The sequence below is a fragment of the Pedobacter sp. genome, from assembly GCF_041662865.1.
In the GTDB taxonomy this organism is placed as follows: Bacteria; Bacteroidota; Bacteroidia; order Sphingobacteriales; family Sphingobacteriaceae; genus Pedobacter.
Genome location: NZ_JBAZRL010000003.1, coordinates 1 through 115,343 on the forward strand (window position 1 = coordinate 1; position 115,343 = coordinate 115,343).

General features: G+C 34.4%; 114 protein-coding genes, 1 tRNA gene, 1 pseudogene and 1 riboswitch (1 of these 117 running past the window's edge). Of the genes and pseudogenes, 62 read left to right on the plus strand and 54 right to left on the minus strand.

Annotation, left to right across the window (positions count from 1 at the left end):
• The 3 genes from WC622_RS01535 to WC622_RS01545 all read right to left on the minus strand — a co-directional run.
• Positions 1–546: secretin and TonB N-terminal domain-containing protein (locus WC622_RS01535; RefSeq protein ID WP_372816604.1), on the minus strand; the 546-nt coding region annotated here is incomplete at its 3' end.
• 268 nt (positions 547–814) lie between these two features.
• Positions 815–1,942, minus strand: coding sequence for a FecR family protein (locus WC622_RS01540; RefSeq protein ID WP_372816606.1), 1,128 nt, complete (start codon positions 1,940–1,942; stop codon positions 815–817).
• A gap of 116 nt (positions 1,943–2,058) precedes the next feature.
• Positions 2,059–2,631: an RNA polymerase sigma-70 factor gene (locus WC622_RS01545; RefSeq protein WP_372816608.1), complete on the minus strand. Its 573-nt coding sequence runs from the start codon at positions 2,629–2,631 to the stop codon at positions 2,059–2,061.
• Between the two features lie 683 nt (positions 2,632–3,314).
• On the opposite strand from WC622_RS01545, the gene WC622_RS01550 reads away from it, so the two are divergent.
• Entirely contained in the window at positions 3,315–4,367 is a 1,053-nt protein-coding gene (locus WC622_RS01550; RefSeq protein WP_372816609.1) for a Fic family protein, read from the plus strand.
• 124 nt (positions 4,368–4,491) lie between these two features.
• Here WC622_RS01550 and WC622_RS01555 read toward each other — a convergent pair.
• From WC622_RS01555 to WC622_RS01570, 4 genes are all read right to left on the minus strand, one after another.
• A tRNA-Arg gene (locus WC622_RS01555) sits at positions 4,492–4,563 on the minus strand.
• 38 nt (positions 4,564–4,601) lie between these two features.
• Entirely contained in the window at positions 4,602–4,961 is a 360-nt protein-coding gene (locus tag WC622_RS01560) for a hypothetical protein (protein ID WP_372816611.1), read from the minus strand.
• Positions 4,962–5,232: 271 nt separating this feature from the next.
• Entirely contained in the window at positions 5,233–5,886 is a 654-nt protein-coding gene (locus tag WC622_RS01565) for a hypothetical protein (protein WP_372816613.1), read from the minus strand.
• Positions 5,887–6,216: 330 nt separating this feature from the next.
• Entirely contained in the window at positions 6,217–6,819 is a 603-nt protein-coding gene (locus WC622_RS01570) for an FMN-dependent NADH-azoreductase (protein ID WP_372816615.1), read from the minus strand.
• A 112-nt stretch (positions 6,820–6,931) separates the two neighbouring features.
• On the opposite strand from WC622_RS01570, the gene WC622_RS01575 reads away from it, so the two are divergent.
• From WC622_RS01575 to WC622_RS01585, 3 genes are all read left to right on the plus strand, one after another.
• On the plus strand, positions 6,932–7,285 hold the full coding sequence (locus WC622_RS01575) for a winged helix-turn-helix transcriptional regulator (RefSeq protein ID WP_372816617.1): 354 nt from the start codon (positions 6,932–6,934) through the stop codon (positions 7,283–7,285).
• A gap of 157 nt (positions 7,286–7,442) precedes the next feature.
• Positions 7,443–7,616: a DUF6496 domain-containing protein gene (locus tag WC622_RS01580; protein WP_372816619.1), complete on the plus strand. Its 174-nt coding sequence runs from the start codon at positions 7,443–7,445 to the stop codon at positions 7,614–7,616.
• 51 nt (positions 7,617–7,667) lie between these two features.
• A complete protein-coding gene (locus WC622_RS01585) occupies positions 7,668–7,820 on the plus strand; it encodes a hypothetical protein (protein ID WP_372816621.1) in 153 nt (50 codons plus the stop codon).
• A 51-nt stretch (positions 7,821–7,871) separates the two neighbouring features.
• On the opposite strand, the gene WC622_RS01590 is transcribed toward WC622_RS01585, so the two are convergent.
• The 6 genes from WC622_RS01590 to WC622_RS01615 all read right to left on the minus strand — a co-directional run bounded on the left by WC622_RS01590 (position 7,872) and on the right by WC622_RS01615 (position 13,070).
• The gene (locus WC622_RS01590; RefSeq protein WP_372816623.1) at positions 7,872–8,831 is read right to left on the minus strand and encodes a hypothetical protein; all 960 of its coding nucleotides are present in this window, start codon (positions 8,829–8,831) and stop codon (positions 7,872–7,874) included.
• An 18-nt stretch (positions 8,832–8,849) separates the two neighbouring features.
• A complete protein-coding gene (locus WC622_RS01595; RefSeq protein ID WP_372816624.1) occupies positions 8,850–9,812 on the minus strand; it encodes a DUF6175 family protein in 963 nt (320 codons plus the stop codon).
• An 18-nt stretch (positions 9,813–9,830) separates the two neighbouring features.
• A complete protein-coding gene (locus WC622_RS01600; RefSeq protein ID WP_372816626.1) occupies positions 9,831–10,322 on the minus strand; it encodes a hypothetical protein in 492 nt (163 codons plus the stop codon).
• 10 nt (positions 10,323–10,332) lie between these two features.
• Positions 10,333–10,860, minus strand: coding sequence for a hypothetical protein (locus WC622_RS01605; protein WP_372816628.1), 528 nt, complete (start codon positions 10,858–10,860; stop codon positions 10,333–10,335).
• Positions 10,861–10,886: 26 nt separating this feature from the next.
• Positions 10,887–12,221: a hypothetical protein gene (locus WC622_RS01610; RefSeq protein ID WP_372816630.1), complete on the minus strand. Its 1,335-nt coding sequence runs from the start codon at positions 12,219–12,221 to the stop codon at positions 10,887–10,889.
• Positions 12,222–12,575: 354 nt separating this feature from the next.
• Positions 12,576–13,070, minus strand: a complete 495-nt coding sequence (locus WC622_RS01615) for a DUF1579 domain-containing protein (protein ID WP_372816632.1) — start codon at positions 13,068–13,070, stop codon at positions 12,576–12,578.
• 59 nt (positions 13,071–13,129) lie between these two features.
• Here WC622_RS01615 and WC622_RS01620 point away from each other — a divergent pair, with 59 nt between their 5' ends.
• From WC622_RS01620 to WC622_RS01630, 3 genes are read left to right on the plus strand one after another with little or no spacing between them, the layout of a single operon-like run.
• On the plus strand, positions 13,130–13,726 hold the full coding sequence (locus WC622_RS01620) for a hypothetical protein (RefSeq protein WP_372816634.1): 597 nt from the start codon (positions 13,130–13,132) through the stop codon (positions 13,724–13,726).
• 36 nt (positions 13,727–13,762) lie between these two features.
• Positions 13,763–14,326, plus strand: coding sequence for a thiamine pyrophosphokinase (locus WC622_RS01625; protein WP_372816636.1), 564 nt, complete (start codon positions 13,763–13,765; stop codon positions 14,324–14,326).
• The gene (locus WC622_RS01630) at positions 14,323–14,823 is read left to right on the plus strand and encodes an N-acetyltransferase family protein (protein WP_372816638.1); all 501 of its coding nucleotides are present in this window, start codon (positions 14,323–14,325) and stop codon (positions 14,821–14,823) included. Before WC622_RS01625 ends, WC622_RS01630 begins: the two co-directional genes overlap by 4 nt.
• Positions 14,824–14,842: 19 nt before the next feature.
• Here the strand turns inward: WC622_RS01630 and WC622_RS01635 are convergent, their stop codons facing one another.
• The 3 genes from WC622_RS01635 to WC622_RS01645 all read right to left on the minus strand — a co-directional run bounded on the left by WC622_RS01635 (position 14,843) and on the right by WC622_RS01645 (position 19,214).
• Positions 14,843–16,153, minus strand: coding sequence for a M20/M25/M40 family metallo-hydrolase (locus tag WC622_RS01635; protein ID WP_372816640.1), 1,311 nt, complete (start codon positions 16,151–16,153; stop codon positions 14,843–14,845).
• 38 nt (positions 16,154–16,191) lie between these two features.
• Positions 16,192–18,018 carry a M61 family metallopeptidase gene (locus WC622_RS01640; protein WP_372816642.1) on the minus strand — a complete coding sequence of 609 codons (1,827 nt, stop codon included), beginning with the start codon at positions 18,016–18,018 and terminating at the stop codon, positions 16,192–16,194.
• 83 nt (positions 18,019–18,101) lie between these two features.
• Positions 18,102–19,214, minus strand: coding sequence for a DUF4407 domain-containing protein (locus WC622_RS01645; RefSeq protein ID WP_372816644.1), 1,113 nt, complete (start codon positions 19,212–19,214; stop codon positions 18,102–18,104).
• 241 nt (positions 19,215–19,455) lie between these two features.
• On the opposite strand from WC622_RS01645, the gene WC622_RS01650 reads away from it, so the two are divergent.
• The 3 genes from WC622_RS01650 (at position 19,456) to WC622_RS01660 (ending at position 20,818) form a co-directional block, all read left to right on the plus strand.
• The gene (locus tag WC622_RS01650) at positions 19,456–20,085 is read left to right on the plus strand and encodes a hypothetical protein (RefSeq protein ID WP_372816646.1); all 630 of its coding nucleotides are present in this window, start codon (positions 19,456–19,458) and stop codon (positions 20,083–20,085) included.
• A gap of 233 nt (positions 20,086–20,318) precedes the next feature.
• A complete protein-coding gene (locus WC622_RS01655) occupies positions 20,319–20,636 on the plus strand; it encodes a rhodanese-like domain-containing protein (protein ID WP_173271020.1) in 318 nt (105 codons plus the stop codon).
• Complete coding sequence (locus WC622_RS01660) at positions 20,636–20,818, plus strand: DUF6358 family protein (RefSeq protein WP_372816648.1); 183 nt, start codon at positions 20,636–20,638, stop codon at positions 20,816–20,818. Before WC622_RS01655 ends, WC622_RS01660 begins: the two co-directional genes overlap by 1 nt.
• Positions 20,819–20,852: 34 nt before the next feature.
• On the opposite strand, the gene WC622_RS01665 is transcribed toward WC622_RS01660, so the two are convergent.
• A complete protein-coding gene (locus tag WC622_RS01665) occupies positions 20,853–21,884 on the minus strand; it encodes a dipeptide epimerase (RefSeq protein WP_372816650.1) in 1,032 nt (343 codons plus the stop codon).
• A gap of 68 nt (positions 21,885–21,952) precedes the next feature.
• On the opposite strand from WC622_RS01665, the gene WC622_RS01670 reads away from it, so the two are divergent.
• The gene (locus WC622_RS01670; protein WP_372816652.1) at positions 21,953–23,086 is read left to right on the plus strand and encodes a hypothetical protein; all 1,134 of its coding nucleotides are present in this window, start codon (positions 21,953–21,955) and stop codon (positions 23,084–23,086) included.
• A gap of 135 nt (positions 23,087–23,221) precedes the next feature.
• On the opposite strand, the gene WC622_RS01675 is transcribed toward WC622_RS01670, so the two are convergent.
• Positions 23,222–23,731: a hypothetical protein gene (locus WC622_RS01675; protein ID WP_372816654.1), complete on the minus strand. Its 510-nt coding sequence runs from the start codon at positions 23,729–23,731 to the stop codon at positions 23,222–23,224.
• A 22-nt stretch (positions 23,732–23,753) separates the two neighbouring features.
• A complete protein-coding gene (locus WC622_RS01680; protein WP_372816656.1) occupies positions 23,754–25,286 on the minus strand; it encodes a hypothetical protein in 1,533 nt (510 codons plus the stop codon).
• A gap of 67 nt (positions 25,287–25,353) precedes the next feature.
• Between WC622_RS01680 and WC622_RS01685 the strand changes: the two genes are divergently transcribed.
• On the plus strand, positions 25,354–26,409 hold the full coding sequence (locus tag WC622_RS01685) for a hypothetical protein (protein WP_372816658.1): 1,056 nt from the start codon (positions 25,354–25,356) through the stop codon (positions 26,407–26,409).
• On the opposite strand, the gene WC622_RS01690 is transcribed toward WC622_RS01685, so the two are convergent.
• Together WC622_RS01690 and WC622_RS01695 are read right to left on the minus strand one after the other, a co-directional pair.
• Complete coding sequence (locus WC622_RS01690; RefSeq protein WP_372816660.1) at positions 26,392–27,000, minus strand: rhomboid family intramembrane serine protease; 609 nt, start codon at positions 26,998–27,000, stop codon at positions 26,392–26,394. The genes WC622_RS01685 and WC622_RS01690 overlap by 18 nt on opposite strands.
• Positions 27,001–27,004: 4 nt before the next feature.
• Entirely contained in the window at positions 27,005–28,747 is a 1,743-nt protein-coding gene (locus tag WC622_RS01695) for a M14 family metallopeptidase (protein ID WP_372816662.1), read from the minus strand.
• 148 nt (positions 28,748–28,895) lie between these two features.
• Here WC622_RS01695 and pepT point away from each other — a divergent pair, with 148 nt between their 5' ends.
• On the plus strand, positions 28,896–30,146 hold the full coding sequence (gene pepT / locus WC622_RS01700; RefSeq protein ID WP_372816664.1) for a peptidase T: 1,251 nt from the start codon (positions 28,896–28,898) through the stop codon (positions 30,144–30,146).
• Positions 30,147–30,228: 82 nt separating this feature from the next.
• Here pepT and WC622_RS01705 read toward each other — a convergent pair whose 3' ends face one another.
• Positions 30,229–30,915, minus strand: a complete 687-nt coding sequence (locus tag WC622_RS01705; RefSeq protein ID WP_372816666.1) for a class I SAM-dependent methyltransferase — start codon at positions 30,913–30,915, stop codon at positions 30,229–30,231.
• Between the two features lie 39 nt (positions 30,916–30,954).
• Positions 30,955–31,161 (minus strand): YtxH domain-containing protein, encoded by a 207-nt coding sequence (locus WC622_RS01710; RefSeq protein WP_372816668.1) that lies wholly within the window; start codon positions 31,159–31,161, stop codon positions 30,955–30,957.
• A 497-nt stretch (positions 31,162–31,658) separates the two neighbouring features.
• Here WC622_RS01710 and WC622_RS01715 point away from each other — a divergent pair, with 497 nt between their 5' ends.
• From WC622_RS01715 to tsf, 5 genes are all read left to right on the plus strand, one after another.
• A complete protein-coding gene (locus WC622_RS01715) occupies positions 31,659–32,291 on the plus strand; it encodes a DUF1579 domain-containing protein (protein WP_372816670.1) in 633 nt (210 codons plus the stop codon).
• 596 nt (positions 32,292–32,887) lie between these two features.
• Entirely contained in the window at positions 32,888–33,331 is a 444-nt protein-coding gene (rplM, locus tag WC622_RS01720) for a 50S ribosomal protein L13 (protein WP_372816672.1), read from the plus strand.
• Between the two features lie 16 nt (positions 33,332–33,347).
• Complete coding sequence (rpsI, locus tag WC622_RS01725; RefSeq protein ID WP_372816673.1) at positions 33,348–33,734, plus strand: 30S ribosomal protein S9; 387 nt, start codon at positions 33,348–33,350, stop codon at positions 33,732–33,734.
• Between the two features lie 20 nt (positions 33,735–33,754).
• Entirely contained in the window at positions 33,755–34,600 is an 846-nt protein-coding gene (rpsB, locus tag WC622_RS01730; RefSeq protein WP_372816675.1) for a 30S ribosomal protein S2, read from the plus strand.
• Positions 34,601–34,698: 98 nt separating this feature from the next.
• Positions 34,699–35,544, plus strand: coding sequence for a translation elongation factor Ts (tsf, locus tag WC622_RS01735; protein ID WP_372816677.1), 846 nt, complete (start codon positions 34,699–34,701; stop codon positions 35,542–35,544).
• A gap of 50 nt (positions 35,545–35,594) precedes the next feature.
• Here the strand turns inward: tsf and WC622_RS01740 are convergent, their stop codons facing one another.
• Positions 35,595–35,798, minus strand: a complete 204-nt coding sequence (locus tag WC622_RS01740; RefSeq protein ID WP_372816679.1) for a hypothetical protein — start codon at positions 35,796–35,798, stop codon at positions 35,595–35,597.
• Positions 35,799–35,800: 2 nt separating this feature from the next.
• Complete coding sequence (locus tag WC622_RS01745; protein ID WP_372816681.1) at positions 35,801–36,802, minus strand: metallophosphoesterase; 1,002 nt, start codon at positions 36,800–36,802, stop codon at positions 35,801–35,803.
• 68 nt (positions 36,803–36,870) lie between these two features.
• Here WC622_RS01745 and nagA point away from each other — a divergent pair, with 68 nt between their 5' ends.
• From nagA to WC622_RS01765, 4 genes are all read left to right on the plus strand, one after another.
• Positions 36,871–37,968, plus strand: coding sequence for an N-acetylglucosamine-6-phosphate deacetylase (gene nagA, locus WC622_RS01750; RefSeq protein ID WP_372816683.1), 1,098 nt, complete (start codon positions 36,871–36,873; stop codon positions 37,966–37,968).
• A gap of 65 nt (positions 37,969–38,033) precedes the next feature.
• Positions 38,034–38,741: a UMP kinase gene (gene pyrH / locus WC622_RS01755; RefSeq protein WP_372816685.1), complete on the plus strand. Its 708-nt coding sequence runs from the start codon at positions 38,034–38,036 to the stop codon at positions 38,739–38,741.
• A gap of 41 nt (positions 38,742–38,782) precedes the next feature.
• A complete protein-coding gene (gene frr / locus WC622_RS01760) occupies positions 38,783–39,346 on the plus strand; it encodes a ribosome recycling factor (protein ID WP_372816687.1) in 564 nt (187 codons plus the stop codon).
• An 86-nt stretch (positions 39,347–39,432) separates the two neighbouring features.
• Positions 39,433–41,193, plus strand: coding sequence for an ABC transporter ATP-binding protein (locus WC622_RS01765; RefSeq protein WP_372816688.1), 1,761 nt, complete (start codon positions 39,433–39,435; stop codon positions 41,191–41,193).
• A gap of 85 nt (positions 41,194–41,278) precedes the next feature.
• Here WC622_RS01765 and WC622_RS01770 read toward each other — a convergent pair whose 3' ends face one another.
• The 7 genes from WC622_RS01770 to WC622_RS01800 all read right to left on the minus strand — a co-directional run bounded on the left by WC622_RS01770 (position 41,279) and on the right by WC622_RS01800 (position 48,476).
• Positions 41,279–42,571, minus strand: a complete 1,293-nt coding sequence (locus WC622_RS01770; RefSeq protein WP_372816690.1) for an MFS transporter — start codon at positions 42,569–42,571, stop codon at positions 41,279–41,281.
• Positions 42,572–42,608: 37 nt separating this feature from the next.
• The gene (locus WC622_RS01775) at positions 42,609–43,007 is read right to left on the minus strand and encodes a group III truncated hemoglobin (RefSeq protein WP_372816692.1); all 399 of its coding nucleotides are present in this window, start codon (positions 43,005–43,007) and stop codon (positions 42,609–42,611) included.
• A 247-nt stretch (positions 43,008–43,254) separates the two neighbouring features.
• Positions 43,255–43,887, minus strand: coding sequence for a thiamine phosphate synthase (locus WC622_RS01780; protein ID WP_372816694.1), 633 nt, complete (start codon positions 43,885–43,887; stop codon positions 43,255–43,257).
• A 99-nt stretch (positions 43,888–43,986) separates the two neighbouring features.
• A complete protein-coding gene (locus WC622_RS01785; RefSeq protein WP_372816695.1) occupies positions 43,987–46,434 on the minus strand; it encodes a TonB-dependent receptor in 2,448 nt (815 codons plus the stop codon).
• Positions 46,435–46,489: 55 nt separating this feature from the next.
• A riboswitch (TPP riboswitch) is annotated at positions 46,490–46,621 on the minus strand.
• A gap of 61 nt (positions 46,622–46,682) precedes the next feature.
• Positions 46,683–47,210: an AAA family ATPase gene (locus WC622_RS01790; protein ID WP_372816697.1), complete on the minus strand. Its 528-nt coding sequence runs from the start codon at positions 47,208–47,210 to the stop codon at positions 46,683–46,685.
• Positions 47,194–47,817 (minus strand): nicotinamide riboside transporter PnuC, encoded by a 624-nt coding sequence (pnuC, locus tag WC622_RS01795; protein ID WP_372816699.1) that lies wholly within the window; start codon positions 47,815–47,817, stop codon positions 47,194–47,196. The genes WC622_RS01790 and pnuC overlap by 17 nt, the downstream gene beginning before the upstream one ends.
• A 140-nt stretch (positions 47,818–47,957) precedes the next feature.
• Positions 47,958–48,476 (minus strand): hypothetical protein, encoded by a 519-nt coding sequence (locus WC622_RS01800; protein ID WP_372816701.1) that lies wholly within the window; start codon positions 48,474–48,476, stop codon positions 47,958–47,960.
• Between the two features lie 280 nt (positions 48,477–48,756).
• On the opposite strand from WC622_RS01800, the gene WC622_RS01805 reads away from it, so the two are divergent.
• A complete protein-coding gene (locus tag WC622_RS01805; RefSeq protein WP_372816703.1) occupies positions 48,757–49,074 on the plus strand; it encodes a carboxypeptidase-like regulatory domain-containing protein in 318 nt (105 codons plus the stop codon).
• A 206-nt stretch (positions 49,075–49,280) separates the two neighbouring features.
• Positions 49,281–52,177 (plus strand): annotated as a pseudogene (gene carB / locus WC622_RS01810) (carbamoyl-phosphate synthase large subunit).
• An 86-nt stretch (positions 52,178–52,263) separates the two neighbouring features.
• Here carB and WC622_RS01815 read toward each other — a convergent pair.
• The 7 genes from WC622_RS01815 to WC622_RS01845 all read right to left on the minus strand — a co-directional run bounded on the left by WC622_RS01815 (position 52,264) and on the right by WC622_RS01845 (position 59,267).
• Positions 52,264–53,217, minus strand: coding sequence for a DUF3137 domain-containing protein (locus WC622_RS01815; protein ID WP_372816705.1), 954 nt, complete (start codon positions 53,215–53,217; stop codon positions 52,264–52,266).
• Positions 53,217–53,774: a LemA family protein gene (locus tag WC622_RS01820; protein ID WP_372816707.1), complete on the minus strand. Its 558-nt coding sequence runs from the start codon at positions 53,772–53,774 to the stop codon at positions 53,217–53,219. The genes WC622_RS01815 and WC622_RS01820 overlap by 1 nt, the downstream gene beginning before the upstream one ends.
• 181 nt (positions 53,775–53,955) lie before the next feature.
• Positions 53,956–54,426 (minus strand): DUF4920 domain-containing protein, encoded by a 471-nt coding sequence (locus WC622_RS01825; RefSeq protein WP_372816709.1) that lies wholly within the window; start codon positions 54,424–54,426, stop codon positions 53,956–53,958.
• Positions 54,427–54,787: 361 nt separating this feature from the next.
• Entirely contained in the window at positions 54,788–56,164 is a 1,377-nt protein-coding gene (radA, locus tag WC622_RS01830) for a DNA repair protein RadA (RefSeq protein ID WP_372816711.1), read from the minus strand.
• Positions 56,165–56,285: 121 nt separating this feature from the next.
• Positions 56,286–57,836, minus strand: a complete 1,551-nt coding sequence (locus WC622_RS01835) for a ribonuclease E/G (RefSeq protein WP_372816713.1) — start codon at positions 57,834–57,836, stop codon at positions 56,286–56,288.
• A 249-nt stretch (positions 57,837–58,085) separates the two neighbouring features.
• Positions 58,086–58,958 carry a tetratricopeptide repeat protein gene (locus tag WC622_RS01840; protein WP_372816715.1) on the minus strand — a complete coding sequence of 291 codons (873 nt, stop codon included), beginning with the start codon at positions 58,956–58,958 and terminating at the stop codon, positions 58,086–58,088.
• 6 nt (positions 58,959–58,964) lie between these two features.
• The gene (locus WC622_RS01845) at positions 58,965–59,267 is read right to left on the minus strand and encodes an HU family DNA-binding protein (protein ID WP_055133196.1); all 303 of its coding nucleotides are present in this window, start codon (positions 59,265–59,267) and stop codon (positions 58,965–58,967) included.
• A 140-nt stretch (positions 59,268–59,407) separates the two neighbouring features.
• Here WC622_RS01845 and mutY point away from each other — a divergent pair, with 140 nt between their 5' ends.
• Both mutY and WC622_RS01855 read left to right on the plus strand, forming a co-directional pair.
• On the plus strand, positions 59,408–60,487 hold the full coding sequence (mutY, locus tag WC622_RS01850) for an A/G-specific adenine glycosylase (RefSeq protein WP_372816718.1): 1,080 nt from the start codon (positions 59,408–59,410) through the stop codon (positions 60,485–60,487).
• Positions 60,488–60,499: 12 nt separating this feature from the next.
• Positions 60,500–60,928, plus strand: coding sequence for a single-stranded DNA-binding protein (locus WC622_RS01855; RefSeq protein ID WP_372816720.1), 429 nt, complete (start codon positions 60,500–60,502; stop codon positions 60,926–60,928).
• A 52-nt stretch (positions 60,929–60,980) separates the two neighbouring features.
• Here WC622_RS01855 and glmS read toward each other — a convergent pair whose 3' ends face one another.
• The 3 genes from glmS to WC622_RS01870 all read right to left on the minus strand — a co-directional run bounded on the left by glmS (position 60,981) and on the right by WC622_RS01870 (position 65,171).
• On the minus strand, positions 60,981–62,819 hold the full coding sequence (gene glmS, locus WC622_RS01860; RefSeq protein ID WP_372816722.1) for a glutamine--fructose-6-phosphate transaminase (isomerizing): 1,839 nt from the start codon (positions 62,817–62,819) through the stop codon (positions 60,981–60,983).
• An 82-nt stretch (positions 62,820–62,901) separates the two neighbouring features.
• Positions 62,902–64,320, minus strand: coding sequence for a DUF4270 family protein (locus WC622_RS01865; RefSeq protein ID WP_372816724.1), 1,419 nt, complete (start codon positions 64,318–64,320; stop codon positions 62,902–62,904).
• 26 nt (positions 64,321–64,346) lie between these two features.
• Positions 64,347–65,171, minus strand: coding sequence for a glycogen/starch synthase (locus tag WC622_RS01870; RefSeq protein WP_372816726.1), 825 nt, complete (start codon positions 65,169–65,171; stop codon positions 64,347–64,349).
• Between the two features lie 149 nt (positions 65,172–65,320).
• Here WC622_RS01870 and panC point away from each other — a divergent pair, with 149 nt between their 5' ends.
• From panC to WC622_RS01885, 3 genes are all read left to right on the plus strand, one after another.
• Positions 65,321–66,172: a pantoate--beta-alanine ligase gene (gene panC, locus WC622_RS01875; RefSeq protein ID WP_372816728.1), complete on the plus strand. Its 852-nt coding sequence runs from the start codon at positions 65,321–65,323 to the stop codon at positions 66,170–66,172.
• An 85-nt stretch (positions 66,173–66,257) separates the two neighbouring features.
• On the plus strand, positions 66,258–66,608 hold the full coding sequence (gene panD, locus WC622_RS01880) for an aspartate 1-decarboxylase (RefSeq protein ID WP_372816729.1): 351 nt from the start codon (positions 66,258–66,260) through the stop codon (positions 66,606–66,608).
• A 579-nt stretch (positions 66,609–67,187) separates the two neighbouring features.
• The gene (locus WC622_RS01885; protein ID WP_372816731.1) at positions 67,188–68,327 is read left to right on the plus strand and encodes an acyl-CoA dehydrogenase; all 1,140 of its coding nucleotides are present in this window, start codon (positions 67,188–67,190) and stop codon (positions 68,325–68,327) included.
• Positions 68,328–68,402: 75 nt separating this feature from the next.
• Here the strand turns inward: WC622_RS01885 and WC622_RS01890 are convergent, their stop codons facing one another.
• A complete protein-coding gene (locus WC622_RS01890; protein ID WP_372816733.1) occupies positions 68,403–68,750 on the minus strand; it encodes a phage holin family protein in 348 nt (115 codons plus the stop codon).
• Between the two features lie 17 nt (positions 68,751–68,767).
• On the opposite strand from WC622_RS01890, the gene WC622_RS01895 reads away from it, so the two are divergent.
• From WC622_RS01895 to WC622_RS01930, 8 genes are all read left to right on the plus strand, one after another.
• Positions 68,768–69,193, plus strand: coding sequence for a hypothetical protein (locus tag WC622_RS01895; protein ID WP_372816735.1), 426 nt, complete (start codon positions 68,768–68,770; stop codon positions 69,191–69,193).
• Positions 69,194–69,306: 113 nt separating this feature from the next.
• On the plus strand, positions 69,307–69,771 hold the full coding sequence (gene rimP, locus WC622_RS01900; protein ID WP_372816737.1) for a ribosome assembly cofactor RimP: 465 nt from the start codon (positions 69,307–69,309) through the stop codon (positions 69,769–69,771).
• Between the two features lie 86 nt (positions 69,772–69,857).
• Positions 69,858–71,093, plus strand: coding sequence for a transcription termination factor NusA (nusA, locus tag WC622_RS01905; RefSeq protein ID WP_372816739.1), 1,236 nt, complete (start codon positions 69,858–69,860; stop codon positions 71,091–71,093).
• A 70-nt stretch (positions 71,094–71,163) separates the two neighbouring features.
• Complete coding sequence (gene infB, locus WC622_RS01910; protein WP_372816741.1) at positions 71,164–74,151, plus strand: translation initiation factor IF-2; 2,988 nt, start codon at positions 71,164–71,166, stop codon at positions 74,149–74,151.
• Positions 74,152–74,258: 107 nt separating this feature from the next.
• Positions 74,259–74,399, plus strand: coding sequence for a hypothetical protein (locus WC622_RS01915; protein WP_372816743.1), 141 nt, complete (start codon positions 74,259–74,261; stop codon positions 74,397–74,399).
• Positions 74,400–74,552: 153 nt separating this feature from the next.
• Positions 74,553–75,365, plus strand: a complete 813-nt coding sequence (locus WC622_RS01920) for a class I SAM-dependent methyltransferase (RefSeq protein ID WP_372816745.1) — start codon at positions 74,553–74,555, stop codon at positions 75,363–75,365.
• 15 nt (positions 75,366–75,380) lie between these two features.
• Complete coding sequence (locus tag WC622_RS01925; protein WP_372816747.1) at positions 75,381–76,505, plus strand: glycosyltransferase family 4 protein; 1,125 nt, start codon at positions 75,381–75,383, stop codon at positions 76,503–76,505.
• The gene (locus tag WC622_RS01930) at positions 76,502–77,461 is read left to right on the plus strand and encodes a GDP-mannose 4,6-dehydratase (RefSeq protein ID WP_372816749.1); all 960 of its coding nucleotides are present in this window, start codon (positions 76,502–76,504) and stop codon (positions 77,459–77,461) included. Before WC622_RS01925 ends, WC622_RS01930 begins: the two co-directional genes overlap by 4 nt.
• Here the strand turns inward: WC622_RS01930 and WC622_RS01935 are convergent, their stop codons facing one another.
• The 4 genes from WC622_RS01935 to WC622_RS01950 all read right to left on the minus strand — a co-directional run bounded on the left by WC622_RS01935 (position 77,462) and on the right by WC622_RS01950 (position 82,345).
• Complete coding sequence (locus WC622_RS01935; protein WP_372816751.1) at positions 77,462–78,280, minus strand: glycosyltransferase family 2 protein; 819 nt, start codon at positions 78,278–78,280, stop codon at positions 77,462–77,464. It lies immediately after the preceding gene.
• Between the two features lie 4 nt (positions 78,281–78,284).
• On the minus strand, positions 78,285–79,454 hold the full coding sequence (locus WC622_RS01940) for a glycosyltransferase (RefSeq protein WP_372816753.1): 1,170 nt from the start codon (positions 79,452–79,454) through the stop codon (positions 78,285–78,287).
• Between the two features lie 138 nt (positions 79,455–79,592).
• A complete protein-coding gene (locus WC622_RS01945; protein WP_372816755.1) occupies positions 79,593–80,519 on the minus strand; it encodes a glycosyltransferase family 2 protein in 927 nt (308 codons plus the stop codon).
• A 5-nt stretch (positions 80,520–80,524) separates the two neighbouring features.
• Positions 80,525–82,345: an ABC transporter ATP-binding protein gene (locus WC622_RS01950; protein WP_372816757.1), complete on the minus strand. Its 1,821-nt coding sequence runs from the start codon at positions 82,343–82,345 to the stop codon at positions 80,525–80,527.
• 163 nt (positions 82,346–82,508) lie between these two features.
• On the opposite strand from WC622_RS01950, the gene meaB reads away from it, so the two are divergent.
• Complete coding sequence (gene meaB, locus WC622_RS01955; RefSeq protein ID WP_372816759.1) at positions 82,509–83,408, plus strand: methylmalonyl Co-A mutase-associated GTPase MeaB; 900 nt, start codon at positions 82,509–82,511, stop codon at positions 83,406–83,408.
• Here the strand turns inward: meaB and WC622_RS01960 are convergent.
• The gene (locus tag WC622_RS01960) at positions 83,395–84,684 is read right to left on the minus strand and encodes an aminopeptidase P family protein (protein WP_372816761.1); all 1,290 of its coding nucleotides are present in this window, start codon (positions 84,682–84,684) and stop codon (positions 83,395–83,397) included. The genes meaB and WC622_RS01960 overlap by 14 nt on opposite strands.
• 170 nt (positions 84,685–84,854) lie before the next feature.
• Between WC622_RS01960 and WC622_RS01965 the strand changes: the two genes are divergently transcribed.
• From WC622_RS01965 to recG, 5 genes are all read left to right on the plus strand, one after another.
• On the plus strand, positions 84,855–86,201 hold the full coding sequence (locus WC622_RS01965) for an OmpA family protein (protein ID WP_372816763.1): 1,347 nt from the start codon (positions 84,855–84,857) through the stop codon (positions 86,199–86,201).
• 71 nt (positions 86,202–86,272) lie between these two features.
• Positions 86,273–86,416, plus strand: a complete 144-nt coding sequence (locus WC622_RS01970; protein ID WP_372816765.1) for a DUF6728 family protein — start codon at positions 86,273–86,275, stop codon at positions 86,414–86,416.
• Positions 86,417–86,797 (plus strand): RidA family protein, encoded by a 381-nt coding sequence (locus tag WC622_RS01975; RefSeq protein ID WP_372816767.1) that lies wholly within the window; start codon positions 86,417–86,419, stop codon positions 86,795–86,797.
• 3 nt (positions 86,798–86,800) lie between these two features.
• Positions 86,801–87,706: an EamA family transporter gene (locus WC622_RS01980; protein WP_372816768.1), complete on the plus strand. Its 906-nt coding sequence runs from the start codon at positions 86,801–86,803 to the stop codon at positions 87,704–87,706.
• A 7-nt stretch (positions 87,707–87,713) separates the two neighbouring features.
• A complete protein-coding gene (gene recG, locus WC622_RS01985) occupies positions 87,714–89,819 on the plus strand; it encodes an ATP-dependent DNA helicase RecG (RefSeq protein ID WP_372816770.1) in 2,106 nt (701 codons plus the stop codon).
• On the opposite strand, the gene WC622_RS01990 is transcribed toward recG, so the two are convergent.
• A complete protein-coding gene (locus WC622_RS01990; protein ID WP_372816772.1) occupies positions 89,820–91,055 on the minus strand; it encodes a serine hydrolase domain-containing protein in 1,236 nt (411 codons plus the stop codon).
• A gap of 177 nt (positions 91,056–91,232) precedes the next feature.
• Here WC622_RS01990 and fumC point away from each other — a divergent pair, with 177 nt between their 5' ends.
• The 6 genes from fumC to WC622_RS02020 all read left to right on the plus strand — a co-directional run bounded on the left by fumC (position 91,233) and on the right by WC622_RS02020 (position 95,567).
• Entirely contained in the window at positions 91,233–92,630 is a 1,398-nt protein-coding gene (gene fumC / locus WC622_RS01995; protein WP_372816774.1) for a class II fumarate hydratase, read from the plus strand.
• A gap of 65 nt (positions 92,631–92,695) precedes the next feature.
• Positions 92,696–93,211 carry a fumarate hydratase gene (locus WC622_RS02000; RefSeq protein ID WP_372816776.1) on the plus strand — a complete coding sequence of 172 codons (516 nt, stop codon included), beginning with the start codon at positions 92,696–92,698 and terminating at the stop codon, positions 93,209–93,211.
• A gap of 14 nt (positions 93,212–93,225) precedes the next feature.
• On the plus strand, positions 93,226–94,101 hold the full coding sequence (locus tag WC622_RS02005) for a S1/P1 nuclease (protein WP_372816778.1): 876 nt from the start codon (positions 93,226–93,228) through the stop codon (positions 94,099–94,101).
• Between the two features lie 44 nt (positions 94,102–94,145).
• Positions 94,146–94,553, plus strand: coding sequence for a hypothetical protein (locus WC622_RS02010; protein WP_372816780.1), 408 nt, complete (start codon positions 94,146–94,148; stop codon positions 94,551–94,553).
• Position 94,554: 1 nt separating this feature from the next.
• Positions 94,555–94,992, plus strand: a complete 438-nt coding sequence (locus WC622_RS02015) for a low molecular weight protein-tyrosine-phosphatase (RefSeq protein WP_372816782.1) — start codon at positions 94,555–94,557, stop codon at positions 94,990–94,992.
• 14 nt (positions 94,993–95,006) lie between these two features.
• A complete protein-coding gene (locus WC622_RS02020; RefSeq protein ID WP_372816783.1) occupies positions 95,007–95,567 on the plus strand; it encodes a DUF1543 domain-containing protein in 561 nt (186 codons plus the stop codon).
• 3 nt (positions 95,568–95,570) lie between these two features.
• Here WC622_RS02020 and WC622_RS02025 read toward each other — a convergent pair whose 3' ends face one another.
• Positions 95,571–96,011, minus strand: coding sequence for a carboxymuconolactone decarboxylase family protein (locus tag WC622_RS02025; protein WP_372816785.1), 441 nt, complete (start codon positions 96,009–96,011; stop codon positions 95,571–95,573).
• 80 nt (positions 96,012–96,091) lie between these two features.
• Positions 96,092–96,664, minus strand: coding sequence for a Crp/Fnr family transcriptional regulator (locus WC622_RS02030; protein WP_372816787.1), 573 nt, complete (start codon positions 96,662–96,664; stop codon positions 96,092–96,094).
• 116 nt (positions 96,665–96,780) lie between these two features.
• Between WC622_RS02030 and WC622_RS02035 the strand changes: the two genes are divergently transcribed.
• Positions 96,781–97,236 carry a PA2169 family four-helix-bundle protein gene (locus WC622_RS02035; RefSeq protein WP_372816789.1) on the plus strand — a complete coding sequence of 152 codons (456 nt, stop codon included), beginning with the start codon at positions 96,781–96,783 and terminating at the stop codon, positions 97,234–97,236.
• 74 nt (positions 97,237–97,310) lie between these two features.
• On the opposite strand, the gene cphA is transcribed toward WC622_RS02035, so the two are convergent.
• Positions 97,311–99,929: a cyanophycin synthetase gene (cphA, locus tag WC622_RS02040; protein ID WP_372816791.1), complete on the minus strand. Its 2,619-nt coding sequence runs from the start codon at positions 99,927–99,929 to the stop codon at positions 97,311–97,313.
• Between the two features lie 252 nt (positions 99,930–100,181).
• Here cphA and WC622_RS02045 point away from each other — a divergent pair, with 252 nt between their 5' ends.
• The 9 genes from WC622_RS02045 (at position 100,182) to WC622_RS02085 (ending at position 110,737) form a co-directional block, all read left to right on the plus strand.
• Positions 100,182–101,054, plus strand: coding sequence for a cyanophycinase (locus tag WC622_RS02045; protein WP_372816793.1), 873 nt, complete (start codon positions 100,182–100,184; stop codon positions 101,052–101,054).
• A gap of 36 nt (positions 101,055–101,090) precedes the next feature.
• Positions 101,091–101,933, plus strand: coding sequence for an isoaspartyl peptidase/L-asparaginase (locus WC622_RS02050; RefSeq protein ID WP_372816795.1), 843 nt, complete (start codon positions 101,091–101,093; stop codon positions 101,931–101,933).
• A gap of 20 nt (positions 101,934–101,953) precedes the next feature.
• Positions 101,954–102,634, plus strand: a complete 681-nt coding sequence (locus WC622_RS02055; RefSeq protein ID WP_372816797.1) for a hypothetical protein — start codon at positions 101,954–101,956, stop codon at positions 102,632–102,634.
• Positions 102,635–102,699: 65 nt separating this feature from the next.
• Positions 102,700–104,496, plus strand: a complete 1,797-nt coding sequence (locus tag WC622_RS02060; RefSeq protein ID WP_372816799.1) for a tetratricopeptide repeat protein — start codon at positions 102,700–102,702, stop codon at positions 104,494–104,496.
• A gap of 108 nt (positions 104,497–104,604) precedes the next feature.
• On the plus strand, positions 104,605–106,857 hold the full coding sequence (locus WC622_RS02065) for a tetratricopeptide repeat protein (RefSeq protein ID WP_372816801.1): 2,253 nt from the start codon (positions 104,605–104,607) through the stop codon (positions 106,855–106,857).
• A 91-nt stretch (positions 106,858–106,948) separates the two neighbouring features.
• Complete coding sequence (locus tag WC622_RS02070) at positions 106,949–107,584, plus strand: response regulator (RefSeq protein ID WP_372816802.1); 636 nt, start codon at positions 106,949–106,951, stop codon at positions 107,582–107,584.
• 95 nt (positions 107,585–107,679) lie between these two features.
• A complete protein-coding gene (locus WC622_RS02075; RefSeq protein WP_372816804.1) occupies positions 107,680–108,147 on the plus strand; it encodes a DUF6252 family protein in 468 nt (155 codons plus the stop codon).
• Positions 108,148–108,179: 32 nt separating this feature from the next.
• Positions 108,180–108,407: a response regulator transcription factor gene (locus WC622_RS02080; RefSeq protein ID WP_372816806.1), complete on the plus strand. Its 228-nt coding sequence runs from the start codon at positions 108,180–108,182 to the stop codon at positions 108,405–108,407.
• A 104-nt stretch (positions 108,408–108,511) separates the two neighbouring features.
• Positions 108,512–110,737: a carboxy terminal-processing peptidase gene (locus tag WC622_RS02085; RefSeq protein WP_372816808.1), complete on the plus strand. Its 2,226-nt coding sequence runs from the start codon at positions 108,512–108,514 to the stop codon at positions 110,735–110,737.
• Positions 110,738–110,810: 73 nt separating this feature from the next.
• Here the strand turns inward: WC622_RS02085 and WC622_RS02090 are convergent, their stop codons facing one another.
• A complete protein-coding gene (locus WC622_RS02090) occupies positions 110,811–111,734 on the minus strand; it encodes an SPFH domain-containing protein (protein WP_372816810.1) in 924 nt (307 codons plus the stop codon).
• An 80-nt stretch (positions 111,735–111,814) separates the two neighbouring features.
• Between WC622_RS02090 and WC622_RS02095 the strand changes: the two genes are divergently transcribed.
• The 3 genes from WC622_RS02095 to WC622_RS02105 all read left to right on the plus strand — a co-directional run bounded on the left by WC622_RS02095 (position 111,815) and on the right by WC622_RS02105 (position 114,726).
• Positions 111,815–113,848 (plus strand): M13 family metallopeptidase, encoded by a 2,034-nt coding sequence (locus tag WC622_RS02095; RefSeq protein WP_372816812.1) that lies wholly within the window; start codon positions 111,815–111,817, stop codon positions 113,846–113,848.
• Positions 113,849–113,958: 110 nt separating this feature from the next.
• Complete coding sequence (locus WC622_RS02100) at positions 113,959–114,144, plus strand: hypothetical protein (protein ID WP_173271203.1); 186 nt, start codon at positions 113,959–113,961, stop codon at positions 114,142–114,144.
• Positions 114,145–114,234: 90 nt separating this feature from the next.
• Positions 114,235–114,726: a hypothetical protein gene (locus tag WC622_RS02105; protein ID WP_372816814.1), complete on the plus strand. Its 492-nt coding sequence runs from the start codon at positions 114,235–114,237 to the stop codon at positions 114,724–114,726.
• An 18-nt stretch (positions 114,727–114,744) separates the two neighbouring features.
• Here WC622_RS02105 and WC622_RS02110 read toward each other — a convergent pair whose 3' ends face one another.
• Positions 114,745–115,343, minus strand: the 3' portion of a protein-coding gene (locus tag WC622_RS02110) for a CapA family protein (protein WP_372816816.1). 505 nt of this gene lie beyond the right edge of the window; the window shows 599 of its 1,104 coding nt (coding positions 506–1,104); its start codon lies beyond the right edge, outside the window; it ends in the stop codon at positions 114,745–114,747.

Below are 115,343 nucleotides of genomic sequence, written 5' to 3' on the forward strand. Positions count from 1 at the left end.
AATTACGCCCCCTTCTGGTACATTGGTTAATAAGTAAAAACCACTTGCATTGGTAATTGCGGTATGTATGGAGGTTTGCGTGATGGTCGTTTTATTGATCTCCGTGTTTTTTGGAGCTTCCATAATGGTTTTGGTACTGTTCTCTAAACTCACGTTGATCTGAGAGAGTGGATTTCCTAACGTATCTCTTACGGTTCCGCGAACATTGATAGGTTTGAGTACCCTAAATATTCCCGAAGCAGTTGGTGCTACATCCTCTTCTGTACTTTTAAGGGTGATGTTTTTGTCGACGATTCGATAGCTTAAGCCTACCGCTTTGAAATACTTGGATAGTACCTCATTAATCGAGGCATTTTTTACATTGATCGTAATCTTGTCATTTGGCAGCTTATCTTCATTATAAAGGAACACGTAGTCAGTTTGTGATTCAATGGCTTGGGTAAGCTTAATAATTGAAGTTCTTTTTAGGTTAAGGGTGATTTGGCCAAAACTTTTTGCGCTAAGTTGCATTATCGACAAAACGACCAATAAAGCTGCTAGTCTCATGGTGCGTAAAATTAGGTTATACGATCTCCTCTGCAGTACAGAGTATCCTGTATTACTTTTAATAAATTTCATTAGATTTGTGAATGTTGGGTTATGGATGATGCCTATAATCATTAATTTACCGGTATTCGATACCGATGGGATAACTCAATTTCCACGGAAGTGCTCGTAACACTTTCGTGGATTAATGAACCACCATTTCTGGGCCTAATTAAGGAGTACTTTTCTTGTCATAATTTGTTTGGTTAATGGTTGTTTGGTTAATTGTTTATTTTGATAAAACGGTTACGTTTCGATTTTGTATTTTAAATCTGACCCCTAAAAAAGTGAGGTTATTTAAAGCTTCATCCAGATTGAGGTTCCGATAAATCTTCCCCGTGAAAAATATATCAGGTGCATTTTTTTCAAACTTTACGTCAATATTGTACCAACGCTCAAATTGGCGGAGCACTGTCTGCAGATTGGCTCTTTGAAAACTGAACATTCCCTCTTTCCATGCCAAAAACTCTTCAGTTTCTACTTTTCTTAATTCGATTTTTTGGTTAATCGTACTTTGAGATTGTTCTCCCGGTTTCAATACCACATTTTCAATTAGGTTAGACATCCTCACACTGCCTTCAAGTAAGGTAGTAACTAATTTAGCTTCATCTCTGTAGCTATTTACGTTAAATTTAGTCCCCAAAACCTGGATTGATTGTCCTTCTACTTTAACCGTGAATGGACGAGCAGGGTTTTTTGCAACTTCGAAATATGCCTCCCCTTTAAGTTCAACTATACGCTCTGCAGATGAAAATGACGAAGGGAATTTGATGCTAGAAGCTGCGTTAAGCCAAACTTTAGAGCCATCCTCTAATAATACCTGATAGGTTCCACCACGAGGTGTTTCGATTGTATGGTAACTGCGCTGGGCTGCAGTAACGTTTGTGGCATGGCTCACATCGTAAATGATTTCGCCCGATGCTTTTTTGATAATCTTTACCCCTGATTCTTCCGCCAATTTTCCATCAGCTTTTTCTTCAAGGTTAATCCGACGACCATCGGCCAAGGTCAATATCGCCTTATTACCTCCAGGCGGTATCTTCAAATTGGCCATTTGAACTGGGCTGGCCTCGTTCAATACCTCTTTGCGTTGTAAAAAGTAATAGCTTACACTCGATACCAACACAATGGAAGCGGCAACAGCCACCTTTTTCCATAAGGGCACACTAGGTGTTTGTTTAATGTGTAAAGCCTGCATCATTCTCAATTCTGAGGCCTCCAAATCAGCAGAACGAAGATCTATTTCTTTATCCTCATTTAAATGAATATACCAGGTTTCAATCCAAGCTAGCTCCTCGGCATTGCACAATCCCTGTTCGTACTTATTGAATAAGTCTTCTGTTTCTTTTCTTGTCATTACCTACTTTTATCGGCTTTATAAATACAAGACGGATAAGTAAGCGGTAGGGGGGATAAAAATTTTTATTTTTTTAAAACAATTACGTTTTAGAATTGTATTTGCCAAATTCTCTGTTAAATCAGAAAAAAACACAAGCCCATTCTCGTTCTCAAAATCTTCAATGCTTTTTTGATTTGATCCGTTACCGTATGTTCGCTCAAATTGAGTTGGGAAGCAATTTCTTTATGACTGAGGTGTTGATTTCTACTGAGCTCAAAAACTCTCCTCATTTTTAATGGTAGCCTGCCAATCTCACGCTCAATAATTTCTTTCATTTGCCTTTCTCTCACTAAATGATCAGTAAGCGCCACGCCATTTTCTACGAAGTATTTAAGCGAATCAACATATCGAGATTCCGTTCTTTGACGGGCGATCACATCTAATGCTCTATTTTTAACAGCGGTGTAGAGGTAGCCTGATAAGTTGGTAGCCACGCTGATACTTTCTCTTTTTTGCCAAAGTGTAGAAAACACTTCCTGCACGATATCTTCAGCTACTTCCTGCTGCTCCAGCTTTTTGTAGGCGTGGATTAATAAAATGCTATTGTAACGTTTGAATATTTGGGCGAACGCGTTCCTATCTTGCTCCGATAACAACTCGGCAAGTTCATGATCAGCAAGACTATCATAATCAATAACGGTACGCATCTTGAAATATTAACTATTGAAAACAGAATATACAATTAAGCCAATTAAGATAATGAGCTAGGGCAATTTATTTCACTAATATAGCATTTTTTTAGCAAGTGACGAGAATCGAACTACCGTAGGTTACCCAATAATCGACTTTTCACAAGATTTTTAAAATTAACTCCGAAATGCAAGTTCTTAGCTAAAAATTATCGAACACCAAAATGACTGCTTTAGCTAATTATTTCTTATTAATAAACAACAGTCAGTAATAAAATAACAAGGGGAATAAAGTTAAAAAACTCTATTCCCGTGAAGTGGTCTCAAAGACACCAATTTCAAACTCTTTTTTAGAAGATTTGCAACTAATTATTGAGATTCTGGTAGTGAGGATGGATTTTAAATATCTCGACGAGACAGATTTCAAACTATTTTAGTGTTTTTTGTCTTAAAAAACCGTTTATATCCTATATGTCCAATTTTACGAAATAAATGAACAGGTGATGATTTTGTGTTCATTTATTTTATCCTTTTCCACAACGTGTTCATTTTTTTAAAAAAAATGAACACGTTGTGCTTATATGTCCACCTACTATGTGTATATTTGTTTATAAGTTCAATATTACCTAAAAACTGAACATATGCCGTACGATAGAACGCAGCCTTTCAATGATCTTCCATTTCTACCTCCACTTAAAAATATGGAAGAAGATATTGAAGTGATGAAAAAACTCGTCGCTGCTTCCCGTGCGCTGGCAACTACAAATTCCAGTATCCATAGGCTTCCAAACCCTACCATGCTCATCAATACCATTGCACTTCAAGAGGCGCAAACCTCTACAGCAATCGAGAACATATTTACCACCGAAGATGAACTTTACAAGGCGGTTTCAGAAACTATTCGGGAAGAAAATATAAAACCAGCTACAAAGGAGGTACTTCGCTATCGGGAGGCATTATGGGAGGGATACAACATCACCCAAGAGAAAGGAAAGATGGACATGGATAGTATCATTAGGATCTTTAGACAGGTTAAGAACTCCACAGCTGGAATAAGGCCACCACAGACCCTTACCGTGATTAGACGCGGACAAAGTGAATTCAGATCGGGAGAGGTAATATATACCCCTCCAAGAGGAGCGGGCATCATAGAAGCCAAGATGGAAAATCTGGTAGAGTACCTAAATGATGACAAGAAATACCCTACCGACCCGCTGATCAAAATGTGCATTGCCCATTATCAGTTTGAAGCCATACACCCATTTTCAGATGGAAACGGAAGAACCGGTAGGATTTTGAATCTTTTATACCTTGTGAACAAAGGGCTATTAGGGCAACCAGTACTCTATCTTTCCAAATACATCATGATCAACAAGGACGACTATTACCATCATTTGAGCGGGGTTACCCAACGTGGTGCATGGAAGCCATGGGTGATGTACATGCTAGATGCCGTGGAAAAAACAGCAGAGTTGACCAATCAATTGATCACAAGCATTCTTAGCCAGATGGAAGCGACACTTACCCATGGCAGGGCAACTATTAAATGGTACAACAAGGAGGTAAACGAGACGATCTTCAGCCAACCTTACATCAAACCAAAATTCATCGGAGAAATATTGGGCATTACCTCTAGAACTACGTTAACTAAATACTTTGGCGAACTCGTTTCTGCTAAGATCTTGAGCCCAGCTAAAGACGGAAAAGAGGTGTATTACATCAATGATGATCTTGTACAAATTCTGATGGGCTAACGCAGGATAGATGATCGGAGTAGAATTGTCATATATTTTTTCGACACTTTTGGTAGGTCTATAAAAGATAAGAGGCTGCAAACATTAATTTACAGCCTCTTATACATTTTGTTGATGTTTCTAGTGGTCCCGACGAGAATCGAACTCATATCTAAAGTTTAGGAAACTTCTATTCTATCCGTTGAACTACGGGACCATTGAAGACGCAAATATATAAAAATATCTAGCTCAACTTCATATTGTAGGCTCCTTATAAGCTATAGTTTTTAAAGAAGAAATTTTTAAAGTATATGCTTTGCCCAAGCTAAACTTAAAATGATTTTCCTGCAACAGTTCCTTTATTTTAGGACTGCTAATTAAAACATCAAATAAATCTCTGGCAACAGCAGAACCTGAAATATTATTTTTTACTTTACCATTTTCTATTTCTAAGCTAAAACTATAATCGGCCTTGTTACGGTTACCTAAGCTATGCAGGTCAGATTTAGTAAAACCGATCTCTTGCTCTTCAGTTAGTGCTTTTTTAAGCTGTATAGCAAATACAGGTAAATACTTTTTCCAAAGGGGATAGTATAAATTTATTTGAGTCATCATATATTAATCGTATTTAGTTCTTTAATAAGTTTAAAAGGCTAATGAAATGCAGGATTAAATCCGTTTTATGAAATTACTTTTTCAACTTTACCACTAGGTGTGGTTCATAGAATTTTTTCTCGTTAAGGATTCGTTTTAACCAACCCTATTGCCCATTGCAAAGGTGCTAATACTTTACTTAAGAAAATGTAATGATAGCGAGAAATATTTCTTTTCCAATTTAGCCCCTATTCCTTACTAAGGAAATCTTGTTTTCTGTTGCTTTATTAAATTAATCGCCTTTCAAAAAAACAACACTTTTTCCGCTGATTAGGGCAGTTGGCTTGCCATTTATAAGCTGTTCACATTGCAAAACATAGAGCAATTGAGCGCTTTCAGGTAAAGCTGTAAATTGGAAATGTAAAGTTCCAGTTTTTTCGCCCTCCTTAGTTTCCCCTTCCAATTTTTCTATCGAGAAAGGATTTAGTAACGTTTCATCGCTTGCAATACGCAATAGGCTTAACTTATAACCCTCAGTGTTTTTCAAGTAATACGTAAGTTCAAGCGAATGTTCTGCTTTTTCTTTCTGATGATGGAGTGTAAATCTACCTTTCCTTGAAGATGGGTAATCCAATCTCATTTCCATTCCATTAAAACCCGCGTAGTTATAAACCTGATTAGCCTTTTTCTGCTGACGGAAAACGGACACCAGCCTACTCCAAAACTTACCATTCTTAAAGCCAGGTGCAAGTTCATTAACGGCATCAAAAATTATTTTTGCCATTAAGTTAGCTTGAGTTTGATTTGTCGAGCTAGAGATCATCCCCTCAGATTTTTCCCAGATCGTTCTTTTCTTCCTGCCATGAAAACCATAAGCATTACTATCTACAAAAGTGATATCGCCAATAGTGCCACTTAATTTAATAATTGAACGAGCCTTTGCCATAAAAAATGTATATTTAAAAACCTTTCAATATACAACGATTTTCCGTTACAAATCCTAATTTTTTCTTACTGCTTACCGCGACACTAAGGCGACCTTATAGCGACCTTACCGCGACTTATGTTCTAGCAGAGTTCGTGTTTAGTTCTGTATTAGTTTGGGTTACGTGCTGGTTGTGGTCTATACAGGTATTCAAAATTGTACATTTTGTAGAACAAGACTCGGACTAAGTAGGACGTTGGCCATAAGCGAGTGGCCTACAAGCACCAACGAATATTGATGGTTATATTAATGGAATTAACCCCTTTTCTTTAAAGAAAAGGGGTATAAGATTTAATTGATGACAATACTTTCAATTCCTTTCGCTAAGGCATTGTCCTGAATTCCAGGAATTGAGGTGCCTTCTGCACGAACAACAGTTACATCGGTTATACCCAGAAAGCCAAATACCGATTTTAAGTAAGGGGTTGCTGTATCGTAACTTGCCATCGGACCATCTGTATAAATTCCTCCGGCAGAGAAAGCGATGTATAGCTTTTTATTTTTGATTAATCCCTCTGGTCCATTTTCATTGTACTTAAAAGTAACCCCAGCTCTACTAATGTGATCTATCCATGCTTTTAAGTTAGAAGGTATGCTGAAATTATAGAGCGGTACACCCAGTACGATAATATCTGCATCCATAATTTCGGCAATGGCTTCATCGGAGTGTTTAATGGCAACTAAATTTTCTGGAGTTCTGTTTGCTGCGGGAGTAAAGAATGCATTTAAATGGGCCTCTTCTAAATGTGGAAAGCGTTCATCAACCAAACTAACTTCCTTAACCGTACTATCAGCATAAGCTAGTTGTATTTTATCTATAATGGCATTTCCTAATCTGATGCTATAAGATGCATCTCCCCTTGGGCTAGAAATAATGTGTAATATCTTTTTCATTGTTTTATATAATTTATGTCGACAAATCTATTTACATTTGGTTGTAAAATGTTAGTAGTATACAAAAGGTTAGTGGTAATGTTTTGTATAGTAATATGATAATCAAATAGTTATGGAACATGAAGAAACGGAGGAAGGTTGCAATGCTTTTCTAAATCCGATTGGGGATGCCTTATACGTAATTGGTGGGAAATGGAAACTCCGCGTCATCTCTGGACTAAGGGATGGAAGCAAACGATTTAATGAAATTCAACGAGCTGTTCATGGAATTTCAGCTCGTGTGCTATCGGCAGAGTTAAAGGAGCTAGAGTTAAACGGTTTTGTGAAAAGAGTGGTTCATCATCAACAAATACCTGTAGTAGTAGAATACCAACTTACGGAATATGCTGGGAGTTTAAGCAATGTGCTACATGCTTTGGCAGATTGGGGAACGATGCACCGTGATAAATTAAGACAAGAGAGGTAATAGTTTTGATGGCAAGTGAAATTTGGTCATTATATGCAATAGATACCTTTTAAACGTCTTAATCGAAAAGCACTTTTTTCAAACTGTTGTTAATTTTAACTGTTTATAAAAATACCATCTAATGATGCTAATTTGTTTCATTTAACTAGGTATAGTCATGGCAAAATATTCAGAAAAAGCAGGCGAAAAAGTAGAAAAAACAATGCATGAAAAAAAAGAAGGAACGTTAAAAACCGGAACGGGTAAAAAAGTAACTTCTAAAAAACAAGCCATCGCAATCGGCTTATCAGAAGCTAGGAAAGAGGGTGCAAAAGTTCCAAAAAAGAAATAAGTTATGAAAAATTTTAAATTGCTTATTGCGTGTTTATGTTTTGGAATAAGCATGATCGCATGTAATTCTTCTGCTAAAAATGAAGAAGAATCGGACTCAGCTTTAGTAGCTCCTGTTGATACATTAGGCGGAGATACTACTCGGCACTCAATGACAGATAGTTCGGCAACATCAGGGGTTGATACTACTCAAAGAAATCCATAACATGTTTCAAAATTTCAAGAGAATGATCTACATTCTCTTGAAATGCTTGAATTACCACCAGCCTCTAACATTATAAATTATTGCGTGGGGTTGTTGTGCATTAGCATAAGCCGCGGCAGCTGTATATGCAGATTTTAGAACATCAGCATCTGCTTGTTGTTGCTTAAATATAAAATTCCACTCGCGTTTATCGTTTTCTTTGATGCTTTTTGCAATTTGGTTCACAAAGTTTTTTACATCCGTATAGCAAGAAGAATTAGGATCAATTTGCGATAAGATATCACCAGCTTTATTTGCGCCTTCAAAATTCTGGTTTGCTGCCCAAACGGTTTTCGCCTCCATTAATCTTACTTGGCAAATTTTGTTAATGTGTTTTTTATAAATCGGAATGATAGCCGCTTTTGCTTTACTGTAACATGCACTACTCGCTTCTGGTATGCCAGATAATTTGTAAAATGCTTCTTCATATCTTCCTTGATTAGCTAGGCTTTGAGCATCGCTGATAATGAAATCACAACGCGTGTTGAAGTACTTTAAGATTTTAGCTTTTCCAGATTCTAAAAATGCTTGAATAGCGCTATTGTTGCCATTGATGTTTTTTATAGCAGAAATATAGGCCTTAGTTTCATTTTCTCCCACACCTTTTACACTAAGCGTAGTGCTTGCGAATTTTGTGCCATCTATACCATCACCAACGTAAAGCGTTACATCTAAAGATAAAGCGATCATGGTTGGCGCTGTTGATGTCATATCTTTTGAGAGCACACCAACATTAGCAGTGATGATAAATCGTTCGTTCATGTTGCTACCGCCTATTCCATTTTGAGAGATGAGTTGATTTAACTTATTAGACAAAATACTTCTGGCTGATTCTGGCATTCTCTCAATTTGATCCGGTACATACGCAGCAAGCGTTATTCTACCAAGATCATCTGATTTACCCTGGGTGTTTTGAGCGTATGTGCCTAAAACAGAAGAAAGAGCAATAAAGAAAATTAGTAATTTTTTCATGTTTAACTTTTTAAGTTTTTATTTATCTCCCAAAACAATTACAGCCTGACCAAGTCCTTTAGTCATTAGTTTATTTACTATGGTGTAAGGGGCTGCGGTAAGGAATTTCTGCAAATTTCTAGTAAATCCTCTTGCATCAATTGCATTGCCTGAAGCATCGTATAACGGAATACGCACTTGTTCAAATAGCAACATATTTTCTGTTGATTCGCTTGTGCTAAATCGGCCTTTAACGGTATTTGCTCTCATCCAATTTTCGATAATGGTACCCAGTTCTTCGCCACCATATTCTTTTTCTAAATCACCATTCCACTTTTCGAATTTCTTAACACGAACAATTATTTCACGTCCATTCGCAAATAAATCATCAAAGTGTCGTTGTAAGCCTGCGTTAAAATTATCAATCTTGTCAATCACTGCTTCTTCCAACATCACCGCTGGGTCTGCACTAAATGAAGGATTTCCTGTTCCTCCTGCTGTTGCCACCTCTTTATCGGTATACGCATCAATTCCTTGTAACGTAAAACGAATAGATTTTTTAGGTCCGGTTTTTAAAACTTCAAATGTTAACTGCATAATGATATCGGCTTTAGCAGTTTTCCTTAACTTATCAATGGGAGATTCAACTACACCACTACCGCCACTTTTAGAGGTGAGCATTGCATCCTCAGCACTTTCAGATGCTAATGATTTCATTACAGATTCCATGTTTTTTAAAGGGAAACCTCTCTCCGCCATTAATCCGTTAATTTTACTAATCATTGCAATGAGATCGGCATTTTCTTGAAATGCTCTTTTATAGTCAGGAACTTTTTCTTTCGTTCCTTGATTATCGAATTCTTTCATGTATCCATTCTGATTGCACCAAACGTCACTTGGTACCACCATAATGGTAGGTTTTTTTGCCTGAGAGAATCCAGAAGTGGTAAAGCCCAGTATCATTAAAGATAAGAGCATTATTTTCATGATTTTTAGTTTCATATTTATCTTTATGCTAGGTTATTGTTTAAGAATGCCATCGGCAATCATTTTTTGTTTGAGATCTGGTTTTTTAATTTTAATGATAAATCCACTATTGATCATTCTTTTTGCATACTCAGGATCTTTTGAAAAGTTCACCTCAACCATATCATCCTTAATAAAAGCGTAGTTTCTATATTCGCCGCCATCGGCGAAAAACTTATTAAAGTAAGCTTCATTATTGGCTTTAATATTTGCTTCGGCAAGAATAGGTTTCACATCACAGCTCGCTTTTCCTTCTACAATACCTCCAAATAAAATATCATTTATCGCATTCTTTTTAGCTTGCTCAATAACAGTAACTGTTTCGGCAGTGTTAGACCAGGCATTTACTACTTGAGTTCCATCTAGCTCAACACTCACACATTCTGTTTTATGGGTGTAATAGTTATTAGCCACTTTTTTTGGAGTTGAGCAACTTGCATAGCTTAGCACTACAGCTAAACCAGCGTATAACAATTTCTTTCTCATGGTTTAAAAATTAAAAGCCAGCATTAAGAGATTTTAGAATTCCTGCATCTTCTAAATCTTTTCTTAGTAAGGCAACATTCACAGAAACTAGCACGCCAATTTTGTATTCTTTACCCACCCTCATTCTGTCTTCCGCCGCTACAGCACCATCCGTTGTTAAAGAAACGAACTTCATGTACTTACCACCTTCGCTAAAAAAGTCAGTAAAGAAGTCTTTCTTTTCTTCTTCAATATTCACGTTTGTGGTTAATGGTGGTTTACCAGCAATGCCGGTTTTCCCTGGAAATCCCTTAAATATGATCGCATGTACTGCATTCTTTTTTGCTTGTTCAATAGCAACTGCAGGACGTTTAGAGTACGACCATACTTTAATTAAATAGGTGCCTTGTACGCCTGTTCCGGCCACTTCAACTTCATACCTCCAAGCTTCGGTTGCTTCATCGGCTTTTTTCTTTGCATGCGCTTGCGCTTGGGCAGTTAGGGTAAACCCAACTATAAACAAGCACAATAAGAGCGAACTTAAGATGTGTTTTTTCATCTGTGTATTAAATTATAATTGTTGGTTTATTTTATTTGTCTGATTAGCATTCCGGCAGCGAAGTTCTTTCCACCTTTAAAAGTTGTTCTATCTAGTGGAGTTTTAGACTTGCTTTTTTTATCTTCTTTTTCAGATATTTCACCTTCTGCAGCATTGTATCGGTTATCCCAAATAGAGTTTTTATCAACTGTAATGATGCCTTTTCTCACATAAGATGTTAAGCCAGTTTTAGGGTCTAAAGTTTGCTCCAATACTTCGAATCTATCACCCCCTTCTATACCTTCTTTCAGACCAATTTTAGCAGTGATAGGATCACCCGAATACAATGGAGTTTTTGGTTTAAATACATCGTATTCTTTTTGAAGTTTTGCAAAAACGTTATCTACGTTTCGTACAGTTGCTAACTCTACAATCTCATCTTCAGTTCTTTTAGATTTTAATGAAAAAGTAACGAGTGTGCTTGATTTTTCGCTGCCCACAAATTCCATATCAAAATCTGTTGCGTTATTAAATGCTTCTTTTTTCTTAGCATTTAAACTTTTTTTATCCATCCAATATTTATCATAAAAAACAGCTGCGGTGGTGTCGTTCCATTTTAAGCGATATAAATAAGAAGTTGTCCAAACAGAATAACCCTCTTTAGTTTTGTTATAAACTGCATCTGCTGCTTTATCGGCAAGCATTTGTCCAAGAGTACCCAGCTTCGAAGTTTGTGTCTTAGCGGCTATTCTAATAGCTGCTGCGATAGGTTCGTTGCTTACGAATTTCAATTTTGTAAAGACCACGAAAGTGTTTTTTATCAATTCTTCTCCTGCATCCGCTAAGGAAGCAGTTCCTCTAGCAGATCCTTTTGCAATATTTGCTTCCATCTCACTTGCATTATAAGAACCTCTTTCTGCAACAAGTTTCATATCAAATGAGCCATCCGGTTGACGGTCGAACCACTTTGCAATTAGCTGATTAGCTAATTTTTTCTCTTTAATAAATTTATTAATTACTAGTGACATTTCGGATCCATCACCGTCTCCACCTGCGCCTGTTACAGCAGTCAAACTACTAAACATGCCTTTTTTTGAGCTTACAGCTGCTGTCTGAGTTGTTCCAGTCACACTGTATTGCGTTGGATCGAAAGAATTAAAACCGATAGAATGATTATTGTATTTTTCTGGAAATGGAGCATTACTGTATGCTTTCATTACGGTTTCCTTTCTAGGAAAATCTTCTGATTCAAGTAAGATTAAATGGAGCGAATTTCTGCGGTATTTTACTGCACTTTCTGTATCGCCAGCCTGGGCTTTTACTAGGGTACTAAAACCCATAAGTAGCCCAAGTAGAACGAATAATTTTTGTGGATTTTTCATAATATTGATATAGTTTGTTTGGTTTAAGAGCGTTGTATGATAACCTTAATAGATTGATAATAGCTTTACCTGTGATTTTCGATTAGCATTATTATTCGTCTATTTTTAACTATTAATTATTATGTTTTCCTTTAGGTAGGATTATTTATTAAAAGTCAATAAATTGGATGTAACAAAAAATACCTATTTATGGGTATTTTTCATCAATATTTGCCCGTATTTTGGAGGATTAGGGATTTTTAACGCTTATTTTCTGTGATTTGAGGTTTCTTTATACGAAAAACTGCATAGATGGCGCATACTCATCTGAGGCCAAATGAATAGCAAAATTTAATAAAGAAAGTTAAGTGGTTATTAGATTCTATGATAAATAGTTTCTGTTGCTTTAGCTTCATCACCTTCTGGCGAAATATTGTAAGCTCTGATAATAAATTGAGTAGAATTGATGATTTCTAGTTCAGTTCTCCAACCCCAAGGTTCAGGAATACCAATCCATCCATATTTACCTGTTACAGCAAAACCATTTCCGGTTTCATGTCCTTCAGATTGTAAAATGCCAGTTCCCATATGAAAACTATCTACCCAACTGCATTGACATTTTTCATTGCCTAAATCGTAAGCCCACAACATTTTACCTTCAAAAGGTTTTCCGTTTAATGTGCCTTCGTATTCGTAACTTAGAAATCTACCGTCCATGATCATAGAAATTCTACCCCGCATTGGCGATTCATCTGCTAAAATGTCTTTCTCAAACCAGGTACGCGTTGTGCCATCCCAACTTCCTACTAAAGCTGCTAACCGGTGGTGCGGACCATTTTCTTTAGAAATATCGAATTTACTTTTGCTCATCAGTACTAAAATACAGATTTTAATTAAATTTACAGCTAGTCAATCCTTAAGAAATAAGCATGAAAGCAAATCATATCTTCTTTATCGTACTGTTAAGTGCCGTAACCGCTTGCAATTCTCCAATTAAAAAAGAAGTGCCAAAACTAGAAAGGTATACCAGTAACGAAATTGGTTGGACAATTGAAATTCCTAATGGATTTCAATCCCTAAGTAAATCAAGAATTGAAGCTAGCCTACAAAAGGGGAAAGAAGCAGTTGGTAAAGTTGCTGAGGGGAATATAGAAACAAGTGAACTGGTAAATTTAGTAAACTTTCAGAAAAATCAATTTAACTCGTTTTTTGCAACAATTGAAGCCTTCAAAGAAAAAGATGATTTTTTTAAAAGTAATCAATTGATTAAAAAATTGATATTCGATACTTACACAAACCAGAAAATTAAAGTTGATACCTTATCGGGAAAAGAAACAATAGCCGGGCAAACCTTTAATACGTTTATTATTAAAATTCACGGGCCAACTGGCGAAATTTTGATGAACCAAATTATGTTTAATCAATTGATAAAGGGATATAATTTTGGAGTAAATATTAACTATAATAATGAAACAGATAAAAAAATACTGCTAGACGCGTTTAAGCAATCCAAATTTGCTAAATAGTAAAATAAATACTGAAATTCATTTTATCTTCGCTACATGTCATCACATCATATTGTAAGAGAAAAACAAGAGCCAGCATTATATATTCATCATTTAGGTAATTTTGATGAAGAACTTTTAGGTCAGTTATTAGAATGGAGCCCAACTTTATTGGTGGCAGCAGATGAATACGAAAAAGCGATTTCTTTAGGACTGAAAGTTGATGTAGTAATTGGTGCTGATGATAATTTACAAGGACAAGAAAACACAAAGTGGATATTCTCATCGACGGCTAATTTGCAAACTGTAGTTAAATATTTAATAGCCGAGAAATACCCTGCGGTAAACATCATTAGTAAAGAAAATCGGTTTGATGATTTGGCCGAATTTTTACCAGAGATTAATATCGTGTTGTTTACTGAAACAGAGAAAAGCTATGCAGTTAAACCTGGCTTTAGTGTTTGGAAACCAGCAGGCTCTATTTTTCATATTGATATTATTTCCTATTTCGAAACAAGCAATTTAAAGCAACAAGAAAATGGAGATTTTGTGGTGTTGAATGATGGCTTTGTCAGTTTTAATTTTAGTACCGATTATTTGTTTTTAAGCGAATTATTATGATCGTTTTAAGAAGAGCGAAAGAAGATGACCTAGCTATTATAAGTGATTTAGCGGAGCGAATTTGGCCACAAACCTATAGTGCTTACCTTAGCCAAGAGCAATTGAAATATATGCTTGATTTAATGTACAGTCGTGGTGAATTGTTATCGCAACTACAAAAAGGGCATACATTTTTAATCGCAACAGATACAGAAGAAGACAAAGATGTTGGTTTTGCTGGATTTTCAGCTATAGATAGCGAAAACCATATTTACAAGTTACATAAGTTATATGTTTTGCCAGAAACACATGGTAAAGGTGTAGGTAAAATACTCATTAATGAAGTTAAAGATTTAGTTGTTCGAGATGGTGCAAAAGCATTGCAACTAAATGTAAATCGGAACAATAAGGCTAAAGATTTTTATGTGAAAGCAGGCTTCAGAATCAAAGAAACCGTTGACATTGAAATTGGCAACGGTTTCTTGATGAATGATTATGTAATGGAGTTAGCGCTTTAGACTTCATCCATTAAAACATTTACTGTCTTCCAGTTAATTTTGAAATACGAGTTGGCGTATCAATACCTTTTACAATACTTACTGCACTTTTAGCAATCGCTTTGATAGTTGATAAAATATTTTCTACATCAAGCGTTTTGTATTCGTCGGTAACTTGGTGATAGTGTTTATCAATATCAATTTGATCTGTACTAATGGTATGTGCAGGAACTCCTAACGCTGCTAAAGTTGCATTGTCACTTCTATAAAATAAGTTTTGTTCGGTATAAGGATCTGGATGAAAAGTAAACTCTGTTCCTTCTAGATTTTTCTGAAGAATTTTTCCGAAATCTGATCTTTCGTAACCTGTAATAAATGCTGTATTTTTTCCGAATTTACTATCCTTACCAATCATTTCGATATTAAACATGGCAACAACATCATCAGGATTTAATTGTTGTGAGAAGTAACGAGCGCCATAACCACCAATTTCTTCTGCTGTGAAACCAACAAAAATTAAGGTACGCTCATTGTTATTTAGTTTTTTGTAGTATTTAGCTAAAGCAATCATGGCTGAAGTTCCAGAAGCATCATCATCTGCACCGTTCATAATACTATCTCCTTCTTTCGGAGCAACAATTCCCATGTGATCATAATGACCAGAAAAAATAACCAATTCTTTCGCTTTAGATTTACCAGGAATGATACCGGCTACATTAAATAAAGGCATCTTTACAACTTCGTTTTTCAATTCTACTTTAAAATCTTTAGCGACTGTGTCTTTATCTAAAACAAAAACGAAAGCATTTTTTGAAGTTGTTAGATCTTTTTCATCAACTGGCCTGCCGCCTTGAGCTTTTAAACGTTTAAACATATCTACAAACTTTACATCAACCAAGATCAGTTTTTTACCACCATCTTTATTAAGTGCTCTGTATTGGCTCATAAAATCTTTTCCTGGATCAAGTTTAACCCAACCGTCACCAGTAGTTTGATCAAAAGAAAGTTCTTTCGCGTTGTTACCAACTATGGCGATGTTTTGGCTATCTACAGTTTTTCCATCAACAGTTACATTAATTGATAATGGTTTTAATTGGTATTTGTAAAATGTTTGGCGATATCCCGTAGCGCCATCAAGTGGTTTTAATCCGATTTGTTTAAACTCATTTTCGATAAAAGAAGCTGCTTTGTCAATGCCTGGCGTAAAGGTTCTTCTGCCTTGCATATCATCACTGCTCAGTGTTTTTATCAAATGATCTACATAATCTTTTGTGATGATTTTATTAATGTCTTGTGCCGATGCAATTGAAGCTGTACACAATAGCAATAGGGTGTAAATTGTTCTTTTCATTTTATGTTTATTATTTCTTAATTCCTTAAGGGTTTGAGTTATTTAACTTTTGAGTTTAACCAATTATCTCTAAACGATTGCATAGCTGGAGTTAAAACACCACCAGTTTTTTCTATCGAAACTAATTCTAAAGCAGGATTTTCACTAAAAGTCAGTTTAGTCGTTTTTTCTTCTCCTCGATACGAATACGTAATGATAATTACATCTCCTGGCTTGTGTGCTTCGGTTATTTTAGTTAAAGCAGCTTGATCTTTAATCTCAACACCATCAACTGTTAAAAGAATGTCGCCAATATCTAATCCAGCATCGTATGCAGGTGTATCTTGTGTAGTACCGCCTAATGTTGCTTTTCCATTTTCAAAGTCTACTCTACCAAAACCGGTGTATGCTTTTCCGGGGTTAGCTTTTCGTAAAACGAAACCAGCATTTAACAATAATTTAGCATAATCATTTTTAGTAGTTCCATACACATAGTTTTTAAAGAAATCTGAAGCAAACGTTGGATTTTTTGTCAACTGACCCAACGTTTGCTCTAAATCAGACATGGAGTATGCAATTTCAGTTTTGCCGTATGCTTTCCATAAAGCTCGCATATAATCATCAAGCGTTAGTTTAAAATCAGAACGTAAACGAAGATCAAGTGCTAAAGCAACTGCTGCTCCGTAGGTGTAATAAGAAGTAAAAATATTATTTTTATTGGTTTGGTCTATTGCCACACCAGCATCTGCAAATACGGCATAACGACTTGCCTGAATAGGAGTAAAGTTTTTAGCCCCTGGCGAATTAAGAACTGTATTCACCAAACCATTAAAGGTTTGTGCAGCATTATCAACAGTTCTAAAGCCTGCTCTTGCTAACAATAAATTGCCATAATATTGAGTAAAACCCTCTGCTACCCAAAGTCCATCGGTTATATTGGAATGCTCGAAATTAAATGGCTCTAATCCCTTTGGTCTTAATCTTTCTACATTCCAACTGTGAAAATACTCATGAGAAAATGTACCTAATAGTGCCGATTCATAGCCTGCAATTTTTGGGGTGCGTTGAACAATTGAAGTGGAGTTTCTATGCTCCATTCCATCGCCCGCATTTGCTGGATATACATCTTGCATAAAGTAGTAGTTTCCGTAATCGTAAGTTGGAAACTCTCCCCAAACAGCCATGTGTTCTGCTACCATCTTTTTAACCATAGCTGCATAATCATCAATGGTTTTCTGGTCATCGTCAGAATGTGAAATTAGATGGATTGTTTGTATTTTTCCATTCGGACTTTTCACTTCCCAGCTTGCGGTTTTATAGTTTGCAATTTCTGTTGGACTATCCATGAAATATTGCAGGTTTGGCGCATAATAGATGCCTTTTCCCATTGGCTTAAGTTGGGTAGCAACTTTCCAATTTTGCTTTTCTGCATAGTTAAACTTTACAATACGCGGGCGATTGTCCATTCCAAGTGGAAAAGCGAAAGTTGCTGGAATATTCATGTGCGCATGCGTTTCGTCGAAACCAACATACGTGCCATCTATCCAATTGCCAAACAAAGTGTAAGTTATTTTTACACTTGTGCCATGAGTTGGAATTTCATATACATCGCCCGCTGGCTGATTTAAAGCTAAGGATTTACCATTAGCATCAAATGCTTTTAAATTATATACATTTTTTCCAAACTCGTGAGTTGCATATCTACCTGGTGAAGAACGGCTCATTCGAACTTTTAAAGGTCCGGCAGGGACATTTGGTATAGACATGCTAATTTGCGCTTCATGGTGAATGGCATTTGGGAAGCTAACTTCATAGCTAATTTCTTGTTGTGCTTGAACACCAATTGATGTTGCCAACACGCTTATGGCAAGTATAATTTTCTTCATCAGATTAAAATAATGCCTTAAGGTAATGCTATTCAATAAAAAAACACAAATTGTCTGAAAATTATTACGAATGAGATGATTTGCTAGTCTTCGCCATGCAATTCTTTATACGCTTTAGTACGAATTTGTTCTTTACGCTTTTCTATTTCTGTACTTACACGAGTTTCGTGAATGCCATCTGCTACTTCAACTTCAAATTCTCTTTCTTTATCTGATAAATGGACCTGTGAAATTTCTATGTTTTCAACAGAATGATCGTAAGGACCTCTGCTACTCATCAGTTTTACAAAAACTGGCAAACATTCGAAGAAAATAAATAGAAGTCCAATAAAAGTGACGGCTAAAGAAGTGTTTAAATCTCGAGTTCCATCTACATTAAAACTCAACTGCCCTAATGCCCAATTGCGATCTGCAAAACCTGCAATATTGCTTAAACTGTCGAGCTGTTTTGTGGTATATAGTTTTTCGTTCATTAAGCCGTCAAACTGTTTTCTGCCATCCACAAATTTCTCTAATTGACGAACGTCACTGGCTAACGTATCTAAATTTTGTTCACGCTGTTTTAGCTCAGCTTCTTTTCTTTTTGCATAAGGCCCATAACCCATAATGCCAGAGGTTTCCGTTGTTTTATTCCCGAAAATCTCGAAATTCAATTTCTGTCTATCTGCCTTGATACCTGCTGCTAATGAATCACGTTGTGCTTTTGCATCATTTAATTTACCAATTTCAATAGTGTATTTTTTATCAAAAGCCTTGTTTAACGTATCAATTTTAGAGCGCTGGCCATTCAAATAACTTACGTTTAAACGTTCTTTAATTTCTTTATCGAAAATTTTAAGCTCAAGCGGACGGGAAATTACAATCCCGATCATAATTGCTAAAAGAATACGAGGTGTTGCCTGCCAAACTTGCTTGCTTGTAGTTGCGTTTTTATTAATGCTGGATACAATATATCTATCCATATTAAAAATAGCTAAACCCCAAATTATACCAAAAATTATGGCAAATAACCAAGCGAAATCTCCGCCTTTAAATACAAAATACATGGCATATCCACCAGAAAGTGCGGCAAACAATCCGGTAAAAAAGATAGTTGCACCAATACCAATGTATTTATTATGTTCTGTAGGATGTTTTTCTAAAGTGGAAAGGTGTGTGCCAGAGCAAAACCAAAAGAAACGAGAGATGCTATTCATAATAAAAGCAAAATTAACCAAGATTTATTATTAAACGCTTTTAAGAGCAAGTTGTTACAGTAAATCAAGGAATAAAATAAACGATATTTCTTTGAGTTCTTTAGCCATAACATATTTCAATGTAGGCAGATGATTTTTTAGTCAATTAAATTACTACGTGGCAATGGGTAGTTAAAAATACCAAGAAGACGGTATTTATGTAATGTGTTGACATTCTGATATTTATTTAAAATTAAACATCATGAAAAAACTATTACTAACAGCGGCATTTGCATTATCATTGTGCTTTGCTGCAAACGCCCAAGAAGAGGTGATCGACAACAATCCTGCTGAAGTAACGGATTCAAAAGCATTATCGCTAGATGAATTAAAAGCTCAACGTGCAGCTTTAGTTGCATTAGCAACATCTGAAGAGTTTTTAGCGAAACTCGCTAAAGCAGATAAATTAGAAGCGCCAAAAGAAACGGGAATTGGCGGGTTAGATGCTTTGACCTCAATGGCATCAAAACTGCTTGGTCAAATGAAAACTACTCGAGGTTCTATTCCTCAGTTTTATGCAAGTATTACAGGTCAAACGATGGATGGGTCTCCTGCAGGTACAGTTACGCCAATACAGCCCGATCAATTAATTGCATTATCTAAAATGTTTGTAACTATGGGAGTTGATTTGGTGAAATCTTCAAAAGAATTAATAACCATGCCAGGCGAAATTAAAAGTGCAGGTGTAATGAAAGCAATGAAGGCGTTAAAATCTATGGCTTATATCAAAAATGCTTTTGTGGCTTTAAAGCAAGAAATTTCTTTTAATGCTAAAATGACGCAAAACTTAATTGCCACAAATAAGGCGATGAATGGAGATAAATCAAAATAACATTTAGTAATATTACACACGCTCAAAGAATTTAAATCCCGGTTTTAAACTGGGATTTTTACTTTTAAACGATTTTGTTGAGGTTGCCTGTAAAACTGGTTTTTGTATATTTCCTCTATAAAGGTATATTTTCAATGGTCGAGGAGAGAACGATAAATTGCCTTTTATATATATCAACTAATTATATTGCATATAAAAGGCAATTTATCTAAGTTTGAAAAAAATATAAAATCATGAAAGAAATTTCGGTACAAGAATTAAAACAGAAAATAGATAACAAAGAAGATTTTCAACTAATTGATGTTAGAGAAACTTTCGAATATGAAACTTCTAATCTTGATGGATTAAACATCCCTTTGGGCGGAATTTTAATTGAAACAGATAAAATTGCTACCGATAAACCTGTAATTGTACAATGCCGTAGTGGTAAAAGAAGTGCCGCAGCAATTATGCAATTAGAGCAATTACACGGTTTCGATAATTTATACAATTTAAAAGGTGGAATTTTAGCTTGGCAAGAAGCTTTTGATCCAAATATGCCAGTATACTAATGCGTAAAAAGATTTTCTTAAACGTACTTTTTAATTTAGGAATTATCCTCTCCATTTTTGGAATGGGATGGTCATTTAATAATAATAGCCCATTGGTTGTTGCATTTTTTGCAGCAACTTTTGTGGCATTTATTTATGTTAAAATCCAGTTGCTTAAAACACTTAAAGATTTTAAGAAGTAGATTTATTTATGTCAATAGTGCATAGACAAATAGACTAACTAAACAAATCTTCTTTTATTCCTGTCAATCCCAAACCTGGTAAATCGTTTAAAATGTAACGCCCGTCTTTCATTTCTGGTGCGTCAAAAGGATTGTTTTTAGTTAACCAAGGTCCATCTAAATCAGACCAGTCGCAAAGCGGAGCAAGGGCTGCCCCAGCTAACGTAGCAATAGAAGTTTCGCTCATGCAACCAATCAAAATTTTCATGCCAAAGCTTCTAGCTTTTAAAATCATTTGATGCGCTTCGTACATCCCCGCAGTTTTCATTAGTTTGATATTAATGCCATGATAAGCCCCTTTTAATCCTTCCAAATCAGCTAACCGTTGCACCGCTTCATCAGCCAAAATTGGTATCGGACTACGTTGTGTAAGCCAAGCATTTCCTTCTAAATTGTTTTTATCCATTGGTTGTTCAATTAATAAAACACCTTGATCGTGTAACCAATAACACATGTCAATTGCTTGTTTTTTGTCACTCCAACCTTGATTTGCATCAACATATAAAGGCAAATCACTCACACTTCTAATGGTTTGTATCAACTCCTTATCGTTATCTCTGCCTAACTTTATTTTTAACACTTTAAAACCTTTGGCATCGGCAACTTTTTCTTTTAAAACTTCGGGGGTGTCAATTCCTAAAGTATAAGAAGTAACAGGCATTTTTGTTTTATCAGCGCCATAAATTGTAGCGCAAGGCTGATTTAAAATCTTACCATTTATATCATTCAAAGCAATATCTATTGCTGCTTTTACTGCCGGATTTCCCAGAGCAATACTATCCAAATAGGGATGAATTTCTGCAAAATCAAACGGGTGTTTAAATCTAGTCCAGTCTACTTTCGCAATAAATTCCGCAGCACTTGCCTGACTTTCGCCCATGTATGGAACCATGCTTGCTTCGCCATACCCAATAAAACCCTCATAATTGAGCTTTAAAAGTAATAATGGTGTACTCGTTCTAGTAAATTTAGAAATCGAAAAGGGATGTTTTAATTCTAATTCAAACTGCTTGCAACTTATTTTCATTTGATATCGTCTAGTTAATAAAAGGTATTCGTGCCAACAGTATATTTGTTAACGCTAACACAAACGCCATGAAAACTATTTCAAGATTACGGTATTTTCTTTATTTATCCATACTAATTGTTGGATGTACCACTGGAAAAAATGCTTTGCAAAAAGGAAATTACGATGCATCAGTTTCTAAAGCAGTAGATCGTTTAAAAAATTCACCAAAAAATGCAGAAGCAACACAAGTTTTACCTGCTGCTTATGAATTGGCGCTAAAAGATCATTTAAGAAAAATTGACGAAGCCAAATTTTCTTCGAACGTTTTAAAATGGGAAACTATAGTAAGCCATTATCAACAAATCAATCAGCTAAGTGATGAGATTAACAGTTCGCCTGCGGCACAAAGTTTAGTGCCAAATCCTCCAAAATATATTGCTGAAGTTGAGGATAGTAAATACAAAGCGGCAGAAGCTCGTTATGCTTTGGGCATAGATCAATTAAATGAAAACAATCGAGTTAGTGCTAAAAATGCCTATTTCAATTTCGAAAAAGCAAACTATTTCTACCCTAATTATAAAGATGTTCAGCATAAAATGGATGATGCCTATTGGGCTGCGGTTTTAAAAGTTGTTGTACAGCCTGTTATGGTTCAGAGTAATTATTATAAATTGAGTAACCAATATTTTCAGCAACTGGTAAATGCATTTATGAGCAATTACCAAAAAAATAGATTTGTGATTTTTTATTCTGAACAACAAGCAAATGCTCAGAAAATAACTCCAAATCAAGTGTTGAGATTGAACTTTGATGATTTTGTAGTTGGTCAGACCTATGTTAAAGAAAGGGTTGAAAAACTTAAAAGAGATAGTGTTGTAATTGGAGAAACTAGAGCCAATGGTAAAGTTTATGGAACTGTAAAAGCAACGTTGAGTATTTTCGATAAAAAAGTTTCATCATCTGGTTTGTTAGCAATGACTATTTACGATTATCAAACTAACAAAATTATTAAGCAACAACGTTTGCCAGGAACTTACATTTGGCAAGATAGCTGGGCAAGTTACAAAGGCGATGAAAGAGCTTTAACTGCACAACAGTTAAGCATGACTAAAAGAAGAGAAATATTGCCACCTGCTCCAGATGCATTGTTTGTAGAATTTACCAAACCAATTTATGCACAACTGGTAGACGAGATTAGCTATTTTTATAATAAATATTAGTTGAGTTACGAGTTGCGGGTTACGAGTTGTGAGGCAATATGTCTAAAAAACTTAGGTCTGTAACCCGCAACTCACAACCCATAACCTAATAAAGTCTTTTGACTTGCTATTGATTTATTGTATCAATTTATTAGCTTAATATTTGTCATAATGCTTGGGGCCTTTAGCATTAATAAGTACGGGAGTAAGAAATACCTGTTTTCTATTTGTGCCTTTTATTTTATTAGCCGTTAATGAAATTTGCTTCCAATTATTTACAATTTGTTCCCCATTATTAAAACTAAGAAAATAATCATCTCCTCTAGATATCATTACCATTAACACTAATATTTCATTTTTATGTTCAACAAAGTCAGTTTTATTCTTTTTTAATTCACGGCTTATTTTAGGGAGATCAAAAAGCTGAATCAAATCTTCATTTTTCTCATCTGAGAAAAGTACAGAGTCAATAACTCCTTTTTCATTTACCGCCATGTTTATAGTAAAAAAGAGAGCCTTTTCATAGAATTTTCCCGAAAAGAAAAATCGATTATCTACATTAATCACTTTATGAAGTGTTTTGTAAACGCCATCATTTTGAGCAAGTGCTAAATTTGCTATTCCAAGTAATAAGGTAAAAATTAGTATGGGTTTTATTTGCTTCATCTTTTATTTTGAAAAACATTTATTAATTACATCGGCTTCCTGCGGTACCATGTTTAGTATAACTATATTCGATGTTGAGATAATCTATCTGCGAGTCGTCGGGCCGCAAATCCCACATCACAGTATCATGTAAACCATTCCATGCTAATGCACTGGCATTTACAGCTGACAGGTTTGGGAATCTGGCCATTAATACATTTTTTAACATATTAGTATAAGAGCTAGCCATGGCGGCATGATGAACCCCATTAAACAGGCCGCCTAGTTTATGAAAATATGCGTGTAAAATTTCATGATAAATTACTGCAGTCTTATATTCTTGTGAGGCGCCAGCCAAAACACGTGTGTTCAAATATAGTGTTCCTAAAAGATAATCTTCTCCATTAATTATTTTAGGAACAAGGCCTGGCATTTCGCCTGCAGCATCTTCATCGCCAAAATCCTCATCTTTAAATGTGATGATAAGATGGTCGTCACCTAAAAGAAAGTCATGCATCAATGTTTGAAATTGACTTTTCACCTCTGAATTCAATAGAGAAACTACAAGAGCTCTTAAACAAGAATCCGTAATATTATTTACAGTATCAATTGGAGTTGGAACTATTTCATCTAAAATACATTCTCCAGTTGCAAAAATTAAAACACCCAAACAAGGTTCAGGGTCTTCTGGGCTTGGGCCGCCTCCGCCATCACCGGTACCATTACCTGGAGGACAGGGGGTTTCGACATATTGTACATTATAGACCACAACCGGATCACAGTAATAGGGAAATTCAGATTCGGGTGATGTGTAGTAACAATCTTGGTACCAATCCCAACTTACATTATAGCACTTTTGGTCAGGGCTCCCTCCTCCAACATCTACCACCATTACTTTTCCGCCACCTGTTTTTGTAGTGTTCGAAGATGTAATTTTGCCTGTTGTGCTTTTAAGCATATCGTATTTTTTAACAGGTTTGCCATTTACTATTCGTAATACAAATAATGCCTTGCCATCCCAATCTTTGTAATGTAAATAACCAACAAAATCATGGTCCAGTTTATCAATTCTATTATGGTTTATGTTGTTTTTATGTTTGGTTAGATAAGCCTCGTCTGGTATAAAACTAATAATTCGCTGATTTATTTTACCCTTTTTATCTTTATAGATAATTAACCTATCAAAGCTAGCGTCAATGATCTTTTGATTTGGAGTGGGAATTACATTTGGATTTTGATTAATGCCAAAAGTATGCGTAATCTTATGTGTGTAAGTTAACGGTAGTTCTACATAATCGTAATATGGCGTAACGCCCGCCTTAGATTCTTCCCAGTGTGGCTTTTTTTCGTTGGTTAACCTTGTGTTTTTTACGCTAATGCTTTTGTCTGCACTTGCTGTTAGATTAAGCTTGTAGTTCTGGTTTATTTGAAGGTTGTTTTCATAATAATCCTTTGCCCACTGAACACTCTGTTCGTTTCCATCAAAAAAATGCTTAATATCTTTTTTGCAGGAGTAGATTAGCATTATACTGATGAAGGCAATAGATAGAATAAATGGAGAGGTTAATTTTTTCATAGTATTTTCGGTTAACTAAATATATGAGTATTTTTTTGAAAGCTAAAGTATTAACATCAAATAAGTTATGGTTAGATGCTTATCTCATGCCAAAAAAAAGTCTTTTGACTTGCTATTGATTTATCGTATCAATTTATTAGCTAATATTGCAGCAATGAATATTGCCTTATACAATCCTTTCAAAAACTTCGATTTTAAGAACGATAAATGCTTTTTAAGTGGTGATAGTTTTTCATCGCCTTTGGCAACTATTGATGTTTTGCCTGATTGGCTTTTGAGCATGGCAAACTTAACTGGCGAAGAAAAAATCCAATTACTGGATGAAACTATTCGTACTTATAAAAGCCTGGTAGTTCCTTGTAATAGTACGGTTTACGATCAGTTTGTTTCTCCTTTGGAAGATAAAATTGCACTAGCTTTTGGAAAAGGATATGAAGGTGTTTCGGCTTTGCCGGAGATAGATTTATTTAATTGGATTGGTAAATTGATGTACAGCTTCTTGTATATCGAAATGCAAGGCGCTATTCGTTTGCAACAGTTAAGCGGCGATGGAATTAATATGTCGCAAGGATTAATGCACAAATTTGGCAACTTACACACCATGCTGCAAAGCATTTATAGAGAAGTAGTTTTAGAAGACTTTACGCCTTGGTCTATCGTGGTTGTGCAGCTAGAAAATGCAGATACAGCATTCAGTTTTAGAGACGAAATTAATACTTTAACCTTCTCTTTAAAATTTAAGGATTTTGGAATTATCGCCTGTTTGCAAGATAACGGAACGAACAAAAGATACCATCAAGAAATTATTGATTCTATAAAAGACAAAAAACTTTCAGAACAACAGTTTGAAGAACTTGCCGCTAGATTTTTCTATTCGGCCTATTTATTTAATCGCTTGCCAGAATATACAATCATGCCTGTTGAAGATGTAATTTATATTGATGCTATGCCATTAAAAGGAACACAAAACAAGGCGCTTTTTGATGTTTGGACCAACAAAACTTATGGACAGGTTTTAGAAAACTTCTGGAAACCTTGGGGACATACGTTGTTTGAAATTATTAAAGATCCAACAGCGCCAATGAGTTATTTTGAGCAACCCTTTTTACCCATTTCCAGTTAGCTTCTCGATAAAATAAGGGATAATTCCAGGCACAAAAATCACAGTAAAAATCAAACCTGTTAAAGCGCCAAAAAAGTGTGCGTCATGCCCAATATTGTCTTTTGCATTTTTAGACATATACCACGAATAAGCCAAATACAGTATAGCAAATAAAATAGCTGGCATTGGTATAAACATTACGCCAATTAAACTCATTGGATCAAACATTATGTAGCTAAATAGCACTGCACTAATTGCCCCCGAAGCACCTAAACTGTTATACCAAAAATGATCTTTATGCTTGATAACGGTTGGAATATCGCTCAAGATTAAACTTAAGAAATAAAGCAAGCCAAATTGCCAATGCCCAATCATCATTTCTAATCTAAAAGCAAAGAAATAGAACGTAAACATATTGAAAAACAAGTGCATCCAATCGGCATGAATTAAACCACTTGTAATGAAAGTATATAGTTTTTTTCCTTTGCTAACCGTATATGGATGCAGCATAAATTTACCATACAATTGATGATCATTAAAAGCATAAATACTTGTAATTAATGTAAAAACAAATATAATTGAAGCTACAGGCGTATCGTTTAGATAGTTCATAGTATTATTTCAGGTTTAACTTGATGTCTTGTTTTAATCTCCCAATGGGATAACGCATGTACGTTTTTTCGTAATAATCGGAGTTTTTATACACAAAATCTAATTGAGCTCTACCATTTTTTGCAAAATCAGGATTTTTTGCTTTCTCTGCCTCTAATTTTTGCTTAAGTTCTGGATATTTTTTTAATAAATCTGCTGCGGTATCTTCAAAAACATAAGAAGAATATCCTTCTTTTTGACCTAGAACAGAATCGAAGAAATTCCAATTGAAAAATGAATCAATTGCTTGTGGTTCTAAGGTTTCAACAATATATCTGTTATTGGGTTGATTTACATAAACGATATAATCGCCAGCATAAAATTGCACCTTTTGATTTACAGGATTCAATACCACTGCCGAATGCTGGTAATGCCCTTCGTAAGGTCTAGTTGAGGTTTTCATATCAGCAATGTAATACATCTCTAAATCTAGTTTTGCATCTGCTGTCAATTGCTGCATGTTAACATTATTCAATTTAAGCAGTTCAATTACCTTGCTCCAAGCTTTGGGAATAACATAAGCAATTGGTTTGGCCACAGTTAAGCTAGGTTCAAACTTATCCCAATATTTTATTTTTTTAGTGTAAGGTTCGTTTCTATCGTAATATAACCGATCTACGCCACTAATTTCACTTGGTTTGTATTTCGCTGCATAACCTTTAAATTCAATGCTGTCGTAAACCGAGCGATTCAATTTCCAGTCTAATGGGAAATCTTTTTGTTGTGCAGTAAATTCATCCGCTTTGCGTTTATTTTCACCAATAATTTTCGCATCTCGGACAATAATATCTACATAGGTTTGCAACAATTTATAGGTTGATTCTACACGTTTATCAAACGATTTCAGCATGTGAGTTTCAGGCATAAAGCCGATAGAATTGTGCAAAGCCGCATAACCAGTAGAATAACGCGGCGATTCGATGTAACCTGTAATCCCAGCATCTGGAGTTTCATTTATAGAGTTTACATAAGGAATCAACTCATAGTTTTTGCCTTTCATTTGGCTATATAAATCGGGCACCATTGTTTTAGTTAAGTACGCCGATAAAATAGGATTCAACTTATCTTTTTGAGTAGGAATAAGCGTCATCGTATACTGATAATCAGCACCGTTGCTGGTGTGCGTATCTACAAAAATCTCTGGTTGCCACGTATTGAATATTTGCTGAAACGCTTGTGAATTTTTCGAATCTGTTTTAATAAAATCTCTATTCAAATCGTAATTCTTACTATTTCCTCTAAATCCATAAGCAACTGGGCCGTTTTGGTTGGCACGAGATGTACCACTGCGGTTGTGACTGCCGTCAATATTATATACAGGAATAATGCAAATCACTACATCTTCGGGCAATTTATTGGCTTTTAATAAATCTCTTGCGAACATCATGCTGGCATCAATTCCTTCAGGTTCACCAGGATGAATGCCGTTGTTAATTAAAAAAATTCTTTTGTTATTCTTTCTTAAAGCGATGGGATCAAATACACCTTTTTTCGATAAAACCAATAGATGCAAAGGTTTTCCAAAATCAGTGCTTCCGTATGTAAATAATTTCGATTGTTGAGGAAATGCTTTCGCTAAATCCTGATAAAAAGAAATCGCTGCTTCATAAGTAGTTGTTTCTTTTTTATTACTAAGCTCAAAAGGAGTCTGTTGGGCAAAAGTTTCCATATTTATAAAAATCAGCAGGAGTAAAAATAATCTCTTCATAAAATGAATGGCTAAATTAAAACTCTAAATTACTTTTTTATTTGAGAGCTAACTGTAACATTCTTTTCTCTTTGAATGGATTTTGAAAAATATGTGGTTTTCGCTAAAATCTTTATCGCTTATAGGTTCAATATGTTAATTTTGAAGTATGATTTATTCAAATGCAACACACAAACTTGAAGATAGATTTTTCAATTACGTAAAAATAGATACTCAATCAGATCCAACTTCTAAAACCACTCCGTCAACCCTAAAACAAAAGAATTTAGCAAAAGTATTAGTTGCCGAATTGTTAGAAATAGGTATTCAGGATGCGCACATGGATGATTTTGGTTATGTGTATGCAACAATTCCAAGCACTACGCAAAAGCATGTTCCTGTAATTTGTTTTTGCTCTCACATGGATACTTCACCAGATTGTAGCGGCGAAAGTGTAAAACCAATTATTCATAAAAATTACCAAGGTGAAGATTTGATTTTGCCAGATGACAATTCCATCATTTTAAAATTGGCAGAACATAAGGATTTAAAAGATCAACTTGGAAACGATATTATAACTGCAAGTGGCACCACACTTTTAGGCGCAGATAATAAAGCTGGGTTAGCAGAAATTATGGAAGCGTCAGCTTTTTTAATCCAAAACCCAAGCATTAAACATGGTACTATAAAAATTTTATTTACGCCTGATGAAGAAATTGGAAGAGGTGTAGATAAAGCAGATTTGAAGAAATTAGGTGCAGATTTTGCCTACACAGTTGATGGAGAAACATTGGGATCTATTGAAGATGAAACTTTCTCTGCAGATGGTGTGAAGCTAATTATAAATGGTGTAAGCGCTCATCCTGGTTTTGCAAAAGGTAAAATGGAAAGTGCAATTAAAGCATTGGCTGATATTTTATCGGCTTTGCCTAAAGATAAATTAACACCAGAGGCGACAAGTGGAAAAGAAGGATTTATTCATCCTGTAAGTTTTGCTGGCCATGCCGAGCAAGCAGAAGCTCAATTTATTATTAGAGATTTTGATGATGAATTGCTGAAATCTCATGAAGTTTTTTTAGAGAATTTAGTTAAAGAAGTATTGAAATCCTATCCTAATTCAACGTACGAATTTGAAGTTTCTGAACAATATCGAAACATGAAAAAAGTATTAGATAAATATCCTCAGCTAATTGAAAACGGGATAGAAGCGATTAAAAGAGCAGGTTTAACACCAAAAAAGCAAAGTATTAGAGGTGGAACAGATGGTTCGCGTTTATCTTTTATGGGTTTACCTTGTCCGAATATTTTTGCAGGCGAACATGCTTTTCATGGTAAGCAAGAATGGGTTTCAGTTCAGGATATGGAAAAAGCGGTACAAACAATTATAAATATTGCCTGTATTTGGGAAGAAAGAGCGTAAACTCTGAATGCGTATCCCTGAATTTATTTCAGGGTCTTTCTATTTACGGATGATGAAATGAATTCAGAATGACGATGTTGATTTAACCAATTAAAGTTAATCGAGCTAAGTATTGATCTTCTCCATCGTCAAAAACAATCTCGCTTTCCCAACCATTTTCGTTCGCAGTGCGGATTAAAGTTTCTTGATCTAAATACAACCAATTAAACCAATTCCCTTTTTGCTTTTTATATTCGTAGCAGTAACTAACTTCTCCGTAATATTTGCTTTCTGGCTTAGGAAGTTCTGTATATAAATAAGCAATATCCGAACTATCAAAAAGTAATTGCCCATCTGGGTTAATTAACGTTTTTGCTTTCTCCAAAAAATCGATAAATCCAGCTATTGTTCCAGTTAAACCAATACCATTCATTAAAAGCAAGAGTGTGTCGTATTTTTCTATGGAAGTAAAAACATCCTGTACAATGGCTTTTTTAATACCGCGTTGCTGCATCAATTTTACAGCATCAATAGATATGTCAATGGCGGTTACATCGGCACCTGCTTCTTGTAAAAACAATGCATGACTGCCTACACCTGCGCCGACATCTAAAACTTTGCCATAACATAGGGTTAAAGCTTTATGTTCTAAATCTGGCATTTCCTCAAATTCTCTAAAGAAGATGTCAACTGGCATCTCTTCAGGCTCATCGTAAGAATTGTGCAGCCATAAAATCTCAGCTTTGCCCTTTTTGTAATAGTCTGTTAAAGCATTTCCAAAAACATCCATGCTTCAAAGATAGTTTATTGGTAAGCTTTATGCCTAAATTTAAGCGTTAACTTTCGCTAAATTATCTTTAACTAAATTGCCTACAGCATTAAGTTTGTCTTTAGAACTATCTAAAAGATCGCAAAACCAATCGCTAACTTTTCCTTTTAATTCGTCGTTTTTATCAGCAGCAATTACTAAGGCAACTACAGCACCAATAGCGGCACCAGCCAATAAACCAGTTAATATTTTTGTTTGCTTTGTCATAATTCAAGTTTTAATAAATTTCTAACAATCTCAAAACGGATTTGTTCTTTAGATTTGCATTTTTAATCTTTATTTAGCTAATATGCTCCAAAAATTATCTTACTTTAATTTAATAGCAGCAATACTTTATGGGCTGATTTATTTAAAGAGTGGAACACTTAATTCTACCGCTGGAATTTTTGTAGTTATAGTTTTTAGTTGGTTATGTTTAAGAAGTTATCAGCTTGATAACTACCAATGGAAAATTTGGCATTACTTAACAGGATTATGGTGCCTGTACTTTATTGGATCAATAATTTATGGTGCAATATATATAATCAGCCCAGCTATTGAATACGACTTTATGAGCAGTGATACAGCCACTTATCTAACCATTAGTTTTATCTTTTGTATTTCAGTAATAGCCCATTTAATAATATACTTTATAAAAAACTATAGGGAATTGAAGGCATAATTTTTTAAATTTGAGTAAGACCAAAAACTTAAAAAACAAAAAAATGAAAAGATTAACCATTGCTTCGTATTTTGTGTTGTTATTTGCGGTAGCATGTAACAGTGAAAAAAAAGACACTACATCAGATAGTGCAAAGGTAGATACAGCTGCAGCTGCAACCACTCAGGTAGATACGGCTGCTATGAATAAGGCATGGGCAGCATACATGACACCAGGAGATGCTCATAAAATGATGGCAGCAGCCGATGGAAAATGGAATGCAGAAATTACCATGTATTATTCACCGGACCAACCACCTAGTGTAAACAAAGCCGTTTGTGAAAATAAAATGATTTTAGGAGGACGCTATCAACAATCCGCCTATAAAGGATCTTTTGAGGGCATGCCTTTTGAAGGGATAAGTACATTAGCTTATGATAATTCGAAGAAAATTTATGTAAGTACTTGGGTAGATAATATGGGAACTGGTATAATGTATTTAGAAGGAACATTTGACGCCGCAACAAAGACCATGAATATGAAAGGTAAAGCAACAGATGTGGTTTCTGGTAAAGATATTACGATTAGAGAAACCATGAAATTTATTGATGATAATACTCAACAAATGGAAATGTTCGATACAAAAGACGGCAAAGAAGTTAAAACAATGTCAATTAACTTGAAAAGAGCAAAGTAATTTATTCTAGTAAAGGATAAATTGAAGGCCCAAGCATACTGCTTGGGCTTTTTTATACAAACTTAATTTAGTAGGGTAGTTCATATACTGACCGGTATGCATGCTACAGATTAAAACGAAACTACAGGCATGTTTTATTTTGCCAGTTAGAACAACAAATCTAAGTCCATTTCTCCTATATTCCTCCTAGTATGCTCCTACATTTCTCCTGCTAAATGCGGTTTTAGAAGAACAAACCTAGGGTAATCCTCGAACAACACTAGAACAACACAAGTTTTATACTGACATTTCCGGACATTCACAGACATTTTCGGACATTCAAATCGCCGAAATTTAATTTTAAAGCCACCCTTGAAAAAACATTTAACTATGGGAGGCTTTCTTCGCCATATCACATTTTGCCAACACTTTTATGCTGTGTATAAACTCGTTTTTTTAATAGTGTTATCAGCAAAAACTTGTCAGTTTACCTCATTTGACTAAAAACCTTCAAATTTTTCGCCTCAACCCTTTGGTAATTAAAGTATTCTCCCTATCTTTGCAGTCCCTAAAAAACAGGGATAATAAATATTTTTTAACAAATTAAATAAAAGCAAGTGAATACGTTAAGTTACAAAACTGTCTCTGCCAATGCCAAAACTGTTAATAAACAGTGGGTTGTAGTTGATGCACAAGGAGAGATTTTGGGGCGCTTGTCTTCTAAAATCGCAATGATTATTAGAGGAAAAAACAAGCCAGAGTTTACCCCAAACGTAGACTGCGGTGATAACGTTATCGTTATTAATGCAGACAAGGTAAAACTGACAGGAAACAAATTAAGCGATAAGCAATATGTTTCTTATACTGGTTATCCAGGTGGTCAGAAATTTATTTCTCCTAAAGAATTAATGGCAAAACACCCTACTCGCGTAGTTGAGAAGGCTGTTCGTGGTATGTTACCAAAAACAAAATTGGGCAAAAAATTGTACACCAATCTTTTTGTTTACGCTGGTTCGGAGCATCCGCACTCGGCACAAGCACCAAAAACCATTACACTTTAATTAAAAGAGAAAAGAAATGTCAGTTACAAACACTTCAGGTAGAAGAAAAACTGCAGTTGCCCGTATCTATTTAAAAGAAGGCAGCGGCATCATTACCGTTAACGGTAAAGACCACAAAGAATATTTCCCAACCTTACCATTACAATATATCGTAAACCAATCGTTCGAAGTTTCTGAACTAACTGGTAAATATGATGTAACCGTAAATGTAAACGGTGGTGGAGTTACAGGACAAGCACAGGCTGTTCGTTTAGCTATCGCTAAAGCTATTGTTGAATTAGATGCTGAGAAAAAACCAGCATTACGCGCTAAAGGGTTAATGACCCGTGATATGCGTATGGTTGAACGTAAAAAACCAGGACGTAAAAAAGCACGTAAGAAATTCCAATTCAGTAAACGTTAATCTTAAAGGAGACAAACACAATGGCAAGAACTACATATCAAGACTTATTGGATGCAGGTGTACACTTTGGTCACCTTACCCGCAAATGGAATCCGAAAATGGCACCATATATTTTTATGGAACGCAACGGGATTCACATTATAGATTTAAATAAAACTTTAACTAAAACTGAAGAAGCTGCAGCAGCGATTAAACAAATCGTAAAATCAGGTCGTAAGATCTTATTCGTAGCTACGAAGAAACAAGCTAAAGAAATCGTTGCTGAACAAGCAAGAAAAGTAAACATGCCTTTCGTAACCGAGCGTTGGTTAGGTGGTATGTTAACCAACTTCGCTACAGTACGCAAGTCAATTAAAAAGATGGTTACCATCGATAAAATGACTAAAGACGGTACTTATTCTATCCTTTCTAAAAAAGAACGTTTGATGATTCAACGTGAGCGTATCAAATTAGAAAGTTTATTAGGCGGTATTGCAGATTTAAACCGTTTACCAGCTGCGATTTTCTTAATCGACGTTAAAAAAGAGCATATTGCTGTAGCAGAAGCGATGAAATTAAACATCCCTACTTTTGCAATGGTTGATACGAACTCTGATCCATCTAACATCGATTTCCCAATTCCAGCGAATGATGATGCAACTAAATCAATTTTATTGATTACTGATGTAATTATCAAAGCTATCGAAGAAGGTTTAGATGAGCGCAAACGCGAAAAAGATGATGAAGCTGAAAAAGAAGCTGTAGCTGTTAAGGCTGCTGCTGATGCTCCAGAAACTAAAGAGCCTAGAGCTGCTGGCGAGAAAAGACCAACTAAAAAAGAAACTGCTGAAGCACAAGCATCAACAGAAGATACTACAGAAGCTTAAATTAAGTTGTGGGTTGAGAGTTACGAGTTGCGGGTTTGCCCATAACCTTGTAACCTTCAACCCATAATATTTTATAAAAAAAATAAAAATCATACAAAATGTCTACAGTACAAATTACTGCCGCAGATGTAAATAAATTACGCCAACAAACCGGAGCCGGTATGATGGATTGCAAAAAAGCATTAGTAGAAGCCAATGGCGATTTCGAAGCTGCTGTTGATTTATTACGTAAAAAAGGTCAAAAAGTATCTGCCGCTCGTTCTGGTAATGCTACTTCTGAAGGTCAAGTATTAATCAATATTTCAGCAGATGGAACAAATGGTAAATTAGTTGCTTTAGCTTGTGAAACTGAGCCAGTTTCTAAAGTTGAAGATTTCCGTAATCTTGCTCAGGCTGTTTTAGCTGCAGCAGTTGCGAACAATCCTGCTTCTGCCGAAGAATTAGCAGCAATTACATTAGAAGATGGACGTACAGTTGCAGAAACTATCACTGAGTTAACTGGTAAAATAGGTGAGAAAATCGTTATTCAAGAGTACGCAAATGTATCTGGCGAAAAAATCGTTTCTTATATCCACTCTAATGGTAAAATGGGAGTTTTAGTAGTATTCGAAGGCGCTAATGGCACAGATATTACTGAAGCTGGTAAAGATGTTGCAATGCAAATTGCTGCAATGAACCCAGTTGCTGTTGATAAAGACGGTGTTGATCCAGCTACTATCGAGCGTGAAATCGAAATTGCTAAGGATGTAATTCGTCAAGAAGGTAAACCAGAAGAAATGGTAGAAAAAATTGCTGCTGGTAAATTGAACAAATTCTACAAAGACAGTACTTTATTAAACCAAGAGTTTGTAAAAGACGGTTCTATGGATGTTCGTAAATTTTTAGACAATACAGTTAAAGGTTTAACTGTAAAAGCTTTCAAAAGAGTACAATTAGGTTCTTAAATCAAGAATATTTTATAAAAAAGGGTCGGTTAATTTAACCGACCCTTTTTTTATTTCCTTTTTGCAGTATAACTGCCTACTTCTTTGCCAAGATCATCTAACATGCTAACCTTTATTTCATTAGCATTGGCAGTAATTTTTGTTAATGTTCTGGTTCCATCTCTTGGCCCACCCCCAATTATTAAGGGGTATTTATTTAGTTCTTCATTTGGTTGATGCACCTTATAGGTATGCGTATGCCCACTTAAAACCAAATCTACTTTTCCTTGATTAATAAAGGCTCAAATAATTCGGTGCAATGCTTAGGCCCATGTGCATCTCCTGAAAAACGTGGTGGAATATGCATTAATACAATTCGAAATGGAGCTTTTTTAAATGCCTTAGAGTTGATTTCATTTTTAAACCATTCTGCTTGTTCAATTCTGTATTGATCAAAATCAACTATGCCAGCGTAAACAGGATGCGCATCTTCCTTATCTTCCCCGGTATCTAAAACCACAAAGCGCACAGGGCCTACACTAAATGCATCGTAGCCTACATGTTTAAAATACTGAGGAAATTCTCTGGCAAATTTTCCTCTAGTTTCATGGTTTCCTCTTACGTATATAAATGGTGTTTTCTTTGCAAATGAATCAACACAAGGTTTTAGCATGTGATCAATAATTTGCTGCTCATCTGTCTGATAATCAAAAATATCTCCATTAAAAAAGATAAAATCATTCTTCTTTTCTTTATCTAAATCCAATAACAAAGGAATAGATTTTGGTCGATCATGAATATCGTTTAACATTAAAAATGAAACATCTTTTTTAGCTATATCAGTATTGATAAAACTTTCGGTTTCAGTATTTATCGTATTTCCGTAAGTAAGTTTATACGGTTGGAAATCTTTAATTTCTTTAGAATAAATCCGATAATAATAGGTTTTCCCTGGCATTAAGCCTTTAAGTGTAACACAGTTTAATTTGCTATTTGCGGCTTTTAAACCTAATTCAGCTTTGCCATATGCTTTTTGATTTAGCTTATCAGGAGAATCTCCAAACTCTACCCAGCCAGCAGCAACTTTGTTTGTCAGCCATAAGATACTCATCTCATTACCAAAATTAGTTTGTAAATATGGTCCAACGGAAATAGTAAATTCATCCGCTTTTTCTGGTAAACTAGCTATTGTTTGTAATGGATTGATAAACGCCGTAGCGCCAAGAGCTAAAGTTGTTTTAAGAAAATTTCTTCTTTTTGAGGTCTGTATTTTATCCATATCTGAAGGTTTCTAGCAACCAATATAAAAGATTAAAATATTACCTTAGCACAAATCACCCGCTTAACATGATGCAAACGTTTGATATTTACAACTATTTCGACGGAGATACAATAAAGCCTTTAAAAGGATTAGAAATCGCAGATGGAAAAATTAAATCTGTACTAGAATCCGAAATCGTTTCGAAAAGAGAAAATCTTATTATTCCTGGTTTTATTGATCTTCAAATTTATGGCGCTGGAGGTAAGCTGTTTTCTGCAGATCCAACAGTAGAAGCGTTAACAATTATTGAAGAAAATCTTTTAAGAACGGGTACAACTAGTTTCCTGACTTGTATTGCAACAAATACACCAGAAGTTTTTAATGCTTGTATTACAGCTGCAAAAGAGCACCGAAAAGCAGCAAAAAATTGCTTGGGTTTACACTTGGAAGGACCATTCCTAAATCCAAAACGTAGAGGCGCCCATGTAAGTGAATTTATCCGCAAAGCGACACTTGATGAAATTAAAGCATTGCTTGATTTTGGCGATGGTGTAATTAAAATGATAACCATTGCTCCAGAATTACAAGATGAAAAAGTAATTCAATACTTGTTGGATAATCAGGTTGTAGTATCATTAGGGCATAGTGATGCTAGTTTTGAACAAGCAACGAAAGCATATGATTTAGGCATACAAACTACCACACATTTATTTAATGCGATGTCTCCAATTCATCATAGAGAACCAGGTATTCCGACAGCAGTTTTTAATCACAATAAAGCAATGGCAAGTATCATTGCCGATGGCAATCATGTAGATTTTGAAGTGATAAAGTTTAGTCAGAAATTGTTAAAGGAGAGAATGTTTTTAATTACAGATGCTGTAACAGAATGTTCATCAGGTCCTTATCAACACCAGTTAGTTGGAGATAAATTTGTAATGCCAGACGGAACATTATCAGGATCATCTTTAACGATGCTACAAGCCGTTAAAAATTGTGTAAATCAATGTGATATCGATCTAAAGGATGCTTTAAAAATGAGCTCGTTGTATCCAGCAAAATTACTTGGAGAAGATAGCTTAAAGGGAAGAATTCAATCAGGCTACCAAGCAGATTTACTTATTTTAGACAAAGAATTGAACTTAAAAGAAGTACTATTTAAAGGAGAATCGATCCACAACTAAATAATTACATCAATTGTTTAAAAAGCATAGCAGCTAAGTAAAAAATTGTTAATATTTTTGAGGTCATGAGGTATAAACGGATTTTACTAAAATTGAGTGGCGAATCGTTGATGGGTGATTTGCAATACGGTATTGACAATGAACGAGTTAGACAATATGCTGAAGATATTAAAGCAGTTCACGATAAAGGCCTTGAAATAGCTATCGTTATTGGAGGAGGTAATATTTTTAGAGGATTAAGTGCAGAAAAATCTGGAATGGACAGAGCACAAGCTGATTACATGGGCATGTTAGCTACCGTAATTAATAGTATGGCTTTGCAAGATGCACTTGAAAAAGTGGGTATCAAAACCCGTTTGTTATCAGCTATTAAAATGGAACAAATTTGTGAACCATTTGTTAGGAGAAGAGCCGTTCGACATTTAGAAAAAGGCCGTGTAGTTATTTTTGGAGCAGGTACTGGAAATCCATACTTCACAACAGATTCTGCAGCGGCATTAAGAGCAATAGAAATTAATGCAGATGTAGTTTTAAAAGGAACTCGTGTTGATGGAATCTATACTGCAGATCCAGAAAAAGATCCAACTGCAACAAAATATACGGAGATTTCTTTCAAAGAAGTTTACGCTAAAGGATTAAACGTAATGGACATGACAGCTTTCACGCTTTGTGAAGAAAACAAAGTTCCAATTATCGTTTTCGATATGAATAAAAACGGCAACTTTATGAAAATTGCCAATGGAGAAGAAATAGGTACTTTAGTTCAAGGCTAATCTTAACCATTTTTTATATTTTTGTATAAACAGAACACATTATGAACGACCTCATAAAGAAACAATTAGAAGATGCACAAGTAGCAATGGAAAAAGCAATTGCTCATTGCGAATCTGAATTAACTAAAATAAGAGCGGGTAAAGCATCGGCAGGCATGCTTGATGGAATTATGGTAGATTATTATGGAACACCCACTCCATTAGCGCAAGTTGGTGGCATTACTACCCCAGATGCACGTACTTTAATTATTCAACCTTGGGAAAAATCTTTATTAGTGCCAATAGAACGTGCTATTATGGAAGCTAATATTGGTATCAACCCCCAAAATGATGGTGTAATTATCCGTTTAGTTGTACCACCATTAACAGAAGAACGTCGTAAGGACTTAGTGAAAAAAGTAAAAGAAGAAGCGGAAAGAGGACGTATCACTGTTCGCAATATTCGTAAAGATGCTAACAGTAAAATTCAAAGACTAAAAGGCGAAAGCGTTTCTGATGATGAAATAAAAACTGGAGAAGGTGAAGTTCAGAAAATTACCGATGCATATATTGTTAAAGTTGATAAGCATGCAGAAGTTAAAGAAAAAGATATCATGACAATCTAATTTCTATATCGTTAGATTGTAATTTAAAAGGGAATGTAGCATAGCTTCATTCCCTTTGTTTATTTTTGAAACCCAAACATAAAAAAATGAATTTATTACTTCAGTATTTAAAAACACATAAGTGGATTGTGGTTTTGGCGCTTGTATTAGCCGCTTTTAACATAGGTTTCTCTTTAATGGATCCTTACTTTACAGGGAGAATTTTAGATAGATTCATCAACAGACACAACGAATTAAGTAGAAGTGAATATATCTGGGGCGTTTTAGGTCTTGTTGGCTTAGCAGTTGGTGCTGCAATGGTTTCCAGAATTGCGAAGAACTTCCAAGATTATTTTACCAATATTATTGTACAAAAAGTTGGTGCAAAAATGTACGCCGATGGATTAAAGCATTCGCTAGAATTGCCTTATCAAGTATTTGAGGATCAAAGAAGCGGTGAGACGTTAGGTATCTTGCAAAAAGTTAGATTAGATAGCGAAAAGTTCATCACCTCATTCATCAGTATTCTTTTTGTTAGTTTAATTGGGCTAATCTTCGTAATCGTTTACTCACTTTCAGTTAGCTATAAAGTTTCGTTAATTTATGCTGCATCAATTCCGATTATTAGTTTTTTAAGTTGGTTTTTAAGTCGTAAAATTAAAACGATACAACGTTCAATTGTTGCAGAAACGACAGCTTTAGCAGGTTCTACAACAGAATCACTTCGTAATATCGAATTGGTAAAAAGTTTAGGTTTAGCTAGTCAAGAAATAGAGCGATTAAATAAAACTACCTACAAAATATTAGGCTTAGAATTAAGAAAAGTAAAATATGTTCGCAGCATGAGTTTTGTACAAGGAACTACTGTAAACTTGGTTCGTAGTACAATGGTAGTGGTTTTATTAATCTTAATATTTGAGAATACGATTTCTCCAGGACAGTATTTTTCTTTCTTATTTTACTCGTTCTTTTTGTTTGGTCCGCTGCAAGAATTGGGAAATGTGATTTTATCTTGGAGGGAGGCAGAAGTATCGCTAGGTAATTTTAAAAAGATTTTAAATACACCTGTAGATGTAAAACCTGTGAACCCTATTCGCTTAGAAAAAATAGAAACCTTAGCGTTTTCAAATGTAAGTTTCAAACATTTATCAGGAAGAACTAATGCTTTAAATAACATCAGCTTTGCTACCAATAATGGAGAAACTATAGCTTTTGTCGGCCCATCAGGCTCTGGAAAAACAACTTTAGTAAAGCTACTAGTAGGACTTTATCAGCCAATTGAAGGTGAAGTGTTGTACAATAGAACTTCTGGCAAAGAGATAGATTTAGATCAGTTGAGAGAGAAAATAGGGTTTGTAACACAAGATACACAACTGTTTTCTGGAACAATTAGGGAAAACTTACTGTTTGTAAAACCTGGGGCAAGTGATGAAGATTGTATGCGAGTTTTACATCAAGCGGCCTGTCAGAATTTACTGGCCAGAGCAGATAAAGGTTTGGATACTGTAATTGGTGAAGGTGGTGTAAAAGTTTCTGGCGGAGAAAAACAACGTTTATCAATTGCTAGAGCACTATTACGTAATCCAGATATTTTGGTATTTGATGAGGCCACCTCATCCTTAGATTCATTAACTGAAGAAGAAATTACAATGACAATTAGAGATGTGTCGGTTTTAACCAGTCATGTAACCATTTTAATTGCGCACCGTTTATCAACCATCCGTCATGCAGATCGGATTTATGTTTTAGAGAAAGGACATATTATTGAGCAAGGTAAACACGCAGACTTATTGGCTGAAAAAGGCTTGTATTTCGCAATGTGGAGACAACAGGTTGGTGAACGAGTGGACAATGAAGTTTTATCTTAGATTCTAGAGATCTTTTTACCCGATAGGGACATAGAAAACATAGGCAACATAAAACTATATTTTTTATGCCCCTATATATTTTAGTCTAAATCTGATCCTCAATTTTATCCGCAGGCTTGATATCGTTTAGCGTTAACGGCAATAAACTTTTAGTTTTGAAATACGTAATTGCTGCAATGCCCAAAGTCATACTGCCACCAAAAACCACAGCAGGTACGGTTCGCATCAGCTTTGCTGTTAGACCAGATTCGAATGCGCCAATTTCATTAGATGAACCTATAAACATGCTATTTACTGCCGAAACTCTGCCTCTCATTTGATCGGGTGTAAGGAGCTGCATAATGGTAGAACGAATAATTACACTCACGCTATCAAATGCTCCTTCGCAGAATAAAAAGAACAATGTTAAATAGAAACTAGTTGATAAACCGTAGCAGATAATACTGGTCGCAAAGCCTACAACGGCAATTAATAAGTTACGCCAAGGTTTATTCATAGGCGAAAACCTAGTCATTAAGAGCATGGTAATTACAGCTCCGCTGGATGCAGCAGCTCGCATAAAACCTAAACCTTCGGAGCCTACTTTTAAAATATCATTGGCAAATACGGGAAGTAATGCAACGGCGCCACCAAAAAATACAGAGAATAAATCTAAACTCATTGCGCCTAGCATCATTTTGCTTTTAAAAACAAAGTTGATGCCTTCGGTTAGGCTTTTTACAATACTTTCTTTAGGTATAAAGGTGGGTTGATGTTTCTTAAGGAAGAAAATACAGATTAAGGAAATAAATATAAAGATGATAATAACAATATACGTAGGCGTGATGCCATAAAAACCATAAATTAACCCACCGGCCGCTGGGCCTAAGATTGAAGCTAATTGCCAGCTAGAACTGCTCCAGGTACTTGCATTTGGATATAATTCTTTTGGTAAAATTTGCGCCATTAAAGAAAATGTGGCTGGACCGAAAAATCCTCGAGCTAAACCAACTCCAAAAACCATACAATACATAATGGGTATGATATAGCTTGTTGGAATGTAGGTATGCATTTGTTTAGAAGTGGCAACCAACATAATTAATGAACACAAGAATACTCCACTAAATATTTTCAATAATAAACCTCTTTTCTCTGATTTATCAGCAACATAACCTCCATATAAAGCAATGCTGATGGCAGGGATAGCTTCACAAAGCCCTATTAAACCTAATGCTAAAGGATCTTTTGTTAAGTGATAAATATGAAAACCAATAATTACGGCTTGCATTTGATAGGCAAACGTAAAGAAGAAACGCATGCCTAAATAAGAGCGAAATTCTCGGTAACGGAGTGCGGCAAATGGGTCTTTTTTTTCGGTAATGATGGGCTGCTCTTCCAAAGGAATTAATTTGTAGTAAAATTACTATTTCGGGATTTTAAATTAGGGGTTGCGCCGGATTATTTTTGTAATAATCTAGTTTGTATTGAAACATTTCACTCATTTTAGCAGCTCTCCATTTTGCCTCACTTGCTTTTTCACCTGTAAAATGTTCATCAACGGTTTGGTTAAATAAGCTGATCCAGGTATCAAAGTGTTCTTTTGCAATGGGCAGTTTGGCGTGTTTTAAAAATGGACTGCCACTGTAAGTAGGTGTTTCTAATAAAATGGTTTGCCAAAAGGTATACATCTTTTCTAAATGAGCCTGCCAGTTATCTTTAATTACACTGTTAAAAACAGGGGCTAGTAATTGATTGTCTCTCACTTTTCCATAAAAGTCATCTACCAATGTTTTTACGTCATCAAGGTTGAGAATATCTGTGCTTTCGCTTTGCATAGTAGTATTGCTTAATACCATCAAATATAAGCGGTTGTAGCTGAGATGCTTTATTTACAATCATAAAATGACCTCCAGTTGGTATTTCTGCTGGTGATGTTTTGTGATTGTAGTATAAGTAGGAGTGTCCTCGTTCTTGGGAATGGAGGTTTGGGAAGGGTTGTAAAGCGGACGTCTTGCGAGGCAAGAAGCAATCTCCTATTTGTTTTACGCAATGACGAGTGTGTTAAGTAATTGTGGAAATGTATTAAATAACAGCTTTATAAAAACCTGAATAAGCCTCATGCATATCTGTAGCTTGATTAATGGCTGATGAGGCAGCAATACCATAAATGCCTGTTGCTAAAAGTTGCGGTATATCTGTTAAAGTTACTCCACCAACCGCCAAAATTGGTAAGTCTATGTTTGCCCTTTTTAATGCTTCTATTGCATCTTCGTAGCCTCTTACGCCAAGCAAGGGCGCATTATTTGGTTTAGTAGTAGTTACTTTAAAAGGACCAAATCCCGCATAATCTGCGCCTTCGCTGGCTAATCTAATCAGGTTTTCTATAGTGTTTGATGAGCCACCTAAGGTATATTCCTCGCCAAGTTGTTTACGCAGGGCGATAAAATCTGCATCCATATCTTCTATGTGGAAACCCTGTATATCGGCTTTACCTTTTAAATGAATGTGATTGGTAACGATTAGAGTTGCACCCCAATCATCACAAATTTCTGCAATGGTGTTTATATCTGCTAATAGGTCATCATCAGCTTTGCTTAAACACCGATATTGGATCCATTTAGCACCTGCTTCGCAAGCTATTTGTGCCTGCGCTATATGCGAATGTTGTGGAATATCGTGGGTGATGAAGTGGAGTTTTTCTATGTATTTTTTCATTGGTTAGGTCGTCGATTATATAAATGTTATTGAAAAGGAACGAAGTAATTTGTTTAAGGAGATTGCTTCGTTCCTCGCAATGACGGGTTTGTTAAAAGATTAAAACTTTAAATTTAAACTTAGCATTAAATTCGTTCCACTTTGTGGGAAATAAAAATTCTCTGTGGTTTGTGCACCTCCGTAAAAGTAACCGTAAGTGTAGCCATTGCTTTCATATTTATTGTTTAAAATATTGTTAACTAACAAAGCGATGTTGATGTTTTTAAATCCTTTTAGCTGCATATCGTATGCTAAACGTGCATTATTAACCCAGTATGAGTTTAATTTGCGGGTGTCGTTTTGGGTGTTATCTAAGTATTGCTTGCCTACATATTTACTTTGCCAGCCTAAAGCCAATGCTTTTATTGGGCTATACACTAACTCGCTAGAAATTACAGCATTTGGCGAGAATGAAATATTGGTGCTTTTGTAAGTGTTTACGATTTGCCCGCCATTATCATAATCATCTACAAATTCGGTAAAGTTTTTAATTTTATTACGACTTAAAGCTGCGTTTGCTAATACAGAAAACTGCTGATTAATGGTATAAGTAGCATCTAATTCTACACCTGCTCGGTAACTCTTGTCTACATTTTGACGGTAGTATTCGCCTACATCGTTAATTTTTCCAGTTACGACTAATTGATCTTTATACCACATGCCATACACATTTACACCTGCAGATAGATAAGCGTTTTTGAAACGATAACCCGCTTCTAAATTGTTTAATCGCTCAGATTTTGGTAGCGTTCCAGCTTCTACATTTACATAGTCATCGCGGCCAGGTTCTTTATTGGCTACACTAAACGATGCGTAAATATTTGCATTAGGGTCAACAAAATAACTTGCGCCAACTTTAGGATTAAAGAAATCAAGTTTGTCTTTAATATCTAACTGATTTAGACTTTTCTCAGTTCCTAAAACAGTGTAATAAATATGTCGGTATTGTAAGTCTGCAAAAACTGTCAGCTTTTCTATTGGGTTAAAATTGGCTTTTAAATAAGAGTTGAAGTCGGTTTTAAAACCATCATTATCGTAATAATGCCTGTCGTTGTTGCCATTACTTCCGTACTGTGCGTAAATAATCTGTCCAAAGTGAGCGCCTTTATATTCGTTATATCCGCCACCCAAAGTTAATTGTAATTTTGCAGCAGGCTTATAATTGAAGGCATAAGTAAAACCATAAAAGTCGTTGTCTAACCATCTTCTACGTACTAAATCTGTTTTGGTGATGGTTGTAGCGCCCACAACTACTGGCTGTAAACCATAGTCTGCTAGTTTCTGCCCTTCTTTAAATTCTTCGTAATATCCTCGCCCTGCAGTATAATGTAAAGCACCATTAAAAGAGAATTGATCACTAAATTGCTTAGCGTACAGGAGTTGATAATGATCTTGCCAATAGTTGTCAGTTTGATCTTTATACGTAAAACTGTTGTAGGTTCTACTACCAGAGTTTAACAAGTTGGCGGCATCTGCCGGATTTAATTCATTACGAGAAATGTAGTCGTTCATGCCTGCAACATCTCCATTTAAACGCGATTCTGGTATGCCATTCCATGCCTGATATGTTTTTTCGCTACCTGAAAACACATTAATGCGCAGTAAATCCGTTTTTCCGTGGTAAGCTCCTGATAGGAAATAAGATTTAAGATTAGAAGCAGCACGATCAATAAAACCATCAGATTTGATGCGAGATAATCGGCCATCAAAACTCCAATGATCGTTAATTAAACCCGTACCAACTTTTACCGTATTTTTCCATGTATTGAAAGATCCGTAAGTATTATTTAACTCTGCATAAGCTTCGGTTTCACCTGCTGTAGTTTGAATATTTAAACTTCCTCCGAAAGCGCCTGCACCATTAGTAGAAGTCCCAACTCCACGCTGAATTTGAATATTATCTACCGATGAAGCGAAATCTGGCATATTTACCCAAAATGTTCCTTGACTTTCACTATCGTTGTACGGAATACCGTTTAACGTTACATTTACTCGAGTTGCATCACTCCCGCGGATGCGAATACCTGTATAACCTACACCCGCACCAGCATCTGAAGTAATGACAACGCCTGGTGTGTTATCTAACAAGAAAGGTAAATCTTGCCCGAAATTGTTTTTAGCGATGGCTTCCTTATCGATGTTTTTGTATGTACTCGCCGAGTTTACAGCTGCTCGAGTTGCGCTTACTACAATTTCATTAGCTAAAAAAGTAAGTTGGTTTAATTTAAAATCTAATACAACATTTGCTTTTAGATTTATAGTTTGCTCTTGGCTTTGATAGCCTAAAAAACTCACAGCTATAGTGTAATTACCTGCCGGAAGATTTTTAAACTCGTAATGTCCAGCTTCATTACTAGAAAGAACCGATGATTTACCTTTTAATCGGATTGTTGCGCCTGATAAAATGGCGTTGTTTTTTTCAGATACCGTACCCGAAATGTTGAATTGTGCCATCGAAATGATTGGGCACAATAGCGCAGCGATTACTGCTAACTTAAATTTTTTCAATTTGTATTTTTTGTTTTAGTTAAACCTGCCGACGTAGGGGCACTCCCGACTTTAGTTAAACTCCATAAACCATCCCTACGCCAGCATTATCTGGATCAGGTGCATTTAAAGCTTTACGCTTTAAAATGGGTATGTTCTCAGCCTGTATTTGCGTTTTTTACAAAACAAGGCACCCCTTATTGATGGTGCAAATGTAAGGCAAAAGGATTGATATTAAGAAATAGTTTTAGAAAATATACGATTGAGACCTATTGCTTTAGAAAATTATTTATGGCGTTTATAGCGTTTTGCAGACGATTTTCTATGCCTCCAATTACTTTATACGGCGCATGGAGTGCTTTTAGTTCTTTATGCCAAATTTCCATAAAATGTTCTCGCATGTGCGGAAAGTCTCTTAAAGGATCTTCTTGCCAAGGTAAATCGATATCAAGCAAGAGATAGAAATCGTATGGACGGGTTTTTAAGGCATCGAGCACTATTTGAGGTGTTTCGCCTAACATTTCATCGCTCCAAATTTTTACTGTTACAAAAGTTGTATCGCATATAATAAAATCAGTACCAGCCATTGCCAAAACAGATTCCTCTAAAGCAACTTGACCATGAAACATATTAATTTCATCCTGTAAAGTACAATCGGCGGTTAAAGCTGCGCAATAATAACGAGCATATTCTGGCACCCAAGGCACATTATAATGTTTAGCCAATTGTTGAGATATGGTCGATTTCCCTGTACTTTCCGGGCCAACAATTGCTATTTTTTTAATTTGTTTGTTCACGGTAGATTTTTCTCCAATCTATATAACCCATAGTAGCTATAACAACGTATAAAGCGTACATTAACCCTGTTGCATATAATTCTTTAGAGAAATACACACTTACATAAATGATGTCTACGAATATCCAAATTAACCAATTATGTAATACTTTTCTTGCTAAAAATACCTGTGCAATTAAGCTACAAGCAGTACAAAAACTATCTATAAAAGGGAAGGAAGCATCCGTGTTTTTGTGTAGTATAAAACCTAAGGCGAGTGTAAAAACAATTATTCCAATACTAGATAATACAATTTCTTTTGAAGTAATTAGGCTAATTGGTCGTTCTTTTTCTGGATTATCTCTCTGTTTACTCCAATAGTACCAACCATAAATATTCATAGCGAAGAAGTAAAATTGCAAACCCATATCTGCATATAACTTACTTTCGAAAAAGATAACAATGTAAATCAGTACGCTAATTATTGCAATTGGCCAATTCCAGATGTTGTTTTTTGCAGCTAGCCATACACAGAGAATTCCTGTAAAAACTCCACACCATTCTAATACCCCAGTCCCAAAAATGAATTGAGATATACTTTCTTTAAAACCGCCAATCAATAGTAACATGTTTCAAAAGTATAAAATAGTACCATTAAAATGTATGTGGTATAAAACAAAAAAGTCCGATAGGGAACAACCCCTACCGGACAATAAACCAAACAAACTATTTATGAAGAATCCTCAAACTTGTTGAGGAAATTTTAGTTCTATTTTGTATTTGGCGATGAGCTAAAATTTATCGCCGCTCTTACACTCACATCACTCGTTAAACTATTCCTTAACGTGTATTCCATCCTCATTCTCAAATTACTTCCTTTGATATATTCATCTACAAAACGTGAATTGTCTATATCTAGTACAAGATTGTTGCCAATATTTTCTGATACATCATTTCTTGACGCAACCATGACTTCTGAACTGCCATTCCCTAAAAATAGCTTTACGCTTTTAAATATCCCTAAGTTTTGGCTACTTGGATTGCTAGCATCTAATCTTACAGAAGTAACTCGCACATCTCTAATGTAATCTGTACCACTTTGGTTTCCGAATATTTGATCAAAACTGCTAGCCGTACTAGTTGTTACCTGCACAACATTGTTCTTAGTACCTGCTGGGATGACTAATGTCGCTGTATAAGGAAATGTTGATTTTATGATAGATTGTACTGTAGCGCAACTGCTAATGAGAACAACTAAAGCAATAAGTGGTAAGATTATCTTTTTCATCTGTATGTGATTTGTTAATTATAGTATACTAAACAAATGCTATTCCAAATAGTTTTAATAGTTTAAGGACATGATTCCTGTCTATAATTTAAGACGCTTTAACGGCATTTCTTAAGCAGTTTTCAATTTAGTTTGAGTTAAGCAGGCAATATCTTTTAAAACAAGTTCGTTATAAAAGTGTTTATTTAAACGCACCTATAAAAAACTAAACATTAATTTAAACTCGTTAGATGGAAAAAACTTACGCTTAATTAATAGAAGTTTAACTAAAATTAAAAGTATGAAAAGAGCGAGTTTAAATTTTTTAGCTGTTGCAGGTTTATCATTAGGATTGTTTGCATTCGGCTCAATTAAAGAAGGTGGAATACAAGGTAAAGTAACACCTGCCGAGGGTGCAAAAGAAGTTGTTGCAGTTGCTGGAACGGACACTTTAAAAAGTCAGATTAGTAATGGCGCTTTTGTATTTAGTAATGTTAAGAAAGGCACTTATACCATTTGGGTAAAAGCAAATGCCCCATATAAAGATGCTTCTATAGAAAATGTTGCAGTTACAGATAGCGCAACAACAGATTTAGGAGAAATAAAATTGCAACAATAAATATAAATTGTGTGTTAAAAACAAAAAGAGGGCTTGATGCCCTCTTTTTTTATTACAATAAATTTCAAAAAACAGCATCTTTTTTCTTTCAAAAAACCTATCTTTGCATCCCGACAGAGCAGTTGGGATTTTCATTTTATAGCATAGGAATTCTCCCAGCTAGCAGTCAAATTGACTATTACTTTAGACTTTTTTAAACCCCCACAATGCCTAAAGATACCTCCATACGCTCAGTACTTATTATCGGATCGGGACCTATTATTATTGGTCAAGCTTGCGAATTTGATTATGCTGGTTCACAAGCCGCACTTTCACTTAAAGACGAAGGAATTACAGTTTCCATTATCAATTCTAATCCGGCAACCATTATGACCGATAAAGTTATTGGTGATCATGTTTATTTGTTGCCTTTAACTTTAGAATCGATTGAACAGATTTTAACGGATCATGCAAATAACCCAAACCTTCCTAAAATTGATGCAGTACTGCCAACAATGGGAGGTCAAACAGCTTTAAATCTTTGTGTTGATGCAGAAGAACGTGGTATTTGGAAAGCACACGGTGTAAGAATTATTGGTGTAGATGTAGCTGCAATTGAGAAAACTGAGAATAGAGAATCATTCCGCCAGTTAATGGTTGATATCGGTGTAGGTGTTGCTCCATCTAAAATTGCAAACTCTTATTTAGAAGGAAAAGAAGCAGCACAAGATATTGGTTTTCCATTAGTAATTCGTCCATCATATACCCTTGGTGGTTCTGGCGGTGGCTTTGTACACAAAAAAGAAGATTTTGATGCTGCCTTAAAACGCGGTTTAGAAGCGTCTCCAACTCACGAAGTTTTAGTAGAAAAAGCAGTTTTAGGTTGGAAAGAATACGAATTGGAATTGTTGAGAGATAATAACGATAATGTAATCATCATTTGTTCTATCGAGAATTTCGATCCAATGGGAATTCACACGGGAGATTCAATTACCGTAGCTCCTGCTATGACGTTATCAGATCGTTGCTACCAAGAAATGCGTAATCAAGCTATAAAAATGATGCGTGCCATTGGTAATTTTGCTGGCGGATGTAATGTTCAGTTCTCTGTAAATCCAGATAACGATGATATTATTGCGATTGAAATTAACCCTCGTGTTTCACGTTCATCAGCCTTAGCAAGTAAAGCGACAGGTTATCCAATTGCAAAAATTGCAGCTAAACTAGCCATCGGTTACAACTTAGATGAGATTGAAAATCAAATTACTAAAACTACCTCTGCGTATTTTGAGCCTACTTTGGATTACGTTATCGTAAAAATCCCACGTTGGAATTTCGATAAATTTAAAGGAGCAAACATGGAGTTAGGCTTACAAATGAAATCTGTAGGCGAGGTAATGGCAATTGGTCGTAGTTTTATTGAGGCTTTGCAAAAAGCTACCCAAAGTTTAGAGATTGGTAGAGCAGGTTTAGGTGCAGATGGTAGGCATAACAGAAGTATTGACGAAATAATGTACGGCTTAGAGCACCCTAGTTGGAACAGATTGTTCTTAATTAAAGATGCAATGAGCATGGGCGTTCCTTTAGAATCTATTCGTAAAGTAACTAAAATAGATAAATGGTTCTTGTCTCAAATTCAAGAATTAGTAAACTTAGAAGTAGAACTTAAACGTTATTCATTAACTAATATTCCAAAAGATTTCTTCTTCAACCTAAAACAAAGAGGCTTTTCTGATATACAAATTGCCTATGTTTTAGGCAACGTAACCGAAGATGAGGTTTACAATCGCCGTAAAGAATTAGGTATTAAACGTGTGTATAAAATGGTTGATACCTGTGCAGCAGAGTTTGCAGCACAAACGCCATATTTCTATTCAACTTTTGAAGAGGCACCTATTCAGATCTCTTTAGTTGGTAACGAAATACTTTCAAATGGAGATGAATTAGGGACAAACGAATCAATAGTTTCCGATAAGAAAAAAGTAATTGTTTTAGGTTCTGGACCAAATAGAATTGGTCAAGGTATAGAATTTGATTACTCTTGTGTACATGGATTATTAGCAGCTAAAGAAAGCGGTTTTGAAGCCATCATGATTAACTGTAATCCTGAGACGGTATCTACAGACTTTAACATGGCCGATAAATTATACTTCGAGCCAGTTTTCTGGGAACATGTTCGTGAGATTATAGAGCTAGAAAATCCGGTAGGTGTTATTGTTCAACTTGGTGGACAAACAGCCCTTAAAATGGCTGAAAAACTTCATGAAAACAATATAAAAATTATAGGCACTTCCTATAACGATATGGATGTTGCCGAAGATCGTGGCCGTTTCTCAGACTTATTAAAAGAATTAGATATTCCTTATCCAAAATATGGTGTAGCCGAGAATGCTGAAGAAGCAATTGTAGTTGCAAATGAAGTTGGTTACCCAGTTTTAGTTCGCCCAAGTTATGTTTTAGGTGGACAAGGAATGAGTATTGTAATTAACGATGAGGATTTAGAAAAAGCGGTTGTTAAGTTATTGGGGGATTTACCTGGAAACAGAGTGTTGATCGATCATTTCTTAGATAGAGCAGAAGAAACCGAATCAGATTCTATTAGCGATGGAACAGATGTGCATATTGTTGGTTTAATGGAACACATTGAGCCTGCAGGTATTCACTCTGGAGATTCAAGTGCAGTTTTACCTCCATTCAGCTTATCAGAACAGGTAATTTCCGATATGGAAACCTACTCTAAGAAAATTGCAAGAGCTTTAAATGTAATCGGATTATTGAACATTCAGTTTGCGGTTAAAGATGATAAGGTGTATGTAATTGAGGCAAATCCAAGAGCTTCTCGTACAGTTCCATTCATCGCAAAAGCCTATGATGTGCCTTACATTAATATCGCAGCCAGAATTATGCTAGGTGTAAACAAGTTAAAAGACTTTAACATTGTTCGTAAACTAAAAGGATATGCAATTAAAGAACCTGTATTTTCTTTTGATAAATTCCCTGAAGTAACGAAAGAATTGGGTCCAGAAATGAAATCAACTGGCGAAGCCATTCGTTTCATTAAAGACTTAGAAGATCCTTATTCCGTAAATTATATAAAGATAAATCGATGTATTTATCAAAATAGAATAAATGATACTGTGAGTCTAAGCTTGTCGAAGACTAATTAACAAAGTAAAATCCCTTAACAAAAGTTGAGGGATTTTTATTTAATTACTGTTTTGTCCAAATCCTTGTATTCAAATCTAGCTCCCGTACAATATCATACATAAAGTTCAACACAGACATATCATCATCTAATAAATCTGGTTTTAGTAGGGTTTTAAAAACAGGGGGTTCGAAATAATTTTTATCCAATGGGAAAGCAATATACATTCTAGTATCTATAAATGATAAAGAGATGGTATAGGCCGATCGCTGATTGAGGTCGTTAATTTTTTCCATCATTGCTGGAGTTAAAATATATCGGGCTTCAATTTGATCAGTACCATAGGTTACAAAATTTTTATTAAAGCCATCGTTTTCAAGCTCCACTAAGTTTTTATCTCCAAATGAATATACATTTTTAGAAAACCAGGCGCCAATCTTACTGCCAAAATCTTTCGGCCTAACTACAGTAACGCCATTAAAATTTTTGTTGAAATCTGCTGTAAATACAATTCCTTTTAAAATGTCATGCCAAGTTACCTGTCTGCCACTTTTTGTCTGAACTTCAGTTTTATATTCTGCATGTACCTCCGCGAAATAGAAGCTGGTTTTACCTATATTTCCACATATTAAATCTTCTGTACTATAACGATCTGGAGATGTTGTAAAAAGCTGTGAAGATGTAAATTCTGATTGTGTAATTCCTCTGCTAGGATCCAATGTTAAACTTTTATCTACTGTACTTAACGCAGCACCTATTACTTCTTGTTTAAATCGTCTTTTATAATTAGAAACATTATCACCAATGCGGAATAAAATAATTACACCAGGGATTGCGATAATAAAACCAACAATTGCTAGTATAACTAGACTTAAAACTGAACCAAAAGCAAAGCAAATAACGCCCAAAACAATAAAGCTCCAGCCTTGTAGTTTACTAGAAACTATTTTTTTTCGTTCAATTTCTAGTTCAGCAAGTACGTTTTCTACAGCCGAAGGTAGCGTGAAATTTGTAGACATTAATTATTGAAAAGGTCTTTGGCACTTACGTTTTTACGTTCTTCTTCAGCAGTTTCTAAAACTGTTATTGGTTGATAACCCAGCATGCCCGCAAACATATTTCCAGGGAACATCATTACAGCCTTATTGTAAGCGGTTACTGAAGAATTATAATTTCTTCTGGCTGCTGCAATTTGTTCTTCACTCTCTGTCCAAGTGCTTTGTAAGTTTAAAAAGTTTTGATTTGCTTTTAAATCAGGGTAATTTTCAACACTTACCATTAAGCCTTTTACAGCAGTTCCAATTTGTTGATCTAAAGCTAATTTATCACTTTCACTAACATTTGTTCCTAAAGCTTTACCTCTTAATTCAGTGATCTTGGTTAACGTATCACCTTCGTATTGCATGTATTGCTTAACAGTTTCCACTAAGTTTGGAATTAAGTCGAAACGTTTTTTAAGCATTACATCTATAGCAGAAAATGCATTTGCTACTTGATTTTTTTTACTAATTAAGGAATTGTATATCCCAATACCAATAATTAAAACGGCGATTGCAATGATAGCGACTATAATCATATCTGTTTGTGTTTAAGTAGTAAGATAAACATAAAATTTTTTGTTTTTAGATTGGATGTGGATGTTTGCAAAACGTTACAGCATTTCAACCTTCAAATTTTGCAAACAATCAATTGTGTAAAAAAACCCTACTCCGGAGAGAGCAGGGTTCAATCAATCAATATTAAAAAGGAGAACCTTTCTAATCTTCCAAAATTACGACTCCTTTTGCTTCAAACACAATTTCTTTTTTAGGTTTTGTGATTTTTGCAATTTCTTCAGCTGGTTTCTTAGCATCTTCTGCAATATGTTTTAGATCTTCAACAGATGTTTCCGTTCTTTCTGCAAAACCATCAATTACTACTTTTTTACCTGCTAAATCTTTAGGCATAAAAAAAGCATAATCTTTAAAATTCACACGAATAGTCTCGCCATTTGGTGCTTCTAAATTCATAAAACAACCCTTTTTTTGGCAAACTAGTGTTACTAAGCCAGTAACTTTCATGTCTTTTTTGGTTTCATTGCCAAGTTTTGCATTTACTTCTGCAGTTGTAATTACATTTCCTTTTTTAACACCTTCACCAAAAGATTTTCCTTCAAATGAAGTTGCGTCTTGTGCAAAAGCAAATGCAGTAAACATACAAAGGGCTAGGCTTAAAATAATTTTTTTCATTTTCTCTATTTTTAATTTGGATGTACTCTTATCTATCTGATACAAAAATATTTAAAATCTTTTTAATTAAGGAATATTCTCCTTATAAATGTGGGGTTGAAAAAAATCCCCACTACTTAAAAGCAGTGGGGGTCAATCATCCCTATTTATTAGTAATCATGAAAATACCAATGCTAAGTAAGAAGCAATAGATTGTCCAAATAATAAATTAAATAAAATAATATTCATAGATAACTGATAAATAGCTAATTAAATATTAATTGACTAAGATTTTGTGATGAGCCTTAATATTTAACTGTAGAAATATAATACCAGATAATCATAATATGGGCAATTTATTTCCTCAAGAGAAATCAAAAAGTTACCCAAAAAGTAATGAGAAAACCTCTTCAATTTTGCTAACGGTAATTATTTGTATTTTGAATTTATCCTTCACCAACCCTTTTAGGTTGTAATTTGAGATAAATATTTTTTCGAAACCTAATTTTTCTGCTTCTGAAATGCGTTGCTCTATACGATTTACTGCTCTAATCTCTCCAGATAAACCAACTTCAGCAGCAAAGCAAATCTTAGAGGAGATAAAGATATCTTCATGAGATGAAATAATCGCCGCCATGATCGCCAAATCAATCGCAGGATCCTCTACTTTAATTCCACCGGCAATATTTAAGAAAACATCTTTTGCGCTCAATCTAAATCCACATCTTTTTTCTAATACGGCAAGCAACATATTCATCCGTTTAGTATCAAAGCCTGTGGCAGATCGCTGCGGAGTTCCATAAGCAGCAATGCTAACTAATGCTTGAGTTTCAATTAGCATTGGTCTAGCGCCCTCTAAAGTTGCTCCAATTGTAATTCCGCTTAATTCTTCATCTCGTTGTGAAAGAAGAATTTCTGATGGATTTGAAACTTCTCTTAATCCACTGCTTTGCATGGCATAAATTCCTAGCTCTGAAGCTGCACCAAAACGGTTTTTAATAGATCTTAAAATCCGATAAATGTGATGCCTGTCTCCTTCAAATTGCAAAACAGTATCCACCATGTGCTCTAAAATTTTAGGCCCCGCAATTGCACCATCTTTGGTAATATGCCCAATTAAAAAAACAGGTGTGTCTGTTTCCTTTGCAAAACGCAATAGTTCCGCAGTACATTCTCTAACTTGAGAAACACTGCCCGGAGTAGATTCAATATGTGCAGAATGTAAGGTTTGGATAGAATCAATAATTACAATTTCTGGCTCTAAATGCTCTATTTGCTTAAAAATATTTTGAGTTGAAGTCTCAGTGAGAATATAGCAGTCTGCTTTTGGATTGATTGTAATTCTTTCTGCTCGCATTTTAATTTGCTGCTCACTTTCCTCCCCAGAAACATACAATACTTTCCTGCCAGATACATTTAGTGCAACCTGTAACATTAAAGTTGATTTACCAATCCCAGGTTCGCCACCAATTAAAATAACCGAACCTGCAACTAATCCACCACCTAAAACCCGATCCAATTCTGAATCGCCTGTAGTGGTTCTCTCTTCATTTGCGCTTTGAATCTCCTCAACCTTGCTGGGCTTACTTAACCTTTGTGTGCCTGTGGCTGATTTCCACGTTGGAACATGAGTTGCCCCTTTATCAATTATTTCCTCTACAAAGGTATTCCATTGGTTACATGAGGGACATTTGCCCAACCATTTTGCAGATTCATAACCACAACTCTGACAGAAATATGCTGATTTTGTTTTAGCCAATTTGATTTACGATTTGTTACTACGAATTTAGATTTATTCAGCTGAAAAAGCTTGAAAATTTATGAACAATAAAAAAGCCTGATTTCTTTTTAGAAACCAGGCCCTCAGTTTTATTAGTTGTTTATAATTTAATTTCTTCGTCTTTTGAAGATAAAAAATGAAATTCCGTTAAGTTGTAAGAAGATACTGATCTTATCTTAATTCGTTGGCCAAATTTGAAGAACCATTTCCATTGTAATGAAAGAAATCCTTTTTTAATATAAGCTTCAATATAAGGGTGCACACAAAGTGTGATGTTCTTTTCATTCTGCTCTTGCAAAATATAGGTCAAATTACTTTCTATGTCATCCATTAAAACAATACTTGCTTTAATTTCTCCAGTACCATCACATGTAGGGCATTTTTCTACCGTAACAATATTCATTTCTGGCCTAACACGCTGACGAGTAATTTGAACTAATCCAAATTTGCTTGGCGGCAAAATAGTGTGTTTAGCACGGTCAAGCAACATCAAATCACGTAAATAATCAAAAAGCATTTTACGATTAGTTGGTTTATGCATATCGATAAAATCGATTACCACAATACCGCCCATATCTCTCAATCTTAATTGACGAGCAATTTCTTTTGCAGCTTCTTTATTTACTTGAAGTGCATTTTCTTCTTGATTTTCTTTACTTGCAGTTCTATTACCACTGTTTACATCAATAACATGTAAAGCTTCAGTATGTTCTATTACTAAATAAGCTCCGCCAGCAAGATTAACCGTTTTGCCGAAGCCATTTTTAATTTGCTTTTCTACACCGAAATGTTCGAAAATGGGTTCTTTATGTTTGTAATGTTTAACGATTTTCTCCATTTCTGGTGAAATCTCATGTACATAAGAACGAATATCTTCAAATAGATTTGCATCGTTTACATAAACATTTGTAAAGTCGGTGCTTAAAATATCTCTGATTAGGGTAGAAGTACGATCCATTTCTCCCCAAACACGTTTAGAAGGTTCTGCATCGGGCAACTTCTTTGTGAAGTTTTCCCACTTAGATACAGAATCCAATAAATCTTTTTGTAATTCGGCAACGCCTTTTCCTTCAGATACCGTTCTGATGATCACCCCAAAATTTTTGGGTTTTATACTTTCAATAATCTTTTTTAAACGATTACGTTCGGTATTACTCTTAATCTTTTTAGAGATCGATATTACATTAGAAAAGGGCACTAAAACTATGTATCTTCCTGCAATAGAAAGATCAGAGCTTAATCTAGGGCCTTTAGTAGAAATAGGTTCTTTAGCAATTTGAACGGGTAGGATCAAATTTTTACTGACGATTTCGGATATTTTACCCGCTTTATTAATGTCAGATTCTAATTTAAAATTATCTAATAAAGTGCCATTAACTGTGCCGTTACGCTTAATTTTAGTAAGCTTTATTAAAGACTGTACTTGCGGACCTAAATCGAAATAATGCAAAAATGCATCTTTCTCATAACCTACATCAACAAACGCAGCATTTAAACCAGGCATAATTTTTTTAATGCGGCCTAAATAGATATCGCCAACGGCGTAATTGTTGTTAATGTGTTCCTTATGAAGTTCTACAAGATGTTTATCTTCAATTAAAGCTATGGTTACTCCCGTGGGAGTCGAATCGATTATTAATTCCTTTACCAAAAGCTACAGATTTTAAGGCAATTTAATGCCTTATTACACATGGACCAAAAAACATTGAATCCAAAAATAAATACCCGAATCATCAGATATTTATTTTTGATCAATACACTAATAGGGAAATCCTATTTTTTCTTGTGTCTGTTTTTTCTTAAACGTTTTTTACGTTTGTGCGTAGCCATTTTATGTCTTTTTCTTTTTTTACCGCTTGGCATAATTTTAAGTTTTTAATGTTTTTATTAATTCTGTTAATTAACGTTTATTCTTTAACTCAGCTACCTTAGTATCAATCCATTTGGATAATGTTGGGTTAGCTGCTAATTTCTTGCTATTTAAATAAGCGTCTATTGCTTCTTTGTTGTTACCTAAATTTTCATTAGCAGTAGCTAAATAAAAATAGGCATCTGGTGTAGCTTTGATATTGGTAATTATATCGTTAAAACGAATAATTGCTTTATCAAATTGACCAGATTTAATCGCGAACATGCCTAATTGCATATTTGCTTTAAGGTTCTTAGGATCTTTTTTAACTACATCCAATAGCATTGCTATACCTTGCATTGGTGCACCTAAACCATTAACAATGGTAGTTCCTAAACCAGTTCTTGCATCGCTGCTCGTAGAGTCTATTGCTAAGGCTTTAGTAAAAGCTGCATTTGCTTTTTGCAACATAACTGGTTGAACCAAGCTATCTTGTACAGCATTATCAAAAGCTTTTAAAAAACGTGTCCCAGCATTTAACCAATTCGTTAACGTTGGTTCTTCGTTTGCAACAACTTCTAAGTACATTGCACTAGGAGCTGCTTGCTCAACATCATCCCATTTTTGAGCCAATTGCTTAGCTTGAGTGGTTTTTTCTGCTCCTGAGGCGCCTTTATAAGCGCTTTCTAAAGCGGATATCTCTTTTGATGTAGCATTGCTCACTAAGTTCTTTGCAGTAGCAGATAACTCTTCAATAGTTAATTGTGCAGTAGTCGAATTTGCAGTAGCCTGCTCAGTTGGCATTTTACTAGCCTCATCCTTTGGTTTAACTAAACCCTTAATTTCTCTTGTAAACAAAAATCCAACAAGCAATAAAATTGCAATAATTATAAAAACTTGTTTTGAACGGACTGTGTTTAACATAATGAATTAAGCTTCTGCTTTAACTTTTTTAGAGTTGTTTTTTACTTTATCAACAAAAACTTTTGCTGGTTTAAAGCTTGGAACAAAATGCTCTGGAATAATAATCGCAGTGTTTTTAGAAATATTTCTAGCAGTTTTTTGTGCTCTCTTTTTTACAACGAAACTACCAAATCCTCTTACGTAAACATTTTCTCCGCCAATCATGCTATTTTTGATCACCTTGAAAAACGCCTCAACTGTTTCCTGTACGTCTACTTTCTCAATTCCTGTTTTTGTTGATATTTCTGAAATAATATCTGCCTTAGTCATATTTTTCTATTATTAAGTTATTGTTGTTAAATATTATAACTGTTTTGGGGTTGCAAAAGTATTGCTTTTTAATGAGATAGGAAAATAAAAGATGATTTATTTACAATCAAACTTATCATGTTAATGCAAGTTTTGTTAAAATGATATATTTTGATTGTATTTTTGAAGGAATGAACTTCCAAAATGAAATTGTAAAATGGTATAAAACTAATAAACGTGAGCTTCCGTGGCGTAATACTACTGATGCGTATGTGATTTGGTTATCAGAAATTATTTTACAACAAACCCGTGTTGAGCAAGGATTGCCCTACTTCAATAAATTTTTAGCACACTTCCCTACGGTTAAATCTTTTGCAGAGGCAACGGAAAATCAAGTATTGAAACTTTGGCAAGGTTTGGGCTATTATTCGCGTGGTAGAAATATGTTGTTTACTGCTAAACAAGTAATGGAAATACACGATGGAATATTTCCGATGCACTACGAAAAGCTAATTCAGTTGAAAGGAATTGGCGAATATACCGCTGCGGCAATATCATCTTTCTCTAATAATCAATCTAAAGCTGTTTTAGACGGTAATGTTTTTAGAGTATTGGCAAGATATTTTGGTATTGAGGAGCCTATAAATTCTACCACTGGGAAAAAATTGTTCTCAGAACTTTCACAGAGTTTAATCGAAAATCAAAAACCATCTGTATACAACCAAGCTATTATGGAGTTTGGCGCCTTACAATGTAAACCTAAATCACCAGCGTGTAATATATGCCCTTTACAACTAGGGTGTTATGCATATAAACATCACAAAGTGGATGTTTTACCTGTAAAATTAAAAAAGCTTAAAGTAAGAGAACGATGGTTTAATTACTTTGTTGGAATAGACAATGGTCAAATTCTAACAAAGCAGCGTAAACCTGGAGATGTGTGGCAACATCTATATGATTTCCCTTTAATTGAGACGGAAGAAAGGCCTGATTTTGAAGAAAAATCTTTCATTGAAAAAGTAAAAAGTACATTCGGATCAAACGTTAAAATTATACCTAAAATGCAAAAAAAGCATTTATTAACCCACCAAATTATATATGTACAATTTTTTGGTTTAGATAATTATATTATTAACTTTAATCTACATACAGACATTAAATCTGTTTTGCTTGAAGATTTTGAAGATTTACCTCATCCTAAAGTAATAAGCGATTTTATTAACCTGTATATAAAAAACTAATCAAATATATCTATGTCTGGCATTAACAAAGTTATTTTAGTGGGACACCTGGGAAAAGACCCAGAGGTTCGGCATTTAGAAGGTGGGGTCACGGTAGCGAGTTTTCCGTTAGCTACTTCAGAAACGTATAATAAAGACGGCAAGCGTGTAGAACAAACTGAATGGCACAACATTGTGCTGTGGAGAGGTTTGGCGGAAGTTGCTTCTAAGTATCTCCAAAAAGGAAAGTTGGTCTATATCGAAGGTAAGTTGCGCACTCGATCTTTCGAAGACAAGGAAAAAGTTAAAAAGTATGTTACTGAAGTTGTAGCAGAGAATTTTACGATGTTAGGTAGAAAAAGTGATTTCGAAAATACCCCTGCAAGTAATGGAGGTACCACTCCTAAAAGTGAGGATGATTTTGTAAGTCCAGTAGACGAAACTGGTGATTTGCCCTTTTAATGCTCAAAACTTATTTAAACAAAAAGGCTCGATATTATCGAGCCTTTTTGTTTTATTCTACGGTTACAGATTTTGCTAAATTTCTCGGCTGGTCAACATTACAGCCTCTTAAGACTGCAATATGATAAGATAATAATTGTAGTGGGATTGTTGCTAATAGTGGTAAAAATGCCTCACTCGAATCAGGGATTTCAATGCAATAATCGGCCATCTTTTTAACTTCAGTATCACCTTCTGTTACAATCGCAATAACAACTCCTTTTCTAGCTTTAACCTCTTGGATGTTGCTGATTACTTTTTCGTAAGATGAATTCTTGGTAGCAATAACAACGACAGGCATTTCTTCATCAATTAAAGCTATTGGACCATGTTTCATTTCTGCTGCAGGATAACCTTCTGCATGGATATAAGAGATCTCTTTTAATTTTAAAGCACCTTCTAAAGCAACAGGGAAACCACTTCCTCTACCTAAAAACAAACAATTTCTTGAATCTTTGAATTTTTCTGAGATTGCTTTAACAATATCATTTGATTGCAATGCAATATGAATTTTATCAGGAATACAATCTAATTCAGTTAAAAGTTCTACTAATTTTGAATTAGAAATAGTTCCTTTTTGTTGTGCCATGTAAAACGCCATTAGCGTTAGAACCGTTACTTGTGCCGTAAATGCTTTTGTAGATGCTACACCAATTTCTGGACCAGCATGCGTATATACACCAGCATGAGTTATTCTAGGGATAGAGGCTCCAACTACATTACAAACACCAAAAATAGTGGCGCCTTTTTCTTTAGCCATTTCTATGGCGGCCATTGTATCTGCAGTTTCGCCAGATTGAGAGATAGCAATAACTACATCTTTTTCAGTAATAATCGGATTTCTGTATCTAAATTCTGATGCATATTCCACTTCAACAGGAATGCGGGCATATTCTTCTATTAAATATTCACCTACTAAACCAGCATGCCAAGAAGTGCCACAGGCAACTATAATAATGCGATCTATATTTTTAAGCTTGTCTGCAAACTCTTTAATTCCGCCTAGTTGTACTTTGCCCTCTTCAGGATAGATACGACCTCTCATACAGTCTCTAATCGAACGAGGTTGCTCATAAATTTCCTTTAGCATAAAGTGATCGTAACCACCTTTTTCAAGCATTTCTAATTGAAGCTCTAATTCTTGTACATATGGAGTTTGTATAACATTATCTAATCGTTTAATTAAAAGCTCATCTCTTTTTACAAAAGCAATTTCATTATCGTTTAGGTAAATAACATTTTTAGTATATTCTATAATAGGCGTAGCGTCAGATGCAATAAAATATTCTCCTTGACCAACGCCAATAACCATAGGACTACCTTTTCTAGCAGCTATTAATTCATTTGGATTATCTTGATCCATTATAACAATAGCATAAGCACCGCTAACTTCATTTAATGCCAGCCTAACAGCCTCTAACAAGTCAACTTCCTCGTTTTTATAGATTTCTTCTACCAAATGGATTAAAACCTCTGTATCAGTATCGCTATTAAAAGTATGACCTCTTCTTAAAAGTTCTTCTTTTAGGGTAGCATAGTTTTCAATAATTCCATTATGGATGATACTTAATCTGCTATTGTTGGAAGTGTGAGGGTGAGAATTACGATCTGATGGTGCGCCATGGGTTGCCCAACGTGTATGCCCCATACCAATCGTTCCTGACAAATTTTTATCTACGGAATAATTTTCGAGTTCTTGAACCTTTCCGGCCTTTTTATAGATGTTTAAATTACCATTATTAATTAATGCAACGCCTGCACTATCGTAACCACGGTATTCTAATCTTTTTAGCCCTTTAATTACAATTGGCCATGCCTCACGAAAACCAATATAACCTACAATTCCACACATATAAATTTTTCCATTAAAATAAGAAATCGCTCAAAAGTATTGCTTTTGAGCGATTAATCAAACGGTTGCGTAAAATAAATTTTTAGTTTATTTTGGTATAGTAGATGTTTAATTTCATCAAATTATCGCCTGCAACGGGAGTCTTTTTAAAAGAGCCAATTACGGATCTGGCAGCAGCAGAAATAGATGGATAGATTTGATATTCATTAGTAGGTGTTACTGCTAAAAAAGTACCATAATCTGTAGTTTTTCCGTTCAATAGATCTTGGATATAACTCGTTACCACAAATACATACTGTTTAGTTACTGAATTATAATATCCACCAAAAACTGTTGGGCTCAATGAACGAGGATCTCCGCTATTATACTGCGTTGCCGAATTATTATCTGGCACATTTTGTCTTTGTTCAGCAATATCATACCTGTAAAGGGCAAGTCTCGGCGCAGCTCCATAAGGAATCACATCTGATCCTGTACTTATATCTATCACCAATTCAGCTTTATTAACCACAATCTTACCAATATTAGCAGCAAATTTGTTTAAATAAGGAAAAGCAATTTTATTTCTTAAACCAACTAGTGGCTGTAAATAAGTTACAGGGTATTGTACCGTAGGGTTACTTAGTTGTGTTGCCACAGGTGTGCTTGAGTAATTGTGCTTAATAGTTGCTGCAATAGGATTAGATACGGTTTCAATAGGAAAATTGACAGATGTGGTATCTTTAAGACCGGTAGTAGCGTTTTGGTTTTTATAATACAATACTACAGCAGAATTAGTGCCTGCAAAATCAAAGAACATAATTCCGCCTTTTCCAGTTGAACTGGTTTTGTTAATCTGAAGATGAAGCCCTCCAAAATAACCAGTAAAATTCGAGTTATATTTCAAATCTGTAGCATTTGCTTCAGCAATATTAGCTTGGATGAAATTTTTATCTAAGGGTATTCTTAGTTGGGGAGTAACAGTTCTTAACGTATCAGCTTTTCCAACTACTATATCCGTAACTTTATATTTTGTGGTTGGATATAATTTTCCTGTTTTGTTTCCAATAATTGGGTTAAAATATGGCCAATCTTTATTGCTCAAAAAAGAAGTTTCTTTGGAAAGATCAGTTTTCAACTGACGTACATCAATACTGTAAGTTGAAGTACTATCTCCATAAAATTCGCCACCATAATTTAATACTAATATAGCAGAATCAATAGTCGGAGTGTTACCAAAACTATAAGCATTAACAGGTAAATTTACGGTCATTGCCAAACTCGATTCTGTTGTACCAAATGTCGGATCTATTAAATATCCAAAAGGATGTCTAGTCGCTGTACTTGTTTCTATATCGCTTTCTTGTATAGTACGAGAGGTAATAGTAATCGAATCAACTAAAGAACCTTGTATAGCGCTACTAGGATCTACTTCTAATCCTATTGTTGATGTGTTTTCGCATGATGCGAAAAGAAAAAGACTTATCAACAGGGTTAATAAGTCTAGTTTTGAAAATTTCATATTTGATATTAAAATAATGCTCGCTTTTAAGCTACTGAAACCAATTCTTCATCAGAGATTTCTTCGTAAAAATTGAAGAAGTTCTCGTAATTTTCGGTTAAATTAAAGGCTAAAGTTGGCTTATTAGAATCTTTAACAAATTTTAACACATCTTTATCTAAGTTTACATCAGCCAAAACAACGGCATCAGAATGGCTTATTGCCCCCATATGCAAGCTGTTACAGTCTGCTTTAACGAATGCTTTTGTATCCTCTTCAGTCATGTTATTCATCACCGCTTTTTTATGCAAATCAGCATTTAAAGTTTCAGTAAAGCAATTCTCATAAACAGAGTAAACTACTTTTGCATTTTTAAATGTAGGGTCGTTTTTATAAGTCGTTTTGATATAAGCGGGTACTAAAGATGTCATCCAGCCATGGCAATGAACAATGTCTGGTGCCCAGCCCAATTTTTTAACAGTTTCTAAAGCGCCTTTGCAGAAGAAAATAGTACGCTCATCATTGTCTGCATAAAATTTGTTTTCCTTATCTCTGAAGACATACTTTCTCTGAAAATAATCTTCATTATCTAAGAAATAAACTTGCATACGTGCAGCTGGAATTGATGCAACTTTAATGATTAGTGGATTATCATTGTCATCAATAATAATGTTCATACCTGATAAACGGATAACCTCATGTAACCTGTTTCTTCTTTCGTTAATGTTACCAAACCTTGGCATTAGAATGCGGATTTCAAATCCTTTTTCTTGCATTGCTTGCGGTAATTGGCGAGTAATTTCTGAAATTTTAGTGAGTTCGAGGAAAGGCGACATCTCGTGTGTAACAATCAGTAGCTTCGTTTTTGCCATCTCCATAGTGTATATTAAATTATGTTAATTTAAAGATTATCAAGGTGCAAAGGTACGTAAAATATTAATATTTATCAATAACTTATGCAATAGGCTTTGTAAGTTTTAGATAATTGTTCAACTTTGAGCCTTTAAAACCAATTGGTAATTTGGAAATTATACATACAATCTCAGCACTGCAATTATTATTAAAGCCATTGCAGAAGTCAAAATCTAAAATCGCATTGGTACCAACTATGGGCGCTCTGCATAAAGGCCATTTATCGCTCATTAAAATTGCGCAGCAACAGGCTGATATAGTAGTGTGCAGCATTTTTGTAAATCCCACTCAATTTAGAGATCCTAAAGATTTAGAAAAATACCCAAGGCCTTTAGAGCATGATATCAAAATGCTAAATGATGCTGGTTGCGATGTAGTATTTATGCCATCAGTTAAAGAGATGTACCCGAGCTTTCCTAAACCAGAAAATTGGCATATAGATTTAGGCAATGCAGAATTTTTGTTGGAAGGAGAATTTAGGAAAGGTCATTATCAGGGTGTAACTCAAATTGTAAAAAAACTTTTTGATGCTGTAACTCCAGATATTGCTTTTTTCGGTCAAAAAGATTTCCAACAGGTGCTGATGATTAAAAATATGGTGAACTATTTTAATATGCCTGTAGAAATTATTTCTTGCCCAATTATAAGAGAAGAAGATGGATTGGCCATGAGTTCTAGAAATATCCATTTATCTGAAATAGATAGAAAGAATGCCTTGGTGTTAAGTAGGGCCTTACAATATGTGAAGGATAATTTTAATCTGTTGAGTTTAGCACAACTATTAGAGGGTGCAAAAAAAATGATTAATGAAATTGTTGGTGTTGAATTAGATTATTTTACAATTGCAGATGGAGAGACCTTATTGCCAATCGAAAATAAAACTGCTAAATATCCTGTAGCACTCGTTGCAGCTAAAGTTGGCGAAACAAGATTAATAGATAATATGCTACTAAAAAAGTAAAATGTAATATGTAAAATGGATTGGATATGACACATCTTCCATCTTACATTATATATCTTCCGTAATAATGTGCTAACTTTGCAGTATGATTATCGAGATTCTAAAATCGAAAATACACCGTGTTAAAGTAACGCAGGCAGAATTAAATTACGTTGGCAGTATTACTATAGATGAAGATTTATTAGATGCAGCTAATATTATCGCAAATGAAAAAGTTCAAATTGTAAATAATAACAATGGCGAACGTTTTGAAACATATGCAATTAGAGGCGAACGCGGTACTGGTACTATTTGTCTAAATGGTGCAACAGCTAGAAAAGTTCAAGTTGGCGATATCTTAATTATCATGTCTTATGGCTCTTTGCCTGTAGAAGAGGCTAAAAAATATCAACCCATTCTTGTTTTCCCAGACGATAATAACAAACTTCTGAAATAATATCCTCTTCTTAACAATACAGAGCTTTCCCAACTGATTTTTAGAGTTTTTTAATCCTAAGTTTGACAATTTTAATTTTTTCGAACAATAGCCTAGTAGTTTGAATGTCCGAAAATGTCTGTAAATGTCCAGAAATGTCAGTAAAAAAGTGACGTTGCTCTAGTGTTGTTCGAGGTTTACCCTAGGTTTGTTCTTCTCAAAGGGCATTTTTCAAGAGAAATGTAGGAGGAGACTAGGAGGAATGTAGGAGAAATGAATCCTAAATTTTGAATTTAAGCATGTTTAAAAAATCATCTTTGGTTAGGTTTTCCTATGCATGGTTGAAACAAAATCGAATGAAGACGACTAATTTGGAAAAACTCATCGGTATAGCGAAAAGTGTGGTCTTGACATCAATTCGAATAAAGTGCAAATAAATCCGACTGTTTTTGTCGCATTTCTAAACTAAAATATAACAGCAATAAATTGTCTAACTTTTATCCTAGATGTCCTATTTATTGAAAAAATTACTATGCAACCATAGTAATTTGGTTAAGAAGTACTAAATTTGGAAAATCTAACCATTTATAGATCATAATTATGCTTTTTGAGTTAAGTGAAGAACAATTGATGATACAACAGGCTGCCAGAGATTTTGCACAAACAGAATTGAAGCCAGGAGTAATCGAAAGAGATGAACATCAGAAATTTCCAACTGAACAAGTTAAAAAACTTGGCGAACTTGGATTTTTAGGAATGATGGTTGATCCAAAATATAATGGAAGTGGCATGGATGCTGTTTCTTATGTTTTGGTAATGGAAGAATTATCGAAAATTGATGCGTCTGCGTCAGTAGTGGTTTCCGTAAATAATTCATTAGTTTGTTATGGACTCGAAGCTTTTGCAAACGAAGCACAAAAAGAAAAATATTTAAAACCATTAGCTTCAGGAGAAAAAATTGGTGCTTTTTGCCTTTCTGAACCTGAAGCGGGCTCTGACGCTACATCTCAGCAAACTACCGCTGAAGACAAAGGAGATTACTATTTATTAAATGGTACTAAAAACTGGATAACCAATGGTAGTACTGCAAGCACATATTTAGTAATTGCTCAAACGCACAAAGAATTGAGACATAAAGGTATCAATGCTTTTATAGTTGAAAAAGGAACTCCAGGATTTACTATTGGGCCAAAAGAAAATAAGCTAGGTATTCGTGGATCTGATACGCATTCGTTAATGTTTAATGATGTAAAAGTTCCAAAAGAAAATAGAATTGGAGATGATGGATTTGGATTTTCTTTTGCCATGAAAACCTTAGAAGGTGGTAGAATTGGGATTGCAGCCCAGGCATTGGGCATTGCTGCCGGTGCGTATGAATTAGCACTTAACTATTCAAAGCAACGTAAGGCATTTGGTAAACCAATTTCAGATCATCAAGCAATTGCTTTTAAATTGGCAGATATGGCTACTCAGATTGAAGCAGCTAGAATGTTAGTTTATAAAGCGGCGTGGTTAAAAGATCAAGGACAATCGTATACATTGGCAGGTTCTATGGCTAAATTATTTGCAAGTAAAGTTGCCATGGATGTTACAGTTGAAGCGATACAAATACATGGTGGCTACGGCTTTGTAAAAGAATATCATGTAGAACGATTAATGAGAGACGCAAAAATTACCCAGATATATGAAGGTACATCTGAAATACAAAAGATGGTAATTAGCAGAAGCATTTTAAGTTAAATAGTCAGAGATGACTGAAAGTCGGAAGACGAAAGAAGCCGCTGATTTGCAAAATCAGCGGCTTAAATTTTTGAATTATTTTTTCTCAACTCCAAAAATAGAATCCAATATCATTTTAATAATCGAAACGGCTATTGCTAAAATTGCAGCAGCTAAAAATCCAGAGGTGTTAAATCCTGTCATCCAGTTATCTACCAGTAAAATCATAAGTACGGTAATAATAAATGAGATTAGGCCTAACGTTAATACGTTTAGTGGAAATGTAAAAATTCTTAGAATTAATCCGATCGTTGCATTTGCAACTGCAATTAAGATGGCGGCAATAATTGCGCTGCCGTATCCATCTACACTAACACCTGGAACAATGTAAGCGCCAAGCATCATGGCTAAACCCATAAGTAAAATTTCGAGTATCAACTTCATAATGTTAATTTAGTTAAATGTTAAAATATTTAAAAGTATCAATTTGGCTTTTATGCCTTTTCTTATTTGGCTGTACAACAAATAACAAGCCATTGTTAATTCATTTTTCTAAAGATAGCAGTGTTATCGTAATTACTAATATAGAGGCTGCAGGTCTTTTCCAACTTAAAAATAACATAAATACAGATACGACGTATCAAAATTTAGTATCAGTTTTACAAACTCCTGCTGATGACGATTCGACAAGCATGGAGGTTGAATGCCCTGGAAAATTAAGTATTGCTGGTGATAGTCTATTATTTACCCCGACAACACCATTTGTAAAAGGAAAATCATATCTAATTGAAACAATGTTGAATGCACAATTTGCAAGTGGAAAAGAAATCATAAAATCTAATGTTGGTCATAAAGTGAAAGCTCAACAACAAATCTTAAAGCGATAATAAATAACTCATTTATAGGCTTTTTTATTTTGAAAAATATTCGTACATTTGCACCGTAATAGAGGAAGAAGAGGGGACAGAGTCCCCTCTTTTCTTTTGCAACAATTTAGGATATGCAGGTAGAAAAAAGAGTTAAAGAGCTCGTAGAGGAAAAGATTGCAGATAGACCTGAACTGTTTTTGGTAAACATAAAAATGCTGCCAAATAACAAACTTATTATCCATGTAGATGGTGATGAGGGAATAAGTATTCAGGATTGTGCAGCAATTAGTAGGCATGTTGGTTTTCACTTAGAAGAAGAAAACACAATTGAGAAAGCTTACAATTTAGAAGTTTCATCTCCAGGTGTTGGTGAGCCACTTCAATTGATTCGTCAATACCATAAAAATATTGGTAGAGAATTGAGCGTTAAACTATCCAATGGAGAAAAAAAAGAAGGCAAATTGCTTTCCGTTAATGATAATGCAATCTCGATAGAAGAGAAAATTAAAGAAAAAGGTAAAAAAGCCCAATTGGTAGAAACCCCAATTGAGTTTAATACAATAGTAGAAACAAAGGTTTTAATTTCATTTAAATAGAACCGCTATGGTTTACTGAATAAAATAAACCAATTAAACCATAGCAGCTTCATCACAAATGAAGACAAAATTAAAAGGATGAAAAAATGAGCAATATTAATTTAATCGATTCATTTCAGGAGTTTAAAGACTTCAAAAATATCGACCGCCCTACAGTAATTAGCGTACTGGAAGAGGTATTTCGCAGTATGTTGCGTAAAAAATATGGCACAGACGAAAACTGTGACGTAATTGTGAACCCAGATAATGGGGATTTGGAAATCTGGAGGACTAGAAAAGTGATGGAAGATGGGTTTTCTGAAGATGATGACCTAGAAATCGAACTTGCTGAAGTAAAGCAACTAGATCCAGATATGGAAGTTGGTGATGATTACATTGAACAAATTACGTTAGAAAGTTTTGGCCGCAGAGCGATTTTAGCAGCTCGTCAGACCCTTGTATCTAAAGTTTTAGAATTAGAGAAAGACGAAATCTTCAAAAAATATAAAGATAGAGTTGGTGAGATTGTAACTGGTGAAGTTTATCAAGTTTGGAAAAAAGAGACGTTGGTATTGGATGATGAAGGCAACGAATTAATGATGCCTAAAACTGAACAAATTCCAGCAGATTATTTCAAAAAAGGAGATTCAGTTCGTGCTGTAATTTCTAAAGTTGATATGGTGAATGCAACTCCAAAAATTATTATTTCACGTATTGCGCCAGAGTTTTTACAACGTTTATTCGAAATTGAAGTTCCAGAAATTTTTGATGGTTTAATTACCATTAAGAAAATCGTTCGCGAACCAGGAGAACGTGCTAAGGTTGCTGTAGAAAGTTACGATGATAGAATTGACCCAGTTGGTGCTTGTGTTGGTATGAAAGGTTCTCGTATCCACGGTATCGTGAGAGAATTAAAAAATGAAAATATTGATGTAATTAACTTCACAAACAATATTTCATTATACATTCAACGTGCGTTGAGCCCTGCAAAAATCACTTCTATTAAATTAGATGATGCTACAAAACACGCTTCAGTTTACTTAAAACCAGATCAAGTATCTTTAGCAATTGGTCGTGGTGGTCATAACATTAAATTGGCAGGTAAATTGACGGGATATGAAATCGATGTTTATCGTGAAGCCGGAGAAGAAGATGAAGATGTGGATATCGAAGAATTCTCGGATGAAATTGATAGCTGGATTATTGATGAGCTAAAAGCAATTGGTTGCGATACAGCAAAAAGTGTTTTAGCCTTATCAGTAGATGAATTAGTAAAACGTACCGATCTTGAAGAAGAAACCATTAAAGAAGTGATCGCAATTCTTCAATCGGAATTTGAATAACGTGTTATGCTTGAATAAATAAGAATAAACGTTACTTTTGTATATAATTAGTAAAAAAATAGGATAATAAATGTCAGACGACAAAGCCATAATTTTATTTAAAGCAGCCAAAGAGCTTAACATAGGGATTGCTACAGCCGTAGAGTTTCTAGGTAAGAAAGGCTTTGCTGTGGAAAATAAGCCCACTACCAAACTTTCAAAAGATATGTACGATACATTATTGAGAGAGTTTCAGGGGGATAAAATCGTAAAAGAAGAAGCCAATCAGATCGTTATAGGTAAAATTCGTCGTGATGAACCCGAAGTAGTTGAGAAAGCTGCTGAGGTGCCTAGAAAAAAACAAGATTTTGAAAACGAAGGTATTTTAATTAAAAACCTTCATTCATATACTCCTCCTGCTGCTGAGAAGCCGAAGGAAGAAAAGCCAGTTGAAACTAAGGTAGAGGAGCCTGTAAAAGCGCCTGCTAAAGTTGATGCTGTAACCGAAGAAGGATCTTTGCCTGGTGTGAAAATTGTTGGAAAAATAGATCTTAACGATTTAAACAGTAAAACTCGTCCTGCTAAGAAAGAAGAAGCGCCTGTTGAAGTTAAAGCTGCTGAGGTAGCTAAAAAAGAAACTCCAGCAGTTGTTGAAACTCCTAAAGCAGAGGTGCCAGTTGTAGAAAAACCTGCTGAAGTTAAAGAAGAAAAAGCACCAGTTGTTGAAGCTAAAGTTGAAGAAAAACCTAAAGCACCAACACCTGTAACACCAGTGGCAGAAACTCCAACTTCTCCCGATGACGAAGTTATTAAAGCTCGTTCGGTTAAATTATCAGGACCAAATATTGTAGGTAAAATTGTTTTGCCAACTACCCCTGATCGTAGAAACCAACCTGTAGCTTCTTCTGGCGATAGTGAAGCTGCAAAACGCAAACGCAAACGCAAAAAAACACCTGGTGGACCTAATGCTCCTCAACAAGGACAAGGTCAACAGAATCAAGGTCAACAACAAGGTACAAATCAACCTCGTCCGGCAGGAACACCTGCTCCACACGTTGGTAACAGACCTGATTTTAGAAATAATACAAATAATACGGCTGGTGGTCGTCCAAACTTTAGAAATGCTAAACCAGGTGCTGCACCGGGTGGGCCTAAAGAGGAACCAACAGAAAAAGAAATACAAGATCAGATTAAAGCAACACTTGCTCGTTTAAGTGGCGCTGGAAAATCTGGTAAATTTGCACAACGTGCTAAACTTCGTCGTCAAAAACGTGATGATGTAGCATTAACAGCTGAAGAAGCGGCAGCAGAAGAACAATTACAATCTAAAGTATTAAAGGTTACCGAGTTTGTTACGGCAAATGAATTAGCCAATATGATGGATGTGCCTGTAACTAAAATTATTGGTACTTGTATGAGTTTGGGCATGTTCGTTTCCATCAATCAACGTTTGGATGCAGAAACTTTAACAATTGTTGCTGATGAATTTGGTTACGAAATCCAGTTTGTAAAAGCGGATGAAGAAGCAGATAGTGTTATTGAAGAGGAAGATGCACCAGAAGATTTAGAACCAAGAGTTCCTGTGGTTACCATTATGGGTCACGTAGATCATGGTAAAACATCATTACTAGATTATATTCGTAAAGCGAATGTGGTAGCTGGTGAGGCCGGTGGTATTACACAACACATTGGTGCATATAAAGTAACAACTAACTCAGGTAAACAAGTAACTTTCTTAGATACGCCAGGTCACGAAGCCTTTACAGCAATGCGTGCTCGTGGTGCGAAAGTAGCAGATATAGCAATTATTGTAATTGCAGCAGATGATGCGGTGATGCCTCAAACAAAGGAAGCAATTAATCATGCACAAGCTGCGGGCGTACCATTGGTATTTGCCTTTACAAAAATTGATAAGCCAGGTGCAAATTCAGATAGAGTAAAAGAACAATTATCTGCGATGAATATTTTGGTTGAGGACTGGGGTGGTAAATTCCAATCGCAAGAAATATCAAGTAAAAGCGGATTAAATGTAGATTTACTCTTAGATAAAGTATTATTAGAAGCAGAATTATTAGAATTACAAGCTAATCCTAATAAACGTGCAACTGGTACGGTTATCGAAGCAACCTTAGATAAAGGACGTGGTATTGTAACTACAGTATTGGTACAAGCTGGTACGTTAAGAGTTGGTGATCCAATTTTAGCAGGTAGTTATAGCGGTAAAGTGAAAGCTTTATTTAACGAACGTGGTCAAAAAGTTGAAGAAGCTGGGCCATCAGTGCCAGTACAAGTATTGGGTATGCAAGGCGCTCCAACAGCTGGAGATAAGTTTAACGCAATGGAAAGCGAAGTTGAGGCAAGAGAAATTGCTAATAAACGCTTACAATTAATGCGTGAACAAGGTTTGCGTACACAGAAACATATTACTTTAGATGAGATTGGTCGTCGTTTAGCAATTGGAAACTTTAAAGAGTTAAACTTAATTGTTAAAGGTGATGTGGATGGTTCAATCGAAGCATTAGCCGATTCATTATTAAAACTATCTACGGAGGAAATACAAATCAATATTATTGGTAAAGCAGTAGGTCAAATTTCAGAATCTGATGTATTGTTAGCGTCTGCTTCAGATGCGATTATTATTGGTTTCCAAGTACGTCCTTCGCCAGGTGCTCGTAAATTAGCAGAGCAAGAACAAATAGATATTCGTTTATACTCTATTATTTATGATGCTATTAACGAGATTAAAGCTGCAATGGAAGGTATGTTGGCTCCAGAATTTGAAGAGAAGATTGTGGCAAACGTAGAAATTAGAGAAACCTTTAAAATTACTAAAGTGGGTACCATTGCAGGTTGTATGGTATTAGATGGTAAAATTACTAGAAATAGCAAAATCCGTATTGTACGTGATGGTGTTGTAATTTATACTGGAGAATTAGCTTCATTAAAACGCTTTAAAGACGACGTTAAAGAAGTAGCTAAAGGTTATGAATGCGGTCTAAATATCCAAAACTTTAATAATATTGAAGTTGGAGATATTGTAGAAGCTTACGAACAAGTAGAAGTTAAAAGAAAGTTATAAACTGATAGCATGAATATTTTTGGAACGCCTCAATTTTGGGGCGTTCTTTTTTTGCCCTTTTGGTTAAATTAAAAGCTTGAAATAATTAAATTAAATATATTTGATTGATGAAAAGATTGATAAAGAAGTTTTTTAATTTAGTGATGGGTTATAAGTCTATCGTGCCTAATGTAAATATGGTGAAGAATATAGGGATGGGAGAAAGCGGAACACATACTTTTGGCGATCATCCTCTAACTAAAAATTAATTTGGAGATATCAAAAAATTATTCATCCAATCTTTAAAATTCAAGACGTGGTGGTGGATAGTCATACCCAGAGTAAAGAGTTTATGCGCAACCAAATCAAAAAAGTTTGCTTTCTAAAGCATGGAAGGCAGTTAAAAATAAATTGTAAATATAATGCAGAGTAAAGTAACTGGAGGCGCTACGATCGTTCTTTTCAAGGTGAAAATTTTGAACAAATACGAGATTACGTATTTTAAATGCGTAGAAACTGGATTTATTCAAACAGAAGAGCCCTATTGGTTAGAAGAGGCCTATTCATCTGCAATTACCAAATTGGATATTGGTTTAGTATATAGAAATGAAAACCTGCGTGGTAAACTACTTAAAATCTTAAGTAAACATTTCGATAAGAATGGAAAATACTTGGATTATGCGGGAGGTTATGGTCTATTTACTCGTTTAATGAGAGATCAGGGATATGATTTTTACCATACAGATATCTATTGTAAAAATATATTTGCAGAGTATTTTGATTTGAGTAATTTGCCTAGCAACACTAAGTTTGAACTGCTGACAGCTTTCGAGGTTTTTGAACATCTACCCAATCCATTAACTGAGATTGAAGCGATGATGAAACATAGTGATTCCATCTTTTTTAGTACAGAGTTGGTCCCTCAAATGCCATTGAATTCATCTGATGATTGGTGGTATTTCATCCCAGAAACAGGACAGCACCTTGCGTTTTATACTGAGAAATCACTTGCTTTTATTGCAGAAAAATTTGGTTTCAACTTTTATACTGATGGTGCAAGTATACATTTATTTACTAAAAAGACATTTTCAGAGGATCCATTCAAAATTAAGAGAGATCCATTTTTAATTAGGAAGATGCGGAAAATGGTGAAGAAATTTGATCAAAAACAATATCCATCGTATACTAGTTTGTTGAACGCTGATTGGGAGATGGTGAAAGAGAAGTTAAAATAATACCAAAATCTATCTATGAAAATTCTATTTGATGATCAGATCTTTTTACTTCAAAAATTTGGAGGTATTTCCCGGTATTTCACCGAGTTAATTTATGAGTTGAATCAAAGTAAAGATCATCAGGCAATTTGTCCAATTGTACAGACAAAAAACATCCATTATAATGAGAAAATTGATAAAGGGTTAAGTTTAATGGAACGTTTAAAACGAATTTCTTCCTTTAAATTTAGTGAAAAAGGAATAAGTAGATATGCAGCTAGACAAAATCGGAAAAATGTAATCAAAGCATTAAAGGAAAAAGATTTTGATTTGTTTGTGCCAACTTATTACGATCCTTATTTTCTTCCTTATTTAGATGATAAACCTTTTGTGTTGAATGTATATGATATGATTCATGAAATTTACCCTACATACTTTACAGCAGATGATCTTGCATTAAATCACAAAAAAGGACTGATTGAAAAAGCAACTAAAATTATAGCTATTTCAGAAAGTACAAAAAGGGATATCCTTAAAATTTATCCAAATACGCCGGCAGAAAAAATTGAAGTTGTGCACTTGGCTGGCGGTATTGATGATCAAAGTACCCTAGATTTAGAACTTCCAAAATCTTATATTTTATTTGTTGGAAATAGAGCACATTATAAAAATTTCAATTTCTTTTTTAAGTCAATCGCACCAATTTTAAAAGAAAACCCAAGTTTATATTTGGTTTGCGCAGGTGGTAATGAATTTACGCCTGAAGAATTATTACTAATCAAACAACAAGGTGTAGCCAATCAAGTTATGCAGCGGAATTTTAAAGATGCTGAATTGGCAAGCTATTATCTCAACGCAAAGTGTTTTGTTTTTCCATCGGTTTATGAAGGATTTGGAATTCCTGTTTTAGAAGCAATGAGTTGTGGATGCCCTATCGTTTTAGCAAACCATAGCTCATTTCCAGAAGTTGCTGGAGATGCAGGGATTTACTTTGAATTAGAAGATGAGGCTGATTTAAGAGCAAAAGTATCTACTCTTGTTTTTAATGAAGATCTTCGGGCAGAATTTAAGCAAAAAGGATTAGTGCAATGCAAGAAATTCGGTTGGGGAAAAACAGCAAAAGAATGTATCTCTATATTTAATTCAATCCAAAAATCTTGAAAACAGCAATCATAACTGGTATAACAGGGCAAGACGGCGCCTATCTTTCTACTTTATTATTGAAGAATGACTATAAGGTAATTGGGTTGGTGAGAAATGATCAGCCTAATTTAACCGGATTGGATTACTTGAAAATAAAAGAGCATGTTGAAATTGTTAAATGTAATTTGCTCGATATTGAACAAACTGAAACTGTTCTGAAAAAATATTCACCCGATGAAATTTATAACCTTGCAGCACAAAGTTCGGTTTCAATTTCATTTGAGCAGCCAATTGCCACTTTTCAATTCAATACATTGAGTGTATTCAATCTGTTGGAGAGTATTAAAACTATAAATCGAAGTATTCGCTTTTACCAAGCCAGCAGTAGTGAAATGTGTGGAAAGGTAAATCAACTTCCCATTACAGAAGATAGTGTTTTACACCCTTTGAGTCCTTATGCCACGTCTAAAGTCGCGGCTCATTTTACCTGTACCAATTATCGCGAAAGCTATGGGATGTACATTGCTTGCGGAATTCTTTTTAATCACGAATCGTATTTAAGAAGTAATGGTTTCTTTGTAAAAAAGGTAATTCGAGAAAGTATCCAGCTTCACTTAGGTAATAAAACACATTTAGAAGTTGGAAATATCGATATCAAACGTGATTTTGGCTATTCTCCTTTATATGTGGAAGCGATGTACAAAATGTTACAACAAGAAACACCAGCTGATTATTTAGTGTGTTCAGGAGAATCAATCAGCTTGAGGAAGATTATCTATTACGTTTTTTCTGTTTTGGGCATCTCTAACGACAAGTGTGTTGTCAATCCAAAATTATATCGCCCAAATGAAATTGAAAATATTTATGGGGATAATGCAAAAGCAAAACGAGAGTTAGATTGGAAATACGATTATAATTTTTACCAAGTTTTGGACTTACTGATTGCTGAAGAACAAGCTAATTTGAATAAGTAATTATTTTGTTTTTGGTAAGAATAATAAAATAAAACTCATCCAAGCTTTTAAAATTTTATAAGCAAAGCCGTACTTTTTGATATAAAAAAACTGTTGCCCTCTTTTGGAGTTAAGTATTGTTATTTTTTCATAATCCTTAATAAATAACGGAAAGTATCTTTCCAGTGTTTGTCTACGTTCTTCGTTCATAGATTTATGATTACTAATTATAGAAGAAATCCCTGATACATCATAGTTGCAAATTATCATATCTACATGTTGATATGGCCTATTCTCTTTACAAATGGCATAAATAAAAAACTCCCAGTCAGAAACAATTTTGTAATCCTCATTGTAAAAAAATAGATCATAAAATAAAGACTTTCTTATAAAAGAAGTTTGATGAGATAGATTATGAGCCATGAAAAATCCAAAACTTAATTCATTAGGATAAGTTCGAACAACTTTTCCATTAGGTTCAAGGTAAGCAGCGTTACCATAGATGATATCGTCATCCGAATTTAAATATGGGTCAATTTTTTCAAGTACATCATTGTTTGACAGCGTATCACCACTATTTAAAAATAAAAGAAATTTGCCTTTCGCCACTCTAATTCCCTTATTCATAGCATGGTAAATGCCTTGATCGGGTTCGCTTACATTATAAGAAAAATGGTGTTTATAAAGATTAATTGATGCTTTACTTCCATCTGTACTACCCCCATCAATTATAATATATTCGAATTTTTTACTGGTTTGACTAATTACGCTCTCGATTGTTTTCTGAAGCCCAAATTCATTATTGTAATTAATTGTTATGATAGAAATTAATAGTTCCATTTTATCAATTTAAGCTAATAAATAGATTTGTAAGTTGCAGCTTAACTTTTTCTGCACTATAATTTAAAATAGAATTTGCTGCATTAGATTTAATTTTCCCCCATAACTGTTGATTTTCATAAAGCTCAATTATTTGATGTGCAAATTCTTTTACATCATCAGCAATAATTACATTTTCTCCATGTATTAAATTCATGCCTTCTGCACCTATAGTAGTGGTTACAATTGGTAGGCTAAATTCTAAGCTCTGACCAATTTTGCCTTTCATGCCAGCGCCATACCTTAAAGGAGCTACAAAAACTCTAGAGGAATAGAAAAAATCACTTACATCATTTAAATACCCGGGAACAACTACCAGACTGCTTGATAAGTTTAATACTTCATCTGTTGGGTAGCTACCTAATAAATAAACGGGCACATTTTCTAATTTTCGCCAAACTATTGGCATAATTTCGTTAATCAGCCATTTTACTGCATCTATATTTGGCTCATGTTTATAGCCACCAATAAACAATATACCATGCCTTTCTTCATAAGAGATTTCTTTTGGTGCTTGATGAAGTTCATGAATATTTGGGATTGTAAAAACATGGTTGATTTTTTCATTCTCTAAAATCTGTTGCTCAAGCTCGGTTACTGTAATTGTGGCATTCGCATTTTTTGCCAATCGAAGTTCAAGTTTTTTAAATTTTAGTGCTCTTCTGTATAATTTCTCATCTTTTTCATTTTCCGATTGACGCAGTAGTCTAATATAATGGAGATCTACTGTATCGAAAATAATTTTCGTCTTTTTGTTCTTTTTAACTATTTTTTGGAATGATTTGTTTAGCATTGGTCTTGAAATCCATGCATAATCAATATACTTTAGCAAGGACTGTAATGTTTTTAGCATTTGCTTTTTTTCATTTATTACCAAATCAATCTCTAACTCTTTCAATAGTTGATCGTAAGGGGAAATTTGCAATCCGTCTGCAGGAAAGAAAATCACATTCAAGCCCATGCTTTTAAAAATTTTAGTTAATTCGAAAATGCGCTTTGATCCTGAAGATTTATCGTGTTGTGGCAAGTTTTCATCAATCACTAAGATTGTTTTTTTGGTTGGATCAAAAAAATTAAGTTTTTTAATCTCATCTGCAGTACTAGGATTGAATAATAATTTTAATTTATTCCACATGTGATCTTCAAATAATAAACTAAATCCTTATTAAATATATTTATTTAAGGAATAATGATTTACGAATATAAACAGTTGTTGTAAACGGCTTAGCAATGTTTAAAAAATAATTCAAAGGAATCATTTTTTTAGGGGTACTTAAACTAAGTATTTCTTTAATTTATATCCCCAAGCATATTTAATAATAAAATTGATTTTACTAAAGGTTGATTTCTTTTTAATAAATAGCAATTGAGCTCTATGACGATAAATAAAAAAAGCCAAAGAAAATGAAAAATATGAACCCATTCTATTGGTATAAAGTTTTAATAATTGGGTTTTAAAAGCCTGAAAATTATTAAATTCATAGTCATGAAAGAATTTTAAGCGATGATATTCTTGCTCAATTTGTAGCAAAGCATTTCTTTTCTTCGATGAATCTCTTTTCATTCCCAAAATATTGGTGTTCGCATCCGTATGCTGACGATATTTTACCAAACAATTGCTTATAAAGCTTATTTTTCCATTATTACTCGCTACATAAACAATCCACCAATCATGAAAACTGTTCTTATCAAACTCACCAATAAAATTCAGCAATTCTTTTTTGAATAATATGGCATGACCAGAAACACAATTTTCCAATAGGAAGACTCTAGAATCTTGTCCCACATAAAAATTTCTAACATCACTCATTTTACGATTCATACTTATTCCTTCTTCAGTCATAAATTCAGAATCGTGATATAGCAGTAAATTGTCTTTAATCTCTTGCATCATGATGCTAATCTTATCCAACGCCCAGCTATCGTCTTGGTCAGATAAAGCAATAAAATCACCATTGCATAAAGAAATAGCCTTTTCGAAATTTTTGGTATAACCTAGATTTTGCTCATTTTGATACACCTTAAAAAAAGGATAAGTCGATTCATACTGTTTTAAAATAGCTACAGTTTGATCTTTAGAACCATCATCTACTACTATCACTTCTAATTCTGGGTAATGTTGCTTAACAAGCGTATCCAATTGTTCAATTAAATACTTTTCGCCATTATAGGTGCAGAGAGCAATAGAAACTAAGGGCATAGGCTTTAATCGTTGAAAGTTTGCATATCAATTAGCCTCTTATAAACTCTATTGTTGGCAATTAATTCTTGATGGGTCCCTCTTTCAACAATTTCACCTTTGTCTATTACCACAATAAGATCTGCTAGTTGAATAGTACTTAATCGATGAGCAATTACAATTGAAGTTCTGTTTTGCATTAAATTATTCAACGCTTCTTGCACTAATTTTTCAGATTCTGTATCTAACGCAGATGTTGCTTCATCTAATAACATAATCGGAGGGTTCGCTAAAACTGCTCTAGCAATGCAAATTCTTTGTTTTTGCCCTCCAGATAATCTATTCCCTCTATCTCCAACAAAGGATTGATAGCCTTGATCAGTATTTAAAATAAATTCATGAGCGTTGGCAATTTTTGCAGCTGTGATTACTTCTTCTAGCGTGGCTTCTGGTTTTGCAAATGCGATATTGTTAAAAATAGTATCATTAAATAAAAACGATTCCTGATTAACAGTACCCATTTGAGCTCGAATGCTTTCTATTGTTAAGTCTTTATAATTATACCCGTCAATTTTTATATCACCCATCAAGGGATCATGAAAACGAGGAATTAAATCCATTAATGTACTTTTCCCACCGCCAGAAGGGCCTACAAGAGCTACTGTTTTACCTTTCTCAATACTTAGATTAATATTTTTTAGTACTTGTTTATCTCCATAACTGAAAGAAACATTTTCTATATCCAGCGCTTTTTTAAATTCAGGTAAGATAATAGCATTCGGTTTATTTTCTAACTCTGCCTTCGTGTCTATTAAATCTAAAACACGTTCTCCTGCAGCAATTCCAGAATGAATGCCACTAAATGAATCAGTTAATGCTTTAATAGGTTGCATGATTTGAGAAAATGTAGCAAGGTAAACCACAAATTTTGCTGATGTAAGATCACCGTGTCCACTCAAAATCTCTGTTCCGCCATACAATAAAATAAATACAACTACTAAAACGCCTAAAGTTTGAGAAACTGGAGATGCCAATTGCTGCCTCCTTGCCATTTTACGGTTTAGATTAGAATAGTATTTATTTTCTTCATGAAATTTTTCTTTTATTCTAAAGGTTGCGTTAAAGGCTTTTATAATTTTTATTCCGCTCAAAGCTTCATCTAAAAATCCAATCATTTTAGCAAAAGACTCATGAGACTGAGTAGATTGTTGCTTTAATCTTTTTACGATTTTACTAATGATAAATCCAGAAATTGGAATGACTAAAAGCGAGAATATAGTTAACTTAAAAGAGATTGAAACTAATACTCCTATAAAAAATAACAATTGCACTGGCTCTTTAAAAACCACTTGGAGAGTATTGGTTACTGTAAACTGAACAACTTGTACATCAGATGCGACTTTAGAAATGATATCCCCTTTACGTTCATTGCTAAAATAACCGACATGTAAATTCATCACGTTATTAAAAACAGCTCTTCTTAAATTTAAAAGAGTGTGTACTCTCAAATCTTCCATGAATCGTTGAGAGAAATAACGGAAAAAATTAGCTAAAAAAACAGTAGCTATAATGACGATGCAGATTATCTTTAAAGCAAATATTTTATCGTCAGAGATAATATTCCCTATATAATTATCAAATTGATGCATTGGATTCCATGAATCGCTGGCTTCGGGAACTTTTGTTGGGTCTTCGCACTTTCCAAGAAATAAAGCCTGCATTAGTGGGCCTAACAAAGTAAAAAGAAAAGTATTAAAAATGATGGCAAAAAGTGTTGCGATGATATAAGGTATAGCAAACTTTTCTATTGGTTTAGCAAAAGATAATAATCTGAAATAGGTTTTCATTCAAGGGGTATAAACATACAAAGCTACATATTTTGTTCTTTCTTTACGGATTGATCGTTTTACTGTACATAATATTACCAAAAACAAACTATATCACATGTAGTTACATTGGATGATACATACTTAATAAAATTCTGTTTATTTGTACTAAAGATAGTTTGCAATGAGTTCGCATCAGATACTTAAGGAAGGAATTGAACAAGGAAATTTTAGGATTTTAGCAAGAGCTTTAACTTTTGTGGAGAATGACATTGAGCCCTCATCGACTTTGTTAAAAGAAATTCATATTAAAAATGAAGTGCCTGTTTTAGGAATAACTGGTCCACCGGGTGCGGGTAAAAGCACTTTAATAAATGCGATTACAAATTATTTTATTGAGCAGAATAAGAAAATAGCCATTTTGGCAGTAGATCCTACTTCTCCATTCAATTTTGGGTCATTATTGGGAGATAGAATTAGAATGGCTCAGCAGTTTAACAATCCAAATGTTTTTATCAGATCTATTGCTACTCGAGGCGCTTTAGGAGGGGTTTCTCTTAAAACGTTAGAAATGGTAGATGTATTAAAAGCTGCCAAATTCGATTTAATTTTAATAGAAACAGTTGGTGTGGGACAATCTGAAGTAGAAATAGCAGGATTGGCAGATAAAACAATTGTGGTGTTGGTTCCCGAATCGGGAGATGAAATACAGAATATAAAATCAGGATTGATGGAAATTGCTCAAGGTTTTATCGTTAATAAAGCAGATAGAGAAGGTGCAGATGCTTTTGCAAATAATTTAAAAAAGTTAGTAAGTCAGCAGCATCAAAATATACCCGTTTTTAAAACAGTGGCAGATAAAAATGAAGGCATAAGCGCAGTATGCAAATGGATTTTGAAACCAATTGATGCAATTAATGAGCGTAAGAAATTCTTAATGGCAGAAAAAGCACTAAGAATTATTCAGCACTACCGAATGAAAGATATTGATAAAATGCAATTACGTTTGGATGTTGAAGCAGCAGTAATGCAACCAGACTTTAATATTTATCGTTTTACAGAAAACTGGATTAAGCATTCATAAGATCTTCAATTTCATCTACTTCAATAGGGATATTGGCCATTAGATCGAGATTTCCATTCTTTGTAATCAAAATATCATTTTCTAATCTTACGCCAAATCCTTCCTCTGGAATATAAATGCCAGGTTCGCAAGTTAAAATATTTCCTTCTGCAAAAGGAGTATATCTACTTGCAAAATCATGCACATCTATCCCTAAATGATGAGAGGTTCCATGCATAAAATATTTTTTGTAAGCAGGATATGTTAAGCTTTGATTTTTTACATCAGAAGAAGAAATTAGCTTAAGTTTAATAAGTTGTTCCGTCATAATTTCTCCAACTTCTTCATGATAAGTATTCCAAATCGCTCCTGCAACCATCAATTTTTTAGCTTCCTTCATTACATGTAAAACGGCATTATAAACCTCTTTTTGTCTTGAAGTGAATTTGCCATTTACTGGGATAGTTCTTGTTAAATCTGCATTGTAATTGGCATATTCTGCTCCGAAATCCATTAAAATCAACTCACCATCCTTGCATTTCTGATTATTATCGGTGTAATGCAATATGTTAGCATTGTTGCCAGAGGCTATTATTGGGTTATACGCATGGCCAGTAGCTGCTTGTTTAATGAATTCGTGAATAATTTCTGCTTCAATTTCATATTCAAATACATTTGGCTTTACAAATTTAAGCACCCTTCTAAAAGCATCATTGGTGATATCGCATGCCTTTTGGGTAAGTTCTACCTCTATTTCAGATTTAATTGCTCGTAAATCCCGCATTAGAGGGGCAGCTCGCTCATATTTGTGTAATGGATATTTTTCACGTAATTCTTTAATGAAGCGAATATCTCTATATGGTATTGAGTGAGCATAACGGTCATTTTCGTTTAAATTTATATAAACATATTCTGCATAGTGAATTATACTGTGTAGAATGTTGTCAAAATCATCCAACCAATATATATTCTTAATTCCTGATGTTGCTCTAGCTTGGTCTTTGGTATATTTATGGCCTTCCCACACCTTAATGTGGTCATTAGTCTGTCTTAAAAACAGGACTTCTCTGTATAATGGATTAGGACAGTTTGGATATAGCAATAAAATAGATTGTTCTTGATCTATGCCAGATAAGTAAAAAAGGTCAGGATTTTGCTTAAAAGGAAAGTTTTGATCTCCACTTCTGGGAAACTCGTCACTTGACTGAAATATAGCTATTGCATTGTCAGGCAATAGATTTATAAAATTGTCTCTGTTCATTAAAAATAGAGAAGAGCTTATTTCTTTGTATTTCATAATTTTACTATCTTTAAATGAGATAATTTTTCCAAATGTAATAAAATGATCAGTTCTTTAGAAGTTTGGAACGGAGTTTGTATGGTGTTTTGAGATTATAAAAATTTGTTTAATTTTGTCTTACAAAAAATTATACAATTAATATTTGTTTAACCTTAAAAAAGAAAATTATGAATTATTCTACTTTAAAAAAAGGCGTTGTAGCTTCTTTAGTAGCTTTAATGGGAGTAACAACTCTTGCTAATGCTCAGGATGCTCCTGCAATGTCTTCTTCTGCCAAAGTGTTTGGTGGTAGAGCACAGTACAGAACGTGGTCATTTGGTATCAACGGGGGTGTTTTAGCGCCAGTTGTTGTAACAGGTGGATCTAACGATTTTACTAACTGGGATGTTAACTTAGGTTATGGTATCTCATTACGCAAACAATTAGGCCATGCATTTGGCTTAGAAGGTAACATTTTCCGTGGCAAATTATCTGGAACTAATAAAGATGCTACTGGTGGTGTTCAAAACGGAGCTAAAGAATTTGAAACTGATATTCAATACGCAGCTGATTTAAGAGGTGTTGTAAATGTTGCAACTGTAGATTTTTTGCGTCGTGAGAATTCAGTTAACTTCTTTGTAACTGCTGGTTACGGTTTAATGGCTTATAACCCTAAACTTACTTTAGCTAACGGTACTGTAGTTAATACTAAAGGTCAATATGGTGAAAATGGCGATAATGATTATATCAAAGAAGCTTACATTCCTGTAGGTGCTGGTATCAAATTTAAAGTGTCTGACCGTGTATCTTTCAACTTAGCTTATACAATGAATTTTGTTGATGGTGATAACGTTGATAGAGTTTATGCTGGTGGTACTTCAAAAGATAAATATTCTTACACTTCTGCTGGATTAGAATTCTCTTTAGGTTCGAAAGCTAAACCTAACTTGGATTGGGTTAACCCATTAGCTATGATGTATGATGAATTGAAAGATCCTACATTACGTCAAGAAGTTGAAGCATTGAAAAATCGTGTTTCTAACGTAGAAAAATCAGTTGAAGATTTGAAAAAAGATACTGACGGTGACGGTGTTGCTGATCAATTTGACAAATGTGCTGGAACTCCAGCTGGAACTAAAGTTGACGGATCAGGATGTCCACTTCCTGTAGCTGCAGCTCCTGTTACCCAAGTTGAAACTTCAAACGTAACTGGTTGGGAAACTATCCAATTTGAATTTAACAGTTCAGTATTAAAAACTGAATCTTATCCTACTTTAGATAAATTATCTTCAGTATTGCGTGAAAACGGTGGTAAAATAACTGCTAAAGGTTATGCTTCAAGCGAAGGTACTACTGCATACAATTTGAAATTATCTAAAGACAGAGCTAATTCTGTTAAAACTTACTTAGTAAACTCTGGCGTTAATTCTAGCCAAGTAACTGCTAAAGGTTTTGGTGAAGCTAATCCAGTTGCTTCTAACGATACTGAAGAAGGTCGTATCCAAAATCGTCGTGTTGAGACTTCAAGAAACTAATCTTTCTTAATTCGATATAAAAAGTGCTCCGAAATTTCGGAGCACTTTTTTTTTATACCTATATTTGTTCTATGTACTTCTTTAGAAAGAAAGATCCACAACGCCCAACTAATATCAATATTAAGATAATGCACATCATTAATGCAATTGCTATCTTATTGTTTACTGGTGGAATAATCTGGAAATTGATACAATGGTTTATATTAAAAAAATAAATGAAAACAATTATTAATACCCACAATGCACCAGCACCAATTGGTCCTTATAGTCAGGCAGTATTGGCTAATGGATTTTTATTTATATCTGGTCAGGTAGCCATTAATCCCGAAAATGGAGAGATAAACCTTTCATCAATTTCTGAAGAAACGCATCAAATAATGCGAAATATTAAAGCGGTATTATTAGAGGCAGAATACGAGTTTGATCACGTTGTAAAAACCACTATTTTTTTATCAGACATGAGTTTGTTTACAGAAGTTAATGAAGTCTATGGGTCTTATTTTCAATCTAATTTCCCTGCCCGCGAAACAGTTGCTGTTAAAGGTTTGCCAAAAGGTGTAAATGTAGAAATATCGGTGACAGCATTTAAAGCATAAGCTTTGTTGAAGTCGAAATCTCGTTATTTATTTGCTGCCTTTTTATCCGTTGCCATTTGGGGATTTTTCTCTATTCCTTTAAGGAATCTAAAAGCATTTCCTTCTGAGGAAATATTATATTATCGCATATTTACTTCCCTTGTTGTTATTTGGATAGCGATACTTTTATTTAGACGAAAAATTTTAACTAAGGATATTAGGTATTTTAAAAACGCCCTACCAAAGGAAAAACGAATAATTGTTTTTCAGATTATAGGCGCAACTATTTTGCTCACCTTAAATTGGTACACATTTATTTACGCAGTTAATCATATCAATCTTAAGTCTGCTGCTTTTGCATACATGGTATGTCCATTGATAACTGCGTTTGGTGGTTTCCTGATTTTAAAAGAAGAACTTTCTAACTTAAAATTAGTAGCTCTTGGTATAGCATTACTAAGTATTATCATGCTGGCCACAGGCTCTTTTATCGATGTGCTTTGGTCGGTTATTATTGCAGCATTGTATGCATTTTATCTTATCATTCAACGTAAAATGCAACACTTAGATAAATTGAATGTACTCGCATTACAAATAACAGTAGCGGTTTTATTAATGTTGCCTTTTTATATATATCATCATGCAGACTTTCCAACAGGGGTGTGGTTTTGGAGTCACATCGTTATCATTGCAGTAGTGTTTACGGTGATTCCCCTTTTTTTAAGCTTGTATGCGTTAATAGGGATTCCATCATCCACTTTGGGCATTATTATTTATGTAAATCCAATTATCGCATTTGCTGTTGCGGTTTTATATTTCAACGAAAAAATAAGTCTCCATCAACTACTTGCCTATTTACTATTATTATTCGCTGTTTTTCTTTTTAATTGGAACTTGATAAAAGATATTTTTACTTTTAAGAGAAAATAAATCTGCTTTGTTTGCCTCAAATTTAGATACTTCTTTAGTTTATTTAAAGGGTGTTGGCCCTAAACGTGCCGAACTGCTGCAAAAGGAGTTGGGCATATCAACTTATGAGCAACTTTTAGATCATTACCCTTTTAGGTACATCGATAGAACTCGTTTTTATAAAATAAATGAATTAAATCCTGATATGCCTTTGGTGCAAGTAATTGGCAGAATTACGAGTAAAGAAACCATAGGTGAAAAACATAAAAAAAGAATTGTTGCCAAATTTACAGATGATACTGGAACGATGGATTTGGTGTGGTTTCAAAGTTTAAAATGGGTAGAAGATCATGTGATGCGTGGTAGTCTTTACGTCGCCTTTGGCAAACCAACCTTGTTTAATGGTGGTTTTAGTATTTCACATCCAGATTTGGAAACCTATCCTAGACAAACTGGAATAACGGGTAATTTAACACTACAACCAATTTATAATTCTACTGAGAAACTAAAAAAGAGTTTTTTAGATAGCAAAGGTATTCAGAAGTTAATTCATCATATTATTGAATTACATATCAATGAAGTTAGAGAAACTCTGCCAGCTTATATTTTAGAGAAATATAAATTAATTAGTAGAAAAGAAGCTTTGATTCACATTCATTTTCCTGCTAACACTTCAATGTTACAACATGCAGAAAGGCGATTAAAATTTGAAGAGCTTTTCTTTATCCAACTACAGTTATTGCACAATAAACAATTACGAAGTTTAAAGTTTAAAGGAGCGCTATTTAATACTGTTGGAGAGAAAGTAAATACATTTTACAACACAATGCTTCCTTTTGATTTAACGAACGCACAGAAGCGAGTTATTAAGGAAATTAGACTAGATACTCAAAGGGGGAGTCAAATGAACCGTCTAATTCAAGGGGATGTTGGTAGCGGAAAAACCGTGGTGGCTTTAATGAGTATGTTATTGGCAAATGATAATGGCTATCAGGCATGTATGATGGCACCAACCGAAATTTTAGCCCGACAACATTATCAATCTTTAGCAGACTTATTACGGGGTGAATTAATAAATGTTGCCATTTTAACAGGAAACACTACCAAAAAACAACGAACCGTTTTACACCAACAATTAGAAGCCGGTGATATAGATATTTTAGTTGGTACGCATGCATTGATTGAAGATAAAGTTCAATTTAAGAATTTAGGCTTGGTAGTAATTGATGAACAACACCGTTTTGGTGTTGAACAAAGGGCGAAGCTGTGGCGTAAAAATGTTGTTCCGCCACATATTTTAGTAATGACAGCTACTCCAATTCCTCGAACATTGGCTATGACCTTATATGGGGATTTAGATGTTTCGGTAATTGATGAATTGCCAGTAGGAAGAAAGCCGATTGAAACCAAACATTTATTCGAAGGTCAACGATTGCGAATGTTTGGTTTTATGAAGCAAGAAATTGCCAAAGGTCGACAGGTTTATATTGTTTATCCTTTGATACGGGAAAGCGAAAAGTTAGATTTATTACATATGGAGGCTGGAGTAGAACAAATGCGCTATCAATTTCCTTTGCCAGATTATCAAATTAGTATTGTGCATGGACAAATGCCAAATGCAGATAAACAATATGAAATGCAACGTTTTATTGATGGTAAGAGTCAGATTATGGTGGCTACAACTGTGATAGAAGTTGGTGTGAATGTACCCAACGCATCTGTAATGATTATTGAAAACGCAGAACGATTTGGACTTTCGCAATTACATCAATTAAGAGGTAGAGTTGGTCGAGGTGCAGAGCAATCTTTTTGTATTTTAATGACAGGAAATAAATTGGGTCCAAACTCAAAGTTGCGAATAGAAACCATGGTTAAAACCAATAATGGTTTTGAAATTTCAGAAATAGATTTACAGCTTCGTGGTCCAGGAGATATTACAGGCACACAACAAAGTGGGGTTCTAGAACTCAAAATGGCAAACTTGGCTAAAGATCAAATCATTTTACAAGAAGCAAGAAATACGGTAATTGAACTTTTTGAAAAAGATGCAATGCTCGAATTACCAGAAAACATACTCCTTAAGAATTACCTTAATAAAAGAACAAGAGCAATCGCTTTTGATAAAATTTCTTAATTAATCTTCATCTGTTCCAGGTAAAGAACCACTTCCTGTGTAAGCCCCTTTACGGATAATCGGCATTTTTAAATACTTGAACAATTCATCTAAATGCATTAAACTTCCATTGGTTAAATTGCCCAAGAAAATAACTACAATATCTTTATCTAAATCGCGAACATAAATATGGCGGAAACCATGCCACCAACCTGTATGATACACAACTTTGTCCATTCCTTTGCCGTCAAACATTCTCCAGCCATAACCATAATTAAAGTGGCCATTTACAGGTTTATTATGGCCTGTATAAGCAGAATCTAAACTTTTTTGAGTTAATAATCTTCCATTTTTTAGATACTTATCGTATAAAACTAAATCGTGTAAAGTGCTATAAATTCCTTTATCGCCAACTGGCCCATCTAAGAAATTTTGTACAACAGAGTATCTGAAATTATTACGATCATGTCCAACCACATCAACAGGAACTTTTGGATAAACAGTGGTTGAATAAACATGCGTATGTTTCATTCCGGCAGGTTTAAAAACATGTTCCATCATGTAATCTGCATAAGGTTTACCTGTCACTTTCTCTATAATCGCACCCAAAACCATAAAATTTGAGTTGTTGTAGTGAAATATCTTATCAGGCTTGGTATATGGGTTTGGCTTTCTTTCGGCAATTACATCCATTACTTCTTGGTTAGATACACCTTTCTTTTGATCACGTTTTTCCTTGCGCCAAATGTCGTCGATAAAATAAACGTAATTCATCATTCCACTTCTGTGAGATAAAAGCAATTTAATCGTTATCCCATCGTATGGAAAATTTGGATAGAATTTCTTTACATCATCTGTTAGTTTTAGCTTTCCAGCCTCTACTAGTTGCATAATTGCAACACTCGTAAAAGTTTTAGTAATAGAGGCTAACTCAAATTCTGAATTTATTTTTAGGCTATCGCGATGTAAATAATCTGCCCAACCAATTGCTTTTTCATATAAGATTTTACCTTTTCTAGCCACAAGCATATTACCATTAAAGCCGGATTTTTTATGGAGATTTTGAGCAAAATCTGCAATCCATTGATCTCCTTTAGCTGGGTCATAAGCAATTAGCAAACTATCTGCTTTATCGTCTTCTTTGGTTCTTACTTTTTTATCGGCCTCTGCCTTTTTAGTTTTTTCTTCTTTAGATGTACAAGATGAAATGGATATGGTAGTGATTGCAAAAGCTGCAATGAATAAACGAAACTTCATGTAGGATGATATACAGGTTTAAAAGGCGAAAAATAAGAATTATTGTCTTTTTAAACGCAAAAGAGTTTTAAACATTGCCGATAAATTTTCTTTTAAGTTAATAATATACAATCCTATTAAATATTTTACTTCAAAGCGGTTCAAAATCTTTAAATTTGCCAAAAAAAGAGCAACATCATGAGTTTCAGAATAGAACACGATACCATGGGCGAGGTACAGGTACCCGCTGATAAATATTGGGGCGCACAAACAGAACGTTCGCGTAATAATTTTAAAATTGGACCAGAGGCAAGTATGCCAAAGGAAATTATACATGCTTTTGGTTACTTAAAGAAAGCGGCAGCTTTGGCAAATACTGAATTAGGAGTTTTGTCTAGTGAAAAAGCAACGTTAATTGCAAATGCTTGTGATGAAGTTATTGCAGGTAAATTGGATGCAGAATTTCCATTGGTAATTTGGCAAACAGGTTCTGGTACGCAAAGTAATATGAACGCCAATGAAGTTATTGCAAATCGTGCTCATGTATTAAATGGGGGAAGTTTAGCTGATGATAAAAAAGTGCTTCACCCAAATGATGATGTGAATAAATCGCAATCATCAAATGATACCTATCCTACGGCGATGCACATTGCTGCCTACAAACAAGCAGTAGAAATTACTATCCCAGGATTGGAAAAATTAAGAAATACTTTAGAAAAAAAAGCCACATCTTGGAATGATATTGTTAAAACTGGTCGTACTCATTTTATGGATGCTACCCCTTTAACTTTGGGTCAGGAGTTTTCTGGTTATGTACAGCAAATAGACAATGGCATTAGAGCAATAAAAAATGCTTTAGTAATGATTAGTGAATTAGCTTTAGGTGGTACAGCAGTTGGTACGGGCCTAAATACACCAAATGGATATGATGTTTTAGTAGCTAAAAAAATTGCAGAACTAACAGGTTTAGCTTTTGTAACTGCTCCAAATAAATTTGAGGCGTTAGCAGCACATGATGCAATGGTTGAGTTATCTGGTGCTTACAAACGTGTAGCAGTTTCGTTAATGAAAATAGCTAACGATATTAGAATCTTAAGTTCTGGCCCACGCTGTGGAATTGGAGAAATTATTATTCCTGATAACGAACCCGGTTCTTCTATTATGCCAGGAAAAGTAAACCCAACACAACCAGAAGCATTAACAATGGTTTGTGCTCAAGTTATGGGTAACGATGTAACTGTTGGTATTGGTGGTAGCAATGGCCATTTTGAGTTGAACGTTTTTAAACCAGTTATCGCTGCAAACGTATTACAAAGTGGTCGTTTAATTGGTGACGCTTGTGTTTCGTTTAACGATAAATGTGCAGTAGGTATTGAACCAAACAGGCCAGTAATTCAACAACACATGGAAAATTCATTGATGTTGGTTACAGCTTTAAATCCACATATTGGGTATGAAAATGCAGCTAAAATTGCTAAAAAAGCACATAAAGAAAACAAAACTTTACGTGAAGCTGCGGTTGAATTAGGTTTGTTAACCAGCGAACAATTTACCGAATGGGTAAAACCCGAAGATATGGTTGGAAGCCTTAAATAATTAAGCCAAAAGGCTAAAGCAGAAAGCTACTATTAAGGTGCAAAATATAACGATGTAATTATTTAATGATGCCATTTTTTTTTAAGAAAAATATACACTTTGCTTTAATCTTTGGTCTTTCGGCTTTGATCTTTTCTTGCACACGCTTACCCAACGTACAAGGTAAAGGAGAGGTGTTTCTGCAAGGAGTTTGGAATCAAGATAGTATTGCTAATTCGGTTAAATTGCTAAACTACACTCAACATCACTTCAAAATAAGTTGCGATTCATTTTATGTAGATTTAACTACCCATTCTAAAGTTAATTACTACGCGGATTCGTGTTTTAATAAAGGCATTTGGAAAGAATATGCGAAAGGAACTTATGCTGTTAAAGGCGATACATTAATGTTAATCGGCACATTTACAAAAGCTAATTATAAGCAAAAAGCTTCTGGATGTTACCGAAATGGACAATATATAAGCAATTTCAAGATTAAATCATCAAGTTCGACTAGTTTAGTACTAGAGAATTTAAACGACCAAAGAGAATGTACACTTGTTTTAAAAGAAAAAATAACCTGTGTACCTAAAGAATTATAAAAAATGAAACCATCATGAGCAAACACTTACAAACAGTAATGAATATTGCTCATGATAGCTTAATCACCATTAAGAATAATTATATACTGATGAAAAAATTATCCGTTTTTAAAGAAATCGTTATCGTATTTGCCTTGATTTATGTGCCATTTACTGCTGGTGCATGGGGTGTTTTAGGACATAGAATTGTTGGTGAAGTTGCTGATCAATATCTGCAAGCAAAAACCCGTTTGGCCATAAAGCAAATTTTAGGAACAGAGAGCATGGCAATGGCAGCTAATTGGGCAGATTTTATAAAATCTGATACCACCTATAATTATTTGAGCAACTGGCATTATGTAAATCTTCCAGCAGATTTATCAAAAAATGATGTCTATAGTTTTTTAGAAAATCAGCCTGCGGCTAATATCTATAATAAACTTAATGAAATGATCGCTGTACTTAAAAATGTAAAAAGTACTACTGATCAAAAGAAATTAGCTTTACGTATGGTAATTCATTTGGTTGGAGATTTGCATCAGCCTATGCATACAGCTAGAAAAGATGATTTAGGTGGCAATAAAATTCTGTTGACATGGTTTGGCGAAAAATCTAATTTACATAGAGTTTGGGATGAAGGATTAGTAGGTTTTCAGCAATTGAGCTTTACAGAATACACAAAAGCAATTAATCACCCTACAAAACAACAAGTTATTAATTGGCAGCAAACAAGTTTAAAAGATTGTGTATTTGAATCATATCAAATCTGTAATAAAATTTATGCTACTGGTATTAAAAATGATGATAAATTAAGTTACAAATATAATTTTGACTGGATTGACACTGTAAATGAACAATTGCTTAAAGGTGGTGTTCGTTTGGCGAAAATTTTAAACGATATTTATAAGTAAATATTAATTTATCTATGATGAAAAAGCTAATTTTATTTGTTTGTATGTGCGCATTATTTTCTTGTAAAAAGGAAAATGTAGATGACATTACGAAGTTCAATTGGGTTTTGAAAACGCAAATTGTAACCCCAGCAATAACTATTGATGGTAAAACTTCTACAAATTATTTAAGTTTGCAAAATCCTGATGGTTGCTCTAAAAATTTTACAATTTCGTTTCATGATAATGGCGTATTTACAGTTGGATCAAACGGAGCGCTTTGTGACATGGTAGCAAATTCTAATGCACAAAAATGGACAAAGGAAGGTGACCAAATCACTTTAGATTACGGAAATGGTCCCAGCGCACCTTTAACACTAAAAGACAACACCTTAATTACTACCTCTACTTTTCCTAATAACGGAGCCATTTATTCGTTAACAACCACATATGTTGCAATAAAATCAAAATAGAGTGAAAATTTTAATGGTTTGTTTAGGTAATATTTGTCGTTCGCCAATGGCTGAAGGAATTATGCGCCATTTAGTTAATGAACAACACTTAGATTGGGAAATTGCATCTGCCGGAACAGGAAATTGGCACGTTGGGCAAGCGCCAGATAGAAGAAGCATTCTCATTGCTAAAACCTTTGGTTATGATATTTCAGATCAAAGGGGAAGACATTTCACAACCGAGTTATTTGATCAGTTTGACCATATTTTGGTAATGGATAAATACAATTTGAGGGATGTTTTAAATTTAGCTGAAACTGAAGGGCAAAGAAGTAAAGTGAAGTTGTTTTTAGCTGATGAAGCAGATGTTACTGATCCTTATAAGGATAGTTCATTATTTGAATCGGTTTGTGCATTGATAGAGAAAAGATGCATGGAATTAATCGAGGAGTTAAAATAATAATATTAAAACCAATGCCAGCACCACAATTGTTTATGGTTTTATTGGGTTGTAGACCAGAAGGAAGACATATTGAACAACATGATATTTTTTTTGGTATAGGTACTTCTTTACAAGAATTGATACCACAAATGAATGCTTTTTGGCCTGAGGCGAAAGGCAAAATTCATGTAGATGCTTGGCGAAGTGTTAACCAAGTTGATGGATATAAAGTAGAAGTTGTCGCTAAAAGCGAAGAAGCAAAAGCTGATTTAGTTAGTCTATTCTTTTTAAACTTAGGAGGCTATAAGAAGAACGAATTTGATGAATTGCATTATAAAATGCTAGTAGTATCCGATCAAAAAGCGTTAGCAATTAAGCAAGCCAAAGAAACAACTTTTTATAAACACACAGCTTTTGAAGGTGCCACTTCTCATATAGATGATAAATTCGGAGTTGATGTAGATGATATTTTTGAGATCAAAGATATTTTATCATCAGCAACAAAAAGCAAATACGCTTTAAAGTTTACTCCAAACATCGATTTGCCTGAAGATGAAATCTTTTTAGGGTATTTGCCTTTATCTAAAATATAGAGGTTAAGCAGGTTGCAAATGAGTAGCAATCGCCATTCTATTCCATGCATTAATTGTTATTATTGCCATCATGAGCTGGGCCAATTGGTTTTCATCAAAAAGACTTTTTGCTTTCTGATAAGTTTCCTCAGATACACCACCATTTGCAATTAGAGTCATTTCTTCAGTTAATGCTAAAATTGCCCTTTCTTCTTCTGTATATAAATCATGCACTTCTCTCCAAGCATTCAATAAATAAATACGTTGTTCGGTTTCTCCATGTTTTCTTGCATCTGTAGTATGCATATTGATGCAGAAAGCGCAACCATTAATTTGAGAACTTCTAATTTTAATCAGTTCTTTATGAGTTTTGTTAATTGTAGTGGTTGCTAAATAACTTTCTAAGCCCATTAAGGCTTTATAAGCTGCTGGTTCAAGTTGTCCAATATTAATTCGTTTTTCCATTTTTGTTTATCTTTTAATTTGATACATCAAAGGTAAAACGAACCCTGTTTAAAAAACTTAAGCTAGTTTAAGAAATTAATTTAAGGATTTTTTTTTCGTAATTCGCTCAAATATTCTGGTGTAATTCCTAAATAAGAAGCCAGCATATATTGTGGAATGCGTTGTACAAATTTCGGAAATAACGAAACAAATTGCCTGTAATTTTCTTCTTTAGAAAAGTCATGAAAATATTTAACTCTCATTTGTGAAGCGGCGTATGCTCTTTGCATCATAATTCTAAAATATCGTTCAAGCCGCGGTAGTTTTTCAAATAATTCTTCTTGTTTTTGATGTTCAACTACTACAACTTCAGAGTCTTCTACCGCTTGAAGATAGAATTTGGAAGGGGCCTGGATCATTAAACTCATATAATCTGACAGCCACCAATTTTCTAAAGCGAACTGAGTAATTTGTTCAGTTCCTTTTTCATTGATGTAAAACATTCGTAAAAGACCAGTTTCCACGAAGTAATTGCCTTTACAAGTTTGCCCTTCTTCTAACAAAAACTCCTTTTTCTTAATCGATTTTATTTTCACATAAGTAGATAAAATTTGGATATCATTATCTGTTAAGGAAATATATTTTTTAAGATGTTGGATAAAATTTGGATACATGGATATATGATTACAGTTCAAATATATCAAAGCTTATTGTATTCCTAAATGCGCTAAGGTATTTTAAACTTTTCATTTTTATCGCTGTTCTTAAAGTACATCAAAACAATAATGATATGGAAACTAGAATAGCAAACGCAGAAGTATTAAACGATCTCATCCTAATTAATAACGACAGAGTTAATGGCTATCAAAAGGCGATTGAAGAATTAAGCCCTGAAGATTCTGATTTAAAAACACTTTTTGTGAAAATGATTGGAGAAAGCCATAGACATAAAATGGCTTTAGCAACAGAAGTGCAGGCTTTAGGCGAAGATGTTGAACAAGGTACTACGAACTCTGGTAAAATATATAGAGCATGGATGGATGTGAAAGCAATGTTCACAGGTCATGATCGTAAAACAGTTTTAAATAATTGTGAATTTGGCGAAGATGCCGCTCAAAAAGCATATAAAATGGCATTAGAAACTGATGGCTTATCAGCAAATTTGAGAACTATGATTACCGAACAAAAAGCTGAATTAAGAGCGTCACATGATGAAATCAAGATGCTGAGAGACTCCCAAGCGTAATTAAAACTCTCGGTTAAACAAAAATCCTCCTGAATTGACTCGGGAGGATTTTTTATTTTAGGTAATTCGATCGCTTATTTTTTATCCAATTCTTTATCTAAATAATAAGTTGCTTTATGAATGGCATCATCAATTGTGTCACTTAAAATGGTAATAAATGAACCAGATTTAGCTGTAGCAATTAGATTTTTCATGCAATCTTCTCCATTGTTATTAATTTCAATTGGAATATTTGGCTTAATCTCTTTCAGTCCAACTAATAACAAATCAATCAATTCTTGTTGTTTACGTCCTCGAAGATATTTCTCCTGACATATCACTACTTTATCGAACATTTTAGCTGCAATACGAGCTGTTTCGATAATGTCTTCATCTCTTCTATCCCCAGTTCCAGATATTACACCTACGTGTTCTGTTGCTTCAACAGTTTGTAAATAATCTTTAATACCATTAAATCCATCCGGATTATGTGCGAAATCTACTAGCACTTTAAAGTCTTTAAATTTAAAAATATTCATCCTTCCAGGCGTATGTGCCGCCGATGGAATAAAAGTTTCTAAAGATGTTCTAATGTCCTCAGTTTTATAGCCCCACAAAAAAGTAGTAAGTGTAGCAGCTAAAACGTTCTGTATCATAAAATCGACAGAAGCATTAAACGTTAAGGGAATATGTGTGGCTTTTTCTACACGAATCTTCCAGTCGCCCTTTTTAATAGTTACATAACCGTTTTCGTAAATCGCTGCAATGCCGCCTTTTTTGCAATGTTCTTTTATGACTGGATTTTTTTCATCCATACTAAAGTAGGCGATATTACAATCTGCACTAGCGGCAATCTTCAAACAATATGAATTGTCAGCATTTAAAACTGCCCAGCCACTTCTTTTTACTGCGCCAATAATTACCGCTTTTACACGGGTTAAATCATCTAAAGTATCAATGTCAGAAATACCTAAATGATCTTCCTGTATATTAGTAACTACGCCAATATCACATTTATTAAAACCCAACCCTGCACGTAATATTCCTCCTCTGGCAGTTTCTAATACCGCAACTTCTACGGTAGGGTCTTTTAAAATAAATTCTGCACTAAACGGACCAGTAGTATCACCTTTCATTAACAAGGTATTTTGCACATAAATTCCATCAGAAGTTGTAAAGCCAACTCTACTACCATTATTTTTCACAATGTGCGCAATTAAACGTGTAGTTGTAGTTTTCCCATTAGTTCCGGTTACCGCAATAATTGGAATACGAGCAGATTTTCCTGGAGGATACAACATATCGATAACAGGAGCCGCAACATTACGTGGTAAACCTTCGCTTGGTGCTAAGTGCATTCTAAAGCCTGGTGCTGCATTTACTTCTAAAACAACACCGCCATTTTCAGTTAAAGGCTCAGTTAAATTCTGCGCCATAATATCGATACCACAAATGTCCAAGCCAACTATTCTTGAAATACGTTCACAATTAAAAACATTTTGAGGGTGCACTTGATCTGTAACATCAATGGAAGTTCCGCCAGTACTTAAATTAGCCGTAGATTTTAAATATACAATTTCTCCTTTTGGAGCTACAGTTTCTAAAGTATATGCTTTCTTATCTAAAAGATCTAAAGTATCACGATCTACTGTAATTTCAGTTAAAACATTTTCATGTCCATAACCACGTCGTGGATCTTCATTTTCTTTGTCAATTAATTGCTGAATTGTAAGTTTTCCATCACCTTTTACATGAGCAGGTACACGTAAAGCTGCTGCTACCATTTTATGATCGATTACCAAAACTCTAAAGTCATGTCCGGTAATAAAACTTTCTACAATAATCCGTCGTGAATATTCTTTAGCATAATGAAAAGCAGCAATTGCCTCTTCTTCATTTTTCACATTAATAGTTGCCCCTTTACCATGATTTCCATCTAAAGGTTTAAAAACCAAAGGGAAGCCCACTCTTTTTATGGCATCATATACATCTTCTAAGGTAGAGGCAGTTACGCCTTTTGCAACTGGAATTGCTGCATCACTTAATAAGCGTTTAGTTTCATCTTTATTACCCGCAATATCAACAGCAATACTACTTGTTCTTTCAGTCATGGTGGCTCTAAAACGAACTTGATTTTTGCCATAACCTAATTGTACCAAGGAACTTTTGTTTAATCTAATCCATGGAATATCTCTTGCAATTGCTTCATCAACTATAGAACCTGTACTTGGGCCTAAACGTTCTGATTCTCGTAATTCACGCATGCGCTGAATATCATGCTCCAAATCATATTCTTTATTATCAATTAATGCTTCCGCTATGCGAACTGCAGATTCTGCGGCATAAACACCAGCTTTTTCTTCTAAATAACTAAAAACAACATTATAAATACCTTCAGTTTTGGTCTGACGAGTTCTGCCAAAGCCAGTATCCATACCAGCTAAAGTTTGTATTTCTAGCGCAATGTGTTCTATTACATGCCCCATCCATGTGCCTTCTTCCACACGCAATAAAAATCCACCAGGTGCTGCTTTAGAACAACGATGAGATTGTAGGGTAGGAATTAGTTTTTCTATTCGCTCCCTAAAACCATCGATTGTATTGGTTGGTCGTTGCTCTAATTCCTCCAAATCTAAACGCATTTGGATTAATTTTTTTCGGTTAACAGACCAAATATTTGGTCCTCGTAGCACTTGTATGCCTAGTATTTTCATTGTTGTTTATTTTAAGTCGTGGTAAAGAGCGTTACGAATTGAGGGTATAATTTCAAAGAAAAAATTAAAGTATAAATTTTTTTTCAAATTAACCTTTATCTACAGTTAAATTTTGCAATCGTTTTTATTCAATTGAGGAAATAAACGAAAACCAGTTTAAATGTTAATTAAAAGTATAATATTGATAAAAATAATGTTAATTATTAGGCTAATGGTATATATTTGAATTTTAGCGAAAACCTAAACAATAAGATGGCTCCAAAAGGGAAATTAATAATAATTGGCGGTGCAATAAATACTGGAAGTTTTGCCGAAACACAGTTCGGACTGCCACAGAACATGAACTTTTTTGAGCGTGGAATTTTAAAAAGAATAACTACTGAATCTGTTAAAGGAAATGATTCTCGGTTTGAAATTATGACGACAGCATCTTTAATTCCAGAACGAGTTGGTGAAGAATACATTAAAGCTTTTGCTCAATTAGATGTTCATGATGTTGGTGTACTTAATATTGGAAGTAGAGAAGAAGCAAATAGAGTTGAATACGCAGAACGCGTTAAAAAAGCCGATGTAATTATTTTTACGGGTGGAGATCAATTACGGTTATCATCTATTTTTGGTGGAACAGAAATTCACCGTATTTTACTAGATAAATATCAAAACACTGAAATAGTAATTGCAGGTACATCTGCTGGAGCTGCTGCTAGTTCTAAAAACATGATTTATCAAGGAAGTAGTAAAGATGCTTTATTAAAAGGAGAAGTTAAAATAACTGGAGGATTAGGATTTATTGATGATGTAATTGTTGATACGCATTTTGTACAAAGAGGTAGGATTGGCCGTTTGTTGTATGCAGTAGCAAGTAATCCAGGGATATTAGGAATTGGGTTAGGTGAAGATACTGGTTTATATATTAATGAACATAGTATGGAAGCCATTGGCTCAGGCATGGTAATTTTGGTTGATGGTCGTTACATGGCAGATACGAATTTAACTGATGTTGAAATGGGGCAACCGGTTTCTATAAAAAACATGATTGTACACGTAATGTGTGATGGAGATATGTATGATTTGACAAATCATCAATTAGTTATTCAGCATCCTAAAGTTGTTCCAACAGAATAATTAGCTATTTTTTATCTAAATACTATTCTATACTAGATGAAAGTAATCATACATGGTGGGTTTTTTAGCGAATCTTCTACCAATCAAGAAACAAAAAGAGCGAAGCAAGATGCTTTAGCTGAAATTGTAGAAAAAGCTTATCATTTTTTAGCGACACATACAGCACTAGAAACGGTTGTGTACGCTACAAGTTTATTGGAAAATAACGAACTTTTTAATGCGGGTATTGGTTCTCAAATACAAAGTGATGGTAAAGTGAGATTAAGTGCGTCGTTAATGGATGGTAAAACCCAAAAATTTAGCGGAGTTATTAATTTAGAAGATGTTAAAAATCCGATTGAAGTTGCTCAGAAATTATTGGATTATGATGATCGTGTATTAAGTGGAGAAGGAGCTTTAGCTTTTGCTAGAAATAATGGTTTTGATTATTTTAATCCAATAACCGCTCAAAGACAAGCGGAATACGAAGCAAAATTAAATCAACAAGAAAGAAAAGGAACTGTGGGCTGTGTAGCCTTAGATGTGGCTGGAAATTTAGCTGCTGCAACATCAACTGGCGGAAAAGGTTTTGAAATTCCTTGTCGTGTTAGCGATTCCGCAACGATAGCTGGTAATTTCGCAACTAATTTTGCAGGGATTTCCTGTACATGTGTAGGCGAAGATATTGTAAGTGGCGCATTAGCTGCTAAAATTGTAACCCGCGTAACCGATGGCTTTACTTTAAAAGCTGCTTGCGATAAATCTTTTGCAGAATTGAAACCATTTGATGGATTTGCAGGCGTAGTTGGAATATCAGCCAAAGAGGAAATTTATCATTGCGATTCTCACCCTTATATGGTTTGGGCATCTTTTGATGGTAGTTTACAGGTGTTTAACTAAATTTTATATATCTTTATAGGATGAATAAAATCTGTTTAACGCTTGTTTGTTTGTTTTTGGTTTCTATATCAAATGCACAAAATGTTAATTCAGGGCCTCAAGATACTCCTCAACCGATATCCGCAATTAATATTTCGGTATCAAATGTGGAGGAAACTACTGCCGATGAATTTTTTGAAGATGCAGATCGTAATGAGCGTCGTGGTGATTTAAATGAGGCTTTAATTTTATTTGGTAAAGCTGCATTTGAATATAATAACGACAAGAAGTTTAGCCGTTATGGTGCATCTTTACTTAGAATGAGTAATGTACACTTATTGCTTTTACATTATACTGAAGCAGAGCAAGTTATACTTAATGCGGCATTAAAAACATATTCGCGTATTGGCAGTAAATCTGGTCAAATGGCATCGTATAATCAACTTGGAAAAATTTACTTTGCAGCTAATAAACTTACCCAATCATTATGGTTTTATACCCAACAGGGTATGTTAGCGCAACAGCTTAAAAACAAAACCTCTTATATCGATTCGGTATTAGGTATTGCTTTAGTTAAAATTAAAAAGAAAGAATATAGCCTAGCTATTAAGGATGTAGACAGAGCTGAATTGCTTGCGAAAAATGCAAAAATCACTCAATTTGCGCAGCAGATTAAAAGTAGTAGAGCTGCTATCGCGGAGAAGCAAAGTATTAAGAAATAGGAAATTCTTTCAAAATCAGTAGAATAGGGTATTTGATTATTAGCTTATTAGTCGAACTTTGTTTTGTGTCTCCTGAAAAACCATATTTATTAAAAAAGATTTTCATTTCTATTACAACAGTACTAGGAGTGTTGATTTTGTCGTTGCCCGCAATTGCCCAGCAAAATAAACTATTAGATTCTGCTAAAAATAGCTTCAGGGCTAAACCAGAATTAGCTTCATCACTTTTAGTACAGGTAAAAAATAATGCAATAAAAACAAATGACAATTATTCAATTATTACAGCAGAACTTATTGAAGGGAATATTGCTTATTTTAAAGGAAAACACGATCAAGCATTAGCAATTTATCTCCATGCTTTAACAATTGCTGAAAAAAATAATTTACATGAGCAGATAGCGGCAATTTGCAATGAAATTGGTACGCTATTTAAGAAAAACAAAGACCTTAAAAAAGCACTGCTTTATTATACTCGAGCTATGAATGAGTCAATAATCATTAGCAATGATACTCAAATAGCGAATTCACATAATAATATTGGCTTGGTTTATGAGCAGGATGGCAAATTCTCAACTGCTTTAAAACAATATAAAAAAGCATTATTTTATTATCAAAAGGCCAAAGACAAACTGGGTGAGTCTTACAGCTTAGAATATATTGGTTACGTGTTTGGGTTAATGAAAAATTATGATTCTGCTAATAAATACCTACAAAAAAGCTTATCACTTCGAAAAGAATTGAAAGATAATTATGGTATTGCAGTTTGTCTAATTGAATTAGCGGAAATTAATAGAGATAAAAAAGATTTTAATCTAGCGATAAATTATGCCAAGCAAGCTATTTTCTTTTGCAAGAAAATAAATTATCCTGACATGTTGCAGCAAGGCTATTTAGTGCTTTCAGAAATTTACGAACATAAAAAGGATTTCGCACAAGCTTATGAAGCACATAAAAAGTATGTGGCTGTAAAAGATTCAATATTTAGTGTTGCTAAAAGCAATCAGATAAACGAATTACAAACACGATACGACACGGAGAAAAAACAGCAAAAAATTGATCTTTTAAATAAAGAAAGTGCAATCCAAAAACTGAAGTTAACACAACGTGAGGGAATTATCATAGTGATATCCGTAGGCTTTTTATTCAGCTTAGTTATAGGTTATTTAGTGTATAATCGATTTAAATTAAGGCAAAATGCTAGATTACAAAATGAAGTCATCGCTCAACAAGATTTAGCTACAAAAGCAGTTTTAAATGCCGAAGAAAATGAGCGAAAACGCATTGCTAGTGAGTTGCACGATGGGCTTGGTCAGATGTTTTCGGCAGTAAAATTAAACTTATCAGCATTAGCAGATCATTTTGAATTTAAGGATGAGCACGGCAAAAAAATGTACTATAAAACTCTAAGTTTGGTAGATGAAAGCTGTAAAGAAGTTCGAGTAATTTCGCATCAAATGGCGCCAAATGTGTTACTAAAAGCAGGATTAACAAGTGCAATACGAGATTTTATTGACAAAATAGATGTCAAAAAACTAAAGGTCAATTTAAGCACGTTTGGTTTGCAAGATCGTTTAGATCAAAATATTGAAATTGTGTTATATCGTGTAATACAAGAGGCAGTTAATAATGTAATCAAACATTCAGGAGCAAATAGCTTGGATATTCAATTAACTAAAGATGAAGAAGGGATAAATGTGATGATTGAAGATAATGGAAATGGTTTTGATACAAATCAACTGGAAAAATTTGAAAGTATTGGACTAAAGAATATCCTTACTCGTGTAATTTATCTGAATGGAACTTTAGATTTTTCTTCAACACCCGGTCAAGGAACTCTCATTGCAATTTTTATCCCTTTTTAGGGAAAGGTTCTAAATGTTTAAAACACAATCTTTTATATTAAAAATACCCGCTAGTGGGTATATGAGTTGCTGCTAATAAAAGTAATTTTGAAATGCTAAATCATCCCAATGAAATTTACGCTCATCCTCATATTATTTTACGTTACAGGAGTCTGTCAAGTCAATGCCCAACGTCAAAGAGGTTTGGATAGCTTAAAAAGAACGCTTAAAAAACCCTCAGTAACAGAACAAGCTAAAAATCTTAACAAGCTTTCATCGGCGTACTTTAATACTAATTTGGATAGTGCTATCCAATATGCCAATAAATCCATCAGTTTTTCTACTCAGCATAAAATTTATAAGGAACTTGCTACTGGCTATAATTATTTAGGGCAAATGATGTACTATAAAGGCAATTATGTAGAGTCCTTATCAAATTTTGAAAAGTTTAGAGCAATTGCTGTTATAATAGAAGATAATGTACTTGCTACTCAAGCTAATAATAATATTGCTAATGTACTTATAGATCAAGGTAAAACCGATGATGCAATTCAAAAATATGAAGAGATATTAGCAACTAGTAAAAAGAATAATGACAAGAAAGGTCAATCATTAGGGTACGGGAATTTAGCTTTTGTATATCGATATATAGGGAATAATGCAAAAGCTATTAGCTATATCTTCGAACAAATGAAAATAGATGAAGAGCTCGATAATAAAATGGGATTGGCACATTCTTATCAACAATTGGTATTGCTATACAATCAAAAAAATGACCTAGTTAATGCAAAGAAATATTTGGACTTATCTTTAGATAAGTTCAAAGAATTAAATGATGGTAGGAATATAGCCGTAAGTTATGATTTGTATGCTACTTATTTTGCTAGCCTGAAAAACACATCAAAGGCTATTGAACATGAAAAAATGGCTATAAATCTGGCCGATAAATATGGTGACAAACGTTCTTTGGCAATCTTTCAATCAAAATTGGCTAATTTTTATTTTGAAGAAGGGCTATACGAACAGGCGGCTAAAGATTTTATTCAGGCAATAAATCTGCATGAAGCAATAAATCTGCAAAAAACTCTAGCAGCTGCTTATATAGGATATGGAAAGACGTTGCTAAAATTGAATAAGATTGATCAAGCTAAGGTTAATTTAGATAAAGGTTTGGCACTTGCAATCAATCAAAAATCAGCTATTGATAAAAGAAGTGGTTATGAAGCTATGACTGAGTATTTCATCAGAATTAGTGAACCAAATAAGGCCATTAAAAGTCAGAAACAATTTATTGCAATAAAAGATAGCTTATTAAATGAAAATAATAGTAAGCAGATAAATGAATTAAATACCATTTATCAAACTCAAAAGAAAGAACAGCAGATTCTATTATTGGATAAACAAAACTTGATTCAAGTTTTGAAGCTAAATGAAAATAAGCTGGTCATAGAAAATAAAAACCTTGAACTGGATAAGAATAATTTCCGTATCGAATCTCAAAATTTATCATTACAAAAGAACAAGGCATTGTTGACTCAAAAACAAGCAGAAACTAAAGCAAAAACACAGCAAATAAAATTGCTTGCTATCCAAAATGATGTTCAAAAACTAGAGATACTCAAAAGAAATATATTGTTGAGTGTTATTGCTGGTGTTCTGCTCATCACCATACTGCTAGGTTATTTGTTATATAATCGATATAAATTAAAACAAGAGACTCGTTTGCAAAAAGCAGTTTTGACACAACAAGACTTAGCCGCCAAATCTGTTTTAAATGCAGAAGAAAATGAGAGAAAACGGATTTCTGGTGAATTACATGATGGACTTGGACAAATGTTTTCTGCCGTGAAAATGAATCTCTCTGCATTAACAGATGATCTGACCTTTAAAGATGAGAGTGGCAAAAAAATGTTCGAGAAAACCTTGAATCTGGTAGATGAAAGTTGCAAAGAAGTAAGGTCAATTTCACATCAAATGGCACCGAATGTATTGTTAAAATCTGGCCTGGCTAATGCTGTTAGAGACTTCATTAATAAAATTGATGCCCGTAAACTGAAAATTAATTTAGAGACATTCGGATTGCAACAACGGTTAGACCAAAATGTGGAAACTGTTTTATATAGAGTGATTCAAGAAACGGTTAATAACGTAATCAAGCATTCTGGAGCAAATAGTCTAGATATTCAACTCACAAAAGATAATGAAGGAATTAATGTTATGATTGAAGACAACGGAAAAGGATTTGATACGACATCCTTAGAAAAATTTGAAGGGATAGGTTTAAAAAATATTCAGAGTAGAGTAGAGTACTTAAAAGGTGTCGTAGATTTTTCATCTAAACTTGGTTCTGGAACACTTGTCGCTATTCATATTCCTTTGTAAATTAGTAAGATGGAAACCGGTATTATTTTCAAAACATGTATTATTAAAATAAGGCATAATAGCTTCATCAACATTAAAAAATAGTAGACTGATGGAAAATAAGCTCTCAACAAATTTATTCATTGTAGACGATCACCAATTGGTAGTTGATGGTTTACTGTCTTTGCTTAACAACGAAGAAAAATATACTATCGTTGGCTGTAGTAATCAGCCCAAAGAAGTTATGGGACGGCTTGATGAACTGAATGTAAATATTCTTCTTACCGATATCAATATGCCAGAAATGTCTGGTGTAGAGTTGACAAGAAATGTAAAGAAAAAGCACCCACATATTAAAGTTCTTGCATTATCCATGTTTGGCGAGCGACAAGTTATTAAAGAAATGGTAGATGCAGGCATATCAGGATATATTCTTAAAAACACTGGAAAACAAGAATTACTAGAGGCACTAGATAAATTGGCTAAAGGTCAAACTTTTTTTGGGGAAGAAGTAACTCGTGAGTTAATGAAATCTTTTAGAAACAGTGACGAAGAATCTCACTTAACCAATAGAGAGGTAGAAATTATTCGATTGATAGAATGCGAACATAGCAACAAAAAAATCGCGGATTTATTGTTTATCAGTGAACGCACTGTAGAAACACACCGTAAAAATATTTTCAGAAAAACGTGTACACAGAGTATTGTAGGGCTGTTAAAATACGCATACGATCATAAAATAATTTAAGCTATACCTGCTGTTGGGTAGATGAATATACCCGTGTAAAGGTATTGTAGGGAGAAGTACTTTTTTCAACTTTTGTTTAATAAAACAAATCAAAAATGAAAAAATTTACAATCCTCCTTGTAGCATTTGCAATGCTAAGTACAGTAGTTATTTCTTGTAAAAAAGAAGAACAAACAGTTAAAGCAGCAGGTTCTGCAAGTGCATCATTAACAGTTGGAAGTGCAGCGGCTGTAACATGGACAGCAACTTCGGCTACAGCAGTAAAATCCGGAACTAGTTACACGATTACTGCCATAGGTGCAAATAGCACAAATCTTGTGATTAAAGTAGACAACGTGACAGCAGCAGGCACTTACAACTTAACAACAGCTACAAGAACAGCATCATTTACAACTGGCGGAAAAACGTACGCAACAACAAATGGTGGTGGCGGGAATATTATTATCACCTCATTAACAAGTGATAAAATTGAAGGAACCTTCTTAGCAGAAATGTTCGATGGCACAACCTCATCAGCTGTTTATTGTAGCTTAGGAAGCGGCAAGTTTTCGGCTTCTTTTTAAGGAAATGAAGAAATGATTTAAAACCAACCGCTATGAATATGAAAGCAAGTACTAAAGTAATTGATGTTTTGAGCAGGCGGGAGGTAGAAATTATTAAACTTATAACTCAGGAATACAGCAATGAAGATATTGCATCTTATTTAGCGATAAGTAAACGAACGGTAGAAACACATCGCAAAAACATCTTCAAAAAAACAAAGGTTAAAAGTGTTGTTGGTTTGGTGATGTTAGCTATTAAAAGCAAGTTAATTTCAGCATAGAATTATTTAACTTTACAAAGTTTACAAAAAAGATACAGTTTAAAGCTGTATCTTTTTTGTTTATTTGAGAAATTGGTATCATATTGGATAATGATTTTATAAGAATGAATTTTAAAATAGTTAAAGAGATGTTGAGAAGAGTATTGATGATTACGTTTACAGCCGCAGCGTTGGCATGTAGCGCTTCGCCTAAACCTCAAAAAATGGTTGACGGTGTGCAAAATATTAAACCAGACGATCAGCAAAGTTTGGTGCTTAGGCAAGTAGTCTCACTAATTGAGGGCTATAATTATAAACAAATAAAGCTGAATGATTCTATTTCATCTCTAATTTTAGATAGATATATAAAAGCATTAGATCCTTCTAAGTATTATTTTTTAGCAAGTGATATTGCTGAGTTCGAAAAAAATAGAACCACGTTGGATGATGACTTTAAAATTGGAGACTTGAGTGCGCCATTTTATATTTTCAACGTCTATTTAAAAAGATATAACGAACGTATCGACTACTCTATCTCTCAAATAAAAAACAAATATGATTTTAATCAAAATGATACTTATGTGTATGATAGAGAGAAGATGCCGTGGGTAAGCAGCTCAACTGCGTTAGATGATATTTGGAAAAAAAGAGTTAAATATGAGTTGGTAAACCTTAAAATTGCAGGAACAGATCAGGCAAAAAACATAGAGACTTTAACCAAGCGTTATCAAAGTTTAAAATCCCAAGCTGCCAAATTCAATAACCAAGATGTGTTTCAAATTTTGATGGACTCTTTTACAGAAGCTATTGATCCACACACTAATTATTTTAATCCAAGAAACGCTGAGGTTTTCAATCAAGAAATGGCTCGCTCACTTGAAGGAATTGGCGCAACTTTACAATTAGAAAATGAGGTTACTAAAATTGTAACCATTGTTCCAGGAAGTCCGGCTTTTAAAAGCAAGCAATTAAATGCTGGTGATAAAATCATTGCGGTAGCACAAGGAGCAAATGGAGAATTTGAAGATGTAGTTGGGTGGAGAATAGATAATACAGTTTCTAAAATCAAAGGGCCTAAAGGAACTACCGTTAAATTAAAAGTAATTCCAAGTGGACAAGAACTCTCATCTAAACCAATTATCGTTACCTTAGTTAGAGATAAAATTATTTTGGCTGATCAATCTGCAAAAAAATCAGTTAAAACCATTCAATCTGATGGGAAACCATATAAAATTGGAATTATTGAAGTACCAGCTTTTTATGCAGATTTTAAAGCAGCAAATGCAGGTGACAAAAATTATAAAAGCACCACTCGTGATGTACGTTTATTAATAGACACCTTAAAAAACATGGATAAAGTTGATGCCATTGTAATGGACTTACGTTCAAATGGTGGTGGTTCTTTAAATGAGGCAATAGATTTAACAGGATTGTTTATTGATAAAGGTCCAGTTGTACAGACAAGAGAATTTAACAACACCATTAAAGTTAACGATGATAAAAATGCTGGTGCTGCTTGGACTGGGCCATTTGGTGTAATGGTAGATAGGTTAAGTGCATCTGCTTCTGAGATTTTTGCAGGAGCAATACAAGATTATGGTCGTGGTATTGTGATGGGCACTCAAACTTATGGTAAAGGAACTGTTCAACGTACAATTGATCTTAATGAAATGATTGATCCAACGATTTTGCAAAAAATGGCGGCCGTTTTAGCAGCTACAAAAGCAAAAATTGTAGGACAAAAAATTCAAAACCCTGGTTCAACAAGTGTAACTATAGTAGATAAGGATGGCATTCCCCAACTTGGTCAGTTGAATTTAACTATGGGCAAGTTTTACCGTATAAATGGAAATAGCACACAGCATAAAGGTGTTATACCTGATGTTACATTCCCATCAATTTATCCCTTGGATAAAATTGGTGAAGATACTGAACCATCGGCTTTGCCTTTTGATATGATTAAACCATCTAATTACGTAACAGTTTCAGATTTAACTGGCATTAAAGCGAATTTGGTAAAACTACACAATGATAGAATGACAGCTTCTTTAGATTATAAAGCATTAGTAGATGATATTGCGGAATCTAAGAAACGTGATGTCGAAACCTCAATTACATTAAATGAAGCTAAATTGAAAGCAGAACGCGATCAATTGGAAACAAAAGGGTTGGCTCGTTTAAATCAAATAAGAGTTGCAAGAGGATTAGCTCCAGTTAAAAAAGGAGACAAAGCTTTAAAAGAAGAAGCTTATGATTTTATTGAAGATGAGAGTTTGAAAATTATGGTTGATTTAATGAAAATGACTGATGGATCAAAAACAGCTAGTGTAACTCAAAACTTTAATAAATAGAAGTTACAATATTTTATACAAAAAAAGTCCAGAGTTTATTGCCTGGACTTTTTTATTAAACTAGAAGTTGAGATTATTTTTTAACTTTTTCCATTTGCATAGACATCATTTCTTTCATCGTTTTGTTCATCCCCTCAGTACTGCCATCTAAGAAAATCACATTGCCATCACTGTTTTCCGCAAAGTGTTTAATTGATTCTGTCCACATGGTGAATAGAATTACAGAGATATCTAAATTAGCTTGCTCCATTTCCTGAGCAGCTTTTGTCATACCATGTGCTACTTCCGCTCTAAATAATGCAATACCTTGTCCACGTAATTGAGCTGCTTCACGTTCTGCTGCCGCTGCAATTTTAATCGCATTACCATCAGCCTCTGCTCCTTTAGTTTTAGTAATTAATAAAGCTTGTCCTTCATTTTCTGCGGCAGCTTTTAAATTGTTTGATGCCACTACACGACTCATAGAACGCATAATTTCTTCATCGAAAGTAATATCATTTAATTGAAGATCTTGTAAGTGATAACCCCAACTTTCTAATACCTGATCTATTTGATGTTTTACGTGATCAACAATTTCATTTCTTTGTGCAAGTACATTCGCCTGCTTTTGAGTTGCTACATAAGCCCTAATAGACCCTTCAATTGTACGGATTAAGGCTTGCATCAAATTATTAGCGTCAACAAACTTAAACGCTACATTTTTAATGGTTTCTTCATCATGGTTTAAAACTGAATACAGTAACATGGCCTTAAAATAAACATTAGCCTGATCATGCGTAACTGCCTGAAAAGAAAGTTCAACCGAGCGATTTTGAATAGAAATTTTAGAATGGATTTGCTCTATTAGTGGAATTTTTAAACTCAAGCCTGGTCTTAATTGTCTGCGATATTTCCCAAAGACAGTAATTACTGCAATTGTGCCTTGTTTAACAGTTACAAATGAACTAAAAAGAACAATTAGCCCGAAAAAGAGTAGAACGTATGGAATGTAATTCATGGTATTATTTGATTTAAATTAAGCTCAATATTACTGATTTTCTATGTAGATTTATTTAAATATTTTTTAATCAATTGTTTATGAAACTAAAATTAGGTTTACCACTAATAGGTCTTGCTTTGTTAATGGCCTGTAAAAACAAAAGTACCGAGACCACTGAGCGTACTGTCTTTTTGGATAAAGCAGGGATGGACACTACTGTTAATCCAGGAGATAATTTTTTTGAATATGCCAACGGAAAATGGATGACAAGTACTGTTATTCCTGATGATCAAAGCGGTTGGGGTAGTTTTTATACTTTATACGAAGATAATTTAAAGAAGCTAAGAGGAATTGTTGAAGATGCAGAAAAGAGCAATTCAGCAAAAGGTAGCATGCAACAAAAAGTTGGCGATTATTATGCTAGCGGAATGGACACAACAACTATCGAGAAACTTGGTGCTGAGCCTTTAAAACCTGTTTTAGCAAAAATTGATGCCGCAAAAAATTACCAAGAATTAGTGAGCTTATTAGCCGAATTGGCTAAGACAGATGAAGCTGGCTTATTGGGCTTGAATGTTGGAGCAGATGAGAAAAATAGTGTTAAAAATATTGCATCATTTTATCAATCTGGATTATCATTACCAGAAAAAGATTATTATTTTAAAACAGATAGTGCTTCTAAGGTAGCCAGAGCTGGATTTGTTACGTATGCTAGCACATTGTTTAAATTAACAGGAGTTGATACTGCAACTGCTACTAAAAATGCAAAAGCGATTTTAGCACTGGAAACTGAAATTGCAAAATCACACCGCAGCCCGCAGGAACTTAGAGATCCACAAAAAAATTATAATAAGATGAGCCTTACTCAATTTGCAAAGTTGACGCCAAATTTAAATATGCCAGCGCTTTTTGGTGCTATGAAAATTAAGTCGGACAGTGTTAATGTAGGTCAACCAGATTATTTTAAAACATTGAGTACGTTATTGGCAAGCCAACCATTAGATGTTTGGAAAACCAAATTCAAGTATAATTACATGTCTAGAAACGCTGGTCTATTAAGCAAAGCATTTGTAGATGCATCTTTCAATTTTAATAAAATTTTTAATGGACAAAAGAAACAGTCAGAACGTTGGAAAAGATTGGTTAGCGGAATTGACGCTAATTTAGGCGATTTATTAGGGCAATTATATGTAGAGAAATACTTTACTCCAGAAGCAAAACAACGCATGGATGAACTAGTAAATAACTTGCAAAAAGTATTTGCAACGCGTATTGATAAATTGGATTGGATGAGCGTTGAAACAAAAGCAAAAGCAACGGAAAAATTGAATGTCTTTTTAAAGAAAATTGGCTATACCACAAAGTGGAAAAACTTTGATGATGTAACCATTAATAAAGGTGATTATTTAGGCAATGCTCGTAGTGCAAGAACACATAGTTATAATGAAATGATTAGTAAAGTTGGTAAACCAGTTGATAAAACTGAATGGGGAATGACGCCGCCAACTGTAAATGCATACTATAATCCAACATTCAATGAAATCGTTTTCCCTGCCGGAATTTTACAGTTCCCATTTTTTGATGCAAATGCAGATGATGCGATTAATTACGGCGCTATTGGTGCGGTAATTGGTCATGAAATGACTCACGGTTTTGATGATCAAGGTCGTCAATATGATGCAGTAGGTAATATGAAAGATTGGTGGACAAAAGCTGATGCGGATAAATTTAAAGTAAAGGCTGATAAAGTTGCAGCAATGTATAATGGATTTACTTTATTAGATAATCAGCATGTAAATGGAAATTTAACATTAGGAGAAAACCTAGCAGATATTGGTGGTTTAGCAATTGCATATGATGCATTTAAATTAACCGAGCAAGGAAAAGAAGCTACCAAAAAAATTGATGGCTTCACGCCAGATCAACGTTTCTTTTTAAGCTTTGCACAAGTTTGGAGAATTAAAGATAGAGATGAAAATATGCGAGTACGTATAAAGGTAGATCCGCATTCGCCTGAAATGTTTAGAGTAAACGGTCCAGTTTATAGCATGGAAGCATTTTATAAAGCATTTAACATCCCTAAAACTGCTAAAATGTATATAGCTCCAGAAAATAGACTTGGGGTTTGGTAAATTAGTAGATAACATATTAATTCTTAAAGCAGTATCATTAATTTGATGCTGCTTTTTTTTATGAAACAAAAATCGCTTTCTACTGTTATAGGATGATAAAATCTAAACTTATGAACGTAAAACGTACTTTCGGAACTATCCTAACTATTTTAGGAATTATTGGGTTAATTTATGCTGGTTGGGGGTTTGTGCAACACAGTGATGGCGGCCGCGAATTAATCGTTGTTGGGATTATAGGTATTATTTTCTTTGTATCAGGTATTGGTCTGGTAAGAAATACTAAGGACGAAGCATAAAGATCCTCTAATTTTTATAGGATAAAATACTCATTATTAGGTATATATTATTAAGACTGTAGTATGTAAGTTTATTAAAAAAATAAGCTTATGAAAAATTTCTTCAATCTTAAAATTGCGCTTGTAATGAGTTGCTTTTTTTTGTTATTATCTGCTAAAGCACAACATATTGCTACATCAAGTTCATACGATGGGATTTGGGCTGGAGTATTAAAAAATGATAATGGAGATAAATTGGTTTCTATTATTCGAATATCTAGTGGTACCGCAAGTAGATATAGCTACAATACTGAAACTAAGAAACTCGAAAGAAGTTCTTTTCTTAAAGAAGGTAGTATGCTTTTAGGGAATAATCTCAGTTTTACTTGGATGAACAAGGGTGGCATTTGGTCTGAAACCCAAACGCACATGATCGCTTACCTTAAGCCAAATGTATTATATTGTAGATTAATACGTCAAGTAAATAATGCGAGTGAAGACGAAAATACTCCTGGCATTAACAACGAATGGTCTACTTATTATCAAGGAAAGTTAGATCGATATGAATCGATTGATAAATTAGAACAGATTTTGAGAAATTAGTTAATTACTAATTCTTGATTAATCTTTTAAAGTTATTCTGTTGATATCTTTAAATACTAAACTGTGACCTGCAAAATCTGCGTTGGTTAGCGCTTTTATTTTATGAAATGCAGTATTATTTTCATCAAGAGTAAGTCTATTAATTTTATCCTGTTTTACTGAAATTACATCAGCATATAAAAAATCGCCTTTGGCATTTATTTTTAACTGTAATAACGGAGCAAAACCATTTGAACCTTTTAAACTAAACATACCATAAGTACAAAAATTGCCCAAACTATAAGCAATAAACTTGTTTTTATACACTTCTACTGCTCTAGTAACATGCGGCCCATGACCTAAAACTACATCTGCGCCAGCGTCAATTACACCATGTGCAAATGCGTAAACATTTCCACGATTTTCTTTAAAAAAGATTTCTGTTTTGCGAGTTACATGTTCAAAATTTGCGCCTTCTCCGCCTCCATGAAATGAAACAATTACAATATCTGCTTGCTTTTTAAGTGCGCCAACTAGCATTTTTGCGCTGTCAATATTTTTAATGGATACTGTATTTTCATTTGGAGCAAAAGCACAAAATGCATATTTAATACTATCTATTTCAAAAATTTCAAATG

Coding starts and splice junctions, on each gene's coding strand:
- WC622_RS01540 (WP_372816606.1), bottom strand. CDS start 1,942: ATGACAAGAAAAGAAACAGAAGACTTATTCAATAAGTACGAACAGGGA.
- WC622_RS01545 (WP_372816608.1), bottom strand. CDS start 2,631: ATGCGTACCGTTATTGATTATGATAGTCTTGCTGATCATGAACTTGCC.
- WC622_RS01550 (WP_372816609.1), top strand. CDS start 3,315: ATGGAAGAAGATATTGAAGTGATGAAAAAACTCGTCGCTGCTTCCCGT.
- WC622_RS01560 (WP_372816611.1), bottom strand. CDS start 4,961: ATGATGACTCAAATAAATTTATACTATCCCCTTTGGAAAAAGTATTTA.
- WC622_RS01565 (WP_372816613.1), bottom strand. CDS start 5,886: ATGGCAAAGGCTCGTTCAATTATTAAATTAAGTGGCACTATTGGCGAT.
- WC622_RS01570 (WP_372816615.1), bottom strand. CDS start 6,819: ATGAAAAAGATATTACACATTATTTCTAGCCCAAGGGGAGATGCATCT.
- WC622_RS01575 (WP_372816617.1), top strand. CDS start 6,932: ATGGAACATGAAGAAACGGAGGAAGGTTGCAATGCTTTTCTAAATCCG.
- WC622_RS01580 (WP_372816619.1), top strand. CDS start 7,443: ATGGCAAAATATTCAGAAAAAGCAGGCGAAAAAGTAGAAAAAACAATG.
- WC622_RS01585 (WP_372816621.1), top strand. CDS start 7,668: ATGATCGCATGTAATTCTTCTGCTAAAAATGAAGAAGAATCGGACTCA.
- WC622_RS01590 (WP_372816623.1), bottom strand. CDS start 8,831: ATGAAAAAATTACTAATTTTCTTTATTGCTCTTTCTTCTGTTTTAGGC.
- WC622_RS01595 (WP_372816624.1), bottom strand. CDS start 9,812: ATGAAACTAAAAATCATGAAAATAATGCTCTTATCTTTAATGATACTG.
- WC622_RS01600 (WP_372816626.1), bottom strand. CDS start 10,322: ATGAGAAAGAAATTGTTATACGCTGGTTTAGCTGTAGTGCTAAGCTAT.
- WC622_RS01605 (WP_372816628.1), bottom strand. CDS start 10,860: ATGAAAAAACACATCTTAAGTTCGCTCTTATTGTGCTTGTTTATAGTT.
- WC622_RS01610 (WP_372816630.1), bottom strand. CDS start 12,221: ATGAAAAATCCACAAAAATTATTCGTTCTACTTGGGCTACTTATGGGT.
- WC622_RS01615 (WP_372816632.1), bottom strand. CDS start 13,070: ATGAGCAAAAGTAAATTCGATATTTCTAAAGAAAATGGTCCGCACCAC.
- WC622_RS01620 (WP_372816634.1), top strand. CDS start 13,130: ATGAAAGCAAATCATATCTTCTTTATCGTACTGTTAAGTGCCGTAACC.
- WC622_RS01625 (WP_372816636.1), top strand. CDS start 13,763: ATGTCATCACATCATATTGTAAGAGAAAAACAAGAGCCAGCATTATAT.
- WC622_RS01630 (WP_372816638.1), top strand. CDS start 14,323: ATGATCGTTTTAAGAAGAGCGAAAGAAGATGACCTAGCTATTATAAGT.
- WC622_RS01635 (WP_372816640.1), bottom strand. CDS start 16,153: ATGAAAAGAACAATTTACACCCTATTGCTATTGTGTACAGCTTCAATT.
- WC622_RS01640 (WP_372816642.1), bottom strand. CDS start 18,018: ATGAAGAAAATTATACTTGCCATAAGCGTGTTGGCAACATCAATTGGT.
- WC622_RS01645 (WP_372816644.1), bottom strand. CDS start 19,214: ATGAATAGCATCTCTCGTTTCTTTTGGTTTTGCTCTGGCACACACCTT.
- WC622_RS01650 (WP_372816646.1), top strand. CDS start 19,456: ATGAAAAAACTATTACTAACAGCGGCATTTGCATTATCATTGTGCTTT.
- WC622_RS01655 (WP_173271020.1), top strand. CDS start 20,319: ATGAAAGAAATTTCGGTACAAGAATTAAAACAGAAAATAGATAACAAA.
- WC622_RS01660 (WP_372816648.1), top strand. CDS start 20,636: ATGCGTAAAAAGATTTTCTTAAACGTACTTTTTAATTTAGGAATTATC.
- WC622_RS01665 (WP_372816650.1), bottom strand. CDS start 21,884: ATGAAAATAAGTTGCAAGCAGTTTGAATTAGAATTAAAACATCCCTTT.
- WC622_RS01670 (WP_372816652.1), top strand. CDS start 21,953: ATGAAAACTATTTCAAGATTACGGTATTTTCTTTATTTATCCATACTA.
- WC622_RS01675 (WP_372816654.1), bottom strand. CDS start 23,731: ATGAAGCAAATAAAACCCATACTAATTTTTACCTTATTACTTGGAATA.
- WC622_RS01680 (WP_372816656.1), bottom strand. CDS start 25,286: ATGAAAAAATTAACCTCTCCATTTATTCTATCTATTGCCTTCATCAGT.
- WC622_RS01685 (WP_372816658.1), top strand. CDS start 25,354: ATGGTTAGATGCTTATCTCATGCCAAAAAAAAGTCTTTTGACTTGCTA.
- WC622_RS01690 (WP_372816660.1), bottom strand. CDS start 27,000: ATGAACTATCTAAACGATACGCCTGTAGCTTCAATTATATTTGTTTTT.
- WC622_RS01695 (WP_372816662.1), bottom strand. CDS start 28,747: ATGAAGAGATTATTTTTACTCCTGCTGATTTTTATAAATATGGAAACT.
- pepT (WP_372816664.1), top strand. CDS start 28,896: ATGATTTATTCAAATGCAACACACAAACTTGAAGATAGATTTTTCAAT.
- WC622_RS01705 (WP_372816666.1), bottom strand. CDS start 30,915: ATGGATGTTTTTGGAAATGCTTTAACAGACTATTACAAAAAGGGCAAA.
- WC622_RS01710 (WP_372816668.1), bottom strand. CDS start 31,161: ATGACAAAGCAAACAAAAATATTAACTGGTTTATTGGCTGGTGCCGCT.
- WC622_RS01715 (WP_372816670.1), top strand. CDS start 31,659: ATGAAAAGATTAACCATTGCTTCGTATTTTGTGTTGTTATTTGCGGTA.
- rpsI (WP_372816673.1), top strand. CDS start 33,348: ATGTCAGTTACAAACACTTCAGGTAGAAGAAAAACTGCAGTTGCCCGT.
- rpsB (WP_372816675.1), top strand. CDS start 33,755: ATGGCAAGAACTACATATCAAGACTTATTGGATGCAGGTGTACACTTT.
- tsf (WP_372816677.1), top strand. CDS start 34,699: ATGTCTACAGTACAAATTACTGCCGCAGATGTAAATAAATTACGCCAA.
- WC622_RS01745 (WP_372816681.1), bottom strand. CDS start 36,802: ATGGATAAAATACAGACCTCAAAAAGAAGAAATTTTCTTAAAACAACT.
- nagA (WP_372816683.1), top strand. CDS start 36,871: ATGATGCAAACGTTTGATATTTACAACTATTTCGACGGAGATACAATA.
- pyrH (WP_372816685.1), top strand. CDS start 38,034: ATGAGGTATAAACGGATTTTACTAAAATTGAGTGGCGAATCGTTGATG.
- frr (WP_372816687.1), top strand. CDS start 38,783: ATGAACGACCTCATAAAGAAACAATTAGAAGATGCACAAGTAGCAATG.
- WC622_RS01765 (WP_372816688.1), top strand. CDS start 39,433: ATGAATTTATTACTTCAGTATTTAAAAACACATAAGTGGATTGTGGTT.
- WC622_RS01775 (WP_372816692.1), bottom strand. CDS start 43,007: ATGCAAAGCGAAAGCACAGATATTCTCAACCTTGATGACGTAAAAACA.
- WC622_RS01780 (WP_372816694.1), bottom strand. CDS start 43,887: ATGAAAAAATACATAGAAAAACTCCACTTCATCACCCACGATATTCCA.
- pnuC (WP_372816699.1), bottom strand. CDS start 47,817: ATGTTACTATTGATTGGCGGTTTTAAAGAAAGTATATCTCAATTCATT.
- WC622_RS01800 (WP_372816701.1), bottom strand. CDS start 48,476: ATGAAAAAGATAATCTTACCACTTATTGCTTTAGTTGTTCTCATTAGC.
- WC622_RS01805 (WP_372816703.1), top strand. CDS start 48,757: ATGAAAAGAGCGAGTTTAAATTTTTTAGCTGTTGCAGGTTTATCATTA.
- WC622_RS01815 (WP_372816705.1), bottom strand. CDS start 53,217: ATGTCTACAAATTTCACGCTACCTTCGGCTGTAGAAAACGTACTTGCT.
- WC622_RS01820 (WP_372816707.1), bottom strand. CDS start 53,774: ATGATTATAGTCGCTATCATTGCAATCGCCGTTTTAATTATTGGTATT.
- WC622_RS01825 (WP_372816709.1), bottom strand. CDS start 54,426: ATGAAAAAAATTATTTTAAGCCTAGCCCTTTGTATGTTTACTGCATTT.
- WC622_RS01840 (WP_372816715.1), bottom strand. CDS start 58,958: ATGTTAAACACAGTCCGTTCAAAACAAGTTTTTATAATTATTGCAATT.
- WC622_RS01845 (WP_055133196.1), bottom strand. CDS start 59,267: ATGACTAAGGCAGATATTATTTCAGAAATATCAACAAAAACAGGAATT.
- mutY (WP_372816718.1), top strand. CDS start 59,408: ATGATATATTTTGATTGTATTTTTGAAGGAATGAACTTCCAAAATGAA.
- WC622_RS01855 (WP_372816720.1), top strand. CDS start 60,500: ATGTCTGGCATTAACAAAGTTATTTTAGTGGGACACCTGGGAAAAGAC.
- glmS (WP_372816722.1), bottom strand. CDS start 62,819: ATGTGTGGAATTGTAGGTTATATTGGTTTTCGTGAGGCATGGCCAATT.
- WC622_RS01865 (WP_372816724.1), bottom strand. CDS start 64,320: ATGAAATTTTCAAAACTAGACTTATTAACCCTGTTGATAAGTCTTTTT.
- WC622_RS01870 (WP_372816726.1), bottom strand. CDS start 65,171: ATGGCAAAAACGAAGCTACTGATTGTTACACACGAGATGTCGCCTTTC.
- panD (WP_372816729.1), top strand. CDS start 66,258: ATGATTATCGAGATTCTAAAATCGAAAATACACCGTGTTAAAGTAACG.
- WC622_RS01885 (WP_372816731.1), top strand. CDS start 67,188: ATGCTTTTTGAGTTAAGTGAAGAACAATTGATGATACAACAGGCTGCC.
- WC622_RS01890 (WP_372816733.1), bottom strand. CDS start 68,750: ATGAAGTTGATACTCGAAATTTTACTTATGGGTTTAGCCATGATGCTT.
- WC622_RS01895 (WP_372816735.1), top strand. CDS start 68,768: ATGTTAAAATATTTAAAAGTATCAATTTGGCTTTTATGCCTTTTCTTA.
- rimP (WP_372816737.1), top strand. CDS start 69,307: ATGCAGGTAGAAAAAAGAGTTAAAGAGCTCGTAGAGGAAAAGATTGCA.
- nusA (WP_372816739.1), top strand. CDS start 69,858: ATGAGCAATATTAATTTAATCGATTCATTTCAGGAGTTTAAAGACTTC.
- infB (WP_372816741.1), top strand. CDS start 71,164: ATGTCAGACGACAAAGCCATAATTTTATTTAAAGCAGCCAAAGAGCTT.
- WC622_RS01915 (WP_372816743.1), top strand. CDS start 74,259: ATGAAAAGATTGATAAAGAAGTTTTTTAATTTAGTGATGGGTTATAAG.
- WC622_RS01920 (WP_372816745.1), top strand. CDS start 74,553: ATGCAGAGTAAAGTAACTGGAGGCGCTACGATCGTTCTTTTCAAGGTG.
- WC622_RS01925 (WP_372816747.1), top strand. CDS start 75,381: ATGAAAATTCTATTTGATGATCAGATCTTTTTACTTCAAAAATTTGGA.
- WC622_RS01935 (WP_372816751.1), bottom strand. CDS start 78,280: ATGGAACTATTAATTTCTATCATAACAATTAATTACAATAATGAATTT.
- WC622_RS01940 (WP_372816753.1), bottom strand. CDS start 79,454: ATGTGGAATAAATTAAAATTATTATTCAATCCTAGTACTGCAGATGAG.
- WC622_RS01945 (WP_372816755.1), bottom strand. CDS start 80,519: ATGCCCTTAGTTTCTATTGCTCTCTGCACCTATAATGGCGAAAAGTAT.
- WC622_RS01950 (WP_372816757.1), bottom strand. CDS start 82,345: ATGAAAACCTATTTCAGATTATTATCTTTTGCTAAACCAATAGAAAAG.
- meaB (WP_372816759.1), top strand. CDS start 82,509: ATGAGTTCGCATCAGATACTTAAGGAAGGAATTGAACAAGGAAATTTT.
- WC622_RS01960 (WP_372816761.1), bottom strand. CDS start 84,684: ATGAAATACAAAGAAATAAGCTCTTCTCTATTTTTAATGAACAGAGAC.
- WC622_RS01965 (WP_372816763.1), top strand. CDS start 84,855: ATGAATTATTCTACTTTAAAAAAAGGCGTTGTAGCTTCTTTAGTAGCT.
- WC622_RS01970 (WP_372816765.1), top strand. CDS start 86,273: ATGTACTTCTTTAGAAAGAAAGATCCACAACGCCCAACTAATATCAAT.
- WC622_RS01975 (WP_372816767.1), top strand. CDS start 86,417: ATGAAAACAATTATTAATACCCACAATGCACCAGCACCAATTGGTCCT.
- WC622_RS01990 (WP_372816772.1), bottom strand. CDS start 91,055: ATGAAGTTTCGTTTATTCATTGCAGCTTTTGCAATCACTACCATATCC.
- fumC (WP_372816774.1), top strand. CDS start 91,233: ATGAGTTTCAGAATAGAACACGATACCATGGGCGAGGTACAGGTACCC.
- WC622_RS02000 (WP_372816776.1), top strand. CDS start 92,696: ATGATGCCATTTTTTTTTAAGAAAAATATACACTTTGCTTTAATCTTT.
- WC622_RS02005 (WP_372816778.1), top strand. CDS start 93,226: ATGAGCAAACACTTACAAACAGTAATGAATATTGCTCATGATAGCTTA.
- WC622_RS02010 (WP_372816780.1), top strand. CDS start 94,146: ATGTGCGCATTATTTTCTTGTAAAAAGGAAAATGTAGATGACATTACG.
- WC622_RS02020 (WP_372816783.1), top strand. CDS start 95,007: ATGCCAGCACCACAATTGTTTATGGTTTTATTGGGTTGTAGACCAGAA.
- WC622_RS02025 (WP_372816785.1), bottom strand. CDS start 96,011: ATGGAAAAACGAATTAATATTGGACAACTTGAACCAGCAGCTTATAAA.
- WC622_RS02030 (WP_372816787.1), bottom strand. CDS start 96,664: ATGTATCCAAATTTTATCCAACATCTTAAAAAATATATTTCCTTAACA.
- WC622_RS02035 (WP_372816789.1), top strand. CDS start 96,781: ATGGAAACTAGAATAGCAAACGCAGAAGTATTAAACGATCTCATCCTA.
- cphA (WP_372816791.1), bottom strand. CDS start 99,929: ATGAAAATACTAGGCATACAAGTGCTACGAGGACCAAATATTTGGTCT.
- WC622_RS02045 (WP_372816793.1), top strand. CDS start 100,182: ATGGCTCCAAAAGGGAAATTAATAATAATTGGCGGTGCAATAAATACT.
- WC622_RS02050 (WP_372816795.1), top strand. CDS start 101,091: ATGAAAGTAATCATACATGGTGGGTTTTTTAGCGAATCTTCTACCAAT.
- WC622_RS02055 (WP_372816797.1), top strand. CDS start 101,954: ATGAATAAAATCTGTTTAACGCTTGTTTGTTTGTTTTTGGTTTCTATA.
- WC622_RS02065 (WP_372816801.1), top strand. CDS start 104,605: ATGAAATTTACGCTCATCCTCATATTATTTTACGTTACAGGAGTCTGT.
- WC622_RS02070 (WP_372816802.1), top strand. CDS start 106,949: ATGGAAAATAAGCTCTCAACAAATTTATTCATTGTAGACGATCACCAA.
- WC622_RS02075 (WP_372816804.1), top strand. CDS start 107,680: ATGAAAAAATTTACAATCCTCCTTGTAGCATTTGCAATGCTAAGTACA.
- WC622_RS02080 (WP_372816806.1), top strand. CDS start 108,180: ATGAATATGAAAGCAAGTACTAAAGTAATTGATGTTTTGAGCAGGCGG.
- WC622_RS02085 (WP_372816808.1), top strand. CDS start 108,512: ATGAATTTTAAAATAGTTAAAGAGATGTTGAGAAGAGTATTGATGATT.
- WC622_RS02090 (WP_372816810.1), bottom strand. CDS start 111,734: ATGAATTACATTCCATACGTTCTACTCTTTTTCGGGCTAATTGTTCTT.
- WC622_RS02095 (WP_372816812.1), top strand. CDS start 111,815: ATGAAACTAAAATTAGGTTTACCACTAATAGGTCTTGCTTTGTTAATG.
- WC622_RS02100 (WP_173271203.1), top strand. CDS start 113,959: ATGAACGTAAAACGTACTTTCGGAACTATCCTAACTATTTTAGGAATT.
- WC622_RS02105 (WP_372816814.1), top strand. CDS start 114,235: ATGAAAAATTTCTTCAATCTTAAAATTGCGCTTGTAATGAGTTGCTTT.